Origin of the sequence: Flavobacterium sp. XN-5, assembly GCF_008033395.2 — a bacterium.
GTDB lineage: Bacteria > Bacteroidota > Bacteroidia > Flavobacteriales > Flavobacteriaceae > Flavobacterium > Flavobacterium hiemivividum.
Map to the genome: position 1 here is coordinate 115,343 of NZ_VOGZ02000007.1, position 97,848 is coordinate 213,190.

Genomic DNA, 97,848 nt, shown 5'->3' on the forward strand with positions numbered 1-97,848 from the left:
TATACTTCTCGCTTGCAAAAAACGAATCTAAAAAAATATAAAGAAATGCATTCGCGTAATACAGTACCATCCCATAAAGCATGGTGTATAAAAAATTAATCTTTAAATGATTATCAAAAGTTATAACACCGCCGTTTAGAACAGGAATTATTGTTAAAACAATAAATATCAGTATCGAAATAAATAAAGCCCTTGGCAATTCTCTTAAAAATGTATTCATCTAAGTATTTTATTAAACATTGAAAATTTCAATATTAGAATTGTTCTTATTTACAATTTTTCTGAGCTTCTAGCGCTCTGTCTAATCCCCATTTTGGAGAGAAAGGAGTTTCAGGTTTAAAAATAGCAAAAAGTTCGATGGCTTTATCAATTTGAGTGCACATTGGCTTAATATCTTTACCCCAAAACCTAGCGCTCCCTATTTCAAATTCAGCTTTAGAGAAGATTACTCTGGGATTATTAGGAGCAATAGCTTCGGCTTTTGCATATAGTTCCATGGTTGATCCAGATAACTTTTGTCCGTTTGTCATCGGGTCATAAACAATCCAAGCCGTATTAATCATGGCTTGCATTACATAAAGCTCTGCATTATTTTGATCTTTTGCCATTTCAGTATCTAATGCATTTTGTGCTTTTAAAAGTAGTACATTTATTTTCTCCTTGTCTTTGGTTCCAAAAGCTGAAGTCGTATTGACCAATGCCACATAATAATTAGGCAACCAAGTCGTCGTTTCGACTGCGGAAATTCTTTCGAATAAATCAGAAGCCTCTGTGTTTTTTCCTTCTTTCCAAAGTCCGAATGCTTTTCCCATTCCTTGTTCATATTGATTTCCTGTTTTTTGAGGAGCTGCTTCTTGGTCTTGAGCCGAAATAAAGCAAACAACAAATAATGCAAATGCGGTGATTAATTTAGTCATGATTTCTAGTTTTTTAGGTTAGTGATTTAATTGATGATTGAAACTCTAATAATTTATACTTCAAAAGTATCGTGGATTTTATCCCTTTAAAAATTATAATTACTGAACTGTTGATTTTTAAGGATGAATCGGTGAATTAATCGAAAGTCAAAAAGTCAAAGGTCGAAAGTCAGCATTGTTTGAGGACACTCTTTGATACTTTGAAGCGCTGTTAATTTGAAGCTTCTTTACTTTAAGACTTTACAACCTTTAGGACTAACTAAAGATTCTTCAACTGATTGTCTTTCTTGCCTTTGCTGATCGTCCAAAAGAATCCGACAAAGAAAAAACGATCGGCAGTAGGTGTAATTTCCTTTCTTTTATAAAAACCGTTTGAATCAGCCGTATTTGCATAGTCATAACCGTAAACATTTTGAGTCCCTAACACATTCGAAACCGAGAAATACAGAATTTTTTGCTGGCTAATTAAATAGGCCCAATTAAAACTCAAACTATTGTAAGCCTTTGTTTTTCCATTCATAAACTGGGTTTCATTGGGATTATTATAAGGACGCCCAGAACTAAAGGAATTTGTAAAACCCACTTGAGACCGCCAGTCTGTTATGAAATATTTAGTAACGACAGACAAGCTGTGATCAGAAACAAAGCTTGGCGTCACAGGCGTTGGATAGTTCTTGTAATCTCTTTTTGTATCAATATAGGAATAGGAAATCCAGTATTCTAAGTTTTTAATGGTTTTCCCATCGCGCCAAAATAGATCCAAACCTTTGGCGTACGCCGAACCATTATTATTGTAATTTGAATTGTACTCCGCTGTAGCGCTGACATACTTCACTAAATTGCTATAGTCTTTGTAATATGCCTCGGCTCTAAATGTTTTCCCGTCTACGCTGTACTGATAATTCAAAATATAATGGGACGCTTTCTCACTTTCAAACTCATGGTATTTAGAATACTTGATATAAGCTGCATTTGGACTTTGCGTAAAATCGCCATAAGCTAAAGAAAACTGACTATTTTTTGATACTTTATATCCCATTGAAATCCTGGGCGAAAAAGTTGTCTCCTCCAGCAAGTCGTTATGAGATGCTCTCAAACCTATTTTTGCTGCAATTTTTTTGAATAAAAAAACATCTGCTTCTGTATAAGCCGCTGCAATATTGGAATTGTAGCCATTATTTAATGTTGGTCCTAAATTAGCAGTAAAACTTTCATTAAATTGAGTTGTAAAATAATCTGCTCCAAAAGACAATTTAAATCGGTTCGAAAAGTTTTTCTTTAATTTTAATTTCAAATGAGCCGCATTTTCCTCATTATTCACATTATCCAAATCTAATGTGATTCTATTTTTACTATATCCATAACTCATTCCAGTTACAACTTGCCAATCATTACCAAAATCACCTTTATAAGAGGTATTGAAATAGAAGTTATTATTGTTTAAATCTACTCTAGTTTTTGCTACAGCGTTTATATTTTCTTGACAAATATCAAATTTTGAAGAATCGAACGCAGCATACAACTTCAGAAGTCCAGTACTAAATTTATACCGATATACTGTTTCTCCTGACAAAGATTGAAACGGACTGTTCCACTCCACATTTTGAGGGACTAGCGCCTGATACGGCGCTAAGTTAATGTAAGAAGCATTAACGCTCAATGAACTTTTATCCCATTTTTGTGTGTTACCAAGGCCAAGACCAACAGCCATTAAAGAAACATCTGCTTTATTTTGATCTGGTTCGTCTTCCGTATTTAAAAGTAAAACACTGGACAGTGCTTCGCCATATTCGGCTGAATATCCTCCGGTTGAAAAAGCGATTCCACTAAACAAAAAGGGAGAAAACCGCCCTCTTGTAGGTAAATTATTTGTGCTAGCGCCATACGGTTGCGCGACACGAATGCCGTCAACAAAAGTTTGAGTTTCATTAGCCTCGCCACCACGCACAAAGAGCCTTCCATCCTCGCCTACAGTTTGCGTACCTGGCAACGTTTGTAAAGCGGCAATTATATTCCCTGCCGAACCTGCAGTTGTGACAATATCTAATGGTTTTAAAACCGAAACGCGGGCTTTATCGCCACTCTCCATAGTACCCGCCGAAATTACTACCGTGTCAAGTGTATTTGTATATTCTTTTAAAATGATTGTTTTAGCATGAAAATTAGCCACATCAATTGGCGTTTTTGTTGTTTCATAAATTAGAAAACTAGCCACTAAAACTTGGTTTCCTGTCAAAGTCGTTACAAACAAAAACTCGCCATTTTCATTCGTAGTAGCACCATCATAGCTGCCTTCGATATAGATATTCACGCCTGTAATTGGTTTCCCTTTTTGATCGACGGTTCTACCTGATAGGATCGTTTGGGCAAATGAGTTTACGGCAAAAAACAATATAATACATGTAAAAATAGTTTTCATTTGGTTTGATTTTGATAAACCAAATGTATTTTGATTCTAAGTATTATTAAATTTAAGTTAACTGAACTGTCAAATTTCATGGATGAGTTGTAGTCATTTTTAATTTTCAGTTATATTTACATCCAATCGTAATAACTTACTAAGCCGCTTTGTGAAGTGTATACCCAAAAAACAACAAAACAACTTTTGAAGAATCGAATAAAATGACCGAAAAAGAAAAAATGATTGCTGGAGAATATTATTTGGCTGGAGATTCAGTTTTAGTAAAAGACAGACGAAAATCTAAAAACCTGCTCCATAGATTGAATATAACGGAATACAGAATCACAAAAAAAGCACGGGAAATAATTAAAGAACTCATCCCGAATGCGGGAGCAAATCTCTACATAGAACCGCCATTTCACTGTGATTATGGTTACAACATTCATTGTGGCGACGATGTTTATTTCAATGTAAACTGTGTGGTTTTAGATTGTGCCAAAGTTACTATTGGTTCCAATGTGTTTTTTGCACCGGGAGTTCAATTGTACACTGCTACTCACCCACTCGATGCCGAATTAAGAAAAACATTGGAAAATGCCTTACCAATAACAATTGGCGACGATTGCTGGATTGGCGGAAACACCGTTATTTGCCCCGGAATCACCATTGGCAAAGGATCCGTGATTGGTGCGGGATCTGTTGTTACTAAAGACATCCCTGAGAATTCATTAGCAGTGGGAAATCCCGCAAAAGTAATTCGAAAATTAAATCAATAGTATATGTTAGCCTTAAACAAAGTACACCACATTGCCATAATTTGTTCTGATTATGTAAGGTCGAAAAACTTTTACACTCAAATTTTAGGCCTCACCATTATTCAGGAGGTTTACCGTGAAGAAAGACAGTCGTACAAGCTAGACCTGGCTCTAAACGGAACTTATATTGTAGAACTATTTTCCTTTCCTAATCCGCCCAAAAGGCCTTCTCGCCCTGAATCTAGCGGTTTGCGTCACTTGGCTTTTGAGGTGAACGATATAGAACAAACACGAGTATTTTTACTGCAAAGTAATATCTCAGCAGAAATAATACGAAAAGACGAGTACACAGGGAAACAATTTTTCTTTATTGCTGATCCTGATGATTTACCGATAGAATTTTACGAGAAATAAATCTTTTTCTAAATTCTGAAGAGCAATTCACAATGAAATCATAAAAATAAAAATTCACAACTATTTTATGATTCAAGTCATTCTAACTTTGTTTAATTTTGCATCAATCATATAAAAGCTTCTTTTAGCAGTCTTACTGCTCCTTAAAAAAAGCTCTTTTTACCTATTGCAATGAACAAAACAGCTCAGATTAAAAAAAACTACAAATTAATTAAATTCCAAAAATTAATAATTGTTTCTATTCTAATTGGTTTTCTTGCTGCCTTCTTGGGCGTTGTTTTGAAAACAATAACCGAATATTATGAGGAAATATTTTTTCATCAAGCCGATAACAACCCAATATTCTATATTATTTTTCCAGTTTTTAGTTTGTCGGTAATCTATTTTCTGCGTGAATATCTATTTAAGAAAAAAGAAAACAAAGGAATCAAAGAAATATTCGAGAGTACAAATTCTAAATCTAAGAACCTACCTAGTTATAAAATACCATCCCATTTCATCAATGGATTGCTTACTGTTATTTTTGGAGGTTCGACCGGAATTGAAGTTTCGACTGTAGTCGCATCTGCTACTATTGGTGCCGTTGCCCAGCGAAAACAAAATGTTTTCAGACAATATAAAACCGAACTAATTTGTGCTGGAATAGCAGCAGGAATTACAGCGCTTTTCAGTAGTCCTATTGCCGGAATCCTTTTTGCCTTGGAAGTTATTTCTAAAAAAGTATCTCGAGCATTCATACTAACAAATCTAATTGCCGTGTCAATTGCTTTTGGGCTCATCGTTATTCTCGATGAAAAACCATTATTTAATGTGTTAATTACCACCTGGCATTTACAAGCCATTCCTTATTTTGTTCTTTTAGGGATTTTGGCTGGTTTAAATTCAGTTTATCTAACGCGAAGTGTGTTACTTTTTAAATCCCAATTTTCTAAGATAAAAACGCCCCACTTTAAAATCATTTTAGGCTCGTTAATTTTAGGGATTTCCTTACTTATATTTCCGCAACTTTATGGCGAAGGGTACCATGCAATCAAAGAGATTTTTCTTCGTCCAAATGAAATTGTATTAACCTTTGCACTTGCGCTAAGCTATATAGGAATTTTACTTTTAAAACCCATTGTTACTTCAGCAACGCTAGCTTCTGGCGGTGACGGCGGCGTTTTTGCACCAAGTCTTTTCATCGGTGCTTTTCTAGGACTTTTACTTTCGTTAACCTTGAATACTTATTTTAACGCTAATGTAATTCCGATAAACTTTGTAATCATTGGTATGGCCGCCGTTTTGAGCGCCAGTATTCATGCTCCTTTTACTGCCCTTTTTCTGGTTTGTGGCTTAATCAATAATTACACTTTATTTGTTCCTATTTTAGTAGTGTGCCTAATTTCAAAATATACTGCCAAAATGATTTATCCTTATACCGTTTATACTTTTTCACCTACTCTAGCGAAATAAATATCTATGGCAATTCAAAAAATAAAAAGAGGGTATCGCAAAACTAAATACGTTCTGTACAAAGAAACCCTAGTTGATTCTCAAGAGCACTTTTGGGCTTTTTTAGGTTCTTTTATCGGAATTGGTATTATTGCATTTATGCAGTCACAAACACTTCCACATTCTGATGTTGTGTATCTCATCGGTTCCTTTGGTGCGTCGGCGGTATTGGTATACGGAGTTATTCAGAGTCCATTGGCACAGCCCCGCAATTTAGTTGGCGGCCATGTTTTATCTGCAATTGTAGGGGTTACGGTAGCTAAGTTTGCTCCTGACATCATGTGGTTAACAGCATCACTTTCCGTTTCCATATCAATTGTGGTTATGCAATTAACAAAGACACTACACCCTCCTGGTGGTGCGACCGCTTTAATAGCGGTAACAGGATCAGCAGAAATAAAAAATCTGGGATATTGGTATGTAATTTCCCCTGTATTAAGTGGTGTTCTAATTCTTTTGATCGTAGCCTTACTTTTTAACAACCTGACTTCAAAAAGGTATTATCCAAATCATAAAAAATACCACAAATTCAGAAAGAGAGTCCATAAAACCTTTGGAAAAACATTAAAATAGAACTACTACTACTAAATGTGAGTACTTTCCTTTTATTCGAAAAATAAAAATAGTACAATCCATTTTATTTTTCGAATAAAAGAACAGACTTCTACATAATTTATTTTGCTCGTCGTAAATATGTAAGCAAAAATTTTATCAACAAATCTAGAATCTGTTTCGAAAGTTCGGGATGAAATATAAAATTATATTTTACCTTTGACCATTCAATAAAAACAAAGATGATGGTTTACAAATTCAGAGTAATTCTAGATGCAGAAGAAGATATATTTAGAGACATTGCAATTCTTGCAGAGGACACTTTAGAAGATTTACACAACGCTATTTTCAATTCCTTTGGTTTCGACGGCATGGAAGTGGCTTCATTCTATACTTGTGATGAAACCTGGAATCAAGAAGATGAAATTTCACTTTTTGATAGTGGTGATGTTCTTGGAGAGCAAAAAACGATGAGTTCCTACCAATTATCGGACTTATTAGATGCTGAAAACACAAAAATCATCTATGTATATGACTTCATTAATATGTGGACATTCTTAGTTGAACTAGCTGCTGTTGAAGAACAAGTTGCTGGAAATTTATATCCTGAAACGCTATTTTCTCATGGTGAAATGCCTGACGAAGCAATGGAAAAAAACTTTGAAGCTGATAATGCCGATGATTATGCAAATGATTATGAAGACGGATTAGACGAAGATGATTTAGACATGTTTGAAGGAGACGACAGTTTTGAGGATTTCGGTTTTGAAGAAAACTGGAACTAACATAGTAAAAAAATAAGAATCAAGAGCCAAGATTAAAGACTTCTCTAGAGTCTATAATCTTGGCTCTTTCATCTAAAAAAATAAAATAAAAAATGATCAATTTATTCAACACTCATATTGAGACGCTTTCTATCCACCGTGTTGGGAACAAAAGTCGTAATGAAGCTATTTTTCTATCGGAGCAACCGTTTAGTCTTCAAGATGAAATTGTGCCACTTATAAAAGAGTTTTTCTTAAAACCTTTTAGAGAAAAAGAAGAAAACTATTTCCAGTTTGCGCATGAAGTCGATTTAGACTACAATGATATGTATAAATTTGCTTCTGAAATTTTTGAAAATCCAGCAAGTTTACACGAAAATTCAAAGAATATCACACGACATTTATTTGAGCAATCCAATCATCCACATATCAAAAACGGAGAGGTGTATGTTACTTATTTAACAAATGTAAATATCGATAATAACGTTGTTGATGCGATTGGGATTTTTAAAAGTGAGCTACAAGCTGATTTTTTACAATTTGAAGAAAAAGGAACGCATCTTGAAATGATCTTGCAACAAGGTATAAACTTAAGTAAACTAGACAAAGGTTGTATCATTTTTAATCATAAAAAAGAAGAAGGATATAAGATTCTAACTGTGGATAGCAACCGCTATGATGCAAGATATTGGCTAGAACATTTCCTTTCTGTGGATGCATTTGAAGACGAAAATTTCATCACCAAAAAATACCTAAAATTCTGTCAAGGCTTTGCTAAAGATGTAGTTTTTCCTGCCGAAGATAAGAAAGAAGAAGTGATGTTCATGAACCGTTCTGTGAATTACTTTGCTAAAAATGATGAATTTGAAGAGACTGAATTCTTGAATGAAGTTTTAGACAATCCAGACTTAATTCCAGAATTTAAGAATTACAAAGTAGATAAAGGAGAAAAATACAGTATCGAAGATATTACTTCTTTCCCTATTGCTAATGCAGCCGTTTCAGATGCTCGTAAATCCATAAAAAATGTAATCAACTTAGATACACACATTCAAATAAAAATGGATTTTATCAATCCTGAAAGTGCTGAAAAATATGTTGAAAAAGGTTGGGACGAAGAAAAACAGATGTACTACTATTTAGTTTACTTCAATAAAGAAGAAAAATCATAAGGATATTACCTTCTTTTACTTTTCAAAGTAATCTAGTTAAAATATAAAATACCCCCAGAAAGTGTCTCGCTTTTTGCGGGTATTTTTATAAAAGGCAAAGTCAAGAGAAATGTAACTTATTCGAAATAAATATTACTCCAACTACAATATGTGTCGTTTGTATACAAAGTAAAACTAACTGTTTCTGGACATTAAATTATCCTCCAAAAGTTAGCTGAAAGCTCCATTATTATTTTGTCGAAATTGAGATTATATTTCTATAAAAAGCTTTATTTTCCCTAAACTACATGAGTTTATTCGTATTTTTACATTCTAAACATTTCATTTAATGAATTATAATTTATTTGAGGATAGTCCGCTAAAAAATGTAATTTCTTTTGACCAACTTATTGAATCATTAGAAAAGACAGCCTTATCAGATAATGATTACCTATCATTGCAAGCAAAGGCATTACTTCAGGATATTAATAAAATACCTGAGTTAAAAACGGGTATCGAAGATTTAAATCTAATTACAAAAAATGAAAATTTATTATCGAATTTATTATCAAACCTGTTTCCTAATGCCCTTTCTGATAATGAAATCAAAGCAGTAACAATACCTTTTCACAATATCATTTTTAATTTTACTAATAGATTCCAGCGAATACTAGATGACGCTGGTGGTACTTTTGATCTGACCATTAGAGATTTCGATAAAGATCAATTCTTTGTCATGTCTTGTATTTTAGTATTGAACGCCTACTACAAAAAGGATTTTATAATAAGTAAACCTCTATTTTATGATATTCCAGATAAAAACGGAATCACAAAACATTATAGAATTCTATACAATGCCGATTTTATAAAAATCTCACCCACCGAAAAAGCTATAGAATTAAGTCCTGAGGATATTGATTTATTAATGGATAATTATGATGATGTAAACGTATGGAAGGAAAAATTCCCACTCGAGAGTTGGGAAATGAAAGGATTCGGGATAGTTACGTTATTCGACGCAACAATTGAAAGTGCAATATCTGAATTGAAAACTAATCTTTTAAGAGCAAATAGCGAGCATAATGAAAAAGACAGAAAATTTGAATCCATTTTTAGATCCATTTTTAAAGTCCCTGATTTAAGAGTAGGGCTTACTTTTTACAACGAAGAGGAAAATATGTTTATCAATCCTCCTCATGCTACCACTGGGACAAACAGCTTTATTCTCTATGAGAAAAAAGAACTGCCCTGTGAAAATGCGTTCTTAGATTGTGAAATAAATGCTATCTTAAAAACTAACAAAACATATGCTATTTCTAATGTAGAAAAATTTGCAAAAACAGCTAAGAATGAAAAATTTGCAAAACATTTATTGAAGCAAAACATAAAAAGTTGCATCCTTGCACCTGTCATTAAAAATGATAAACTATTAGGAATCCTAGAATTAGTCTCGTCAAATCCGCGAAGTCTAAACAGTATCAATGCGATCAATCTTGACTTGCTATTGCCATATGTAGTTGATACTTTGGACAATTATTACAACGATTTACAAAATCAAATTGAAGCGGTAATTCAAAGAGAATATACGGCAATTCATTCCAGCGTATTTTGGAAATTTAAGAAAGAGGCTCAGAAATTCTATCACACTTACAACCCTAATAAAGATTACATCTTCAAAGAAATTGTATTTAAAGACGTCTATCCTTTATACGGTCAAATTGACGTAAAAAGCTCTTCCTTACATAGAAATCAAACGGTTAAAGATGATTTAAAAAGCCAACTGAAAACGTTATTAAAAATTTTTGATAAATTAAAAGAAAACACCAATCTCTCTATTTTAGAGCAGCGGAAATTTGAAATGCATTCCTATTTTGAAGATTTAGATTTAGAATTAAAAACAGATACGGAACAGCAAATTCAAAATTATATTCAAAACGAAATACATCCTATTATTGTTAAATCTAAAGTCGATGAAGCTACAGAGAAAACAATCAAGAAATATTTCACAGATATAGACCCAAAAACGGGTTCCTATTATAAATCTCGAAAAAAGTTTGATGATGCGATGGCGATTGTCAATAAAAAAATGGCTTCAATTTTAGATAAATCGCAAGTAGAAGCTCAAAAAATATTTCCGCATTATTTCGAAAGATTTAAATCTGACGGCGTAGAACACAATTTATACATTGGTGCATCCATATCTCCTCAAGAACCATTTGATAAAATTTATTTGAGTAATTTAAGACTGTGGCAGCTACAAACACTATGTGAAATGGAGTTAGAACACCATAGATGCAAGTCTATTTTACCTTATGAACTGGAAGTTACTTCCTTAATATTAGTTTTCAGTTCTCCAATTTCTATTCGATTTAGAATGGACGAAAAGCGATTTGACGTTGATGGAACTTATAATGCAAGATATGAAGTCGTTAAAAAACGAATTGATAAAGCGCATATCAAAGGAACTAATGAACGAATAACCGATCAGGAAAAAATAACTATTGTCTATTCGCAAAGAAATGAGGAAAAGGAATATTTAAAATATATAAAATTTTTACAGTTCAAAAATATTCTTGAACCTACAATCGAACAGTTTGATGTTGAGGAACTACAAGGAGTTTCTGGATTAAAGGCCATTCGTATTAAGGTGCTTAATACGAATGGCCTTTAATCCAGACGACCAACCATTTCAACTTGAATAGTTCTAAAAATTAGATTACTGACCAGTTAAACGCTATTACAAACGATAACACTGATATTATTAACCCAACCATGAAAATATTATAGGTAATTCGCAATAATTTATATTTTTTCTCTAATACTAAACCTAGAAAATAAAGATCTTTAATTAAGGAGTTATACAAGTATTCTCTGTCTTTCATCATTTCATTTACGGCCCATTCGTATTCTTCTAATGGCATTTTATAAAAATTACCAAAGAATAGTAAATTCACTTTCTTATCTTCAATATCTTGTCTGGTAAAAGTGCCGCTGGTAATTTTAGGACGAGTAGATAATATGGCGAAAATAATGGATACCACACTAAACATCAACATTATAAAAGTTGGGTAAATTAAATGAGCGTTTCGCGCACTATCTAATTTAGGGATTAATGAGGACAGGGCTATTGAAATAATGATGGCGTTGACTGAAAGCAAAATATTGGCTTTACTATCAGCAATTCCACTTAGTCGCGTGTGATTGCCTAGTGTGATTCGAAAAAGAGTATCTATTCCACGATCCGATTTTTCCGATTTTTTTTTCTTCTTTTTGTTTAAAGCCTCCTCACGATCTTCTCCGTTGGCTCCTAGTGTTTGAATCATAGTTTTGATTAATGCGATATTATTTTCCTTTGGAATTTGCCAATTCGCTTTCGCATAATCAGTATAATAAACATGATTTTCAGATAATTTCTCAAGATTGACTTTAGCCCATTCAACATCTGTAAATTTTTTATCTAAAGTTTTCTCCCATTCATTCCTCAATAATTCACATCTTATTAGGTAATTTTCTCTTGAAAAATGAAAATAATCAGCATCTCTTATAATTTCTTCCAGAATATTTTGAGGCGAATAATCATATTGGGTTGCATTGATAAGTGCAGAAACTTTTTGAATATAATCATCTGATATATTGCGTTCTTTCAAAAAATTAGAAGCAATAAGGATTCCGACATTTTCGTGATCCTTGTATCCATGGATGTATCCTGAATCATGAAACCAGGCGGCAATTTGTAAAATGCTGCTTTCTTGTTGATTTACTTTTTCGTGATCAGCAAGCTCTTTAACTGCATTTACAACATCTAAGGTGTGGCTAAAATTATGATAAGTAAATGACTCAGAAAGATTATCTTTGAATAAGTTGTAAATAAATTGTTCGGCCTGTTCAGTTAGATTCATATTAAAAAAATTATCCCCTAATTTATGAAATTATTTTTGGTTTTTGGTTTTATCGAAAAAAATACATTTAAATATTGTATCATTACTCTTACGGTTTTGCTGTTACAAAGTTGCGCTACTTATCATGCTCAATACGGCAGTGATATAACAAATCCCATTCCCGTAAACGACATCGACACTTCAAAAATAGCCCATACGTTCTATTTAATTGGTGATGCCGGTTACGTTACCGAAGGTGATTCTAAAAACAGCCTCAAATCTCTGAACGACAAATTAAAAAAATCAGATAAAAATGCTACGCTCCTATTTCTAGGCGACAATATTTATCCAAAAGGAATGCCTGACAAAGAAAACAAAAAAGAGTATCAATTAGCAGAAAATTCATTAATAAATCAATTACAACTTTCGAAAGAATTTAAAGGAAAAACGATTTTTATTCCTGGAAACCACGATTGGTATAGTGGTATCGAAGGATTAGAGCGACAAGAAAAATATGTTTCTGAGTATATTGGAGATAAAAAATCATTTTTACCCCGCAACGGATGCGCGATTGAAGATGTTAAAATTAATGAACAGGTACATCTTATTACAGTTGATAGTCAATGGTTTCTTGAAGATTGGGATAAAAATCCAACAATTAATGATAATTGTACTATCAAAACTAGAGAGGCCTTTTTTGAAGAACTAGAAAGTATCTTAAATAAAAACAAAGACAAACGAATCATATTGTCCATGCATCATCCCTTGATGAGTAATGGAAGTCATGGCGGACAATTTTCTTTAGAAAAGCAAATTTTCCCTTTAGAACAAAAAATCCCTTTACCTGTTATAGGCTCGATGATCAACTTACTGAGAAAAACCTCTGGAATTAGTCCGCAAGACATTCAAAATAAACAATATACTGCTTTTGTAAAACGCATTAAAACCCTTTTGCAAGGTCAAGATAATGTGGTGGTCGTTAGCGGTCACGACCATAATTTACAATATACTGAAAGCCAAGGCATCAAACAGATCATAAGTGGAGCAGGATCTAAATTTCAGGCAGCTAGAGCAATAAAACCAACTGATTTCTCCTATGGAGAAAAGGGTTATGCTACATTAGACATCCTTGAAAACGGAAAAACATCAGTTTCATTTTACGGCATAGTAAACAATCATAGCCAAATTCTTTTTAAGAAGACGCTCCTTTCCCCAAAGGAAAAAATAAAAGTGGATTATCCAGACCAATTCCCATTAACAAAAACAAGCTCCGTTTACACTCCTGAGATGAGCAACAAAAGTAGTTTTCATAATTTCCTTTTTGGAACCCATTATCGAAAATACTACGGCACTTTAATCGAATCTAAAATTGCAAACTTAGGCACGCTTTATAGCGGTTTATCACCAGATAGAGCCGGTGGTGGTCATCAATCAATTTCATTGCGACTACTTGATCCAAATGGCAAAGAATATGTGATGCGTGGCGTTAAGAAACGTGTTGGACGTTTTTTGCAAAGCGTTGCCTTCAAAGATCAATATGTAGAAAATGACTTTAAAAATACCTATGCTGAAGATTTTATATATGATTTTTATACTACTGCACATCCTTATGCACCTTTGAGTGTGGGTAATTTAGCCGAGCATATTGGTGTTTTTCACACGAATCCCTCTTTGTTTTATGTTCCAAAACAAAAAGCATTGGGCGAGTTCAATGCTGATTTTGGCGACGAGTTGTATTTAGTGGAAGAACGCCCTTCTGAAAGTCAAAAAGACTTAAAATCCTTTGGCAAACCTGATAATATCATAAGTACCGAAGATTTATTGGATAACTTACAAAAAGATGAAAAATATGCTGTTGATGAAAGCGAATATATAAAAGCGCGTTTATTTGATATGCTTATTGGAGATTGGGACAGACATTACGACCAATGGCGTTGGGCTGAATATAACAAAAAAGACCAAGTTCTTTACAAACCGATTCCTCGCGATAGAGATCAAGCTTTCACGATATATGATGGAACTTTACTTTCTATCCTAATGAATATTCCCGCACTTCGTCACATGCAAACTTTTAAAAAGGATATAAAAAATGTAAAATGGCTCAATAGAGAGCCTTATCCTTTAGATCTTGCTTTTCTAAAAAAAGCTACCGAAAAAGACTGGATTAAGCAGGCAAAATACATTCAAGATCATCTCTCTGACGATGCTATTGACCAAGCATTTGACAACTTACCAACAGAAGTTCAGGACGAAACTATTACTCAAATAAAACAAAAATTAAAATTAAGAAGAGCACAATTAGTAAAATATGCGACAGAGTACAATCGCGTATTACAAAAAACTGTTGTGATTGTAGGGACCAATAAAAAAGATAAATTTATCATCAATCATGTTGCAAAAAACAAAATTGAAGTTAGTGTTTATCGAATGAAAAAAGAGGGCGATGAATTAATGTATACTAAATTATTCAACGGTTCAAGAACGAAGAATCTCTGGTTTTATGGATTAGACGATGATGATCAATTTGAAGTTACGGGCACCCGAAGATCAAGAATAAACACCCTACTAATTGGCGGGCAAAACCATGATATTTATACTATTGCAAATGGTCATAACACTAAAATCATTGATTTTAAATCTAAAGAGAACACCTATAATATCGACTCAAAAACTAAAAAATTCTTGACTGACGATTATGAAACAAACCTTTATGATTATAAAAAACCAAAATACAATGCTTTTTCAGGCATGCCTAATCTTGGTTTTAATCCTGATGATGGTATAAAAGTTGGTATTATTGCTAATTATACTATCAATTATTTTAAACAAAATCCATACACTCGAAAACATAATCTTAAAGCAAATTATTATTTTGCTACAGGCGGTTTTGAATTATTATACGATCTTCATGCACCTAAGATAGTAGGCGATTGGGATTTTAATTTAGAATCCCAAATTACCAGTCCTAATTTTGCTATTAACTATTTTGGCTATGGAAATAACCGTATTAATAATGATGAGCTAAACGGAATGGATTTTAATCGAGTTCGAATAAGAATACTCAAAGTAGCACCTCAACTTAAAAAAGTGGGCATTCACGGAAGCACAATTCTTTTCCAAACTTCTTTTGAAAACTTTGATGTAGAGCGCACCAATAATCGCTTTATAGCTCTTGATAGCATGGTAAATCCTGCTGTTTTCGATAATCAACAGTATGCTGGAGCGAGTATAAAGTACAGCTATGAAAACTATGACAATGCATCATTGCCAACGATGGGAATGGGCTTTTCAATAAGTGGAAGTTGGAAAACAAACCTCAGCGATTTTAAACAGAATTTCCCTGCTATAGAATCTAAACTTAATTTCAACCATAAAGTTGACGCTAATGGAAAATTAGTTTTGGCAACTTTGCTAAAAGGAAAGGCAATCTTGAATAGTAATTATGAGTTTTACCAAGGCGCTACTCTAGGTGGTGACTACGATTTAAGAGGGTTTAGAAACGAGCGTTTCCTGGGAGACCAATCCTTTTTTCAAAGTAGTGACCTTCGCTACTCAATAGGCAAAATTAAGAATAGTATTATTCCAATGTCCTATGGAGTCTTTGGTGGTTTTGATTACGGTCGAGTTTGGCTAGACGGAGAAACCTCAAATAAATGGCATCAATCCGTTGGAGGCGGAATCTGGCTTAATGGCCTTAACGTCCTCACGGCTAGGTTGACTTATTTTAAAAGTGCCGATGATCAAGGACGTATCACTTTCGGTTTAGGGCTGGGTTTTTAGTCTTTCTAAAGTTGTTTCATAAACGAAGCCGCCTATTTTTTTATCCTTTTCATCCGCTATTAATAGCGTTGAATTGTCTTTGAAACAAATGGCTTCTTTTTGCGAAAAATGATTCAGTTGAAGTTCGTTTGCTTTTCCTGACAAGAAATTATCGCCAGTGAAATCTTGAAAAAGCCATACTTTCCCGTGACATAATAGCACCACTTTAGAACCATCTGGGCTTATTGTTGCGCTAGTTATTGCGTTGTTTTTATAGCTGCCTCCAGTCTTGAATTTCCCAAGTAATTTCGCCTGATGAAAACCGGCATTGTTTGGCACTTTATATAGCAATGTAGTCCCATCAAAACCAGAGCTTCTATTTTTTGTGAAGAGGTAGAAATTATTTTTATATTCGAAAAAAGCTTCCACATCATAGAGAAGATCTTTACTTTTTGGTGGAAACTTCTTTTGTTCAGGATACTCAAACGAAATTTTATAAGAAGCATTTATCGCACTCTTTTGCAAAGAATCTTTTGACACCTTATAAATACACAAATCCTTTCTTGCGTTTTCATTATTGCCAAAATCACCAACATACAAATCCCCATTGCTATCTTTTGTGATATCTTCCCAATCGATATTTGTAGCGTTCTGGATCGTGATGTTGCTTTCGATCTTCCCAGATTCGTTTAAGCCATATATTGCATTAGCATTTCCTCTATCTTGAATAACCCAAAGCAATTTAGCCTCTGGTGAATATGCAATGCCCGAAACTTCTTTTAATTTCTTTGGCAGTTCATAAAGCGATGACATTGTATTCGAGTCCTGCTGGCAAGACAATAACAATACTAATGACGATATAATGAATACTTGATTTCTCATATTTTGAACAATTATCTGATAACGAATAAACAAAAACTTAAATAGAACTTAAAATCCTCCTTTAAACAAATTAGCATTTTTATAGTTTCGGGTTACAAATCGAAAGGCTGCAGTTAAAACATTCCCCATCCTTTTGGCATTTTTAAAATTTAAATCATTGGTATAAACATAGAGTTCACTTTTTAATCGTTGCACATGCTCATCGGGAGCTATGAGATCATTTCCCATAATCTTCAATAATCGTTTAATACGTGTTTCTGCCGAAAGGATTCTTTTAGCTAATACAGCTCGTTCCTCATTTTTATATTGTTCTATGGAACTATCCTGAAGCCTATCTTTGACTAATTTTACCATTGGATAATTCTCTTTAAAAAATTGTGGTCTATAAATCTTGAAATTCCCCTCATAACATTGTTGATCAAAATCAATGGGACGTATTCTATAAACAACCTGATCAAAATCGTGAATAGGGACAATTACATAGTTATACGACCTCATATCTCCTAAAAGGCGAATCATACAGCGCTCGTTAAACTTAACAAACTCTTTTGCTATCTGTGATTTTTCGGTTTCACTACAATCCTTCAAAAGCGATTTTATAAAAACATCTCCCGGAATTCCCATGATATGTTCTTCCACCAATGTATCTCCATACACTAAGAAATTGATTTTATCAGGAGAAAGAATATGCTCTAATTCTAAACCGTAAACACGTGAAGCATCTGCTTTTTTAACATAAAAATGAGTGTAATTATCATTTAAAATGTTTCGAATTTTTATTCGAAAAGGCTTCGAATTTCCGAAAGTGCAGTAATCGATTGAATCTACATTCAAAAACTTAATAATGTCTAAATTTCCATCTGAATGTAAAAGCGAATAGATCTTTTTTAAGGTTAGATCAATTTCGATTCTTTCAAATTCATTATAATACACTCTAATCCACAAGGTATCTTCTTCCTGCTTATCATAGACATTGATAAAACCAGAAAAACGCAACAAATCATCATAAACAATCGGAACTTTTGAAATACGGTCAAAACGACCTAAATAATCAGACAGTAATTTATTTATGGGATAGGATGGTTTTTTAAAAAGTACTTCAGAATCGCTCATTAAGGTATGTTTACCACAAATTTACATCAATTTATAGGCAAATGATAATAAAACACAAACTACTTATTTTTTCATAAGCGAATTAGGCAGGGTATTGGAACTTAATTTTGAAATTAGCAACTACAGCCACATAGCCCTAAACAATATAAAAAACAAACTAAAATATACAGTAACCTAAATTTTGACTAAAGACAGACACTGTAAATCATATTATAAAAAGTACTATTCTTTGAACAAATTTTCCTTATCATAACAAAGCAACTATAGTTTTTTAATACCTAAATTTGCTCCCTTCAATAATAAATCATTTCCTAAAACTACAAAAATGTCAAAAAAGCTGAATCTATATCTCAACGCTGCTCAGTCGGCAAAGATTGGAATATGGAAGCTGAATCTAAAAAAAAACTCCGCATATTGGGATATAGTTACAAAAAACATTCTTGAAGTTCCAGATGATTTTATTCCCGTTAAGGGAAGTAGCAATAAATTCTATACTGCAGGGGAGAATAGAGATCGACTGGAGTACTTAGTCGATTTGGCTATCAATGAGGGCATCCCATTTCATGGTAAATTTCAAATTACAACCGCTAAAAATAATATTAAATATGTTGAATGTATTTGTCAAGTAATTTTTAAGAAAGGAAAGCCACGACGATTATTGGGGACTTTTCAGGACATAACCGAAAAGCAGAGTCTTTTGAATGAGCTTCAACTAAATATTGATAAATTTTCCTCAATTTTTTCGAGTGGCAACGACGCCATATTTATAATTGACGCTTTAGATAATTTGATTACCCAATATAATCCAAAAGCAGTTGAAGTATCTGGCTATAATGAATCCGAATTAATAGGCTTACCTATTTCTGAGCTATTCGCTGATGAGTCTAAAGAAGAAGCAGCTCTTTTTCTTCAATGCCATCTATCAAAGAGGGACCATATTGTAAAAGATACTTATCTAAAAACTAAATCAGGAGAATCTGTAGCAGTAGAAATAGCTTTTGGGGACAAATTTAAAATGAGCGGTAAAACCTTTTTAGCATTTATTTTAAAAGATATTTCTAAACGAAAAAGTGTAGAAACCTACATCAATATGATTTCACTTGCCATATCTGAAACCACCGAAACTATTATTATTGCAGACCCAATGGGAAAGGCGGTTTGGGCAAATAAAGCCTACCTAGAGCTTACGGGATTTAGTTTAAATGAAATAATAGGTTTCACTCCTGGTTATTTATCAAAAGGACCTGATACTAACCAACACACAACCGAACTACTGAGTAAAGAAATTAGAGCTAAAAAACCCATAAAAGTTACTATCTTAAATTATAAAAAAAACAAAGAAAAATATTGGTACGATTTAAATATAACTCCTGTTTTTGACAACCAAAATAATATACTTTACTTCATAGGAGTAGGTAGAGATGTTAGCATTCGACAAAGAAAAGAATTAGAACTAAATAAATTACTAGAGGTAACAACTGATCAGAATAACAAACTATTAAATTTTGCCCATATTATTTCGCATAATATTCGTTCGCACACCAGCAATTTAGCGATGGTATTAGAAGTAATGAAGGATACCGATGACGTAGAAGAAAAATTGTCTTATATTGCTCTGTTCAAAGAAGCAACAGACAGACTCTCTGAAACCATAGAATACTTGAACGAAATTATCACAGTCCAGAGAAGTATGGACATTGAGAAAACAAAAATTTGCCTAAAAGATGAGATCGAAAAAACAAAAGACAGCTTAAACTTTATCATTAAAAAAAACAAAATAACAATCTTAGATACTATACCTGATGATTTAACAGTCTTTGTAGTTCCAGAATACATAGAAAGCATATTACTGAATCTATTTACAAATGCTATAAGATACAAATCTCCAGATAGAGCAACTACTATAGAGATAAACTATGAGGTCACTGATCAGCATACGATCATAAATTTTAAAGATAATGGTTTGGGAATAGATTTAGAAAAAAATGGCCATAAAATATTTGGTATGTTCAAAACATTTCATGGAAATAGTGACGCTAGAGGTATTGGGTTATTTATTACAAAAAACCAAATCGAAGCCATGAAAGGAAAAATTGAAGTAGAAAGCGAAGTGGGCGTTGGCTCTACTTTTAAAATATATTTAAATGAAAACTAAAAGAATCTATATTATAGATGATGATAAATTAACAGTGAAATTAATGAGCATGCTGCTTCATAAAAATCAATTTTGTGATGAAATTCATTCTTTCTTCAATGCACAATCTGCATTAGAAGAATTAAAGAAAAACAGCGATGATAACGATAAAATGCCTGATGGTATCTTACTCGATTTAAATATGCCAGTTATGGATGGATGGCAGTTCCTGGATGAATTTGTGCTTTTAGCAATAAAAAAAGAGATCTCCATTTTCATCGTAACCTCCTCGATAGACCCCGCTGATATTCAAATGGCAAAAAAACATCACTTCCTGAAAGATTATATTATGAAACCTATTACTGCCGAAAAGCTAAAAGCCATGTCAGAAATTATTTAAGAATAAACGAATTAGAATTTAAGAGTAACAATTTGCTGTTTTGTTCGTCCTATAAAAAACTAAAAAAGCAAATCTATTGGAAACCATTCTTTCTATTAAAAACCTCAGCAAGCGCTACGGAAGCCTGCAAGCCTTAAAAGATATTTCTTTCGAAATAAAAAAAGGCCACGTTTATGGAATTTTAGGACCAAACGGCAGCGGAAAATCGACCACTCTTGGCATTGTTTTAAATGTGGTAAATGCAACTTCGGGCGATTACAGCTGGTTTGACGGAAAAATGAAAACCCATGATGCTTTGAAAAAAGTGGGAGCCATTATCGAAAGACCCAATTTTTACCCCTACATGACGGCGCAGGAAAACCTGAAATTAGTTTGCAAAATTAAGAATATCAGTTATAACAAAGTTCTTGAAAAACTGGAATTAGTGGGTCTAACCGAAAGAAAAGACAGCAAGTTCAGTAGTTTTTCTTTAGGTATGAAACAGCGTTTAGCGATTGCCTCTGCCCTATTGAATGACCCTGAAATATTAATTCTGGACGAACCTACTAATGGGCTAGATCCACAAGGAATACATCAAATCAGGGATATTATCAAACATATCGCCGCCCAAGGAACAACAATTCTTCTGGCTTCCCATTTACTGGATGAAGTAGAAAAAGTGTGTACCCATGTCGTAGTTTTAAGGAAAGGCAACATTTTATATACAGGTTCAGTGGACGGTATATCGGTCAACGAAGGATTGTATGAATTACAGGCTGAAGACACTCAAAATTTAATAGCCATTGTACAAACACATCCTGCAGTTGAACATGTTAAACAGGAAGAAGGAAAAGTGCTAGTGTATTTAAAAAGCGAATTAAAATCTGCTGATTTGAATCAATTTCTATTTGAAAACAAGATTGTTTTAAGCCATCTAGTGAAACGAAAAAATAGTTTGGAAGAACAATTTTTAGAATTGACCTCGAAAAAGTAAAAGCAGAAATTTCAATGGCAATTTCAATGGCAATTTCAATTCCTAAATCTAAAATCACAATTCCTAAATCCTATAAAATGAAACGATTACTCTCTATAGAATTACAAAAAATCTGGATGAATAAAGCAAGTCGGGTTTTGACTTTGGCCTACTTTATTTTACTGTCCTTTATTGCCTTGTTTGCATCTATAAAATTTGAACTTGGCGCTTTTAAATTCCACCTTGCTGAAATGGGGATATTTAATTTTCCATTTATATGGCATTTTAACACCTACATCGCCTCCATTTTAAAACTTTTCTTAGCCATAGTCATCGTTTCTATGATGGCTAACGAATACAGTTATGGCACTTTAAAGCAAAATCTAATCGATGGAATGAGCAAGCAGGAATTCATCCTTTCTAAGTTTGTTACCGTTGTATTATTTGCTTTTTGCTCCACTGTCTTTGTTTTTATAATGACCCTTATTTTGGGTTTTAGCTTTTCTTCTTATACAGAATTAAGCATAGTTTTCTCTCAATTAGAGTATCTCCTTGCCTTCTTTGTGAAATTAGTAGGCTTTTTTTCCTTCTGTTTATTCTTAGGTATATTAGTAAAACGTTCTGCTTTTGCGCTCGGATTTTTATTAGTATGGAACATTATCGAAGGAATCGTAAAAGGAATTTTGAATTTTAAAATCTTTCCCGAAAGCAAAACAGCTGATTATATTACTCAGTTTTTACCTCTGGAATCGATGTCAAATCTTATTGTGGAACCTTTCACCCGATTATCAGTAGTTAAAAACTTAGGCGAACAAATTGGCGTAGAAAGTTTAAAGGATTATGATGTTCATTTTTCGTCGATACTCATTGTCTTAATCTGGACTTCTATTTTCATGTTTTCATCCCATAACCTACTAAAGAGTAGGGATTTATAGTATCTTTACGGTACTATGAAATGTAGAAAATTCATTTTATTATGTATCGTATGTGGTTGTATCACGACCTATACAGCTGCGCAATCTATTTTAGTAGACGATACAAAGAATGCAACTGACCTTACAAATACATTGGTCAATAATAGTTCTTGCATCAGTATTTTTGCCGAAAATGTAAAGGGAGATAATTTCACTCCAGGGAAAAATAGTTTTGGTACTTTTGATAATCAAGGTGGGAGTTTCCCTTTTACTAAAGGGATCGTTTTAAGTACCTGGAGCAGTACTAATTCTGTTGGACCGTTTGTTCGAAATCAAGGAAGTGGAAGTAGCTCATGGCTAGGTGATGCCGATTTAGATCAAACTTTAGGTATTCAATCGATAAATGCAACAGTTTTAGAATTCGACTTCACCCCTACAACAAACTTTATTAGTTTCAATTATCTATTTGCTTCGAACGAATATCAAGATGATTTTCCTTGTCGTTTTTCCGATGGATTTGCTTTTTTGATTAAAGAAAAAGGAAGTGCTCTTCCCTATCAAAATTTGGCTGTGATTCCAGGAACAACCACTCCAGTTTCTTCCATGAACATTCATCCACAAGTTAATTTTACTGATAGTTTTGGAGTACAAAAAAGCTGTCCTGCAATAAATGAAACCTATTTTGGGCAATTAAACACAAGTCTTTCCAATACAAGTCCAATAAATTACAGTGGGCAAACCAAAAATTTGACAGCACAAACTAGTGTGATCCCTAATCTTACCTATCATATAAAGCTAGTAATTGCAGATGATGGAGTCAAGGATTTTGATTCAGCAGTTTTTATCGAGGCCGGTAGTTTTACCTCCAAAATTGATTTAGGCGCAGATCGTTTATTGACAGCAAATAACGGAATCTGTTTTGGCGAAAGTTTTATGATTGATACTAAATTACCTCCAACCAATACGTATAGATGGTACAAAGACGGAGCTACAACTCCGATTCCTGGAGAAACTAGTCCCTCTTTCTCAGCTACAGAAACAGGAACTTATCGAGTGGAAGTAGAAATAGGGAGCACAACTTGTATTGCTTCTGGTGTAATAAAAGTCGAATTCACACCGGAAACGGTCTTGAGTGACACCGCACTAATACAATGTGATGATAATAATGATGGAATTGCGATTTTTGATTTAACTAAAGCAGATAGCATCATAAAAAACAATAATTCTGGTTTGAGCGAAATCCTCTATTTCGAAACATTATCAGACGCCCAAGCAGGAATCAAAGCCATCATAAACACAAAAAACTATAGCAATAAATCAGTCAATCAAGTTATTTATGCAAAAACAACAAATAGCTATAATTGTGTAAATTTCGCCCAAGTAACTCTCCAAATTTCGAATCAAACAATTGCCCCCTATCCAGCAGAAATTGTTTGTGATGATGACGGAACTAATGACGGAATCTATCAATTTGATTTAATGACTATCGCAACTTCACCTCATTTCACAAGCTTAGGCAACTCGATTTTTGTATATTTTTATCTAAACCCAATCGATGCCTATCTAGAAAAAAACGAATTGCCAAACCTTTTTAAAAATTCAACTCCATACCAGCAAACACTTTATGCCCGAGTTCTTAACGGTTCTGACTGTTTTGGAATTATTCCGATTAATTTAGTTATAAATTCATTTTACCCTCCAAATTTTCAGGATGAAACCATAGCATTATGTACAAACAGTAATCTTAATCTCTCCGTTAATATAGGTTTTCTGAGTTATCTATGGAGTACAGGAGAAACTACAAATCAGATAAACGTAAGCGGCCCTGGAAACTATTCTGTAAAAGTAACCGATGCAAACGGCTGCGAAGCCACAAAAAAATTCAACATTATCACTTCCGAAATAGCAACAATAACGGAGATTATAATAAATGATTTTGATGGAAATAAAAATTCAGCTTTAATAGAGTATACTGGAACGGGAGATTATGAATTTTCGATTGACGGAACTTATTTTCAAGACAGTCCTCAATTCGATGGAATTACTGCCGGAACTTATTATGCTTACGCAAGGGATAAAAATGGTTGCGGTAATTCAGATTCTTTTCAGTTTTATGTATTGGATTACCCCCGTTTTTTCACTCCAAATGACGATGGTATAAATGATTTATGGATGATTAAAAATCTGAGTCTATTTCCAAAAGCGTCAATTACTATATTTGATCGTTATGGAAAATTACTAAAAATGCTTAACTCCACCAGCCAAGGATGGAATGGTCGTTTTAATGGATACAACCTACCTGCTGATGATTATTGGTTTCACATAAATTTTGCAAATTCTAAAAAAATTAAAGGGCATTTTTCGTTAAAAAGATAAGAATAATTTTCATATTTTTAGCAAATGAAAAAAGCAGTACTTATTTTTTTTACTTTTTTATCCATAAGTAGCTTTGCTCAGTTAAGTAAAACACATTTTATACCGCCTTTAACTTCAAGTAGTAGCGCGGGAGTAACGCCACAAGACCACTATATCTATATATCTTCACCTAGTACAACTACTGTAAAATTTAAAATTATTGAAATTGGCGGAAATATAATAGAAGGAACCGTAAACAATAATATGTCTTATAGACATGACATAGGTAGTGGCATAAATACACCGTTGTTTGTCTCAAGTATAGCAACTGGATTGGTTTCAAATAAAGGTTACATTATTGAAGCTGAAGGCCTAATTTATGCTAGCGTAAGAACTAATTCAGGAGGTGGAAATCAGGCTGGTGGGCTAGTTGCTAAAGGAAATAGTGCGCTTGGTAAACGATTCAGAGCCGGCGCAATGTTAAATACCTCAAATATATCTACTTTACTAAACTTCTTTACTATTTTGGCTACTGAGAATAACACAACAGTAACCATTTCAAATATTTTTCCGGGAACATTATTAGCAAATGGAACTACTTTTAATGGGCCACAACTTATAAATTTAAATAAAAATCAAAGTTATATTTTAGCAATCGATGGAAGCGCAGGGTTTAATTTAATAGGGGCTTTAATCGAGTCCGATAAAAATGTTGTAGTCAATAGCGGGTCATTTGGAGGGACTAACGATCCGACAAATGCTAACAATGCTGGAAGAGATTTAGGTTTTGACCAAATTGTTGGCGCAGATAAAATTGGTACCGAATACATTTTCATAAAAGGAAATGGTTATAATGAACTGGAACGTGTTTTAATCATTGCAGATGAGGACGACACTGAAATTTTTGCAAATGGACTTCTCATAGGTACTATCCAGAATGGACAAAATTATATTTTTGATGGAAGTGCTTTTAGCAATGGAAGTTTATATGTAAAAACATCAAAAAAGGTATTTGCTTATCAGAGTATAGGAGAAACTTCGAATGCAAATCAAAATTTATTTTTTGTTCCACCACTTAATTGTTCAACGCCAAAAGTGGTTGATAATATTCCAGAAATCGACAAAATTGGGAGCAAAAGTTATACTGGAACAATAAATATAGTTACTGAAACTGGGGCAACTCTTGAGATAAATAATAGCCCTATTGTATCCACTCCCACAGCTGTTGCTGGAAATTCTAAATTTGTATTTTACTCAATAAATTCACGCTTTGGTAATATTAGTATAAAATCGACCAAGCAAGTTTATGTTTCATATTCAGGAACGAATATTAATGCCACATATGGAGGTTACTACTCTGGATTTGACTTAAAACCTGAGATTCTATCAGAAAATAATTTATCCTTAACAGGAAATTGTATTCCGAATATAAAATTAAAAACTAGCCCCGACATCGATTATAGTTTTCAATGGATTTTTAATGGTAGTGATATTCCTGGCGCCATCTCTGACAGTTTTCCCCCTACTCAGGCTGGCTACTATCAAGTTAGAAGAAGTATCTTCAATTGTAGTTCTACATTGTCCGATAGAATTCCAGTTAGCGATTGTCCTATCGATACAGATGGAGATGGAGTAAACGATAACATTGATATAGACCTAGACAATGATGGAATACTAAATACCGTTGAGTCAACCTTTAATTTCATAAACCAAACGAATACACTTTTAGGAACTAATTTCAATGGTACAATGATTGGTGACGGAATAATAACTGGAAAAACAAATTTTGGTTTTGTATCTGAAGTTCCATTGGGGATTACAAAAACAAACACATATAGTATAACTTTTATAGAGCCAAGATCAATAAGTTTTGAATATATTACTGCTGACACATCAACACAAACAACTCCCGAAAGTGAATTATTAAATAATGAAGGTGATTTTATTTTAAGAGTTGCTCCATCACAAACACTTACACTTACGGACCCGGACGGGCAACTTGAAGTAGATACTAATTATGATGGGGTTTTTGAAAGCGGCGTTACAGAATTTTCTTCTTTTGAAATACGATTTAGATTAAAAGGAACTACTCCGCATGCAGCTGGAGCAGGTACTTTTAAAATCGAATCCTATCTTGCTACGAAAGTAGAATTTGTACACACTAATCTTTCTGATACAAATATAAACAAAGCTACTTTTCTTCTCAAAGAAAGAATTACAAAGGACACTGATGGTGACGGCATCACAGACGATTTAGACACAGATACTGACAACGATGGTATTCCTGACACAATAGAAGCTCAACCCAATAATTCTGTTAGTTGGTCTAATAGTGATACAAACAAAAACGGATTAGACAATGCATTTGAACCTGGATTTACCCCGGTAGATACTGACGCAGATGGCATTCCTGATTATTTAGATTTAGATAGTGATAATGATGGAATACTAGATTCAATAGAAACTGGAAGTCTTGGAACCGATACAAATGCAGATGGTATAAAAAATTACCGCGACTTAGACAGCGATGGCGATTTGTGTCTAGATGTTATTGAAGCAGGATTCCTAGATCCCGATGGTGATGGAAGATTTGGAAGTTCTCCATTTACCGCTAATGCAAATGGCCTTGTTATTGGAGCTCCTTACACTATTCCAAATCCCAATTACATAATTGCTGCACCAATAGAAATTACTGTTCAACCACAAGCGCTTCCAACTTGCGAATTACAAAATACCGTAATTTCAGTAACTGATAATGGTGGAAATACCTATCTATGGCAAATAGCTATTGACGGAATCAATTGGAACAATATTACAAATAATTCAACTTACTCAGGAGTTACAACAAATACATTATTACTTACAAGTATTTCTAATACCATGAATGGATACAAATACCGTGTTCAACTAAGTAAAATTGGGAATAGCTGTGGTCTTACATCTGCCGAAACTTCATTAATCGTTTATACTTTACCTACTGTTTCCCCAACAACTATCGTTCAATGCGACGATGATGCCGATGGAATTTCAGACTTTAATTTAACAGAAAAAAACAGTTTTATTTCAGCCAATTCAGGCAATGAAACTTTCACTTTTTATAAAACTTTATCTGGAGCAGATTCAGCAGATTCTTCTTTATTAATAACAACTCCAAAGACTTATACAAGCGCAAATGGTTCGGTCTGGGCAAGAGTAGAAAACACTAATGGTTGTTTTAGCGTCGCTCAATTAGATTTAATTGTGTCAACTACCCGAATTCCTGCTAGTTTCAGCCATTCCTTTTCTGAATGTGACGATTTCATAGATGCTATAAATGATGATAAAGATGGAGTTGCCACATTTAATTTTACCGCCGTAACCGATGAAATTAAAACAAACTATCTTAGTTCAAGCTCTTTATATTCAATAAAATATTATAAAAACGAAGCTGATGCATTAGCTGAATTAAACGAAATAACGAATACAACTAATTACAGAAATATTGGATACCCAAACCAACAAAGAATTTGGGTTCGAGTTGAAAGTACATTAGACAATGCCTGCTATGGATTGGGCCCACATGTCGTTCTTACCGTTAATCCAAAACCAAATATAGATATTAACAAAGACCATACTCAAGATAATCTAGTATGTTCTAATCTTCCCACTTTTTTTGTAACACTCGATGCAGGAATCAATGATGGATCACCTACAAACGATTTCACTTACGTTTGGTCAAAGGATAGCATGGATTTAGGCGAAACAAATCCAACATTAGATGTTAATGTAGAGGGTAATTATTCTGTTAAAGTAAGCACCGTTTTAGGTTGTAGCAGAACTAGAAACATAAAAGTTACTGCTTCGGATGTTGCAAAAATTTCAAATATTGATATTGTAGATTTATCAACTATAAATACAGTGACAGTAAACGTCACTGGACAAGGGCAATATGAATACAGTATTGATGAACCTTCGGGGCCTTTCCAAACTTCCAATTTCTTTGATAATGTTCCTGCCGGAATTCATGATGTATATATAAATGACATAAATGGTTGCGGAACGGTGAGTACGCCCATATCCGTGATTGGTGTTCCAAAGTATTTTACTCCTAACAATGACGGTTACAACGACTATTGGAATGTAAAAGGAATAACTACAAATTTCAATGCAAATTCAACAATTTACATCTACGATCGCTATGGAAAATTACTGAAGCAATTAATCCCAACAGCTGAAGGTTGGGACGGTACTTTTAATGGACTTCCGTTACCATCAGACGATTATTGGTACACAGTGAAGCTAGAAGATGGAAGAGAAGCAAAAGGCCATTTTAGCTTAAAAAGATAAGATAATCACTGAATAAGTAGGTATTTAAAATTTATTTATTAAAATAATATTGTAATTTTATTAAATAAATTTTAGTTATGAAAAAATTAATATTTTGTGGAATATTAATTAGTGTTTTATCTACGTCATTATACGCTCAACGTGAAGCTGCTATATGGTATTTTGGAGACGGCGCCGGTTTAGACTTTAACTCGGGAGCCCCTGTCGCTTTAACTAACGGACAATTAGTAACAGAGGAAGGTTGCTCAAGTATTTCTGATAAAAATGGAAATTTGCTTTTTTATACTGATGGATCAAAAGTATATGATAAAACCCATCAAGTTATGCCTAATGGTATTGGGTTATGGGGAAACGAATCAAGTACACAATCTGCGATAATCGTTCCAAAACCAAAAAACCCATATATTTATTACATTTTCACAGTCGATCAACCGCTCCCAGTATATCCTAGTGGTATTAAATCGAGCTTGGACCCTCCTCCAAATCATGGTTTAAATTATTCCCAAGTAGATATGAGATTAAACAATGGTCTTGGAGACATTGTTAATACTGAAAAAAATATTCACCTAATCACCTATAACCCTAATGATAGCGAAGAGCTTAAATACCAATGCTCTGAGAAAGTAACTGCAGTACAGCACGGAGATGGCATTTCGTTTTGGGTAATTACCCACTTTATAAATAATTTTTATTCCTTTAAAATAAGTACCCGAGGAGTAGACAAAACCCCTGTAAAAACAACGACCTCTCTTACTATTCCCCTTGGCGGCTATCAACCAGACCCTACTACTGTCAGCTATGTCACAGCTACGGCTAATGCAATTGGCTATCTAAAAGCGTCTCCTAATGGTAAAAAAATTGCAATAGCAAATACTGCTTCAAGAAGGATAAATGAAAAAAATCCAAAAACTAATCTACCAGTTTATAATACAGGAAATGTAGTACTCTTTGATTTTAATTCCGCAAATGGAACGGTTAGTAACGAAGTAACATTATTAACTAAAGCAAATCCTTATGGTGTAGAATTTTCCTCAAAAACTAAAAAATTATATGTAACTACAAATAAATATAAGCCGGATGGCACTACCCCAGATGGAAGTTTATTACTTCAATACAATTTAAATAGTTCCAATATTTCTGCCTCTGAACTAATAATTGATAACTCAACTTATAATGCAGGAGCTTTACAGCTTGCTATTGATGAAAAAATATATCGTGCAGGTTATCTTCATCCCGCTGAAGGTTCAAATAAATTATCGGTGATAAACAATCCAGATTTAGACGGAACAAGCAGTAACTATAGACAAAACGCAATAGATTTAAAAGTAAGACTTTCAAGACTAGGCTTACCTCCTTTTATTACTTCACTATTTCTTTTTACGTTTGAGTATGAGTTTAATTGCCTAGGAGATTCAACCCATTTTTTCATCAATACAGCAGAAGCAATTGATTCAGTTGTGTGGGATTTTGGAGATGGAACAAGCTCAACCGATAAGGATGCTTATCATACCTACGCAGCCATAGGCGATTATAAAGTAAAATTGATAAAAACAGTTAACGGCGAAATTAAAGACCCTATAGAAAAAACGATTACAATTTATGAAACACCCAAAATTATAGCGACACCTTATAAATTAACTCAATGTGATGCTCAAGATAGTAATTCCACTGATGGTTTTGCAACTTTCAATTTACAACTGGCAGACAGCCCAATTGCTCTGGGAAACAACGACTATGATATCTTCTATTATAAAACCATACAAGATGCAAATGACGATATTTCGAATATAAACTCATTAAATAATCTGTATCGAAACACAACTCTTGACGAAACCGTTTTTGCAAAAGTTACGCAACCAGGCTCCTCCTGTTATACCGTTACTGAAGTAATTTTACACGCTAATAAAAATTATACGCTACTTCCAGAACCCCTACATGAATGCGAAGTAGAAGCTGGAAAAGCAATATTTAATCTAGATAGAAAAAAGAACGATATTTCATTAGAATTGAACCTACCGTCAGATGTGCGATTGTATTTTCATGCTACCCAAAAGGACTCCTTTAATGGCACTAATGAGGTTACTCCAATGTACGAATCAAATACATCAACATTATATATAAGGGCTGAAAATAATGACGGCTGCTATGGAATAGGTAAATTTGAGTTAGTCGTCAATCCAATTCCAAACCTGACACGATTAGAAAATATAACACTCTGCGAAGGAGAAAATCCCACCGTTGAATTAGATTCAGACATACAATTCCCTGAGTTGAAAAGTAATTACGAATACCTATGGTCTACTAATGAAGAAACTTCCTCAATTATAGTTTCAAAAGAAGGGGAGTATACTGCAACTATAACTAACAATAACGGCTGCAGCACAACTAGGACATTTATTGTAACTAAATCTTATTTAGCAAAATTAAATAACATCATTATTAAAGATCTAAATACTAATAACAATGTAACAATTGAATTAGAAAACCCCCACGACTATAGATATATGATTAACTATCAAAACGGTACTACAACTGGTTTTCAAGATTCGAATTTATTCGAATATGTACCTGGAGGAATACATGAGTTAATTGTTGAAAACAAAGATGGTTGCGGCAGTGTTAATAAGAGTATTGTAATTCTAGAAGCGCCAAGTTTCTTTACGCCAAACAATGACGGCTACAATGATACTTGGAATCTAAAAGGAATAGACGTTACACTCCATAAAAATACGAGATTATATATTTATGACCGATATGGAAAATTCATAAAACAATTAAATCCTTTAGGTTTAGGATGGGACGGCATGTATCACAAATTACCTTTACCTAGCGATGATTATTGGTTTACGCTGTTTCTAGAAGATGGAAGAGTAGCAAAAGGCCATTTTAGCTTAAAAAGATAAAAACCATTTGGGCGTGCCACCATAAATAAAAGGGCCAACTCACAATAATCGTGAATTGGCCCTTTTATTTATGCTGTCGGGCTATCCACGCTACTTCGGTAGCCAGTTTCTATCCCTCACGCAACCGTAAAGTACAAGTCTATTTTTAAAAATCAAATCTAGCATTAATCCTAAAAACAAGAAACCCATTCAAATTAATGAATGGGTTTCTATATAATATAAACGATAAATTAGATTTTAAATCTTTTTCTATCAGTTTCAGTCAAATATATTTTTCTCAAACGAATCGATTTTGGAGTTACCTCAACATATTCATCTTTTTGAATGTATTCTAAAGCTTCTTCAAGAGAGAAAATGATTGGCGGGATAATTCTCGCTTTTTCATCATTTCCAGAAGAACGAACGTTAGATTGTTTTTTCTCTTTAGTTACGTTTACACACATATCATCAGCACGAGAGTTTTCACCAATTACCTGACCTTCGTAGATTTCAGCATTTGGTTCAACAAAAAACTTACCACGATCTTGTAATTTATCGATAGAATAAGGAATTGCTTTTCCTTTTTCCATAGAAATCAATGAACCTTTGTTACGTCCAGCTATTTCTCCTTTGTAAGGCTCATATCCAATAAAACGGTGCGCCATAATAGCCTCACCAGCAGTAGCTGTAAGCAATTGATTACGCAATCCAATAATTCCACGTGATGGAATGTTGAATTTTACAATCATACGTTCTCCTTTAGTTTCCATGCTTAACATTTCACCTTTACGCATAGTAACAAACTCTACCGCTCTTCCAGAAAGTGTTTCTGGTAAATCGATTGTTAGTTCCTCAATTGGCTCACATTTTTTACCATCAATTTCTTTGATGATAACTTGTGGTTGACCGATTTGTAACTCATATCCTTCTCTTCTCATTGTTTCAATAAGAACAGACAAGTGAAGTACACCACGACCAAAAACCATAAATTTATCAGCAGAATCAGTTTCACCCATTTTCATGGCCAAATTTTTCTCTAATTCTTTTGTTAATCTTTCACGAATATGACGAGAAGTTACAAATTTACCTTCTTTACCAAAGAATGGAGAGTCATTAATAGTAAATAACATACTCATCGTTGGCTCATCAATAGCGATTGAAGCTAAACCTTCTGGATTTTCAGAATCAGCGATTGTATCACCAATTTCGAAACCTTCAACACCAATGATTGCGCAAATATCTCCAGCAATTACTTCTGTTACTTTTTTACGACCAAGACCTTCAAAAGTATGTAGTTCTTTAATACGCGATTTAGATATAGTACCGTCTCTTTTTACTAATGAAATTGCCATACCTTCTCTCAATACGCCTCTTTCCAAACGACCAATGGCGATACGTCCTGTAAAAGCAGAGAAATCTAAAGATGTAATTAACATTTGTGGTGTTCCTTCAGAAACTTTAGGAGCTGGTACATTTTCGATAACCATATCCAATAATGCTTCCACATTATCCGTTACGTTTTCCCAATGATCAGACATCCAGTTGTTTTTTGCAGAACCGTAAACTGTTGGAAAATCCAACTGCCATTCTTTAGCACCTAATTCAAACATTAAGTCAAAAACTTTTTCGTGAACTTCTTCAGGAGTACAGTTTTCCTTATCTACCTTGTTTATAACAACGCAAGGTTTCAATCCTAAATCGATAGCTTTTTGTAATACAAAACGAGTTTGTGGCATTGGACCTTCAAAGGCATCAACTAACAAACAAACACCATCAGCCATATTCAATACACGCTCTACCTCTCCACCAAAATCGGCGTGACCAGGAGTGTCAATAATGTTGATTTTTGTTCCTTTGTATTGAACAGATACATTCTTAGATGTAATAGTAATACCTCTTTCACGCTCTAAGTCGTTGTTATCAAGGATTAAGTCACCTGTGTTTTCGTTGTCACGAAATAACTGACAGTGATACATAATTTTATCAACCAAAGTTGTTTTACCGTGATCGACGTGGGCAATAATTGCAATATTTCTTATAGATTCCATCTGTGTTTTTTAATGGGTGCAAAGGTACACTTTATTTTGATATAACAACTATTCCTGTAATAGTTTCCATACTATTAACGTATTAACTATTAAAAACAACCCAAATAATTAGTTTATGTAAGTATTTTATATTTCATTATAATTAATTACATTTGAGTAATGAAAAGCAAAGTCAACCAGTTAACGATTATTTATATCCTTATAGCGGTATTCATGGCGATTGTTTTTTACAAATTATCCATAAAATACTATTATTTAACCAACTACCCATTTTACAACTTCTCAAAAGACCTTGTTTTAGTTTTTCTTACCGCTATAACTTTTAGGTATATCCTATCTGATAACTTTAATAAAAACAAAATAATTTTCGAACACCTAAAGAAAACAAACAAGGAAATTAAAGAATCTAATGATAAATACGATATTGTTGCCAAAGCTACTAGTGACACCATTTGGGACTGGAAAATACAAGAAGACAATCTTCTTTGGAACAAAGGAATAAAAACTGTTTTTGGCTACGATCAAGATCAAGTAGGAGACAGTTCAAAATGGTGGTTTGAAAACATACATCCCGAGGATAGCATAAAAATGTCCATTAAACTATATTCTTTTATCGAACAAAAAACAGATAACTGGCAAGATGAATACCGTTTTAAATGCGCCGATAATTCCTATAAGTATGTTCTAGATAGAGGTTTTCTTCTAAAAGACGAAAGTGGCAAAGCTATTAGAATGATTGGAGCCATTCAAGATGTAACAAAACAAAAAGAAGAAGAACTACGACTTAAGCTTTTAGAAACCGTAATTATACAAACCAAAGATTCAATAATCATTATCGAAGCAGACGCGAAAAGCATTGGAATTCCAAAAATAGTTTATGTAAATCCAGCTTTCTCAAACATGTCAGGGTACCATGCTGATGATGTAATAGGGAAAACACCAGATATCTTCATTGGACCAAATTCTGATAAACAAGAATACGAAAAATTAATTACCGCCTTGAAAAACAAGGAAGAATGCATCATCGAAACGATTAGTTATAAAAAAAACCAAGAAGAATATTGGGTTCGTTTCTCTATGATTCCAATTTATAATGCCGAGAACGAATTGTCTCACTGGGTATCAATACAACGAGATGTTACCCAAGATAAGAAACAGGAAAAAGAAAAAGAACAACTGATACGAGAATTAACTCAAAATAATAAGGATTTAAAACAATTTTCATACATCACTTCACACAATCTTAGAGCACCTTTGTCTAACCTAACAGGACTTTTAAACCTAATCGAAGACATCCCTGTTAGCGACCCTGAACTAGAAGAAATCCTACACGGCTTCAATAAGTCAACCCAACTGCTAAACGACACAATTAACGACCTGACTAAGGTTATGAATATAAAAGACAGTCCTTCTATCCAAAAAGAAACAGTAATACTAAAAGAAGTCTTTGAAAACATTTTCAACCAACTTACGTTTCAAATCAAAACAGATCAACCTATAATACAACTTGATTTTGATAATGCTCAAACATTAGAAATTAATAAATCTTACATTGAGAGCATCTTATTAAACCTTTTAACAAATTCCATAAAATACAAATCGGAAAGCAAAACACTACATATATCGATATCCACTCAGGAAATAGAAAATCAAACTACAATTACCTTTAAGGATAACGGAATCGGAATTGATTTAGAAAGAAATCGAGATAAAATTTTCGGACTTTATCAAAGATTTCACAATTATCCAGACAGCAAAGGACTTGGACTTTACCTTGTAAAATCACAAGTCGAAGCTATGGGAGGAACTATTGAGATCGAAAGCGAAGTCAATAAAGGAACTACATTTACCATAACATTCAAAAACTAAATAACACTATGCTAGACCTAATATTATGTGTTGATGACGACCCAATAACTCTAATGTTATGCAAAAAAGTGATTAGTAAAACTACTTTTTCAAACGAGATAGTTACAGCCAAGAACGGAGAAGAAGCGCTTCAGTACTTTGAATCAATGAAACTAAATGAAACCGGCTCTAATCTTAAAAAACAACCTCAATTAATCTTTTTAGACCTAAACATGCCCGTAATGGGCGGCTGGGAATTTTTGGATTGTTTCATGAGTGATGATTATTCTGACTTTAATACCAGCACAAAAGTCGTTATCCTTTCGTCAACAATTGACCCAGAAGACTTAGAAAAAGCAAAAAACTATCCTATGGTTATTGATTTCTTAGCAAAACCCATAACAATTTCTATGTTAGATTACTTATCTAATAAAGAGCCAAAAGAAAGATTAGAGCAACAATAAGACTTAATCCGTTCTGTTGTTGTTTCCAAAACCCTCTTAACTTAAAAGCATAAAAAAAGCTCCTTAAAAAGGAGCTTTTTTTTTATGTTATATATAAAATGTAATAATTACAATTTAGCTACGTGCTTCGTTAATTTAGATTTTAAATTAGATGCCTTGTTATCATGAATGATATTCTTTTTAGCTAGTTTATCTATCATAGAAATCACATTTGAAAGTTTAGATGTAGCATCTACCTTATCAGTCGCTATTCTTAATGCTTTGATTGCATTACGCGTAGTTTTGTGTTGGTATCTGTTTAATACTCTTCTCTTTTCGTTACTTCTAATTCTCTTTAGAGCTGACTTATGATTTGCCATTTTATTATTTTTTTTTCTTTTACTATTCTTTTTTTGTAGTCCGTAAGGGAATCGAACCCCTGTTACCAAGACGAAATCTTGGCGTCCTAACCCCTAGACGAACGGACCATATCCTCCTAAGTTAGTGATTAATCTAGATTCTAGATTAAATTTGTAGCCCGTAGCGGAATCGAACCGCTCTTACATGGATGAAAACCATGCGTCCTAACCGATAGACGAACGGGCCATTTTTCTTTTATAATGAAGAAATTTAACACGCAATAAAAAAGTAGTAGCCCGTAGCGGAATCGAACCGCTCTTACATGGATGAAAACCATGCGTCCTAACCGATAGACGAACGGGCCTTGCTTCTCTAATGCGGATGCAAAAATACAACTATTTTTGAGAAGTACAATAGCAGACCTAAAAAAAATTAAAAAAATTAATAGGCCTTAGCAAAAAGAACTCTTTTACCAGAAGGATTCCCAGTGAGAATACAGCTTCCCGCCTCTTCTACACTATCCAAAGGAATACATCTAATGGTAGCTTTTGTAAGGTCTTTGATTTTTTCTTCAGTCGCTGCAGTTCCGTCCCAATGCGCTGATACAAAACCACCTTTATCATTTAAAACTGATTTAAATTCTTCAAAACTATTCACCTCAGTAATATGAGTATCTCTATAATTTAAAGCTTTATTAAACAAGTCTTCTTGAATTTGCTCTAGCAAACCACTAATAAAAGTAGCAATTCCGTCTTTCGCCTTTGTTTCTTTTGTCAAAGTATCTCTTCGAGCCACCTCAAAAGTTCCGTTTTCTAAATCTTTAGGGCCTACCGCAATTCGAACAGGCACCCCTTTTAATTCCCATTCAGCAAATTTAAAACCGGGCTTCTGTGTCGTTCTGTCATCATACTTAACCGAAACATTGAGTTTTTTCAATTCTGCAATTAATACATTAACCTCAGCAGTGATTTCTGCCAATTGTTCATCCGTCTTATGTATTGGCACAATTACAACTTGTATAGGCGCTAAATTAGGAGGCAAAACCAATCCTTTATCATCTGAATGTGTCATGACTAAAGCCCCCATTAAACGCGTCGAAACTCCCCATGAGGTTCCCCAAACATATTCTTGCTTTCCTTCGGCATTAGCAAATTTTACATCGAAAGCTTTCGCGAAATTCTGACCTAAGAAATGTGAAGTACCTGCTTGCAAGGCTTTTCCGTCTTGCATTAAGGCTTCGATACAATAAGTCTCCTCAGCACCAGCAAAACGCTCTGTTTCTGTTTTCAATCCTTTAATTACTGGAATGGCCATAAAATTCTCGGCAAATTCAGCATATACATTCATCATTTTCTCCGATTCTTCAACAGCCTCACTTCTTGTAGCATGTGCTGTATGCCCTTCTTGCCACAAAAACTCAGCGGTTCTTAAAAACAAACGTGTTCTCATCTCCCAACGAACCACATTAGCCCACTGATTAATTAACAATGGTAAATCTCTGTAAGACTGAACCCATCCTTTATATGTAGACCAAATAATTGCTTCGCTCGTAGGCCGCACAATAAGCTCTTCCTCCAACTTTGCATTAGGATCTACCATTAATTTCCCTGGCTTGTCGGGATCATTTTTTAATCTATAATGCGTAACAATCGCACATTCCTTCGCAAATCCTTCTGCATTTTTCTCTTCTGCCTCAAACATACTTTTAGGAACAAATAAAGGAAAATAGGCGTTTTGATGACCGGTTTCTTTAAACATTCGATCCAACTCTGCCTGCATTTTTTCCCAAATGGCATAACCATACGGTTTGATTACCATACAGCCTCTAACTCCTGAATTCTCGGCTAAATCAGCTTTTACAACTAACTCGTTATACCATTTTGAATAATCTTCTGATCTTGTAGTAAGGTTCTTACTCATATTGAATAGTTTGGCACAAATTTTGCGCTATTATTTTTTACTAAATAGTTCCACAAAACTAACTATTTTTGTAATGTCCAACAATAAAAAAACCTATAGATATGAAAACTAATATATTTTCCACCAGAAAAACTTTGCGATACCCATTAATTGTGTTTTTCAGCATCTTGATGGTTTCTTGTGGTTCGTACCAAAATAGTTCTTATTATGACACAGACGGTATTTACGGCCATACTGATGCTAGAAATATAGAAACAGCCACGCAAGACAGCAATTATTATAAAGATTATTTCAGCAGTTTGCAAAATGATAATCAATCTAATGAATATTTTACTGATATAGACAATTACAACGACGGTACTCCTTACAACAATCAAGAAAGAAACTCCACCTATAATGATTGGGGAGATAATCATTCTAAAGCTCAAATTAATATATACCCTAGCAATTGGAACCTATCTTTTGGTTTTGGCTCAATCTATCCGTATTATGGATGGGGTTATAACAATTACGGATGGGGATACAATAACTACAGTTGGGGATACTCTCCTTATTACTATGGCTACTCTAATTTTGGATGGAATTATCCTTATAATGGATGGGGTTATCCAAGTTACTACGGTTGGAATTCACCGTATTACGGAAACAATTATTACAATAACGGACATTACTACAATAACCGAAATTATTCTCAAAGTTCGGGAAGACGAGGGGCTTCCTACTCTAGTCCTGTAAATGCAAATCGAACTTACAGCGACTACCCTGCAAACAGAGTCAATACTAACAGAAACAGCAATAACTCTAGCACTGACAGAACACCTACATACCGCAATAGTAACAGAAGCAACAACAACAGCACAAGTCCGACTTTTAGTAGAAATAACAGCACACAAAATAATTCATACACACCTACTTCTCGAACAAGAAGCAACAACACCGAATCAAGAAGAGAATACACCGCTCCTGAAAGAACATATACTCCAAGCAGTAACAGTTCTAGAAATGAAAACTATTCTTCCCCTACGAGATCAAACTCTTCTTCAAATAGTGGAAGCGGGAGATCATCAGGCGGAAGCAATAGAAGAGGTGGCGGAATGTAGTCATTATTTATACTTTTTACAATAACACAAACTTTATTCAAACCAAAGATGAAAAAATATCTATTTCTTTTATTAGCAGGCTTCACTTTTAACGCAGCCCAGTCACAGGAATCCACAGATGCTCTGCGCTACGCGCAAAACAATTTGAACGGAACCGCTCGATTTCAAGCTATGAGTGGTGCCTTTGGCGCACTTGGCGGGGATTTATCATCCTTAAACATTAATCCTGCAGGATCTGCTGTTTTCTCCAATAACCAAGCGGCGTTTACTGTAAGCAGCTTAAACACGAAGAACAATTCTAATTATTTTGGCACTACTACAAGCGAAAAAGACAACTCCTTTGATCTAAACCAAGCGGGTGGTGTATTTGTTTTTAAAAATCATAATCAAAACAGTAATTGGAAAAAATTCTCAATAGCCATTAATTACGAGAACACAAATAACTTTAATAACACCATTTTTTCTGCGGGAACAAATCCTAACAATTCAGTAGATCGTTATTTCCTAAGTTATGCTAACGGAATTCCTTTTGGTGATTTCGAAAACACAAACTACAACAGACTTGATTTTGCAACTCAACAAGCTTATTTAGGATACAATGCTTTCATTATTGATCCTGTAAGCGAAACTTCTGGCAATACTCAATACACTTCAAATGTTCCAGCTGGAGGTAATTACTACCAAGAAAACACGATCACTTCACAAGGATACAATGGAAAGCTATCCTTTAATGCAGCTACATCTTATAATGATAGACTATACATCGGATTAAATTTGAATTCTCATTTTACGGATTTCAGACAAGCAACTAGCTTTTATGAAGACAATAACGCTCCGTTAACAAATGAATATACCGTATCCAAATTGCGTTTTGACAATGAATTATACACTTATGGAACTGGTTTTTCTTTTCAGTTAGGAGCTATTGCAAAAGTTACTAATGAGCTACGTCTAGGATTAGCTTACGAATCATCAACTTGGTACCACCTTAATGACGAATTCACTCAAAGCCTAGTTGCCGTGAGCAGTAAAAATGGAGATGCAGACACCAATGACGTTGCAGATCCTAGAATTACCAATATTTACGCACCGTATAAATTACAAACTCCTAGCAAAATTACAGGTAGTTTAGCTTATATTTTTGGAAGAACCGGATTGATAAGCATTGACTATGCAATTAAAGATTACAGCAAAACTCAATTCAAACCTGAAAATGAATTTACTGGTGTAAATACTTTTATGAGCAACACATTCGATAACACAGCAGAATTGAGAATAGGAACAGAATACAAAATTGAAAAACTGAGCCTTAGAGCAGGATACCGTTTCGAACAAAGTCCATACAAAAACAAAAATACAGTAGGCGATTTAACGGGCTATTCAGCCGGTTTAGGATACAGCTTTGGCTCTACTAAAGTGGATTTAGCTTATGCTTATGCAGAAAGAGACTCGCAAAATAGTTTTTTCTCACAAGGACTAACAGATGGCGCTAAAATAAACAGCATTAACAACCACGTTTCTTTGACTTTACTTTTCGAACTATAGATCAAAAATCAACAAAACTAAAATGAAAAATCCGACTCAACATCTTGAACCGGATTTTTTTTTAGCCCCGATGGCAGCGGGTTAGCTCCATAAAAAAGTGCTAAATGAAACGCAAACAAGTACTGTTTGAATAAAAAAGCGTAATTTTGCACTCCAATTTACAAATATATGAGAACCAAGTCGTTAAAAAAGAATAAAATCAATGTGATCACTCTTGGGTGTTCTAAAAACATATACGATAGTGAAGTCCTAATGGGCCAACTGCGTGCCAGCGGAAAAGATGTGGAACATGAAGCACCAGCAGAAACAGAAGGAAACATTATTGTTATCAATACCTGCGGATTTATTGACAATGCTAAGGCAGAGTCAGTAAACATGATACTAGAATATGCTGACAAAAAAGAAAAAGGACTGGTAGACAAAGTTTTTGTAACTGGATGCCTTTCTGAAAGATACAGACCCGATTTAGAAAAAGAAATACCTAATGTAGATCAGTTTTTTGGAACTACTGAATTACCAGCATTATTGAAAGCTTTAGGAGCAGATTACAAGCATGAATTACTAGGAGAAAGACTAACTACGACTCCAAAAAACTACGCATACCTAAAAATTGCAGAAGGTTGCGATAGACCTTGTAGCTTTTGCGCTATTCCATTAATGCGAGGAAAACACGTTTCTCAAACTATTGAAAAACTTGTAAAAGAAGCAGAAGGATTAGCAAGAGACGGAGTAAAAGAATTGATCTTAATAGCTCAAGATTTGACATATTACGGTCTTGACATCTACAAGAAACGTAATCTTGCGGAATTATTAGAAGCACTAGTTAAAGTAGAAGGAATCGAATGGATCCGACTACACTATGCCTTCCCTACTGGTTTCCCAATGGACGTTTTGGAGATCATGAAACTTGAACCTAAGATTTGTAATTACATCGACATCCCGTTACAACACATTTCAGATTCTATCTTGAAATCTATGCGACGTGGAACAACTCAAGAAAAAACTACAAAATTATTAAAAGAATTTCGTGCAGCAGTTCCCGGAATGGCGATTCGTACGACTTTAATTGTAGGCTACCCTGGTGAAACACAAGAAGATTTTAATATTTTGAAAGATTTTGTTCAAGAAATGAAATTTGACCGAATGGGATGTTTTGCCTATTCTCACGAAGAAAATACGCACGCTTTTTTATTGGAAGACGACGTTCCTGCCGATGTGAAGCAAGATCGTGCCAACGAAATAATGGAATTACAATCTCAAATTTCATGGGATTTAAATCAAGAAAAACTGGGCAAAACATTTAAATGTATCATTGACAGAAAAGAAGGTGGTCATTTTGTGGGAAGAACAGAATTTGACAGTCCAGATGTAGATAATGAAGTACTGATTGATGCTTCTAAATTTTATTTAAAAACAGGAGACTTTGCTATGATTAAAATCATCGAAGCAACTGAATTTGATTTATACGGAGAGCCTGCTGAGTAATATCTATTCTCTTAACTAACACTATTTGACAACCATTTTACAAAAATAACTATGAAAACAATTCAAATTTTATTCGTTTTGGCACTTAGCTTATTAGCTATTGACACCGTTTCTGCACAATACGGAAACAATGGCTACGGCAATAACGGCTATGGTAATCGAGGTTATAATAATGGTGGATATGGTGGAAATAATAGGATGAACCAAATACCTCAAGCGCAAGGCCAGGACAAACCTAAAGAAATTCCGGTTGAGGTAACTGTGGGGAAAATAATGGAGAAATTAACGCCGGAACTCACTCTTGATCAATTGCAAGAAATTGCAATATCAAATGTTTTAATAGAAAGCATGAGATCGCAAGGTATTTTATTAAAAGATGAAACTAGTAGCCAAGATCAAAAAATAAAAGAAATTCAAGCACTATCTGAATCTACAGACAGAAAAATTAATAATTTTCTAAATGAGGATCAAAAAGTAAAATACAAAGCACTAAACGAAGAAGGTAACAAAAAAAAGAAATCAAAAAGAAATAGGTAATTATTATTTCGAAAAAAAAGCCCTAATATCTATTTTTAATATGCAAAAATTCTATTTCTATCTTGTCGTGACTATCGTTATCGCGTCTTGTTCTACTAATCCATACAAGGCAAGCGAAAAAGAATATGACACGAAGCTTAAAACCTTCAAAGAAACGATATCTAATAAAGAACCTGAGCCGCTACCTGTCGTAACTGTAACAACGATTAGCATTGACAACGCGTATACAAAACAATTGTACACGTTCAAAGACACGCTTTCAAAAACAGGAACTACGGCTTTAGAAAATGGAAGACAAACAGAGTGGATTAGTACAGTAAATTTCAATTTGCGAAAACCCAATTCTGTTATTATTCACCATACAGCACAAGACTCTATTCAACAAACAATAAAAACGTTTACGTTGACCAGAACTCAAGTAAGTTCACATTACGTTATTGGTGAAGATGGTCGCGTGGTACAAATGCTAAATGACTATTTGCGTGCATGGCATGCTGGGAAAGGTTCATGGGGAAAAGATACAGATATCAACTCATCGTCCATAGGAATCGAACTTGACAATAATGGAACTGAGCCTTTTTCTGAAGCACAGATTACCAGTTTGATGGCATTATTAAGCAAATTAAAGAAAGAGTATAATATTCCAACTCAAAACATCATAGGTCATTCTGACATCGCTCCAGCGCGTAAAAATGATCCGAGTGCTCTTTTTCCATGGAAAACATTAGCCGAAAACGGCTTTGGTGTATGGCCAAATGAAATCTTAGAAACGGCTCCGCTTGATTTTAATCCAGAACAGGGACTACGAATCATAGGATATGATACCAAAAATCTCTCGGCCGCAGTTAGAGCTTTTAAATTGCACTATATTCAAACAGAAATTGATTCAATTTTAAATCAAAACACTATAAATGTCATTTACTCAATTTATAAAAAGCAGTAAATAAGCTTTTTTAATATATTAAAAAACAGTTCTTTAAAAAATTAAAGAGCTGTTTTTTTTATTGAAATCTAAATTTATTCTAATTTCAAAATAGTTATTTTAAAAAAAAACTGCCAAAATACCGATTAGAGCATCTTGACAGTCAAAAAAAAAAAAAAATATACTATTAGAATCCGTAAACCATTGCTAAAGTAAATTGAGAGGCGGATTTTGTAGGGTCTCCGTTGGTTTTTTCGAAAATTTCATCAGAACCACTATCTAATCTAAACTCAGGAATAATAGTTAACCCACCCGCTTTTAAATTAGCTGAAAAAGTTAAAGCCGTTACTGAATCATCACCAGAACCTTCTTTATATTTGAAATACTCGCCACGTAAACCTAAGCTAAATTTATCGCTTACGTCCACAGCAGGATATAATGCCACACCTCTATAACCTACTTTAGTATCATTTGTAAAGTCAGCAGCGTTTAAACCTAATTTAAATTTATCCGAAAGTTGGAAAGAGGCTGTTAAGTCTACAATAGTTCCACTAACAGAACCATCCATAAAGTTCAAAAAAACACTTACACCTTCAGTTGGAGCAAGAGACAATTGCGCTCCAATTGCATTTAAGCCTTTAATTGGATCTGCTTTATACATATTCCAAGAATCATTAAAAGCACCTACCATAACACCTACTTTGTCTGAAATCACATAATTTGCTTTTACTCCAGCATTTTGAAATGGCCCACTTGTAAATAAATAGGAAGTAGAATAATGAAAGTTCGCTACTGGAGAAATTACCTCATACCCTATAAAGGTTCCCATAAAACCAGCTGTAAAACTCAATTTTTCGGTAGCGGCATAAGTAGCATATAAATTTTGTATATGGAAAGAATTGCCATCTTCTCCATCCCCGTTTAAAAGCGATTGATATTGACCTCTTGGACCAAAAGAAACTTCACCCACAAAGGAAGCCTTTCCAGTTGTTTTTTTCAACATAATATCAAGCATCCCTAAAGAAACCGAATTCTGATCTGTTGCAAAACTAGTTTTTATATTTTCTTTCTTAGCAAAATCATATTTATAATACACATCTGCAGAACCCGAAATTTCAAGTGGAGCGTCTTGAGCAAATCCTGCGTTTCCTATTAGCACTAAAGCTAAAATTGCAATTACTTTTTTCATCATTATTTTGTTTTGGTTGTTTATTATTTTGGCCTTCAATTGTCACTTTAACAATCAAATTTCCAACTTTGGTTGAGACGAATTTATTAACTTTTTGCATGGTTGAAACTATAATTTATCACTTTTTAACTAGATTTTGAAAGAATTATCAATTCGAAAAAATCACAACAAAAAAACAAGAAATACTTATTTTTGCGCACTTAAAAAAATCATATACTTATCTACTAATTTCACAAACACCCCTTTTTTTACATAATTTAAAAAATAAAATACGCTTAAAACTACAAATAGGCGCATAAAAAAATTACTTTTATATTTTACACCCTATTAAAAACAGGGTTATTCTGAATTAAATTATTTTATAACAAATACAAGATTCAAGCTATTTTAGAAATTAATTTGCTAATTAGATTATCTAACTTTCTATTTTTTTGAGGTATTTTGGAAGGGAAATCGAATAATGGGGGAAATTCGAAAACAGCATATTTGAATTAGAAAAGAACACAACATACACAGGAATAGATTATTCTTTCCCAGTATCTAATTATGCATATTTGTTTTCAGTTATTGGTAGAAAAAGTTAAAAACGACGACAATCAAATAACAGATTAATCGGAGTCGAAAAATCAGCATAGTTTTAAAAACTTGTTAAACGTCATTTTTAAAATAGCTGCTATTTTTGATTTATCGATAGTAGTAAGAGATATTATTTATTGTTATTAAGAAATTATCAAAACTTTATGACTTTGAAAAAGTCATTACTACTTTCGAACTAAATCAGAAATAAAAAAGCGATTGTTAAATAGAATTCACCCTATTCAACAATCGCTTATATCATTAATTTCGCTTCTGCAACACTAGCCTTAAGACAGCTCAATTTGTATTCTTCTAACCCTATAAATTAAAAATATTATAAACAATTATCCTATCACCATAATTTATGTATAGTTGCTTTCTATTGTCCTGATTTTTTCTGGTTATAATAGAAAGTGTACAATCATCACCATTATTATCCTTACAAGTAAAAGAATAAACTACATCGGTATCATTTTCCTCCGTTGGTTGATATTCTATGATTTCAAACAATTGAATAATTTCGGAGTAAATAACAATTCTGCTTTTATTGGTATCCAGCGAAACCAGAACATTTACCAATTGTAAGTCAGACCATTTTCCCCATTTCCCTCTTTCATTTTTTTCCAAAACACTGACACCTGATGTTTTGAATTTATAATTCTGACTGTAAGTTTGTTGCAATCCAATTCCAAGGAATAACAATATTATATATAATTTAATTTTGGTCATTCGCTAAATAATTAAAAATCAAGATCTACTAATTCTTTTCTTGCTGCACTATAATCAGCCATTATTTCTAAAACAATTCCTTCTGCTGATTTTATTTCGTGAATCAAACCGGCAATCTGACCAATCTCTAACTCACCCTCCACTAAATCTCCTTCAAACATGCCTCGTTTAGCTCTTGCTCTACCTAATAACGCAACTAACTCCTCCTTTGTTGGACATTTCTCATATAAATTTTGAAGATCCTGAAAAAACTTGTTTTTTATTAATCGAACGGGAGCCAATTCTTTTAATGTAAGCTGAGTATCTCCTTCTTTAGTCTCTATTATTGTATTTTTAAAATTGTCATGAGCGGAAGACTCCATCGATGCAGCAAACCTACTGCCCACCTGAACACCATCAGCACCCAAAACCATAGCGGCAAGCATACCACGACCGTTTGCAATACCTCCTGCTGCAATAACAGGAATTTCTATTTGCTCTTTTACCATCGGAATTAGCGTAAAAGTAGTAGTTTCATCTCGTCCGTTATGACCACCCGCTTCAAATCCTTCTGCGACTATAGCGTCAACACCAGCATTTTGAGCTTTTAAAGCAAATAAAGTACTACTAACAACATGCACTACCGTGATACCATTTTCTTTTAAATACGGTGTCCATGTTTTTGGGTTTCCAGCCGAAGTAAATACAATCTTCACTCCTTCTTCGACAATAATCTTCATGATTTCTTCTATATTGGGGTACAACATAGGAACATTCACTCCAAAAGGTTTAGTCGTTTCTTTTTTACATTTTTGGATGTGTTCTCGCAATACTTCAGGATACATCGATCCTGCTCCTATCAATCCTAATCCGCCTGCATTACTTACTGCACTGGCGAGTTTGTGACCACTTACCCATATCATTCCAGCTTGAATTATGGGATATTGTATATTAAAAAGTTCTGTAATTCTATTCATCTAGTAGGTTGAATGTTATTGTTTTATTATTTTTCCGCTTTTCGAAAAAGCCTCTGATTCTATTTTATAGATATAAATTCCGTTGCTTAATGATTTCAATGAAAAAGTATTTCCTGAACTACTAAAAGGTTGTTCGAAAATTTTCTGTCCTAAAATCGTATAAAAACCAACCGTTCCCTTATTAAAACTTTCCGGAAATTGAACCGAGATAAAGTCAGAAGTAGGATTTGGATAAGCTACAAAATAATTTTTATTGACATCACTTACTGCAAGCGTCGAAGCTAAAGCCAAACTAAAATCCGGAATACCATAACCATATTGAGCTGTCGGTGTAGTATACCTATCGGCCGATTGGATAATTAATTCTCTGATTTCTCTATTTGTTTTCGAGGGAAATGCCTGCCAAAATGAAGCTACCATACCGGCCATAACAGGTCCTGAAAAAGAGGTTCCGTTTGCCGTAACTATATTGCCAAATTCATCGGATAAAACGGTAGCCACTCCCTGCGCCATTACGTCTGGTTTTACCCTTCCGTCAGAAGATGGCCCAATAGAACTAAATGAAGCTCTTGTTTCTGATGAATTAACAGCGCCAATAGCAAGTACAGAAACCGCGTCTGCCGGCGCCCCTATATAAGGTTTAGAGCTACCGCCTTCATTCCCTGCAGAGGCGACAACAATCATTCCTCTACTAAAAGCAATTTCAGTACCTCTAGAAATAAAAGTGGTACTACCATTCATATCAGAATAAGTATGATTATAAGCAGAATTGTCGAATTCGAAATAACCCAAAGAAGTATTAATAATATCTACTCCTAGGCTATCTGCTTTTTCAGCAGCCTCAACCCAGAGTGATTCCTCAACAGGGTTCTCGCTATCTACATCTTCAGTAATAAATAAATAGTAAGAAGCATCTAGAGCCGTTCCTACCAATTTATTTTCGGCGTAACCTCCCATGGTTGAAAGTACCGAAGTACCATGTGAATCTGAAGTATAGAAATTTTCATCCCTTAATACAAAGTTATAACCACCTAAAATTTGATTGTTATCTCTCAGTCTTTGAAAAGGTTGTGTTGTATTTACACCTAAGAAACCCGCGTCTAGAATCGCTATAATCTTTCCTCTACCCGTATAATCTTGTTTATGTAAAACATCTCCGTGAAGCATCTTAATTTGATTATCAGACGAACCGTAAGCGTAGTCAATTTTTGTCTTCCGAGTCTTACCTTGCGCTTTTTCCTTAAATCGCTTAGCTGTTTTCCCTGCCTGATTTAAGGACTTGTTTGCAAAGTCCACTTTTTCGACAAAAGCAAAACTTTTTAATGAATTTATTACCGATTGACTCCCTCTTACATGAATTGCATTCAGCCATTTTGATTTTGCCAAAACCGCAATTCCAGTCACAGTTTTCAGTTGACTTATGTAAGCGGGGTCAATGGGAACATCTTTGAAATCAACTGCTATCTTTTGATTGGTTCTTCTGTCTATAGCTCTTTGAGAAAGCATCTTTAAAGGCGCGTCAAAAAACATCTGCTGATTGGATTTAGCATTAAAATAAACCCATGCATCTTCCTGAGAAAATGATGTTGTACTAACGGACAATATTAAAAACAGAAAAAACTTTTTCATAGTCCACTTTTACATTAGACAAAACAATATTATCCATTAATCAACTCATTTTATGAACGAATCAAGTAAAAAGGTATTTTGCAATTTATTTTATAAATAAAGTACTAATCTAAGAAATAACTCCCGAACCAACTAATTCATCTTCTATATACCAAGCAACAAACTGCCCTTCTGTAATGGCTGACTGGGGTTCGCGAAAAGAAACATACATTCCGTTTTCAAATTGATGTAAAATAGCTGCTTGCAATGGTTGCCTATAGCGTATTCTTGCCATAACATCCATTTGTTCACCCTTAGCCAAAGTCATATCAGTTCGAATCCAGTGTACTTCTGATTTTTCTATAAATAGCCCTTTTCTAAACAAGCCTGGATGTTGACTGCTCAAACCGGTATAGATTGTATTAGTCTCTACATTAGTAGCAATAATAAACAAAGGATCTTTTGTACCTCCCACGTTTAGTCCTTTTCGTTGACCAATGGTGAAATAATGAGCACCTTGATGCTTTCCTACCACTTTCCCCATTTCTGGAGTATATTGCATTTTATTAGAAGCTAATGCGAATTCTTCTTCAGGAGACAATCCCTCTTGCTTTTCAACCTTGTAGATAGCATCGTCTTTGTCAATTTGGATTATTGCTCCTTCTTTTGGCTGCAGTTTTTGCTGCAAGAATTCAGGCAAACGCACTTTACCAATAAAACACAATCCTTGAGAATCTTTCTTTTCGGCTGTTACTAATTCCATCTGAGTAGCGATTTCGCGTACTTCAGGTTTCGTTAATTCACCTATTGGAAACAAAGATTTAGACAATTGCTCTTGTGATAATTGACACAGAAAATACGATTGATCTTTATTCGTATCAGTACCGGCAAGTAATCGATAAACTGTTTCTCCGTTGACTTCGGTTTCGCTTTTTTTACAATAATGACCTGTAGCAACATAATCTGCCCCAAGGCTCAAAGCAATTTTCATGAATACATCAAATTTTATTTCGCGGTTGCAAAGCACATCAGGATTAGGAGTTCGTCCTTTTTCATATTCATTGAACATGTAATCAACGATTTTCTCCTTGTATTCTTCGCTTAAGTCAACCGTTTGAAATGGGATTCCTAATTTTTCAGCAACTAGCAATGCATCATTGCTGTCTTCTAACCACGGACAATCATTAGATATGGTAACCGAATCGTCATGCCAGTTTTTCATAAAAAGACCTATCACTTCATATCCTTGTTGTTGCAATAAATAAGCGGCAACACTTGAATCCACACCTCCAGAAAGTCCTACTACAACTCGCTTCATTTTATACTCTTTAATAATTTTTACAAGACTGCAAAGTTACAATGTTTTTATTACAACAACTCTTCAAGAATAAACTTAATTCCCCATCGATTTTGAAGCGCTTCCACGCGTACTCATGTTAACTTCCTTGACTAGTTTTCCATTAGTAAAAAATTGCCAGATCCCAGATTTCTTCCCGTTGACAAACGCTCCTTTTGAAGCTATGTTCCCTTGCGTATCTTTAAAAATAGCTAAGCCATTGTATGCATTGTTTTTATAAATCGACTCTTCAAGCACAATTCCGTTTTCTGAAAAATTCTTATAAACACCGTCTTTTACATTATTTCTATAATTTGTTTCTTCGGCAATTTTACCGCTAGGGTAATAAACAGATCGCAGGCCTTCTAACTTCCCATTTTTATAATTTTCAACCGTCATAATTGTTTTCGAAGCTTTATGGTAATACTTCCATTCCCCGTCAAACAATTTATTAATTACCTTCCCTTCACTTACCTTATTTTTTGCCTGATCGTAAAAGATGGTATAAGCTGAATTGTCTGTGGCATTAAATTCCCTGGTCGCGATTATCGATTTTGCTTTCGTATCATCATAAAAACTAAAAAGTCCAACTTCTTTTCCATGCTCGAAAGTACCCTCATACTTTTGTCTTTTGGAATCTGCATAAAAACCTTTCCAAGCACCATGCTTTTTTCCTTTTTCATCCACTTTATTAAAATCTGCTTGAGCTATTATAAAATGAGTTGAAAACAGTAAAAATAGTAAGAAACAAAATTTATATTTTTTCATTGTATTGACTAATTTAAGGCTATTATTATCTAACAAAATTACTGCTTTTATATTTAACTCGATTTACTATTTATTATACAATCGTTCAATGTCAATTACAATCGTATATAGTGTCTAAAAACTTCAAATTATTTAGTAAGTATTATATTTTGACTATTGTTTTTAACTCCATAAGAAACTATACTAGAATAGATTTGATTTTTTGTTTAACGTTAATCATAACTAAAAAACATTCCTTTTTTAAAATAATATCATAAGTAACTAGTAATCATTAACTTAATTACTAATCCTACTAAAATAAATAAAGCTAAACAATTTTAAAAAAAAACATAAACTTTAGTTCTGTTTACTTTTTTTACATAAAAATTAAACAAAATAGATTTATCTTAGCCTTAACAAATAAAAACAAAAAACATGAAAAATCTATTTAAAACCAAAATCCTGGCCTTGATTGTCTGTCTTTCAATCTTTGTAACCTCCTGTAGTAATGATGACAATACTCCTGTCGCTGACAATACAATAACAGGAATTGCATCAAAAACAGCTGATTTCAGTATTCTTGTTCAAGCATTAACAAAAGCCGAACTGGCAACGACCTTACAAGGAAGCGGACCTTATACCGTATTCGCACCTACTAATGCTGCGTTTACCGCATTTCTTGCCACAACGCCTTATGCAACGATAAATGACGTTCCAAAAGCTGCTTTAACAGAAATCTTATTAAATCACGTTATTTCCGGTAGCATCAAATCGACTGCATTAACTACTGGTTATATCAAAACTTTGGCTAAAGGGACTGCTTCTACCTCTAACAATTTGAGTATGTTTGTGAATACAGCAGCTGGTGCAGTAAAACTAAACGGTGTAGCAACAGTAACAACTGCTGACATTATGGCTTCTAATGGCGTTATACATATCGTAGATAAAGTGATAGGTTTACCAACTATTGTGACGCACGCTACTGCAAATCCTAATTTCACTTCCTTGGTTGGTGCTTTAACGGGAGCTGGCCAACCTGATTTCGTAACAATTTTATCAGGAACTGGGCCTTTTACAGTATTTGCTCCTACTAATGATGCCTTTACATCATTAAATACCGAGTTAGCTCCAGGCGGGATCGCAGCTGTTTCTGCAGCTAATTTGACAAAAGTACTACAATACCATGTGGTGTCTGGAAATATTCTTGCAGCTAGTCTAACAGAAGGTCAAATTGTTTCAACACTTCAAACTCCGCAAACATTTACTGTTGAACTAGCTGGTGGTGCCAAAATTAAAGATTCTAAAGGTAGAATCTCAACTATCGTTGCCACTGATGTACAATGTTCAAATGGTGTTATTCATGTACTAAACAAAGTACTACTTCCTACTTTTTAAAGAACAGTAATATAAAGAAAATATGATACCTCAAAAAGCGAAATGCTTTTTGGGGTATTTTTTGAATGTTAAACTCAGTACTACTGAAATACCATACTTACAGAAAGTCCCATTTTATAAAATACAGTGGATCAATCAGCACGACATTCTTCAAAAATTATAAAAAAATATAGTCCTAAAGTATTTTTATAACAGCATTGCAACCTGAAATTACTGAATAAATTCATTAAACATATTCAAAATGTGGAAAACCGTACTCCCTCTATAAAAGGAACTCTTACCTTTGATATTAAATCCAGTAACGGAATTCAATCAAACATGCAATTCCATAAATAAGTGACATCGTTATGTTCAAAAAAGTATTAGTTGCCGAAGATTTAGATAGTATCAGCATTACCGTTGTACAAGCTCTGGAAACACTTTCAGTTGAAGAAATTCAACATTCTAAATATTGTGATGATGCCCTTTTAAAAATCAAAAGAGCACTTCTTGACAATGAACCTTTTGATTTATTGATAAGCGATTTATCCTTTAAAGCAGATCATCGCGAAAACACACTCACTAGTGGTGAAGAACTTATTGAAGCTGTAAAAAAAATACAACCTGATATTAAAACAATTGTATTCTCAATAGAAGATAAGTCCTACCGAATAAAATCGTTGTTTAATAATTTAGGAATTAATGCCTATGTTTCAAAAAGTAGACAAAGCATTCCGGAACTTAAGAGTGCAGTTCAAAGCATTTTTGAATCCAATGAAAAAAATATATCTCCAGAATTAGCTTATGCTTTAAATGAGAAATCATTTCATGAAATTGAGGCCTACGATATATCACTTTTAAAGCTATTATCCAATGGATACATCCTAGATGAAATTTCAGTAGCATTCAAAAATATGGGAATAATTCCTAATGGTAGCAGTAGTATAGAAAAGCGAATTAACAAACTGAAAATCTATTTCAAAGCGAATAATAATGTGCATTTAATAGCAATCGCAAAAGATCTAGGACTAGTTTAAGAAATAAAAATCACCCTTCTTTCGATATAAATTCACAAACTACTATATATTTAATAAACATCTCAAATGATGTGCTCAACTACTACATAGCACTATTTTACACTTATGATCTAAAGTCTCTAGTAGACAAACTCTATAAAAAATAGCCCTTTACGGTTTCCCGTAAGGATACCACTTTTAATACATTTAATTTTGCTTCGATTTTAACAACAAGAGTTAAAATTGAAACAATGAAGTCATGAAAACGGAGAAGAAAATAGCAGTATTGAATTATACTAAATTAAGGAAAGACAAAGAACCGACTAACAAATGGAGCAAACATCTTGATGACTACAAAAACTATGTAAAGGAATACATCAAGCATTTTAATAAAGCTGAGAAGGGAAGTAATGCTTCCTTAGCCATTTATCCGTATATGCGAATTAGATGGGAAGCATTAAATAACCGACTTATCTCTGCCAGCAAAAAGAATCTTTTGACCGAAAAACAAATTAAAAAAGTAAATAAAATTCAGTCTAAAACGGATAATTCAAATTCTCTATAATTCCTTTCTACACAAATAACAATTATAAATTTAGAAGTAAATAATTTATTTCTACTCTTTAAAACCAATTTGTAATGAGGTATCCCGGAAAGAAATTAGCATTGCTACTTGTACTTTTGAAAAAATAAAAATTAAACAAGATGACCAGAAAAATAAAAACCATACCTATTACACTATTTTTCATGTCTATCGGACTTATCTCTTGTAAAAAAACGGATGACACAATAAAGGCAAGCATTCATTCCACTTTTGAGGTTAATAATACTGTTAAAACTACGGAACTTAGCCAACATGACTATAAAGTAGTAGGAACTGATGAAAATGGCGAAAATGTTCATGGCAACATAAATATTGAAGGCAAAATTGGTGTTGGTTATCTTACCACGACAAATGCTACGAATATTGAAGTTGTAGCGGAATGGATTAATAAACACACCTTATTAGCCACTGATTTAGAAGGTTTCGAATACACCTTAACAACAAAGTAAGACACTAAACAAACCTTTAGCTCTATCACAATTCCATAAGTTCACAATCCAGCACGAAGTCTATTAGCATCTTCTTCACTATAAGTTGATAGACTTCAATAATATAACTGAATTATCTACAAATAAAATGCCCCCAAAAGCGTAAATCTTTTGGGGGCATTTTTAATATGAAAGGATTTCTACGAAATAGAAACTATTTTTTCTTTTTGTCAAGTGCTTTTTGAGCCTCAGCTTGTTCCATCACTTCTTGAAGTTTACGTTGGAATTTACCTTGTTTCTTAGGCTCTTTTTTCTTGTTCTCTTGAATTTCATTATGAATCTTATCACTATCAATAATATAGTTTTTAATAATAAGCATGATTCCTATTGTAATTGTATTCGAAACAAAATAGTACAAACTCAATCCAGAAGCATAACTATTAAAGAAAAACAACATCATTAATGGCGAAACATAAATCATTATTTTCATCATTTTGGCCATATCTGGCATCCCTTCCTGTGTAGGTGTCGCCATTTGTTGATCTCCAGTTGTCATTTTCATGTAAAAGAAAATAGCAATAGAGGCCAGAATAGGAAACAAACTAATATGACTTCCATAAAATGGAATATGAAATGGTAGTTCATAAATAGAGTCAAACGAAGATAAATCGTCTGCCCATAAGAATCCTTGTTGTCTTAACCCTATTGCCGACGGAAAGAATTGAAATAAAGCATAGAAAATAGGAGCCTGCATCAATCCAGGAATACAACCAGCCATAGGATTCACACCCGCTTTATTGTAAAGCTTCATTGTTTCCTGTTGCTTTTTCATTGGATCTTTTTTGAATTTTTCCCCTAGCTCCATAATTTCAGGACGCAATACTTTCATTTTTGCTTGTGACAAAAATGATTTGTAAGTAATAGGAGACATCAATAATTTTACCAATATTGTAAACAATATAATAGCCCAACCATGTTGAATAAACATACTTAAGAAACCATACATTGGTATAAAAGCATGACGGTTAATCCATCCAAAAATACCCCAACCCAAAGCCACGATATCCTCTAAATTTCTATCATATTTTTTTAACAAAGTATAATCCGTTGGTCCGTAGTACCAATTCATTTTTTGGTCAATCTCACCATTTATGAATGCTAATGGAACAATGGCTTTAAACTGCTTGGTATAAACCGAATCAATTTGCTCGTCCTTAACTAAATTATTAGAAAATATTTCTGCTTTGGTGAAAGGTACATCCGATAATAAAATCGATGTAAAAAAGTGTTGCTTATAAGCAATATAAGAAACATCAGTAACCGTTTCCACTTCGTCATTTCCTAGACCTAGATAATCACTTTTCCCTTCTTCATGTTCGTAATAAAGTTCAGCATAACGATTTTCATAACTGATACTTTTCTCGTTAGTATAGCTTTTTAAATCCCATTCAAGATTTAAAGGTTTTGAAGAATTTAAAACTTTATTTAAACCTTTAGAATGAATAACAAAGTCAAGCATATAATCATCTGCCTTCAAGACATACTTATATTCTAAGTACTCGTTAGCACCCGCTTTTAATCGCATGCTAAGCACTTGGTCAGAACCTACTTTTGTTAAATTAGGTTCGAAGAATAAATCTTTAGTATTTAAAGTACGGTTGTCACTTGTAATCAACTGCACATTTAAATTAGCATTATTGTCTTTAATTAATGCAACTAATTCACCTGATCCTTTATTAAATCTTTCGTAATTTTTAAGAGTAGCTTCTACAATATATCCTCCCTTATTAGCTATTTTTAATTTAACTAATTCATTTTCGATAGTTGTAAAACCTTCTTTAGCAGACGGTAATGTCGCTGAATAAGCAAAGTTTCCAAGCTTTTTTTCTAAATTAGCTAATTGTGTAGAATCTCCAGTAGTAGCAACCGCTTCCGTAGCTTGGGCAACCACTTTATCATTCAATTCTTTGGCTTGAGCCTCTTTTATCACCAATTCCTTCTGCGCTTTCTCAGCAGCAATTGCAACAGGATCAGGTTGATTTTGATACATTATCCAAATCAATATCCCGAAGATCAATGCAAAACCAATTATCGAATTCGGGTCAAATTTCTTTTGTTCCATTATTATAAAAATTATTTATGTTTTATTGCTTATCCTTTCCCGATAAACAAAAATTAGATTTCATTATCTTATTGATGTACTGAAATTATTTCTTTTTTGCTTTAACGGCAGCGGCTACAAAATTCACAAAAAGAGGATGTGGGTTTGCAACGGTACTTTTATATTCAGGATGGTATTGTACACCAATGAAAAATGGATGGTCTTCTAATTCAACGATTTCAACTAATCCAGTGTCTGGGTTCACTCCTGATGCTTTTAATCCAGCATTTTGCAATGCCTCTACATAAGCACTATTGTACTCATAACGATGACGGTGACGTTCAGAAATAGTCGATTGTCCGTATATTTTATAAGCTAATGAATCTTCCTTAATATCACATTTCCAAGCTCCAAGACGCATTGTCCCTCCTTTATCAGTCACATTTTTTTGCTCTTCCATTAAATTAACAACTGGATGCGCAGTGCGCTCATTCATTTCTGTCGAATTGGCATCAGCAAATCCTAAAATATTTCTAGAATATTCTATAACTGCCATTTGCATACCCAAACAAATTCCGAAAAATGGAACTTTATTCTCACGTGCATAACGAACCGCTTCTATTTTACCTTCAATTCCTCTTTCTCCAAAACCTGGCGCTACCAATATACCGTCAAGATTTTTGAATTTCTCTTCGATATTTGAGGCGTCAATATATTCAGAATGGATTGAAATTATATTTACTTTAGTCTCATTTGAAGCTCCTGCATGAATAAACGCTTCCAAAATTGATTTGTAACAATCTTGCATTTCTACATATTTCCCAATCAAACCAATATTTATAGAATGCTTAGGGTTTTTTAATCTCTTCAAGAAGATATTCCAGTTTTTCAAATCTGGAGCTGCTTTTTTAGGCAAGTCTAGTTTCTTTAAAGCAACAACATCTAGACCTTCTTCTAACATTAAATTAGGTACTTCATAAATAGTTGCAGCATCAATAGATTGAATAACTGCTTCTCTTTTTACATTACAAAACAAGGCTAATTTATTGCGAATTTCATCCGAAATTTCATGCTCTGTTCTACAAACTAAAATATCAGCTTTAATTCCGCTTTCCATTAAAGTTTTCACAGAATGTTGTGTAGGCTTAGTTTTTAATTCTCCTGCAGCAGCTAAGTAAGGCACTAAAGTCAAGTGAATTACAATTGCATTATGCTCCCCTAGATCCCAAACCAATTGACGAACAGACTCAATATATGGTAAAGATTCAATGTCTCCTACTGTTCCACCTATTTCGGTTATAACAATATCAAAATCACCTGAATTACCAAGCAATTGCATTCTGTCTTTTATTTCATTGGTAATATGAGGAACAACTTGAACCGTTTTTCCTAGAAATTCTCCTCTTCTTTCTTTTTCAATAACTGAAAGATATATTCTACCTGTGGTAACATTATTTGCTTGAGAAGTAGGAACATTCAAGAAACGCTCATAATGACCTAAATCTAAATCAGTTTCAGCTCCATCATCCGTAACATAACATTCTCCATGTTCGTATGGGTTTAAAGTACCCGGATCAACATTTAAATAGGGGTCGAACTTCTGGATAGTCGTTCTATATCCTCGTGCTTGTAACAATTTTGCCAATGATGCTGCAATTATACCTTTTCCTAAAGAAGAAGTCACACCGCCAGTAACAAAAATATATTTCGTTTGATTCATGCTGTAGTTGTTTGTATTGTAGTTGTCTAAAAAACTCGGCAAAAATACGATTATAAATTGAGAATATGCTAATTTGAAAATGAGATAATTTGGAAAATTGACAATTGCTCAATACAGCCCTTATAAAGTAAAAAACCACAATAATTTCTTAAATTATTGTGGTTTTGGATATCGTTTTTTAATATTTCTTATCAATTCCTCCAGTCCATTGAGCTTTAACTCATATATAAGCTTTAATTGCTCGCCTAATTCTCCCTTTGGAAACCCTTTGTTGTTGTACCATACTACATAGTACTCCGGTAAATCAATTAAGAATTTCCCTTCATACTTTCCAAAAGGCATTTTAGTATGAGCCAGTTTTATAAGTTGTTGTTGATTTTTATCCATGAAGTAAAAGTAGAAAATTTGAGAAAAGAACAAAGAAAAAAGAGGATAGAATATAGAGACTACATGATAACCTTTTCTCAGAAAAGAACTCACTTCTTCACTCTATACTCTTTCCTCTCACTTCGCTTGACTATTTCTAATTAAAAGTGATTCGTTTTTCGATTTCAGTATTTAAACTCAAACAAACAGCACAAACAGTACCGTCATACATTTCCTTAGTGCGCTTCTTTTATAGTCATATCTGTATCATAATACAAAATAAAAACACCTTTGTTTGTGTACCCACCGTCTTCTTTTTTATAGTATTCGAACTTATTCTCTCCTCGTTTTGTCGCCGCTGAATTCACAGTATCTTCAAAGCTTTTATTTTGAACTAATCGAACCATGGTATCAAAAGTCATATCAAAACCACGAGTAGCGTAATCACTTGGATAAATATTATTTGCTTTTCTATATTTTTTTTCGAAAAGTGCCATTTCGGGAGAAATATAATCACTAGTCACCGAAGGATACATTAAGTTCAGTTTCGTAAGATTCTGAAATTTTATTTCATCTGTATCCAATGTTTCATTAGGTTCTAAAATCACTAACTGCACTTGATAAGCTGGCATCGAACTCACCATCGCAGCTACAGTACTCTTAATCATCCAGGTATTCCCTGTCTCCATCACTACATAATTCATTTTGTCTTTTACCAACATTCCTTTTAGACTTTCGGCAGACAAGCTTCCATTTTCTTTAAAAGCTACAAAAGGAACCTGCTTTTGATATTGTTTTATGTATTGAATAATCGATTCTTTTTTCTTGTCAACTACTGCAATAATATTACCATTTTTTGAACGCATGTAATCAAACATTGCTCCTTTAATAGCTTCATTTGTAGGAATCGTTTGGTATAGATTTGCATACGGTTTTCCAATGTCTTTTGAAAGCGGAGAAATAACAGGTACGTTATTCATCCCTACTAATTGCGCTGCTATTTCTGCATTACTTTGGTAAAACGGGCCAATAATCGCATTGGCATTTACTAGGTTTTTATTTCGAATTATTGACGCAACATCCGAATTGTTTTTAGTTTCACGAGAGTCATAAATTTCGACATCGATAGGATAACCTAATACCTTAGCAGAGTCAATAGCGATTAAAGCTCCTGCATAAAAATCTAAGGTCATGTTTAAAAACTTATCTTTTTTCAATCGATTAGAGGTAGAATTCACAGTATCACTTTCTATGTTAGCAACATTAAAAGGCAATAACATTACCATTCTTTTACGGTTATCATAAGTGACTTTTTTCGACAAAGCCATATATTCTTTCTTATCATCAGCTGACGCCTGAAGTTTAGAGGGAACCTTCAATAACATACCGATTTCTACTCCGTTCACAAGCTCAGGGTTAAGTGCAATAAGTTCGTCTTGAGTCAATTCAAACATCTTTGATAAACTGTATAATGTTTCTTTAGGCTGTACCTCATAAGCAACATAGTCAACAACAGTCAAAGCCTTCTTTAGATTTCCCTGCTCCTTTGCTCCTTTTTCCTCTACTTTTGCCTCTATTTTCTCGGCAACTTTTTCTATTTTTGGTACTGCTCCCTTAATTACCAATCGGTATCCAATAGGTAAACTCGTAACTACCTCAGGATTGCGTTTTTCCAATTCGGCAATAGTAATTCCATATTGTTTAGTGATTGAATACTTCGTTTCTTTAGCTAGCACATCGTGATAAATGTATTTTTCTTGATTTGAAACAAGTTTTTTCGGGCTGTTTTTTGAAGGAATAGTCAGGATTTGCCCTATTTGCAAGCCATCATTCTCAAGAAAAGGATTCGCGCTTTTTAGGTCTTCATCAGAAACCCCATATTTTTTTTGGATTCCGTACAAAGTTTCTTTTGCAAGTACCACATGAGTTTGAGTCTGTACATTGATTTTAGTTGGAACAGCCGCGATTTTCGCACCCGCTTTACTTGGAATCAGCAAAACACTATCTGGTTTCAAGCCTCTTTGTGCATCTGGATTTAATTGAAAGATATCAAATGGAGTAACTCTATATTTTTGAGCTATTTGATTGATTGTCTCTCCTTTTTCTACCTTATGAGTTATGACTTTTTCTTGCGAAAAAACATTTGTAGTAAATAAGAAAACAGCTATGTAGATTGTAAAAAAATACTTCATCATATTATTTATATAAATTATTGGTTCAAAGATAACAAAAACGGTACCAAATTTTAATTAAAAAGTTGGTACCGTTGCTATAAAAAGTATTAAAAACTAATGTCTCTTATTCCCATTCAATTGTTGCAGGTGGTTTAGAACTAATGTCATATACCACTCTATTTACTCCTTTTACTTTATTGATAATATCATTAGACACTTTCATCAAGAAATCATATGGTAAATGTACCCAGTCTGCCGTCATACCATCTGTAGATTCCACAGCACGTAGCGCAACTACTTTTTCATAAGTACGCTCATCACCCATTACTCCTACACTATTTACAGGAAGAAGGATTGCTCCTGCTTGCCATACTTTGTCATACAATCCCCAAGATTTTAATCCGTCAATAAAAACTTTATCAACATCTTGTAAAATTTGTACTTTTTCAGGTGTAATATCTCCTAAGATTCTGATGGATAATCCTGGTCCAGGAAAAGGATGTCTTCCTAATAATTCTGGATCAATTCCTAATGACGCTCCCACTCTACGTACTTCGTCTTTAAAAAGCATACGAAGTGGCTCTACAATTTTCAACTTCATATAATCAGGTAATCCACCTACATTATGATGTGATTTTATTGTAGCTGAAGGTCCTTTTACAGAAACCGACTCAATTACGTCAGGATATATAGTTCCTTGTGCTAGCCATTTTACATCTTCAATTAAATGTGACTCATCATCAAAAACTTCGATAAAAACTCTACCAATAATTTTACGTTTTGTCTCTGGATCACTTACACCTGCAAGTTCAGATAAAAAACGATCTCCAGAATCAACTCCTTTCACATTCAAGCCCATTCCTTTGTATTGATCTAATACGCTTTGGAATTCGTTTTTTCGAAGTAAACCATTGTTTACAAAAATACAATATAGATTTTTACCGATAGCTTGGTGCAATAAAACTGCTGCTACAGTAGAATCTACTCCGCCAGAAAGTCCTAGAACTACTTTATCATCTTGTAATTTCTCTTTAAGCTCAGAAACCATCTCTTCTACAAAAGCATTTGGCGTGAAATTTTGAGGAACTTCGGCAATTTTTACTAAAAAGTTCTCTAGCATTTTTGAACCATCAGTTGAGTGAAAAACTTCTGGGTGATATTGAATAGCGTAAGTTGTTTCGCCTTCAATTTTATAAGCTGCAAATTCTACATCATGCGTGCTAGCAAGCTTTACACCATTAGTTGGCAAAACTTTTACACTGTCACTATGACTCATCCACACTTGACTGTTCTCTGAAACTCCTTCAAAGAACACTTCATTTTCTTTAATAAAATTTAAATTAGCTCTACCATATTCTCTCGTATTAGAAGCCGCTACTTCCCCACCACTAAAATGAGCTAAGTATTGTGCTCCGTAACATACGGCAAGCATAGGTAATTTACCTCTAATTTGAGATAAATCTGGATGTGGTGCATCTTCTCCTCTAACAGAAAAGGGGCTACCTCCAAGAATTACGGCTTTATAACTTGATAAATCACTCGGAATGTGATTGTATGGGAAAATTTCGCAGAATATATTTAATTCGCGAACTCTACGCGCAATAAGCTGTGTATATTGCGATCCGAAATCTAAAATAAGTACGTTGTGTTGCATGCGCAAAAATACTTTTTATATTCGGAATTGAAAAATTGAATTTTGAAAAAATGAAAAATATTTTTCCACGATTAGTATTAACGGCATAAAAGCTGAAAAATCATACAAATGAAGATAAAACAAAACTATGAACAGCAGCTTCTTTATTTATGTTTAACACAATAAATTACAATGTAATTAAAGTTAATCAATTCTAATAGCAAAAAACTGACATCTATCAATTTACTAATTTTAAAAAATTTAAGCTGACTTAGTAAAGGATGTGAAAATAACAGAATTGACATTAACAATAACAGAACCCACTGACTAAACATTCAGCTTTTTAAAATCAATCGAACTTTATATTTCAAAGGATTCTAGCGATGAAATTCTATTAGCTTCGAAAGACGATATTAATAACTCTACTAATACCTTAGTACTCAAGCCTACTACTGCGAAACTAGATAAGTACATAAAAGCACCTTCTTTTAAGTTGAGAACAAAAGCAGTAATTAAAGAAACAATTAGTCAAGATATTACCGTAAAAGGAGATATGAAATTCAAAGTTACAGCTGATCCTTTCTAGTCCACAAAAAACTATAGTAGTTATTATTCTTTTACAAATGTAAATTTAGATTTCACACCTTTATCAAAATTATTCCACAAGTCAGATAATAACAAATTTCCGTCGGTATCATAAATATAAAAAGCTCCGGTGTTTCCTCCAAGAGAGCCACGGTTCAGCGCCTCTAATTCTAAATAGTTAAGTCCCTCTTTAAGGTCCATCTTGATGTCTTTGAAATTGGAACCCAAGAATAAATTATTTGCTAAAACAGTACCTTTATAATCATGAATAAGTGTGGCTTTTATCAAATCGCCATCAATTGCACCGTAATCTCGTACTCGAATCACTAAGGATTTTGACTTTGTTCGTATGATTCCGAAATCTAAGTCTTTTAGATTTAAATAAGATGTGTCTTCTTTTAATCCGTTATTCACTAATGATTTATCGATTTTCTTATTCATTTTATCCCGCACTTCATCACCTGGATTAATAAAATCATTTGTTATAGTCATCGAAATAGGATCTGGATCTCCTATTTTAAAATTAGTACTTTGGAATTTCGTTTCCGGCTTTTTTAAAATATTAGGAGCTACGATGTCCGGTTGCGCAACAGGCGCAGCAACGGCTTTTTTAGTTTTAATACCTGTATCCAAAGGTGGTATTCCTTTAAACTTAGAACTAAACTCAGTTTGAGAATAGCTGTTTACAGCAAAACACATCATTATTACCACTAATATTTGTTTCATATTATACCACTTTGTTTTTAAATACTCTAAATATCAAGATGCGACAAATATACCGTGCTTTGTAATTAGAAAACAAAACCGGAGCCGAACATTAAATAAACTTTAACCATAACGGGATTAAAACAACTATTAGAATTAGTTTTAAACTTAAATCCCGTTCTACGTTAAATCTACTCCTTTTCTACCATTATAGTAGCCTTATATCCTGTCCCTATATTCCATTGACTAGCAGAAATTAATTTTCCCTTGTCATCATAAACTTGAAATTCTGCGGTATTTGGTGCTGCAAAACCTTCATTTAATGCTTCAAAATCAATTCTATTAATCCCTTTTTCAAGTGTTATTTCGAATCCTTTAAAATCTCCTTCTAATAGCACTTCATAATCTACAACCTTATAATTTATGTAAGTTCTAATTCTATCTCCATCCACATAAGCTGCATCACGATATCTTACTTTTGCAGTTTTAGAAGTCGTTTTAAAAGTCCCTAAATCTTGGTTTTTACGATACACATCTGACGCTACTATAACATCATTTTTTGGCACCACAAAAGTATTTTCTGGTATGACAGCAGCAACATAAGGTATAACTTTTGGAGGCTCTGGAATTTTTGAAACTACCGCTTTACTTTTCAACTCCTTTTGTTTTGGAGGAACTGCTTTAAATTTATCTTTAAATTCTTCCTGTGAATATCCATTGGAAATAATCCCAAATACTAAAAGTGAAAAGAAAATACGACTCGTACTGCTTGTAAATTTATTTGTCATTTGTTCAATTTTTTTAAAAATAAAAAACCAAAATTATAAAAACATAAAAATGGCTAACTTTAACTTGTTTTTATAACTTCGAATTTTCGAAAATAGTGTGTTGAATAGTATAAAAGACAACTAAAACTCATCAATCAAAATCAAACTTTTTTATATAAAAACAGCGTTTTTTATTTTATTATTTTCTCTAAATTGCAAAAAATATACCAAAATTCGATACAAACTAAAAAAACGAATCAAAATGAAAAGAGAAAACATATTAACAGGTTCTCCATGGGAAGAAAAAATGGGCTACTGTCGTGCTGTTCGCATTGGAAATAGCATCGAAATTTCTGGAACCGTGGCTATTGTAGATGGAGAAAAAGTAAAAGCTGACGATGCTTATTCGCAAACTTTTAACATACTTCAACGAGTAGAAAAAGTACTTGAAGATTTAAATGCGAGTATGAAAGACGTCATTCGAACTAGAATTTTCACTACTGACATCAATTCCTTCGAAGACGTCGCTAAAGCTCATGCTGAATTTTTTAAAGATATTAAACCCGCTACTGGTTTCTATGAAATAAGTAAATTAGTCGCTCCCGAGTATCTTGTAGAAATTGAAATTACAGCCGTACTTCCTGAAAAATAAAAAAGTTAGAAAGGATTGTAATACTTTAGCCAAAAATTGCTTGGGCAATTGCACTATTGAAACAAATGACTACCGAAAAACTAAAGAAAATTATAGCAGGCTCCCTTAAATGGATTTCCATTTGTGTTTTGATAGGTGTTTTATCTGGTTCGGCTTCTGCCTTTTTATTAGTAGCATTAGAATGGGCTGCGGCTTACCGCGGCCAGCACAATTGGATTATTTGGCTCTTGCCAATAGGTGGTTTACTTATAGGTTTAGGATACCATTATTATGGACAAGAAGCTGTAAAAGGGAATAATTTATTGCTGGAAGAATATGAAACGCCAAAAAAAACTATTCCTATAATCTTGGCTCCTTTAGTACTTATTGGTACTATAATCACCCATTTATTTGGCGGATCAGCAGGACGAGAAGGAACTGCAGTACAGATGGGAGGAGCAATCTCAGATCAGTTTACGGGACTATTCAAACTCAATATTTCCGACAGAAAAACGCTGATCATACTTGGAATCAGCGCTGGATTTGCTTCTGTTTTTGGGACACCATTAGCCGGTGCTTTGTTTGCTTTGGAGGTTTTATATTTCAGCAAAGTCAGTTTCAAAAGCATTGTTTTGTCTTTTCTTGTAGCATTTATCGCTTACTACGCCGTCGAGTTCTGGGAAGTAAAACATACCCACTACGCCATTCCTATCGTTCCTTCCTTTTCTTTAACAATGCTACTTTGGATTATTCCCATTAGTATTTTGTTTGGATTAGCGGCCATGCTTTTTTCTAGAAGCACCCATTTTTGGGGGAATGTATTTTCGAAAACTATAAAATATCCTCCGCTACGCCCGTTTGCGGGCGGAGTCATATTTGCTATTGCGATGTATTTCATTGGAACCACAAAATACCTAGGATTAGGAGTTCCTATAATTGTCGATTCCTTCACTAATCCAAGTGACTATTATGACTTTTTACTAAAAATATTATTTACCGGATTTATATTAGGCTCTGGATTTAAAGGTGGTGAAGTTACTCCGTTATTTTTTATCGGAGCCACATTAGGTAGTGCCTTATCTCTTTTTGTTCCGTTACCTATTGCGCTTTTAGCAGGTATGGGATTTGTGGCCGTATTTTCAGGAGCCACACATACCCCCTTTGCGTGTACGATTATGGGAATGGAACTCTTTGGAATCGAAAGCGGGATATTTATCGGAATTGCCTGTTTTATAGCTTATTTAGCATCGGGACCAGTGGGAATTTATCATTCTCAAATTGTAAAAGGAACTAAATATAATTTGTATCAAAAATTTAAAAGAGGAAGATTAGACAATTTTTAACTTGAAAGGCAAGCTTAATTTTTAAATGATTTCAACTTTACAGTAAAAAAATGTAATTTCGCACACTATGAAAATACAAGACATTCAAGCGATACAGTTGTTATTAGCAACACCAAAAAAAATTGCAATCATTCCGCATAGAGGTCCAGATGGAGATGCTATGGGTTCTACCTTAGGATTATATCACTTTTTACTAAAAAACAATCACGAACCCATTGTGATTGCTCCAAATGAATTTCCAGATTTCCTTGCTTGGCTTCCAGGCTCAGAAACCGTTAAAATATTCGAAAAAGACAAAGAAAACTGCACTAAAATACTGGAGGCAGCTGATCTAATTTTTACACTGGATCTTAATGCACTACACCGTGTGGGTGGCGACATGGAAAATGTTTTGGCCAAGATGAAAGCGCCATTTATCATGATTGACCATCATCAAAAGCCAGATGATTATGCAGCGTACACTTACTCTGACACCTCTTTTGGTTCTACTTGCGAAATGCTGTATAACTTCATTTCCTTTCTTGGTCAAAAAGAAGCTATCGACAAAACCATTGGAACTTGCATTTACACAGGAATCCTCACCGATTCAGGTTCTTTTAGATTCCCAGGAACTACAGGAAACACCCATAGAATTGTAGCTGAATTAATTGATTTAGGCGTCGAGAATACAAACATTCCTACTTTACTTTTTGAAAATAGTTCTTATAGTCGCTTGCAACTATTAGGTAGAGCACTTCAAAACATGAAGGTAATTTCAGAACATCAAACAAGTTATACTACACTAACTCAAGAGGAATTAAATACCTTTGATTATGTAAAAGGAGATACTGAAGGCATCGTTAACTATGGTTTAAGCATAAAAGGAATTAATTTTACAGCTATTTTTATCGAAAATAAAGACGAAAATATTATTAAAATTTCTTTTCGCTCACAAGGTGATTTTGATGTGAACCAATTTGCGAGAGATCATTTTCATGGTGGCGGACATCGCAATGCGGCCGGTGGAAAATCAGAAGTATCGATGGAAGAAACAATAAAAAAGTTTGAAGATTTAGTAACAAGAATAACGATATAACCTATTATGAAAATTAATCCTATTGTTGTATTTATCCTTTTTCTAACACTTATGGTTTCCAGTTGCAAACAACATCAAGAAGCTCGAAGACCACTTTCTCAAAGCTCAGGCAGCTTTATGAAAAAATCAGTGGAAAGAAATAAAAAATTAGTAGCAGGCGAAGAAGATTTGATCAAAAAACTGATGAAAAGTAATCCCGATGTGGATTATATAGCTTCTTCAAAAGGTTATTGGTATTCCTATGATACTGAAAACGAAGTGGACACCCTTACTCCAAAAAAAGGAGATGTGGTATTCTTTGACTACGAAATCAAAGACCTGGACGGTACCATCATATACTCACAACTAGAATTAAGACCACAAATCTATTATGTCGATAAGGAAGATATAATGATGGGTTTAAGAGATGGAATCAAACAAATGCATAAGAACGAGAAAGTAACTTTTCTCTTTCCATCACATATGGGTTATGGCTATCATGGAGACAATAAAAGAATTGGAATAAACCAACCCTTGGCTGTTTCGGTTAGCTTACATGATTTTAAATCAGAAGAAGAATATAAAAAACAAACGGAAACTAAATCAATTCCAGCTGTAAAAAAAATAGTGTCAGACACTACACCACAAGTCGCTGCTCCACTAAAAAAGACGATACCAGCACCAATAAAACCAAAAGACACTTTAAAATAATAAGTTAACCACTATAGTTATGAAAAAAAGAATCGCATTCGTATTACTTGCAATTGTTACATTGTATTCTTGCAAAGAGGAAAACAGCAATCTCCCAGATGGTTTATATGCACAAATAGAAACTAGCAGAGGAGATATTATCGTGGAGTTAGACTACACAAAAGCACCTATCACAGTAGCTAATTTTGTTACATTAGCCGAAGGGAAAAATGATTTTGTGACTAATAACAACCTGAAGGGAAAACCTTTTTTTGATGGACTGCGTTTCCACAGAGTAATCAAAGAATTCATGATACAAGCAGGTGATCCGCTAGGAACTGGTTCAGGAGATGCTGGATATAAATTTAAAGATGAAATTACCGACGCACGATTTGATACAGCTGGAGTGTTAGCAATGGCTAATAATGGACCTGCAACAAATAGCAGTCAATTTTTCATTACACACGTTGCAACGCCTTGGTTAGATGGCAAACACACTATTTTTGGACATGTTGTCGAAAATGGTATGGATGTTGTTAACCTTATTGAGCAAAATGACTTTATTAAAAAAGTTACTATAATCAGAAAAGGAGAAGCAGCAAAAAAGTTTAATGCCATCAAAACATTCTTCAACTACTTCTCTTTAGAAGCTGAAAATCAAAAGCAAAAACTAGCAATCGAAGCTCAAAGCAAGAAAAAGTACGATGAGAAATATAAAGATGTTCGTGAGGACAAGGTAAAATATTTTAATGCGCTAAAAAGTAAAGCAACAAAAACATCTACAGGACTTAGATACGTTATCACTCATAAAGCAGCTGGTAAGAAACCGGCAAAAGGTTCGGCAATATATATTCACTATGCAGGTTTTCTAGAAGATGGCCATCTTTTTGACACTAGTATCGAAAATGTAGCACAAACTTATGGCAAATTTGATCAAGACAGAGCTGCTCAAAATGGATACCAACCGATTCCTTTTCAAGCTGGGAAGAAAGACGGGATGATTCCTGGATTTATTGAAGGATTAGAAAAATTGTCTTTTGGTGACAAAGCAATTTTGTTTATACCTTCTCATTTAGCTTATGGAGCCGGTGGTGCGGGAGACGTGATTCCTCCAAACGCGAATATTATTTTTGAAATAGAATTAATGGAAGTAGTTCCGCAATAATTGTATAGAACTTTTTAAATTAGACCTAAAAAAAATAGAAAATGAAACTCAAACTTTTATTGTTTGCATTCATCGGAATGCTAAATATACAAGCCCAAACGGCAAAAAAACCAGTTGAAGCCACAAAGCTTACTCCTGCCAAAACGATTACAGAAAAAGCTATTTCAAAGGAAGGAATCTTTGCCACTATTTCTACCAACAAAGGCGATATCATCCTGCAATTAGAATATGATAAAGCACCAATTACTGTAGCCAACTTTATTTCACTTGCAGAAGGAAAAAACACTTATATTACTGATAAAAAGTTAAAAGGAAAACCTTTTTTTGATGGTTTAAAATTTCACCGCGTTATCAATGATTTCATGATTCAAGGTGGAGACCCTTCAGGAAGTGGTGCTGGAGGTACTGGCTATTCTTTCAAAGATGAATTTACTGATCTGTCGTTTGACAAAGGTGGAGTTTTGGCTATGGCCAACTCTGGACCAGCGACCAATTCAAGTCAATTTTTCATCACTCATAAAGATACACCATGGCTAAACGGAAAACACACCATTTTTGGTCGTGTAACTCAGGGTATGGATATCGTAAATACTATTGCTCAAAATGATGTAATCACAAAAGTAACTATTGAACCTAAAGGAAAATTAGCAAAGAAGTTTAACGCTTCAAAAGTATTTGCTAATTATTATGACAATAAAGAGGAAGACGCTAAAAAACAAGCTATTATTGAAGCAGAAAAAAAAGAAAAAAAAGAAGTAATTGATGCCGAAAATAAAAAAGCTTTAATAGAAAAACTTGCTAAAGTTGTTGCTGACAAAGTAACTTTTTTATCGACTGCAAAAGGAACCACAACAACTACTCCTTCAGGATTAGCTTATAAAGTTATCCAAAAAGGAGCGGGAATTAAACCGGTAGCAGGCAGTACTTTCTTTTTTCATTATGCAGGTTATTTTGAAGACGGAACCTTATTTGACAGTAGCTATGAAGACGTCGCTAAAGAATATGGGAAATTTGATGCAAATAGAGCAGCTCAAAACGGCTATAAAGCTTTTCCATTTGAAGCTGGTAAAAAGGATGGTATGATTCCTGGTTTTTTAGAAGCATTAGCCTTAATGTCTTATGGAGACAAAGTTGTGGCTTTTATCCCAGCTAAATTAGCTTATGGCGAAAGAGGTGCTGGCGGTGTCATTCCTCCTAATACCAATCTAGTATTTGAATTAGAAATGTTTGAAAAGCAACCTGCTCCAAAACAATAAAACGATTCTCAGCAATGAGATTTTAGAAATAAACCCAACACATTTTAAAAATGTGTTGGGTTTTCTTTTTTTTATGATAATCCAATTTATAATAAAATCTACACTTTTTTCTTAAAGCAACTGCTAATTATTTATTTACCTCGACTTCAAAATCTCAAAATCGTTATGAAAATCTTTACAACATAATTAGACTTCCATCTGTTTGAAAAAAACATTTTCCTCTTAAAAGCATTTTATTTTATAAATTAAATCTTATACTTTTACCTTTCGCAAAATTTTAACCGGCTATAGTTTTAGAGAGAGATGCAATACTTTTATTTCTCAGTAAAATTATATATTAACACTAAAAAATGAACCAAAAACTTTTCCTCTTTATCGCATTATTTTCATTGATCACAAATACTGTTTTAGCACAAAACACCAACTACACCATCTTTCCGAATCCACAAAAAATTAATTTTAGCGAAGGTAAATTAAGTACTGATACACCTTATCAATTACAAGGTAATTTTAAATTAAAACCAAATAGTTTGGTTCTATTGAACGAGATGTTTAACACCAAAAGTGCTAACAAAGCTTTACCAATAATCATCACTTCTTTAAAAAGTCCCGATAAAAATCTAAATGTATCCGGAGCCTATACTTTAAAAATCACTCCACAGTCGATACAAATTGGTGTTTCTGACAATAGAGCTACTTTTTATGCATTACAAACTTTAACGCAACTAAAAAAAGACAATACTTTACCATTAGTTGACATCACAGACTTTCCAGATGTTTTATCTCGTGGTTCAGTTGAAGGATTTTATGGAAATCCATGGAGTCATGAAGACCGTATTTCGCAATTTAAATTTTATGGAGCGCTAAAATTAAATACTTACATCTATGGACCAAAAGACGATCCATATCATTCATCGCCAAACTGGAGAAAACCCTATCCAGCTGAAAATGCTAAGCAAATTAAAGAACTTGTTCAAGAAGCCAAAAATAATGAAATCGACTTCACTTGGGCGATTCATCCTGGCTTAGACATTCAATGGAACAAAACAGATAGTTTAGCGATTTTAAACAAATTCGAAGGAATGTATGATTTAGGCGTACGTTCATTTGCCGTATTTTTTGATGATATTTCAGGAGAAGGTACAAAGGCCGAAAAACAAGCACAATTACTGAATTACATCCAAAGTCAATTTATTGAAAAGAAAAAAGATGTTTTGCCTTTGATTATGTGTCCAACGGAATATAATAAATCTTGGTCTAACCCAAAACCAGACACCTATTTAGACATCTTAGGAGACAAACTTCACCCTTCAATTCATGTAATGTGGACAGGAGACCGAGTAATTGATGATGTTAGTAAAGCCGACTTAAACTGGATCAACAAAAGAATTAAGCGTAAAGCTTACATCTGGTGGAACTTTCCAGTGAGTGATTACGTTCGCGATCATTTATTGATGGGAGCGGCTTATGGATTAGACACTAGCATCAAAAATGATTTATCTGGATTTGTTTCGAATCCTATGGAACGCGCCGAAGCTTCTAAGTTGGCCTTATTTAGCGTTGCTTTGTATTCTTGGAACCTTAAAAGTTACGAACCAATGTCGGCATGGCATGCAGCAGCAAAATATGTAATGCCTGAAGCAGCAGCAGCATTTCAGCTATTTAATGAGCACAATAGTGACTTAGGTCCAAACGGACATGGTTACAGAAGAGTAGAATCAGTTATTATAAAGCCTACGATAGAATCTTTTTTGGCATCGTACAAAGACGGAAATTATTCAACGGAGTTAGCTTCGAAAATAAAAGCAGAGTTTGAAAGTATTATTCCGGTTTCTGAAAAAATTCGCAGCAAATCTAAAAATAAAAATCTGATTAAGGAGATCGATCCTTGGTTGACCCAATTTAACTTATTAGGAAAAGTGGGAGTAGAAACGATGTTGTTTCTTGGCGCAAAACAAGCAGAAAACAAAGCTTTGGCTTGGAACAGTTATTTAAAAATGGAAGCGCTTTTAGACAGCATACAAATAGTTGATAAAACGTTTAACCAAAACCCATACCAACCCGGAGTAAAAACGGGCTCTTTAGTTTTAATGCCTTTTGTCAAAACTATTTTTGATCAAGCACAAAACTGTTTTATTCCTACTACTGGTAATTTCGAAAAAAACAGCACTACAGCTCTAATCAATAATACGGAGAAATTAAAAAACCAACCTCTGCAATTGAATAATAGTAGTGTTGCAATTTCTCCTATCTTAGAGGTTATAAATCTAAAACCACAAGAATACATTGGAATACACATCGATAAAAGTTTAAAAGCCAAAGAATTCTATTTTAACTTAGAATCGAATACTTTAATGGAAAATGGCGTGTTTGAAACGTCCACAGACGGACTCACCTGGCAAACTTTAAAAGTGGAGCAGAAAAAAGGAAAAGGAAATCTAAAAGCAATAGCTGATGGCATAAAATACATCCGTTTTAAAAATAATGCTACCGATGTGAAGAGTTTCTTCTTAAAAGAATTTAAAATTGTGGTCGAAGCTGAAAACAAAAATACTGATCAAACGGTCTATGTTCAAGATTATTCAATTACAACCTATTTAGCGCTTAAGGATAAGGAAAATGCAACTGTCCCTTTATCTATAAACAAGCAAACCAAAACGATTAGTGTACTTGTTCAAAATACGAATAAAGCTTTCGAAATTTACCAAATTAACAAACGGGGTAAAAAATCATCAATCTATAAAGGTGCAGAAAACTTTATTGTAATTACTCCAAAACAATTAAAAAAAGCGACTGCCTTAGAGATTAACTCAAACGGAAACACAGACTTTAAAATCTATGAGATTCTAGAAAATTAAGCCGAATTAGTACCGTATGATTTATATACAAAAAACCCGATAGTTTAAAAGCTATCGGGTTTTGTTCTTTATTTTGGAATGCAAATTATTTTTTGGCAGGGAATTTCCAGTCGAATTCGTCTTTTTGATTGAAAATAGCTCCAATCTCAAATTTCACAACCTCATCAAATTCTGTTTGAAAGATAATCCAATTCTCCTCGTTGAAGTAATTTTCAAAGGTATCAAACTCTTCCTGAGTGAATTTCGTTATTGATTTGCTCGCCAAATCTTTCTTGACATCAGCAATTTTTCTATTGATCACTTTATTCCCGAAAAGCTCTAAATTTGGGTTAGAAGCCACCATGTATCCTAGTCTAAAGTCTTCTTCTAGGTAAAATGTCAAACGGATTTTAAGTGTATTGTAGGCAAAAATCACATTATCATCTTCGTCCTTGTAATTTCTATCCGGCTTACCGTAAATTGCGGTAACATCCTTTTGTTTCATCCCGAAAATGAGTTTATCAATTCCGTTCTTTAAATTTATTTTCATCTGATTCTATTTTACTGCAAAGTTCGCAAAGTTTTTCGCAAACTGCGCTATCTTTTATTTATTATAATTACTTCCTGACTCCTACTCCTTAGTTTTAGAATCTATCATATTCAAGAAAATATATATTATATTTGATACAATTTATAAGTAGCAACAGCTATTCAATAAAAAAAGACCTGAATTATTATTCAATCTTGCTTTAATTAACCCAGTCCAAAAGAAATTAATCAAAAACACTTAAAATGAAATCATTCCAGTTTCTAGCACTCTCCATTCTCTTATTTACGGTAACTGTTTCGCACTCACAAAACAACAAAAAAAAGACTGACTCAAAAGAATTCAAAGTAGAATTTGAACAATTCACTTTAGACAATGGCCTGAAAGTCATTTTACACATAGATCGATCTGATCCTGTTGTTGCTGTTGCTTTAACGTCTCATGTGGGATCAGCAAGAGAAAAAACGGGTCGTACTGGATTTGCCCATTTATTCGAACATTTACTTTTCTTAGAATCAGAAAATTTAGGAAAAGGAGGATTAGACAAGATGAGTGCCCGCATTGGAGGCTCTGGTGCTAATGGTTCCACAAGCCGAGATAGAACTAATTATTATCAAACGGTACCAAAAGATGCCTTAGAAAAAATGATTTGGGCAGAAGCAGATAAGTTGGGATATTTCATTAACACGGTAACTGATCCTGTGCTAGCCAAAGAAAAACAAGTCGTTAAAAACGAAAAAAGACAGAGTTACGATAACAAGCCTTATGGAAATAATTTCTCTGTAATCAATTCTAATTTATATCCTACAAACCATCCTTACCATTGGGAAGTAATTGGATCTCTGGAAGATTTACAAAATGCTTCTCTACAAGATGTAAAAGAATTCTACAACCGCTGGTATGTCCCTAACAATGTAACATTAACCATTGCCGGTGATATCGATGTAAAACAAACTAAAGCTTGGGTCGAAAAATATTTCGGCGAAATAAAACGTGGTGAAGCCATTCCAAAGATGGAAAAACAGCTGGTAACATTAACCGAAACTAAAAAATTATACCACGAAGATAATTTTGCGCGTTTGCCGCAACTTACGCTAACGTGGCCATCTGTTTACGAATACCATCCTGACAGCTATGCATTAGAAGTTTTGGCAACTTACCTTGCCAAAGGAAAGAAAGCACCTTTATATAAAACACTGGTAGAAGACAAGAAATTGACTGATGAAGTCGAACTTTCTCAGTACAATTCTGAACTAGCGGGACAATACATCCTAAATATTGTAGCTTTCGACAAAACGAACCTGAATTCGGTGATGGACGGCGTAAACGAAGCCTTCAAAAATTTCGAAAAAGAAGGAATTTCTACACAAGATTTGAATCGAATTAAAGCTGGACAAGAAACTGCTTTTTACAGTGGACTTTCGAGTGTTTTAGGAAAAGGATTTCAATTAGCCCAATACCAAATCTTTGCAGGATCACCTGATTATATTAACCAAGACGTAAAAAAAATCCTTGCGGTTACTACCGAAGACGTAATGCGCGTTTATAAAAAATATCTAAAAGACCAGCATTTCATTGCCACCAGTTTCGTACCAAAAGGACAAGCTAATTTAGTATTGAAAGGTTCAGTCGTTGCCAAAGTTGTTGAAGAAAAAATAGTGGAAGGCAAAGAAGATACATTTGACGCCAGCATTGCTGCGACATATACAAAAACACCTTCTAGCTTTGACCGCAGTACAGAACCTGCCTACGGAGAAAGCCCGGATGTGGTATTGCCATCCGTTTGGAAAAACAAGCTCTCATCAGGATTAAATGTTTTTGGAATCGAAAATCAGGAAGTGCCCTTGGTACAATTTCAATTCCAAATAAAAGGTGGAATGTTATTAGAAAACGTGTCAAAAATTGGAGTTTCAAAAATGCTTTCTGAATTGATGACCAAAGGGACAAAAAACAAAACACCAGAGCAATTAGAAAACGCCATTGAAAGCCTGGGAGCAACTATCAAAGCTTCAGCAACCGATGAATCGATTATAATCAAAGGAAATACATTAGCAAAAAACTATGTTGAAACAATTAAATTAGTTCAAGAAATCTTATTGCAGCCTCGCTGGGATGCCAAAGAATTTGAATTGATTAAGCAAAGTACTTTAAGCCAAATACAACAGCAAAAAGCAGATCCAAACAATATTGCTAGAAATGAATTTCGAAAATTAGTTTTTGGAAAAGAATCTATTTTATCGAATAATCGCATCGGAACCGAAAGTTCTGTCAACGACATTACACTAGATGATTTAAAAGCATATTACAACCTGAATATCTCACCAGCTGTTACTGACTTTCAAATTGTAGGCGCTGTTTCAAAAGCAGAAGTAAACCGTTCATTAGCTGATTTAAATAAAAACTGGAAATCTAAAAAGGTGACATTCCCAACAATGAAGGTTGTCGAAGCTCCACAAAGCTCTAAAATCTATTTTTATGATGTTCCGGGCGCAAAGCAATCAGTAATCCGAATAGGATATCCAGCGCTCGCCGCTACAGATGCCGATTTTTATCCTACTAACATTATGAATTACCGTTTAGGAGGCGGTGGATTTACATCACAGCTTACTCAAGAACTACGTGAAGGAAAAGGTTATACCTACGGAATTGGCTCTTCATTTGACGGTTCTACTACTAAAGGTCCATTTTCGATTTCTAGCGGCGTTCGCTCCAATGTAACTTACGAATCAGTAAACTTAATAAAAGATATTGTGGCTCAGTACGGCCCTACTTTTAATGCAAATGATCTTGAAGTAACAAAAAGTTATTTGATTAAAAGCAACGCTAGAGCATTTGAAACAATGGGATCGAAATTGAATATGCTTTATGATATCAGCAACTACAATTTCCCAGATGATTATGCCAAACAAAGAGAAAACATCGTAAAAAACATTTCAATTGATGATATAAAAAAGCTTTCTGAAAAGTATTTAAACGCTAACAAAATGATCTATTTAGTTGTTGGTGATGCCGAAACCCAACTTAAAAAACTAGAGCAAATTGGTTTTGGAACTCCAATTCTTTTAAATAAATAGTTTAAAAAAATGAAATTATGAAACTACCAATAAACGATAAAAAATTTCTGTTTCTTCTGCTAGCTATTAGTATTGTGATTGTTTTAGAAATTTTATCGCTTATTGGTATTCATATTCCTATGCCTTATGAACCTTTTGTTTTTCTGTCGTTTATTATAGGCATTGGTCATGGAGTTTTACTAAATGGACTGAAAGCGATGTGTAAACTGCAATTTAGCAGTATCAATTTGCTGATGACTATAGCAGTTGTTGCCGCCTTCTATCTTGGTGAATATCCCGAAGCCGCAGTCGTAATCGTACTTTACGTTTTAGGCGAGCGACTTGAAGATATTGGTTTAGAAAACTCTAAATCAGCATTAGATGATTTGGTACGCAAAGCGCCGCAGACCGCTTTTGTAAAATCAGAAAACAAGGATGTCGTCCTAAACAAAATAGTTGTAGGAACGATTATTCAAGTAAAACCGGGCGATATGATTCCGCTGGACGGAAAAATTATCTCAGGAGAAACTACTGTCGATGAAGCTGCAATTACAGGCGAACCTATCCCAAAAGACAAACATCCCGGCGACACCTTATTTGCGGGAACGCTCAATAAAGATAGTTTTATCGAAATGGAAACTACTAAACTTTCTGTTGACAGCACCTTTTCAAAAATCATCCGACTCACATTTGAAGCTGCAGCTTCCAAAAGTGATACCCAAAAATTCATTCAACGTTTTTCTAAATTATATACGCCAGCAGTTATTGTCATGGCAGTTTTAGTTTTTACCATTCCTGTTTTCATCCTGCATTTAGACTTTGATCTTTGGTTAAAGCAAGCCATAACATTGTTAGTAATTGCCTGTCCTTGTGCGCTAGTGATCTCTACTCCTGTTGCTATTTATGCTGCCATTGGCAACGCTTCCGCAAAAGGGGCTCTGGTAAAAGGAGGAAAATATATTGAGTCCATGGCGCATGTTAAAGCTATTGCATTAGACAAAACCAGAACAATAACATATGGAAAACCTATTGTTTCGGATATTTTTCCCTTAAACGGAACAAGTCGTGAAGAACTACTGGCCTGCACTGCTGGAACCGAAATGTTTTCTGAACATCCTTTGGCGCAAGCCATTGTTAACGCCAGCAAAGCGGAAGGTTTTGAACCGCATAAAGCAGAAGGTTTTAAAAGTATCATGGGAAAAGGAGCTTTTGCAAAATGTTTAGTTTGTGAGGATGAAACCGTTTTTGTAGGCAAACTAGAATTCATCAAAGAATATCAAATCGTAACTGATGAAGCTGAAAAAATAGTGGAACAGCTAGCATCAGAAGGAAAAACAAGCGTGGTCGTTAGTTTTGGCCAAGGTGTCGCAGGAATTATTGGCTTGACCGACGAAATCAAACCGGATAGTAGTATTGCCATAAAAGAGCTACAAGCTCAAAACATCGAACTGATAATGCTTACTGGCGACAGTGAAAAAGCAGCACATTATGTAGCCCAACAAGTGGGAATTAACAAAATATTTGGTGGTTTACTCCCCGAAAATAAGTCGGAAAAAATAAAAGAACTGTTGCAAGAATATGGAACTGTCGCTATGGTGGGCGATGGTATAAATGATGCTCCAGCCTTGGCACTTAGCACCGTGGGTATTGCAATGGGAGCGGCAGGAAGCGATACCGCCATTGAAACGGCCAATATTGCCTTGATGAACGACAGACTTTCCCTCATCCCTTTTTTAATCCGTCTTAGTAAAAAAACATTGTCCCAAATAAAAATAAATACCATAGGAGCTATTGCCGTCAAAGTCGTATTTATCGCATTAGCCATTATGGGTTATAGCAACTTGGTTTTAGCGATTGCCGCAGATGTTGGTGTGACTTTGGTAGTCATATTACTAAGCTTAAACTTGGTGAAATTTGAGAATAAATAAAGCTAAATCATTAGTATAAACGCATTCTATTTTAGGATTTAAAGCAGACAAATTTTATGTAAAAATTACTAATCAATTTTCAGCACTCAAAATCCAATATGCTTTTAACTACCTAGCTGCTTTGTGTGGTATTTCAGGCTAAAATTAATAATATTCCACTACTAAATTAAATATAATTCACTAACTTTCATACTCATAAGCTGAGTATATCTGAGCTTGTCAAGCTTTTTAACAACCAATTTAAAATGTTAGTTCATGAAAATATCGTTTGAAAAAAAAATCTTACTTGGTTTTGTCATAAATGTGTTGGTCATCATGGCTTCGGGATGGGTTTTTATTTCGCGTCTTGACGAAGATAGAGATCCAGCGATGGACTCCTTATTAGAATGGATAGAGGTTTCTTTATTTGTTCTATCGATTAGTTTACTAGTCGTTGTCTACTTTATAATTCATTCGCAATTAAAAGCTAGAAAAATAGCGGATAAGCTTCTTTTTGATAATAAACAATTACTTCAGTCTATTATTGACAATACTTCCAATCCTATTTTCATAAAAAAAATAAACGGAGAATATCTTTTGATCAATAAACAATTTGGTGATTTATTTGAAATATCGAATGATCAAATCGTAGGAAAAACAGATCATGATTTTTTACCCGCAGCTGCTGCTGACGCCTACAGAAACTCAGATATTGAGGTGGTAAAAAAACTACGCGAATTAAAGACTGAAGAAACAATACAGCAAAAAGATGGTCCGCATATCTACATCGCAGTAAAATTCCCGTTATATGATTCAACAGGAAGGATATATGCCATCGGGGGAATATCTACTGATATAACCGAAAGAAAAAAAATGGAAGAGTCCTTAGATGCATCCGGTAAATTCTTTAATATGTCGGCAGAAATGATGATTATTGCTACCTCTACAAAATTCATTAAAGTAAACCCGGCTACAATTAAAATTTTAGGGTACTCTGAAGAGGAGCTCTTAAGCCAACCTTTTCTCAACTTTGTGTATCAAGAAGATAAAAATAACACTCAAGGTGAGGTTATTAAACTTGAAAGCGGTACTGTTACCACACAATTTAAAAATAGATATATCTGTAAAGACGGATCAATAAAATGGATTAAGTGGTCTACTTTTCCAGATGTAAAGACAGGATTATTGTATGCCGTTGCCAGCGATGTTACTCAATTAGTAGAAAATGAAGAGTCATTAAAAGCAGCCGATAATTTTTTCAATATCTCTCTAGAAATTATGATTATTGCATCGAGAGAAAAATTTGAAAAAATAAATCCTGCGATGGTCAAAACCTTAGGATATGCTGAAGCGGATTTATTAAAACATCCTTTCCTCGATTTTGTACATCCTGATGATAAGGAAAATACACAAAAGGAGATTGAGACACTTAGAAAAGGCTCTCTGACACTCGAGTTTAAAAACAGATGGATTTGCAAAGACGGCACTATTAAATGGCTTGTATGGTCTGCCGTAGCTGAACCAACTACTGGTTTAATGTATGCAGTAGCGCGAGATATTACCGAACTTATTAAATTAGAAGAAGAGCAACAACTAGCCATTGATGACCTCTACGAAAACGAGGAAAAATTGCGATTGATTTTAGAGAATATCGGCGAAGGAGTTATCGTTGCAAATGCTGATAAAAAAGTAGTCATGGCTAATTATGTCGCCAATGAGATCTTTGGAATTGAAAAAGACGATCTTATATCGTCTAATATTTCAGATCATTTTGAACTTTACTTCCCAGATGAAAAAACAATTTTTCCTTCACAAAACTTACCCATGGAACGCGCATTAAACGGCGAAGTTACAAATGATATTGATATTGTGCTTTGGGACTCTGCTAAACGCGAAAAAAAACGAGTCCTTATCAGCGGAAGACCACTAATAGATTTAGACAATAATGTTGTTGCTGCCGTGGTTACCATAAAAGATATCAGTAAATACAAGCACTTAGAGGAGGAGCTAAAAAAAACAGAAACAAAGTACCGACAATTAATCGGTTTTAGAAAAACGGAGGAAAAGAAAGAGGAAACAAATGAAGAAGACAATAAAAAACAAATCTAGTTCTCTTCTTGTAAATTGTTAAGGCATTAAGTCCCTTATGTAGTAACATAATTTGCTTAATGCCTTATTACTTTTTAAATACTATTTTGTACAAAAATCTATTCGCTCATTTCATCGTAGCGCATCGGTACTTGCGGATCATACAATGGACATTTAAATTCTTCCATTATATTCACTAGCTGATCCATTGTTTTCCCTTCGGTACCATAACAATCAATCATAATACTTTGTGGAGTTGTTAGTACTTGAAAAGCTCCTGGACCGCTATTGTTTTTCCAACTATTGTCATCTACCTTTTCCCACTTTGAAAATACAGAAGCTATTCTATTCAAAATGACCTGAATAGGCAGTTCTTCTAGTCCTTCAATAGTTGTTTCGTCGTCGAGTGCTTCATACACTTCTTGATGGTTTAAGTAAACCTCCTCTAAATATTTCCAAAAAATTAATTCGTACATATCATTGTGTTTTTAGCCCCGATTGCAGTGTAAATCCTTTATATTTTTTCTTTAAAAATATAAAGATTGCAACGAAAAGCGGGATTAGCTCCTAAAAAATAGTGGCTTAAATTAATATTCGAAAGTTCCGTATTCGCTGGTGATTGTCAATTTTTTAGTGTCGGCTGCTTCTACCCTTCCTACGATTTGTGCATCGACATGGAACGATTTTGAAATAGCGATAATATCTTGGGCAACTGCTTCAGGAACATATAATTCCATTCGGTGACCACAGTTAAAAACTTGGTACATTTCTTTCCAATCCGTTTTAGATTGTTCTTGTATCAACTTAAATAAAGGAGGAACTGGGAATAAATTATCTTTTATAATGTGCAGGTTTTCTACAAAATGCAGAATTTTTGTCTGTGCTCCTCCACTGCAATGTACCATACCATGAATCGATTCAGCATCATATTGATCTAAAATTTTCTTGATAATAGGCGCATAAGTTCTCGTAGGTGAAAGTACTAATTGGCCAGCGTCGATAGGAGAATTCTCTACTGCATCAGTCAATTTTACCTGTCCTGAATAGATTAAATCTTCGGGAACTGCCGCATCGTAACTTTCTGGATATTTGGTAGCCAAATATTTCCCGAATACATCATGACGTGCTGATGTTAAGCCGTTGCTACCCATTCCGCCATTATAGCTTTTTTCGTAAGTAGCCTGACCAAAAGAAGCCAAACCTACAATCACATCACCTGCTTTAATATTAGCATTATCAATGACTTTAGAACGTTTCATTCGAGCTGTAACGGTAGAATCTACGATTATTGTACGAACGATATCACCAACATCAGCAGTTTCTCCGCCCGTAGAGTGAATAGTCACTCCAAAAGAATCCAATTCCTTAATTAATTCTTCTGTTCCGTTAATAATAGCCGAAATTACATCAGCGGTTATCAAGTTTTTGTTTCTACCAATTGTTGAAGAAAGTAAAATATTATCTGTTGCACCCACGCATAATAAATCATCAATATTCATGATTAAAGCATCTTGGGCAATTCCTTTCCATACTGATATATCGCCTGTTTCTTTCCAGTACATATAAGCCAAAGAGGATTTTGTCCCTGCTCCATCAGCATGCATGATCAAGCAATATTCTTCATCTTGGGTAAGATAATCAGGTACAATTTTACAAAATGCTTGAGGAAACAATCCTTTGTCAATATTTTTTATTGCATTATGAACGTCTTCTTTGCCTGCTGAAACTCCGCGTAGTGCATATCGTTTGCTAGTATCTGAACTCATGTAGTAATTTTTGTTGTGTGTGGCAAAGATACTAATTACATTTAGGATTTCAGAATTAGGGTTTAGGATTTATTTTACTATTTTTTGAGAATCTTAATTTCTACTCTCCTATTGGCAATTCTTTCTTTCTCATTTCTTTCTGGTACTAAATAAATTGGTTTGCTACTGCCAAAACCAATGTGTGAAAGTCGTTCTTTTTCGATTCCGTTTTTGATTAAAATATCATAAATTTTTTTGGCGCGTGCAGCAGAAATTATATCAATCGCTTCCTTCGGTTGACAGCAAATATGACCTTGAATTTCGATTGTCAGATTTTTATTTTTTATTAATAAAGCAAGTAAATCAAATAACGCAGGCCTCGATTCAGGTAGTAATATGTCACTGGAGTCAAAAAAGTTTATATTCTCTAATTTTAAAAGGTCACCTGGTTTGGAGTCATCTACTATTTTTTCAATAATAGTCTTCTTTGAATCTTCTTTTATGGTTGTTAGCGGTTTTACAGTTTTAAAAAAGATTTCAACTTTTCGGTTTTCACTTTGTGTTTTGGAATGTAAAAAGTCTTCCCCATAACTAACTAATTCTAATTTTTCATTAATCAGAACTTGATTCGAATTCAAAAGAGAAAGCACATTATCAATCCTCCTTTTAGACAATTCCTTATTGTATAAGTTACTATCAACACTATCACAAAATCCATGAATTTTTACGACTTCTTTGTCTTTTCCATTCTTCAACCACTTTTCGAATTCCTTACTCGATTTTTCATTAATAACTTCTTTACTAAAATCAAAATATAATTCTAGCTTTTCTTGTGCTGATAAAGCCATTATATTAACGAACAACAACAGTAAAAAGGACTTTATTTTCATATGGAAAATTTAATCGTTATTCATAAACTAACGTACGAGAAAACGAAATCGTATAATAAACCTGAAAAAGTTCGTAAAACCTGATGGGTAAAAAAAATCTTTAATACTAGTTACAAACATTCTAACTTAAATACCTAATTATAATTGACCTTTCTTTCCATAAAAATGCCCCAGAAAAGCGCCTAACTTGTTGGGCAATTTACTATGACAACTTTGTTTAGCTTGGGTGTTAACTTTAAGAAAGCGTTTAATGCAAATCCTGCAATTTCATACGAGTTAAAGAAACGAAAAATGCCCATCCGATTCGGATAGGCATTTTTAGTTATAAGATTGGATGCTTACTATTTTGTAAACAACAATTCTCTGTATTTAGTTAAAGTCCATAATTCATTGTCAACTAGTAACTCCAGTTTATCGCAATGCTCGCGAATAATCTCAAAATATGGTTTTACTTTATCACAATATGCCTCAGCCATTTCCTGACCGTCAGTCAATACATTTGCTTTCTTTCTTTCGTTAGTCATCTTCACTACATTAGAATTGATTCCTTCTATATGCTTAGAAATGTCTTTGATCAAAATAATTTGTTCTTTAGCGATTTTTTCGAAATCAGCTCCAAAGATATTTTTCAAGCCACTTACATTTTCAATCAAGGTATTTTGGTAGCGAATAGCAGTTGGAATTACGTGATTTGTTGCAATATCACCTAAAACTCTACCTTCAATTTGAATTTTCTTAGTGTACTCTTCTAATTCTATTTCGTAACGAGCTTCTACCTCAACATGGTTCATGATACCTAGACCAGCGAACAAATCTAAGGCTTGTTGGGATGCTCTAGCTTTCAAAGCCAGTGGAGTCGTTTTAAAGTTACTTAAACCTCTTTTTTTAGCTTCAATTTCCCAAGCTTCACTATAACCATCTCCTTCAAAAAGGATTCTTTTAGAATGCTTGATGTATTCTCTCAACACATTGAAAATCGCATCGTCTTTCTTCATGTCTTTGGATTCAATCAGAGCATCAACCTCTTTCTTGAAATCTTGCAATTGTTTTCCAACAATAGCATTCAATGTCGTCATTGAATTGGAACAGTTAGAATTTGAACCTACTGCTCTAAACTCAAATTTATTTCCTGTAAAGGCAAATGGTGAAGTTCTGTTTCTATCTGTATTGTCTAAAAGAACGTCTGGAATTTTACCTACAACGTTTAATTTCAAATCTGTTTTTTCTTCTGGAGATAATTTACCAGCTGTTACGCCTTCTAATTCATCTAAAACTTTTGTCAATTGCTCACCAATAAATACAGAGATAATTGCCGGTGGCGCTTCATTTGCTCCTAATCTATGGTCATTTCCTGCAGTTGCAATAGCTCCTCTTAATAAAGATTCATTATCGTGTACTGCTTTGATCGTATTGATAAAGAAAGTCAAAAACTGTAAATTGCTCATTGGTGTTTTACTTGGACTCAACAAGTTTACACCTGTATCTGTCGCTAGCGACCAGTTATTATGTTTCCCAGAACCATTTACTCCTTTGAAAGGTTTTTCATGGAACAACACTTTAAAATCATGACGTTCCGCTACTTTTTGCATTACATCCATCAACAAACAGTTGTGATCTACAGCAAGATTTGTTTCTTCGAAAATAGGTGCTAATTCAAATTGATTTGGCGCAACTTCATTATGACGCGTTTTTACTGGTATTCCAAGTAACATACATTCCTGCTCAAGATCTCTCATGTAAGTAAGTGCACGTGTAGGAATTGAACCAAAATAATGGTCATCTAATTGTTGCCCTTTGGCAGAAGTATGCCCTAACAATGTTCTTCCTGTCATCATAAGGTCAGGACGAGAAAGTGCCAACGCACTATCGATCAAGAAATATTCTTGCTCCCATCCTAGGGTTGCAGTAACTTTCTTTACATTTTTATCGAAATATTTACAAACGTCTGTAGCTGCATCATCAATAACTTGTAATGCACGCAACAAAGGTGTTTTATAATCTAATGCTTCTCCTGTATAAGAGATAAAAACCGTTGGAATACATAAAGTACTTCCAAAAATAAATGCTGGAGACGTAGGATCCCAAGCTGTATATCCTCTTGCTTCAAAGGTATTTCTAATTCCTCCATTAGGGAAACTAGATGCATCTGGTTCTTGTTGTACTAATTGTGCTCCACCTAGCTTCTCTACAGGATCACTCCCATCATAAGAAGTTTCGAAGAAAGCATCATGCTTTTCAGCAGTTGTACCTGTAAGTGGTTGAAACCAGTGTGTATAATGAGTCACTCCTTTAGATAAGGCCCACTCTTTCATACCCATGGCAACATAATCAGCTAATTTTCTATCTATTTTTGTTCCATGCTGAACTGCACCTTGAACTCCTTTAAAAGCATCTGAAGTTAAATATTGCCTCATTGCTTTATCATTAAAGACATTTGATCCGAAAAGTTCCGATTTTCTACCAGATTCTTCAAATTTAATTGGCTTTCTTGTTGATGCTTCTCTCAAAGCTTGGAAACGTATTGTTGACATAATAATTACATTTAATTTATTGAACCCCTATAATTGAGGTGCAAATATAATTTAAATATCGCTTTCTTGAAATTTTACCTCTATTTATTTAGGGTAATGCCGTAATAATTATCACATTCTCAAAATACCCTTTTAATAATGAAGACCTATTAATTATTAGCCCTTCCATTTTCATATTACTAATCCAATTAAATAAAAACGCTTAAGTTCTATTTAAAACTCAACTTTAGACAAATAAATTTCGAAGTTCACAATCAAAAAGTATCTTTGTAATTCTAAAAAAACTCAATATATGATTGTCTGGATCTGTTTTATAACTGCAATTTTACTCTTTCTAGCGTTAGATTTGGGAGTATTTAATAAAACTCCACATATTATTAGTACTAAGGAGGCCAGTAAATGGACGGGGATATGGGTAACAATCTCCTTTCTTTTCTCGGGAGTAGTTTACTGGTTGTACAGCAATAATTATGTTGCAAACCCTGACGGTTTAAAACCTTTAGCTGCTTCAATAAAGTTTATTACTGGCTATTTAATAGAATTATCACTGAGTGTTGATAATATATTTGTTATTGCAGTCATCTTTTCTGCCTTCAAAATTCCTAAAAAATACCAGCATCGTGTTTTATTCTGGGGAATCATTGGAGCAATTGTATTCAGAGGTATTATGATATACTTTGGAGTATTGTTGATTCATAAATTCGCCTGGACCACTTATGTCTTTGGCGCTTTCTTATTCTATACCGCAGTCAAAATGCTATTCACCGACGATGAAAAAGAATTTGAACCAAAAAAATCCCTAGTTTATCGCGTATTAAAAAAAATAATTCCTGTATCGACTCATATAGATGGCGAACATTTTTTTGTTAAAAGAAAACACATCACGGCAGCCACTCCTTTATTTGTAGCTTTAATTGTGATTGAAGTTATGGATGTAATTTTTGCCTTAGACAGTGTACCTGCTATTTTAGCAATAACTAGCGACCCTTTTTTAGTTTTTAGCTCTAATATTTTTGCGATATTAGGTTTGAGATCGATGTATTTCTTTTTAGCAAATATGCTGGAGAAATTCAAATATTTAGAGTTTAGTCTTATTGCAATTCTAAGTTTTGTAGGTCTTAAAATGTTACTGCATGATTTTATCGAAATTCCAGAATGGGGCTCATTAGCATTTATTGCCTTTTCATTAATTGCAGGAATTGTGGTCTCCCTAAGAATGAGTAAAAAGGAAATGACAGAAGAAGAAAAATAAATTTTTCTCTAGTAATTTTTTATACAAGCATAAAAAAAGGAAATCTTTCGGATTTCCTTTTTTTATTATACTCACAATACTAAAAATTAATACTCTGAATTTGGCTTTCCTTTATATTCAAGGCGGCCACCACATCGGCATAGTTATTTTTGTTTATTGAAGTAGAAAAGCTACCTGGAACAATTACAATTCGAAAGGTCTGATTGTTGATATATTGTGGAGTTGTGATAATATCATAATTACCACCCGCATAAATAGTAAAATCTTCCCTACTAAAATCAAAATCATAATCCAGTTCTCTATCTGGGGAAGTTAAATAGAGAGTTCTAGGAATCAGCTGCCAAATAGGAGTAGTCGCATCAATACTACCGTTCATCCTGTATATTAAAACCACATCAGATGCCAGTATTTTAGGTGTTAAAGCACTAAAAATTGTGTAGCCTTTTGAAGCACTAAAAACAAAATTCACATTTTTAATTTCAAATACTTCGGCTACTAAACCATCCTGTCCGTCCAATCCGTCATATCCAGGAGGCCCTTGTGGCCCTTCACAACTTGAAATGAAAATCATTCCAATTACTGCTAATATTGCGCTAATTTTTTTCATAACTATATTTTTTAAATGGTTGTTTTTTTATTACAAATCTCTATGGCTCATTAATTATAACAAAGTTAATTATTAAATCAATTACATGATATCTAATCCAGCATTTATACTGAGAGTTACAATGAGCAATGCCTAACTTTCCTTTATAGATGTAAATAAGGAAACCTCACAGTTCCCTTTTTTACCTTTTCATTTATTAAAGATCAATTTTCTGAATTTGACTATCTTTTATATTTAAGGTAGTAATAACATCAGAATAACTTTTTTTGTTGATCGTCTTAGCATAATTTGCCGGTACAATCACAATTCGGATTACCTGATTGAGTCTAAAATTCGTAGACACGGACTGTAAATCATTTCCAATCATGTAAATATTTACATCGCGATTAGTATAATCAAATCGATACCCAAAATCCAATGTTCCATCATTAAAATAATAGGTTTCCGGTAATAACTGCCATACATCCCCTTGAGAATTAGATCCAGATAATCGATACGTTAGCACCACGTCTGAAGAATAAATTGGTGGATTAAGGGTTACAAACCTACTGAAATTATTATTCGAGTTAAATGAAGTGGTTACTTCGAAAACTTCGGTCGTAGGGACAGGCGCAATTTCAAAACTACCTGATGTTGTGCAACTTTGCAAAGTCAACAACCCTGCAATGGCTAAAAGTGTAATTATCTTTTTCATGTTTTTAATATTATGAGTTTCCTTTCTTTCCTATATTCACGAACTGTGCCAAAATTTATTTTATAATTATTATGCAACTGTAAATTATAGATAAAAAACTCAAACCATGCTGGCTAAATCTAGGCTGTACAACGGATTATCGACTTACAAAGTAGTTCTATTTTTTTTTTTTAGAAATTGGTAACTCACTGAAATATTTGATTTTCCAGATGAAAAATTTGTGGTCAAAAGCCATACGAATAAATCCTCTTTCATGAGACTGGAGGGCTGAAGTAAATTGACTAAATAAACTTCATAATCTAAACCGCTTGAAGATATTCATCCTCTGTGGGAATCCAGACTTTAGACGAAAAAGAGACAAATATTGTATTGACTGTGATACTATAAATTAAATTTCAGGAGGAACTACCCATTTCAAAACTGAACAAGACCAAAAAAGCATCCGCTTTAGACGGATGCTTTTAATTAAAAACTCGTTAAATTACTTATTTGGAAGACATTACTTTTTTAGTACTACTTCCTCTATCAGTAGCCAATTTCACAATGTAAACTTGTTCTTGACCTCTTTTTACATTAAGATTAAGTACAACTTCTTTGCCTAAATAACTATTGTTATCCAATTGAGAATGCACTTTACCACCACGAGCATCAAACACTTCAATTTTCACTTTAGAAACATAATCGAAATCATATGTGATGGTTAACTTATCTTGAAAAGGCACTGGATTAGCTGTAAAACCAGCTAGTTCTGTTGTTTTATCAGCTGTAATTTTAGCACTTATACCAGATAAGTCTCCTGTACAACGTTCAACATTATAACCCATAAATATTCTACAACCATCAAAAGCATTGTTGATAGCATCTACAACACTTGCTATTTGTGAAAGTGAAACACCTGTAGGTAATTCTGCTCCTCCTAAAGATTGATTAGCCAAAACAAATAATTTTTGAATTGTTGGATTAGGACCTAAGGCAGTAACAACAGCTCCATCAATGGAAGTATAATGGTAATCATTAGTCACACCTATAAAATTCCCTAATGCATCGTAATTACAAGTACGCGTTTTCGGAATATCTGAACCGCAACCACCTTCAGAATCAGCAGTCACCAACATACCTCCTTGCAATACAAAACCACCAAGAGCTCCATTTATTCCTATATTAAGACCTAAAGTCGTTGTTTGAGCCAGTAAAGTATTGTTTAGAGTTCCTTTTTTAGTCAAATAACTACTAGGTAACACATCAACGCTTACGATGTAACTACCAGTTAATGCGTAGCTGCCGCCACCGCCTCCAGGTAGAAGGTCTATTATGGCTTGTACACCAGCAACAGTATTTAGAAATTTTAAATTATTTGTTAAGGAACCTATTGTCATAGTACCTCCATAAGAAGCTAAAGCTTTTGCTATTAGTTCTTTTGTAGTGTATTTACTAAAAATACCTCCATCAGGAGCGCATGACATTCCTCCAAGATTCCCATAGTACCCTTGAGTATAAGCACATAGGGCTTTGGCACAAATTTGAACAGTTACTAAAGCTATATCAGTAGCAGTACATCCATTAGCTGGATTAGTAACCGTTAGTGTATAGGTACCAGCTGCATTTACTGTAGGTGTAGCTGTATTTGCTCCAGAAACAATGTTTCCACCATTACTTGCAACCCAAGCAAATGTTGCTCCTGTTGTTGTAGATGAACCAGATAGAATTGCAGTAGTACTACTACATAAAATCTGAGTATCTACTCCTGCATTTGCATTTGGCGCAGTACTGTTTAAAGTTACTAAGGCCACATCGGTAGCAGTACAACCATTAGCTGGATTAGTAACGGTTAAAGTATAGGTACCCGCTGCATTTACTGTTGGTGTAGCTGTAGTTGCTCCAGAAACTATGTTTCCGCCATTACTAGCAACCCAGAAGAATGTCGCACCTGCTGTTGTAGAAGACCCACTCAAGGCGATTGAAGAGATGGTACAAGTCAACACTTTATCAGCTCCTGCATTTGCATTAGGCGCAGTATTGTTTAAAGTTACTAAGGCCACATCAGTAGCAGTACATCCATTAGCTGGATTAGTAACGGTTAAGGTATACGTACCAGCTGCATTAACGGTTGGTGTAGCTGTCGTAGCTCCGGAAACTATGTTTCCACCATTACTAGCAATCCATAAGAATGTTGCATCTGCTGTGGAGGACGAACCACTCAAAGCAATTGAAGTGATTGTACAAGTCAAGACTTTATCGGCTCCTGCATTTGCATTTGGTGCAGTATTGTTTAAGGTTACTAAGGCCACATCAGTAGCAGTACATCCATTAGCTGGATTAGTAACGGTTAAGGTATACGTACCAGCTGCATTTACTGTTGGTGTAGCTGTCGTAGCTCCGGAAACGATAAATCCTCCATTGCTAGCAATCCAAGAGAATGTAGCTCCCGCTGTTGTAGACGAACCACTCAAGACAATTGAAGTAACAGTGCAAGTCAATACTTTATCCGCTCCTGCATTTGCATTTGGCGTATTAGCATCGAGAGTTATTACGGCCACATCAGTAGCAGTACATCCATTAGCTGGATTAGTAACGGTTAAGGTATACGTACCAGCTGCATTTACTGTTGGTGTCGCTGTTGTAGCTCCAGAAACGATGTTTCCACCATTGCTGGCAACCCAAGAGAAAGTAGCTCCCACTGTTGTGGAAGAACCGCTCAAGGCGATTGAAGAGATGGTACAAGTCAACACTTTATCAGCTCCTGCATTAGCATTAGGCGCAGTATTGTTTAAAGTTACTAAGGCCACATCAGTAGCAGTACATCCATTAGCTGGATTAGTAACAGTTAAGGTATAGGTGCCGGCTGCATTTACTGTTGGTGTAGCTGTTGTAGCTCCAGAAACAATGTTTCCGCCATTACTAGCTGCCCATGAGAAAGTAGCTCCCGCCGTTGTGGAAGAACCACTCAAGGCGATTGAAGTAATTGTACAAGTCAATACTTTATCAGCTCCTGCATTTGCATTAGGTGCAGTATTGTTTAAAGTTACTAAGGCTACATCAGTAGCAGTACATCCATTAGCTGGATTAGTAACGGTTAATGTATACGTACCAGCTGCATTAACGGTTGGTGTAGCTGTCGTAGCTCCGGAAACTATGTTTCCACCATTACTAGCAATCCATGAGAATGTTGCATCTGCTGTGGAGGACGAACCACTCAAAGCAATTGAAGTGATTGTACAAGTCAAGACTTTATCGGCTCCTGCATTTGCATTTGGTGCAGTATTGTTTAAGGTTACTAAGGCCACATCAGTAGCAGTACATCCATTAGCTGGATTAGTAACGGTTAAGGTATACGTACCGGCTGCATTTACGGTTGGTGTTGTTGAATTAGCTCCAGAAACGATAAATCCACCATTGCTAGCAATCCAAGAGAATGTTGCATCTGCTGTGGAGGACGAACCACTCAAAGCAATTGAAGTGATTGTACAAGTCAAGACTTTATCGGCTCCTGCATTTACGTTAGGCAATGAAGCATTGAGTGTCACTAAAGCTACATCAGTAGCAGTACATCCATTAGCTGGATTAGTAACCGTTAAAGTATATGTACCTGCAGCATTAACGGTTGGTGTAGCTGTTGTAGCTCCAGAAACAATGTTTCCGCCATTACTAGCTGCCCAAGAGAAAGTAGCTCCCGCCGTTGTGGAAGAACCACTCAAGGCGATTGAAGTAATTGTACAAGTCAATACTTTATCAGCTCCTGCATTTGCATTAGGCGCAGTATTATTTAACGTTACTAAAGCCACATCAGTAGCTATACATCCATTAGCTGGATCAGTAACAGTTAAAGTATATGTACCTGCAGCATTAACGGTTGGTGTAGCTGTTGTCCCTCCTGAAACGATATTTCCTCCATTGCTGGCAGCCCAAGAGAAAGTTGCTCCCGTTGTTGTGGAGGATCCGCTTAAGGCAATTGACGTTGTTGCGCAGGTCAATACTTTGTCGGGCCCTGCAGCTGCATTAGGCAGAGTATTATTTAAGGTTACCAAGGTAACATCAGTTCCTATACACAAAGGATTAGATGGAATAGAAACGCTTAAGGTATAGGTACCTGCAGCATTAACAGTTGGCGTAGCTGTGTTAGCTCCTGAAACGATGTTACCACCGTTACTGGCAACCCAGGAGTATGTCGCACCTGCTGTTGTAGAAGAACCGCTTAAAGCAAGTGAAGTTGTAGTACAAGTCAACACTTTGTCAGCTCCTGCATTAGCATTTGGAGTCAAATCCAAATTCAATTGAATGGGAGCGGAAGGGAAATCTTTCAATTCAGATTGACCTGAACTTCCTGAAGTCCGTGTTCTAATAAACACTGTGCTAAGTACAAAGCATGGATTATTATTTTGGCTTGCTAAGAATACTTGAGTAAGATTAATAGCACCTTCAGCAAATTGATTGGGCTCGTATATCCCAGGATTCACTCCAAAGACATCAAAAGGAACCGGGGTAAATGAGTCGTTATTGGTAATAAAGATTTGATCTGGAAAAGTAGTATTGGGAACAACAACATATTGGTAAACCCCACCTACTAATGACCATGTTTGAATCACAACGGTTGCATCACCACCTCCTTGTGTAAATTCAATAGTAACTAAAATATCACCAAGTGTACGGCCACCCGTTGAAGCGGGTGCTCCAGTGATAAATCCTCCACTACCACCAATGATTGGCGCCACATTACTTAAAGGATCAGGAGAACCATAAACAGCACCCGTAATTGTTAAGGGTGCCTGTAAAAACTCGAAATCAATATAACTGCTCCCGTTAGTCACCTGACGGTCACCCGCGAAAAGACACCACAAATCTGTAGAAGATCCTGCTACACCACCAGGAGTAACAAAGTTTATGCCGTCAATAGTTCTCCCTCCTGTTTTACCTGGATCACCATAACTAAAATGAGCTCCACAATTTTGGATTTCATTTTTGGGTGGTGAACTTCCTGCCCCCCATGTATAAGTGCCGGGATTATCATTTATTTTATTGGATGAAGTGAATGTGGTTGGATCATTTTGATAAGGATCCTTTAACTGATAAGTTACAGGAATTGACTGTGCACCTGTCAGACTGGGTTTGTAAAAAACTTCACCAGTAAGAGGATTAATCAAACCATGACCCGCAATAGTGGGATGAAGATTGTCAAATAAGTCTCCTGTATTAATATAAAGAGAGTTAGTAAAATCAGGCGTATGAGCAAAGGCATCACCATCTACTCCTGATCCTGATCGAGGGTACTGAACAGGAACAACACCTTGAATATTCTGTGCATTAGCCGTATATGCCGTTAATAGCATTACAAATACTATAAAAGGCATAGCAAGTGACCGGCGCCAAAAACTGGTCCACATACTTGCTAGGAACTCGATAACATTTCTCTCATTAGATTTCAAATTATCTAATTTAGAAATAGTATTTTTCATTAAAAGGTAACTTATTATTTTACCAGAAAAACCATCGAAATTTTTCGAAATTTTATTCTTTTTCATAATAATAGTAGTTTTATTCCATAAGTTATATTAAGTAGGATTTTTTAAAAATTTGGGAGAATAAGCGATAATCATCTTCAAAAAAAATTGAAGTTCGGGATCGAATAAAATAATGTACAAAGGCTGAATAGTTGATTTATATTTCAACTCTTAAACTAGTTTTTAGTTGGTAGCTTCTATTATAAATTAAAAGTAGGTTGTAACAATGTTTTCAGACTTGGGAAGAAAACTTGTAGTAAAACAAAATCTTCAAAATTGATGAAGAGATTTAGCTCTAAATTTATTCTTAACAGTAAGTAGGCATCCATTTTAGCTACTTAAAATTATGAAGTAAAGTAGTTAGTAATAGTAAAATGTTATCTCAAAGTTAGATATAAAACAGAAAAAAAAGGAGGAAAAAAGGCCTATACAAGACAACGAACGAGTAAAACCGACCAACAACACAATGGATAAAGAAACCCTTTACAAATAAAAAATTATAACATTAATTTACGTGTTAACTAGCTTGTATTCAGTTTATTAGTAAATAATTTACAACTTGCTCATTAATATATAAAAAAATTTAAAGTCTTATATTGCACCTGATTTTTTATCAAATAAAAGAATTTATCAAGATTATACAATCAATTTTACATCTGTAAAAAAGTAAATTTAAAATATCATAAAAAGCTATTTAATACTGTTAATAAATAGTGTAATTATTATTCATACATTTCTTATTTACCGCGTTTCTTTATAAAATTAATTCGAAAATTGTGTCAAGTCCACTTTGTTAAAAATAAAAAAGAATCCACAATAAAATTAACATTTGGCTTCTTCCGATGTATCCTTTTTTTTCAAATGAACTTTACTAAAAAGAGTGTTTGGAGAATATTTTAAAAAAAATTTCTTGTATTTTTATTTAGTCCTTCACGTATTAATTTTATGGCACTCATGTTAGCTATCTTGAACGCATTGGTATCTTGCCAATAACTGGTGCAGCTTATTCAGTATACTTTAAAACAGCATAATTCAAGTGGGCTGTAGTAAATATAAAATGGTTAAAATTGACTACAGACTAGTTCGCAAAATCAAAAAAAACTGTTTATACTACGCTAATAGTAGCTGTAGAAAGGCAATTGACTAATTCTAATTTGCTGGTATAAAAAAAGCATCCGCGAAAACGGATGCTTTTAAATTAAGATTAATAAATTACACTATTTTCCAGACATCACTTTTTTAGTAGTGTATCCTCTGTCTGTAGTTACTTTCACAATATAAACCTTTTCTTGCTCAATATTAGAGCTAGGTCTTATGGTAATTTCTTTGTTTAAGTAACTATTTGTGTCCAATTTGGTAAGTACCACTTTTCCTTGTGCATCAAACATTTCTATTTTTACATCAGAAATGTAATCAAAGTCATATTTGATTGTTAGCACATCTTTAAATGGAACTGGGTAGGCTGTAAAATTAGCTTTTACAGTTGTTGCAGCTGGTTTAGCTAGTGGATCACTAGGGTTACGTAAAGTAACCGTACCACTTGCAATACAGTTGTTTGCATCTTTTACCATCCAATTATAAACTCCAGCAGATAAATTGCCAAAGAAATTAGATGTTTGATACGTAGATCCACCATTAATGGAGTACATGAATGCACCTGTTCCGCCAGAGGCGTTCAATGTGATCGAACCGTCTCTTAAAGCTTCACAACATGAAGGATTTACTGCCGATACAGATACCGAAATTAATTTCGGATTCAATAAGTTGACAGTTCCTTGCATAATACATCCATTGGCATCTTTTACCATCCATTTGTATTCCCCTGCCATAAGTGCAGTAAATACATTAGATGATTGGTAATTCAATCCATTATCTGCAGAATACATCAATACCCCTGTTCCTCCTGTTGCTGTGATGGCAAATGAACCGTAGGCTCCTCCATTACATTTAGGATTTGTAGGTGTTGCCGATGCAACAATTAACGCAGGATTAATTAAATTAACCATACCTCTCGAAATACAACCATTGTTCTCTTTTACTGCCCATTTGTATTGACCTGCCACTAAAGTAGTAAACACATTAGACGATTGGTAAGTAGCTCCATCATTTATAGAGTACATAAAAGGAGAACTTCCTTCTGCAGCATTAATTGTAATCGAACCATCATTTCCTCCATGACATTTAGGATTAACGAGATTGGCAGTTACGATAACAGCTGGCGGAGCAGTCAGAATGAATGTACCTTTCAACAGACAATTATTAGCATCTTTCACTCTCCATTTGTATTCTCCTGCCGCTAGGCCATTAAATACGTTTGAAGCTTGATAAGTAACACCTTGATCTATAGAGTACATTAGGGTACCAGTACCTCCAGAAGCGATAATAGTAATCGATCCATCAGTTCCTCCATGACATTTAGGATTTACAAGAGTTGATGATGCTACTAATAATGGAGGATTGGTTAAAGTAACCGAACCTTTCAAAATACAATTATTAGCATCTTTTACCACCCATTTATATGTACCTGCAAGTAATCCGCTGAATACATTAGATGTTTGATAACTAGATCCATCATTGATGGAATACATCAGTGTTCCTGTACCTCCAGTTGCAGAAATTGTAATTGAACCATCTGGCTCATAACAACATTTTGGATTTACTGGCGTAACATTTGCCGCAATCATTGACGGAATGGTAATAATAACCGTACCGGATTTGATACAACCGTTAGCATCTTTTACTTTCCAAGAATAAGTTCCAGCGGTAAGTCCAGTGAATACTCCTGAAGCAACATAAGTAGCTCCATTATCACTTGAATACATCAGTGTGCCTGTTCCTCCAGATGCTGTAATGGTAAAGCCTGTATTGGCTATTCCGAAGCATGATGGATTATTGGCAACTGCTGCTGCAGTGATATCAGTCGGAATGGTAATAATAACCGTACCTGATTTGATACAACCGTTAGCATCTTTTACTTTCCAAGAATAAGTTCCAGCGGTAAGTCCAGTGAATACTCCTGAAGCAACATAAGTAGCTCCATTATCACTTGAATACACCAGTGTGCCTGTTCCTCCAGATGCTGTGATGGTAAAGCCTGTATTGGCTACACCGAAGCATGATGGATTATGGGCAACTGCTGCTGCAGCGATTGCTGTTGGTTGTGTGATAGTAACTGTGCCTTTCAACACGCAATTATTAGCA

At 34.2% G+C, this 97,848-nt stretch carries 68 protein-coding genes and 3 tRNA genes (1 of these 71 running past the window's edge); 37 read left to right on the plus strand and 34 right to left on the minus strand.

The genetic code is table 11. The annotated features are described in order from the left end of the window. From FQU23_RS12590 to FQU23_RS12600, 3 genes are all read right to left on the minus strand, one after another. A protein-coding gene (locus FQU23_RS12590; RefSeq protein ID WP_165425768.1) for a histidine kinase crosses the window boundary here: on the minus strand, positions 1 to 220 show its start. 1,118 nt of this gene lie to the left of the window's left edge; 220 of the gene's 1,338 nt are visible here — the first part of the coding sequence; it begins with the start codon at positions 218 to 220; the stop codon falls past the left edge of the window. 46 nt (positions 221 to 266) lie between these two features. Further along, positions 267 to 917, minus strand: a complete 651-nt coding sequence (locus FQU23_RS12595; protein ID WP_147674134.1) for a hypothetical protein — start codon at positions 915 to 917, stop codon at positions 267 to 269. 259 nt (positions 918 to 1,176) lie between these two features. Further along, positions 1,177 to 3,336, minus strand: a complete 2,160-nt coding sequence (locus tag FQU23_RS12600; RefSeq protein WP_147674135.1) for a TonB-dependent receptor — start codon at positions 3,334 to 3,336, stop codon at positions 1,177 to 1,179. A 203-nt stretch (positions 3,337 to 3,539) separates the two neighbouring features. On the opposite strand from FQU23_RS12600, the gene FQU23_RS12605 reads away from it, so the two are divergent. From FQU23_RS12605 to FQU23_RS12635, 7 genes are all read left to right on the plus strand, one after another. Beyond that, on the plus strand, positions 3,540 to 4,094 hold the full coding sequence (locus FQU23_RS12605) for a sugar O-acetyltransferase (protein WP_147674136.1): 555 nt from the start codon (positions 3,540 to 3,542) through the stop codon (positions 4,092 to 4,094). A 3-nt stretch (positions 4,095 to 4,097) separates the two neighbouring features. Beyond that, positions 4,098 to 4,487, plus strand: coding sequence for a VOC family protein (locus tag FQU23_RS12610; protein ID WP_147674137.1), 390 nt, complete (start codon positions 4,098 to 4,100; stop codon positions 4,485 to 4,487). A gap of 171 nt (positions 4,488 to 4,658) precedes the next feature. Continuing rightward, positions 4,659 to 5,939 (plus strand): chloride channel protein, encoded by a 1,281-nt coding sequence (locus tag FQU23_RS12615; RefSeq protein ID WP_147674138.1) that lies wholly within the window; start codon positions 4,659 to 4,661, stop codon positions 5,937 to 5,939. Positions 5,940 to 5,945: 6 nt separating this feature from the next. Continuing rightward, the gene (locus FQU23_RS12620; protein WP_147674139.1) at positions 5,946 to 6,551 is read left to right on the plus strand and encodes an HPP family protein; all 606 of its coding nucleotides are present in this window, start codon (positions 5,946 to 5,948) and stop codon (positions 6,549 to 6,551) included. A 224-nt stretch (positions 6,552 to 6,775) separates the two neighbouring features. Beyond that, positions 6,776 to 7,315 (plus strand): IS1096 element passenger TnpR family protein, encoded by a 540-nt coding sequence (locus FQU23_RS12625; protein ID WP_132112303.1) that lies wholly within the window; start codon positions 6,776 to 6,778, stop codon positions 7,313 to 7,315. A gap of 92 nt (positions 7,316 to 7,407) precedes the next feature. Beyond that, positions 7,408 to 8,466: a nucleoid-associated protein gene (locus tag FQU23_RS12630; RefSeq protein ID WP_132112252.1), complete on the plus strand. Its 1,059-nt coding sequence runs from the start codon at positions 7,408 to 7,410 to the stop codon at positions 8,464 to 8,466. Between the two features lie 328 nt (positions 8,467 to 8,794). After that, complete coding sequence (locus FQU23_RS12635) at positions 8,795 to 11,116, plus strand: GAF domain-containing protein (protein ID WP_147674140.1); 2,322 nt, start codon at positions 8,795 to 8,797, stop codon at positions 11,114 to 11,116. A 40-nt stretch (positions 11,117 to 11,156) separates the two neighbouring features. Here FQU23_RS12635 and FQU23_RS12640 read toward each other — a convergent pair whose 3' ends face one another. Further along, entirely contained in the window at positions 11,157 to 12,344 is a 1,188-nt protein-coding gene (locus FQU23_RS12640) for a Pycsar system effector family protein (protein WP_147674141.1), read from the minus strand. A gap of 24 nt (positions 12,345 to 12,368) precedes the next feature. Here FQU23_RS12640 and FQU23_RS12645 point away from each other — a divergent pair, with 24 nt between their 5' ends. Beyond that, on the plus strand, positions 12,369 to 16,103 hold the full coding sequence (locus FQU23_RS12645) for a metallophosphoesterase (protein WP_147674142.1): 3,735 nt from the start codon (positions 12,369 to 12,371) through the stop codon (positions 16,101 to 16,103). On the opposite strand, the gene FQU23_RS12650 is transcribed toward FQU23_RS12645, so the two are convergent. Both FQU23_RS12650 and FQU23_RS12655 read right to left on the minus strand, forming a co-directional pair. After that, complete coding sequence (locus FQU23_RS12650; protein ID WP_147674143.1) at positions 16,086 to 16,964, minus strand: hypothetical protein; 879 nt, start codon at positions 16,962 to 16,964, stop codon at positions 16,086 to 16,088. The genes FQU23_RS12645 and FQU23_RS12650 overlap by 18 nt on opposite strands. 48 nt (positions 16,965 to 17,012) lie before the next feature. After that, complete coding sequence (locus FQU23_RS12655) at positions 17,013 to 18,077, minus strand: hypothetical protein (protein ID WP_132112242.1); 1,065 nt, start codon at positions 18,075 to 18,077, stop codon at positions 17,013 to 17,015. A 325-nt stretch (positions 18,078 to 18,402) separates the two neighbouring features. On the opposite strand from FQU23_RS12655, the gene FQU23_RS12660 reads away from it, so the two are divergent. From FQU23_RS12660 to FQU23_RS12690, 7 genes are all read left to right on the plus strand, one after another. Beyond that, a complete protein-coding gene (locus FQU23_RS12660; protein ID WP_147674144.1) occupies positions 18,403 to 20,232 on the plus strand; it encodes a sensor histidine kinase in 1,830 nt (609 codons plus the stop codon). Beyond that, on the plus strand, positions 20,222 to 20,611 hold the full coding sequence (locus FQU23_RS12665) for a response regulator (protein ID WP_132112238.1): 390 nt from the start codon (positions 20,222 to 20,224) through the stop codon (positions 20,609 to 20,611). Before FQU23_RS12660 ends, FQU23_RS12665 begins: the two co-directional genes overlap by 11 nt. Before the next feature lie 76 nt (positions 20,612 to 20,687). After that, positions 20,688 to 21,584 carry an ABC transporter ATP-binding protein gene (locus FQU23_RS12670; RefSeq protein WP_147674145.1) on the plus strand — a complete coding sequence of 299 codons (897 nt, stop codon included), beginning with the start codon at positions 20,688 to 20,690 and terminating at the stop codon, positions 21,582 to 21,584. 77 nt (positions 21,585 to 21,661) lie between these two features. Further along, complete coding sequence (locus FQU23_RS12675) at positions 21,662 to 22,498, plus strand: ABC transporter permease (protein ID WP_147674146.1); 837 nt, start codon at positions 21,662 to 21,664, stop codon at positions 22,496 to 22,498. A 15-nt stretch (positions 22,499 to 22,513) separates the two neighbouring features. Continuing rightward, positions 22,514 to 24,853 (plus strand): T9SS type B sorting domain-containing protein, encoded by a 2,340-nt coding sequence (locus FQU23_RS12680; RefSeq protein WP_147674147.1) that lies wholly within the window; start codon positions 22,514 to 22,516, stop codon positions 24,851 to 24,853. Positions 24,854 to 24,877: 24 nt separating this feature from the next. Next, on the plus strand, positions 24,878 to 29,158 hold the full coding sequence (locus FQU23_RS12685) for a T9SS type B sorting domain-containing protein (protein WP_147674148.1): 4,281 nt from the start codon (positions 24,878 to 24,880) through the stop codon (positions 29,156 to 29,158). Positions 29,159 to 29,235: 77 nt separating this feature from the next. Then, positions 29,236 to 32,061: a T9SS type B sorting domain-containing protein gene (locus tag FQU23_RS12690; protein ID WP_147674149.1), complete on the plus strand. Its 2,826-nt coding sequence runs from the start codon at positions 29,236 to 29,238 to the stop codon at positions 32,059 to 32,061. A gap of 230 nt (positions 32,062 to 32,291) precedes the next feature. On the opposite strand, the gene typA is transcribed toward FQU23_RS12690, so the two are convergent. Beyond that, on the minus strand, positions 32,292 to 34,088 hold the full coding sequence (typA, locus tag FQU23_RS12695) for a translational GTPase TypA (protein WP_132112228.1): 1,797 nt from the start codon (positions 34,086 to 34,088) through the stop codon (positions 32,292 to 32,294). A 159-nt stretch (positions 34,089 to 34,247) separates the two neighbouring features. On the opposite strand from typA, the gene FQU23_RS12700 reads away from it, so the two are divergent. Further along, positions 34,248 to 35,957 (plus strand): PAS domain-containing protein, encoded by a 1,710-nt coding sequence (locus tag FQU23_RS12700; protein WP_147674150.1) that lies wholly within the window; start codon positions 34,248 to 34,250, stop codon positions 35,955 to 35,957. Between the two features lie 8 nt (positions 35,958 to 35,965). Continuing rightward, complete coding sequence (locus FQU23_RS12705; protein WP_147674151.1) at positions 35,966 to 36,400, plus strand: response regulator; 435 nt, start codon at positions 35,966 to 35,968, stop codon at positions 36,398 to 36,400. A 107-nt stretch (positions 36,401 to 36,507) separates the two neighbouring features. Here the strand turns inward: FQU23_RS12705 and rpsT are convergent, their stop codons facing one another. From rpsT to proS, 5 genes are all read right to left on the minus strand, one after another. Next, positions 36,508 to 36,759 carry a 30S ribosomal protein S20 gene (rpsT, locus tag FQU23_RS12710; protein WP_073207384.1) on the minus strand — a complete coding sequence of 84 codons (252 nt, stop codon included), beginning with the start codon at positions 36,757 to 36,759 and terminating at the stop codon, positions 36,508 to 36,510. 36 nt (positions 36,760 to 36,795) lie between these two features. Continuing rightward, positions 36,796 to 36,867: transfer RNA gene (locus tag FQU23_RS12715), tRNA-Glu, on the minus strand. A 46-nt stretch (positions 36,868 to 36,913) separates the two neighbouring features. Next, a tRNA-Glu gene (locus FQU23_RS12720) sits at positions 36,914 to 36,985 on the minus strand. 46 nt (positions 36,986 to 37,031) lie between these two features. After that, positions 37,032 to 37,103 (minus strand) — tRNA-Glu (locus FQU23_RS12725). 77 nt (positions 37,104 to 37,180) lie between these two features. Continuing rightward, positions 37,181 to 38,659 carry a proline--tRNA ligase gene (gene proS, locus FQU23_RS12730; protein ID WP_147674152.1) on the minus strand — a complete coding sequence of 493 codons (1,479 nt, stop codon included), beginning with the start codon at positions 38,657 to 38,659 and terminating at the stop codon, positions 37,181 to 37,183. 101 nt (positions 38,660 to 38,760) lie between these two features. On the opposite strand from proS, the gene FQU23_RS12735 reads away from it, so the two are divergent. The 5 genes from FQU23_RS12735 to FQU23_RS12755 all read left to right on the plus strand — a co-directional run bounded on the left by FQU23_RS12735 (position 38,761) and on the right by FQU23_RS12755 (position 44,269). Continuing rightward, entirely contained in the window at positions 38,761 to 39,759 is a 999-nt protein-coding gene (locus tag FQU23_RS12735) for a hypothetical protein (protein WP_147674153.1), read from the plus strand. A 48-nt stretch (positions 39,760 to 39,807) separates the two neighbouring features. Continuing rightward, positions 39,808 to 41,304, plus strand: a complete 1,497-nt coding sequence (locus FQU23_RS12740; RefSeq protein WP_147674154.1) for an OmpP1/FadL family transporter — start codon at positions 39,808 to 39,810, stop codon at positions 41,302 to 41,304. A 168-nt stretch (positions 41,305 to 41,472) separates the two neighbouring features. After that, positions 41,473 to 42,789, plus strand: a complete 1,317-nt coding sequence (gene rimO, locus FQU23_RS12745) for a 30S ribosomal protein S12 methylthiotransferase RimO (protein WP_147674155.1) — start codon at positions 41,473 to 41,475, stop codon at positions 42,787 to 42,789. Between the two features lie 51 nt (positions 42,790 to 42,840). Continuing rightward, positions 42,841 to 43,326, plus strand: a complete 486-nt coding sequence (locus FQU23_RS12750; RefSeq protein ID WP_147674156.1) for a hypothetical protein — start codon at positions 42,841 to 42,843, stop codon at positions 43,324 to 43,326. A gap of 40 nt (positions 43,327 to 43,366) precedes the next feature. After that, positions 43,367 to 44,269 carry an N-acetylmuramoyl-L-alanine amidase gene (locus FQU23_RS12755; RefSeq protein WP_147674157.1) on the plus strand — a complete coding sequence of 301 codons (903 nt, stop codon included), beginning with the start codon at positions 43,367 to 43,369 and terminating at the stop codon, positions 44,267 to 44,269. A 166-nt stretch (positions 44,270 to 44,435) separates the two neighbouring features. Here the strand turns inward: FQU23_RS12755 and FQU23_RS12760 are convergent, their stop codons facing one another. The 6 genes from FQU23_RS12760 to FQU23_RS12785 all read right to left on the minus strand — a co-directional run bounded on the left by FQU23_RS12760 (position 44,436) and on the right by FQU23_RS12785 (position 51,410). Further along, positions 44,436 to 45,437 carry an outer membrane beta-barrel protein gene (locus FQU23_RS12760; protein ID WP_147674158.1) on the minus strand — a complete coding sequence of 334 codons (1,002 nt, stop codon included), beginning with the start codon at positions 45,435 to 45,437 and terminating at the stop codon, positions 44,436 to 44,438. 894 nt (positions 45,438 to 46,331) lie between these two features. Next, entirely contained in the window at positions 46,332 to 46,742 is a 411-nt protein-coding gene (locus FQU23_RS12765; RefSeq protein ID WP_147674159.1) for a hypothetical protein, read from the minus strand. An 11-nt stretch (positions 46,743 to 46,753) separates the two neighbouring features. Beyond that, on the minus strand, positions 46,754 to 47,698 hold the full coding sequence (locus FQU23_RS12770) for an NAD(P)H-dependent flavin oxidoreductase (RefSeq protein WP_147674160.1): 945 nt from the start codon (positions 47,696 to 47,698) through the stop codon (positions 46,754 to 46,756). Between the two features lie 15 nt (positions 47,699 to 47,713). Further along, positions 47,714 to 49,327: a S8 family peptidase gene (locus FQU23_RS12775; protein WP_147674161.1), complete on the minus strand. Its 1,614-nt coding sequence runs from the start codon at positions 49,325 to 49,327 to the stop codon at positions 47,714 to 47,716. Positions 49,328 to 49,436: 109 nt separating this feature from the next. Next, on the minus strand, positions 49,437 to 50,624 hold the full coding sequence (mnmA, locus tag FQU23_RS12780; RefSeq protein ID WP_147674162.1) for a tRNA 2-thiouridine(34) synthase MnmA: 1,188 nt from the start codon (positions 50,622 to 50,624) through the stop codon (positions 49,437 to 49,439). A gap of 75 nt (positions 50,625 to 50,699) precedes the next feature. After that, positions 50,700 to 51,410 carry a toxin-antitoxin system YwqK family antitoxin gene (locus FQU23_RS12785; RefSeq protein ID WP_147674163.1) on the minus strand — a complete coding sequence of 237 codons (711 nt, stop codon included), beginning with the start codon at positions 51,408 to 51,410 and terminating at the stop codon, positions 50,700 to 50,702. A 414-nt stretch (positions 51,411 to 51,824) separates the two neighbouring features. On the opposite strand from FQU23_RS12785, the gene FQU23_RS12790 reads away from it, so the two are divergent. From FQU23_RS12790 to FQU23_RS12805, 4 genes are all read left to right on the plus strand, one after another. Then, positions 51,825 to 52,784 (plus strand): fasciclin domain-containing protein, encoded by a 960-nt coding sequence (locus tag FQU23_RS12790; RefSeq protein WP_147674164.1) that lies wholly within the window; start codon positions 51,825 to 51,827, stop codon positions 52,782 to 52,784. A gap of 347 nt (positions 52,785 to 53,131) precedes the next feature. Then, entirely contained in the window at positions 53,132 to 53,800 is a 669-nt protein-coding gene (locus FQU23_RS12795; protein ID WP_147674165.1) for a response regulator transcription factor, read from the plus strand. Between the two features lie 238 nt (positions 53,801 to 54,038). After that, positions 54,039 to 54,344, plus strand: coding sequence for a hypothetical protein (locus FQU23_RS12800; protein ID WP_147674166.1), 306 nt, complete (start codon positions 54,039 to 54,041; stop codon positions 54,342 to 54,344). A gap of 140 nt (positions 54,345 to 54,484) precedes the next feature. Beyond that, complete coding sequence (locus FQU23_RS12805) at positions 54,485 to 54,832, plus strand: hypothetical protein (protein ID WP_147674167.1); 348 nt, start codon at positions 54,485 to 54,487, stop codon at positions 54,830 to 54,832. Between the two features lie 193 nt (positions 54,833 to 55,025). On the opposite strand, the gene yidC is transcribed toward FQU23_RS12805, so the two are convergent. From yidC to FQU23_RS12845, 7 genes are all read right to left on the minus strand, one after another. Continuing rightward, on the minus strand, positions 55,026 to 56,933 hold the full coding sequence (gene yidC, locus FQU23_RS12810) for a membrane protein insertase YidC (protein WP_147674168.1): 1,908 nt from the start codon (positions 56,931 to 56,933) through the stop codon (positions 55,026 to 55,028). An 85-nt stretch (positions 56,934 to 57,018) separates the two neighbouring features. Beyond that, positions 57,019 to 58,632: a CTP synthase gene (locus FQU23_RS12815; protein WP_147674169.1), complete on the minus strand. Its 1,614-nt coding sequence runs from the start codon at positions 58,630 to 58,632 to the stop codon at positions 57,019 to 57,021. A 153-nt stretch (positions 58,633 to 58,785) separates the two neighbouring features. Then, positions 58,786 to 59,019, minus strand: a complete 234-nt coding sequence (locus tag FQU23_RS12820) for a DUF3820 family protein (RefSeq protein WP_147674170.1) — start codon at positions 59,017 to 59,019, stop codon at positions 58,786 to 58,788. 215 nt (positions 59,020 to 59,234) lie between these two features. Next, positions 59,235 to 61,193, minus strand: a complete 1,959-nt coding sequence (locus tag FQU23_RS12825) for a LysM peptidoglycan-binding domain-containing protein (protein WP_317165203.1) — start codon at positions 61,191 to 61,193, stop codon at positions 59,235 to 59,237. Positions 61,194 to 61,296: 103 nt separating this feature from the next. Beyond that, complete coding sequence (gene guaA / locus FQU23_RS12830) at positions 61,297 to 62,826, minus strand: glutamine-hydrolyzing GMP synthase (protein ID WP_147674171.1); 1,530 nt, start codon at positions 62,824 to 62,826, stop codon at positions 61,297 to 61,299. Between the two features lie 588 nt (positions 62,827 to 63,414). Next, positions 63,415 to 64,116 (minus strand): hypothetical protein, encoded by a 702-nt coding sequence (locus tag FQU23_RS12840; protein WP_147674172.1) that lies wholly within the window; start codon positions 64,114 to 64,116, stop codon positions 63,415 to 63,417. Between the two features lie 170 nt (positions 64,117 to 64,286). Beyond that, the gene (locus FQU23_RS12845) at positions 64,287 to 64,883 is read right to left on the minus strand and encodes a hypothetical protein (protein WP_147674173.1); all 597 of its coding nucleotides are present in this window, start codon (positions 64,881 to 64,883) and stop codon (positions 64,287 to 64,289) included. Positions 64,884 to 65,124: 241 nt separating this feature from the next. On the opposite strand from FQU23_RS12845, the gene FQU23_RS12850 reads away from it, so the two are divergent. From FQU23_RS12850 to FQU23_RS12880, 7 genes are all read left to right on the plus strand, one after another. Next, entirely contained in the window at positions 65,125 to 65,514 is a 390-nt protein-coding gene (locus FQU23_RS12850; RefSeq protein ID WP_132112179.1) for a RidA family protein, read from the plus strand. A 65-nt stretch (positions 65,515 to 65,579) separates the two neighbouring features. Beyond that, entirely contained in the window at positions 65,580 to 66,836 is a 1,257-nt protein-coding gene (locus tag FQU23_RS12855) for a voltage-gated chloride channel family protein (protein ID WP_147674174.1), read from the plus strand. 67 nt (positions 66,837 to 66,903) lie between these two features. Next, complete coding sequence (locus tag FQU23_RS12860; protein WP_147674175.1) at positions 66,904 to 67,911, plus strand: DHH family phosphoesterase; 1,008 nt, start codon at positions 66,904 to 66,906, stop codon at positions 67,909 to 67,911. 6 nt (positions 67,912 to 67,917) lie between these two features. Then, complete coding sequence (gldI, locus tag FQU23_RS12865) at positions 67,918 to 68,601, plus strand: gliding motility-associated peptidyl-prolyl isomerase GldI (RefSeq protein ID WP_147674176.1); 684 nt, start codon at positions 67,918 to 67,920, stop codon at positions 68,599 to 68,601. Between the two features lie 19 nt (positions 68,602 to 68,620). Continuing rightward, positions 68,621 to 69,745 (plus strand): peptidylprolyl isomerase, encoded by a 1,125-nt coding sequence (locus tag FQU23_RS12870; RefSeq protein ID WP_147674177.1) that lies wholly within the window; start codon positions 68,621 to 68,623, stop codon positions 69,743 to 69,745. Between the two features lie 41 nt (positions 69,746 to 69,786). Next, on the plus strand, positions 69,787 to 71,001 hold the full coding sequence (locus FQU23_RS12875) for a peptidylprolyl isomerase (RefSeq protein WP_147674178.1): 1,215 nt from the start codon (positions 69,787 to 69,789) through the stop codon (positions 70,999 to 71,001). A gap of 350 nt (positions 71,002 to 71,351) precedes the next feature. Beyond that, positions 71,352 to 73,859: a beta-N-acetylglucosaminidase domain-containing protein gene (locus tag FQU23_RS12880; RefSeq protein ID WP_147674179.1), complete on the plus strand. Its 2,508-nt coding sequence runs from the start codon at positions 71,352 to 71,354 to the stop codon at positions 73,857 to 73,859. A gap of 85 nt (positions 73,860 to 73,944) precedes the next feature. Here FQU23_RS12880 and FQU23_RS12885 read toward each other — a convergent pair whose 3' ends face one another. After that, the gene (locus FQU23_RS12885) at positions 73,945 to 74,388 is read right to left on the minus strand and encodes a hypothetical protein (RefSeq protein WP_132112165.1); all 444 of its coding nucleotides are present in this window, start codon (positions 74,386 to 74,388) and stop codon (positions 73,945 to 73,947) included. Between the two features lie 242 nt (positions 74,389 to 74,630). Here FQU23_RS12885 and FQU23_RS12890 point away from each other — a divergent pair, with 242 nt between their 5' ends. From FQU23_RS12890 to FQU23_RS12900, 3 genes are all read left to right on the plus strand, one after another. Further along, on the plus strand, positions 74,631 to 77,459 hold the full coding sequence (locus FQU23_RS12890) for a M16 family metallopeptidase (RefSeq protein WP_147674180.1): 2,829 nt from the start codon (positions 74,631 to 74,633) through the stop codon (positions 77,457 to 77,459). A gap of 17 nt (positions 77,460 to 77,476) precedes the next feature. Next, positions 77,477 to 79,366: a heavy metal translocating P-type ATPase gene (locus FQU23_RS12895; RefSeq protein ID WP_147674181.1), complete on the plus strand. Its 1,890-nt coding sequence runs from the start codon at positions 77,477 to 77,479 to the stop codon at positions 79,364 to 79,366. A gap of 255 nt (positions 79,367 to 79,621) precedes the next feature. Further along, positions 79,622 to 81,454 carry a GGDEF and EAL domain-containing protein gene (locus tag FQU23_RS12900; protein ID WP_147674182.1) on the plus strand — a complete coding sequence of 611 codons (1,833 nt, stop codon included), beginning with the start codon at positions 79,622 to 79,624 and terminating at the stop codon, positions 81,452 to 81,454. A gap of 98 nt (positions 81,455 to 81,552) precedes the next feature. Here the strand turns inward: FQU23_RS12900 and FQU23_RS12905 are convergent, their stop codons facing one another. From FQU23_RS12905 to FQU23_RS12920, 4 genes are all read right to left on the minus strand, one after another. After that, positions 81,553 to 81,909 (minus strand): hypothetical protein, encoded by a 357-nt coding sequence (locus tag FQU23_RS12905; protein ID WP_147674183.1) that lies wholly within the window; start codon positions 81,907 to 81,909, stop codon positions 81,553 to 81,555. Positions 81,910 to 82,020: 111 nt separating this feature from the next. Continuing rightward, the gene (locus FQU23_RS12910; protein WP_147674184.1) at positions 82,021 to 83,199 is read right to left on the minus strand and encodes an AIR synthase related protein; all 1,179 of its coding nucleotides are present in this window, start codon (positions 83,197 to 83,199) and stop codon (positions 82,021 to 82,023) included. A 77-nt stretch (positions 83,200 to 83,276) separates the two neighbouring features. Next, the gene (locus FQU23_RS12915) at positions 83,277 to 84,068 is read right to left on the minus strand and encodes an OmpA family protein (protein ID WP_147674185.1); all 792 of its coding nucleotides are present in this window, start codon (positions 84,066 to 84,068) and stop codon (positions 83,277 to 83,279) included. Between the two features lie 341 nt (positions 84,069 to 84,409). Further along, positions 84,410 to 86,599: a glutamine synthetase III gene (locus FQU23_RS12920; protein WP_147674186.1), complete on the minus strand. Its 2,190-nt coding sequence runs from the start codon at positions 86,597 to 86,599 to the stop codon at positions 84,410 to 84,412. Between the two features lie 292 nt (positions 86,600 to 86,891). Between FQU23_RS12920 and FQU23_RS12925 the strand changes: the two genes are divergently transcribed. Further along, on the plus strand, positions 86,892 to 87,851 hold the full coding sequence (locus tag FQU23_RS12925) for a TerC family protein (protein ID WP_147674187.1): 960 nt from the start codon (positions 86,892 to 86,894) through the stop codon (positions 87,849 to 87,851). A gap of 79 nt (positions 87,852 to 87,930) precedes the next feature. Here the strand turns inward: FQU23_RS12925 and FQU23_RS12930 are convergent, their stop codons facing one another. The 4 genes from FQU23_RS12930 to FQU23_RS12945 all read right to left on the minus strand — a co-directional run. After that, positions 87,931 to 88,458, minus strand: coding sequence for a hypothetical protein (locus tag FQU23_RS12930; protein WP_147674188.1), 528 nt, complete (start codon positions 88,456 to 88,458; stop codon positions 87,931 to 87,933). A 196-nt stretch (positions 88,459 to 88,654) separates the two neighbouring features. Further along, complete coding sequence (locus tag FQU23_RS12935; protein WP_147674189.1) at positions 88,655 to 89,152, minus strand: hypothetical protein; 498 nt, start codon at positions 89,150 to 89,152, stop codon at positions 88,655 to 88,657. A 485-nt stretch (positions 89,153 to 89,637) separates the two neighbouring features. Continuing rightward, positions 89,638 to 94,668, minus strand: a complete 5,031-nt coding sequence (locus FQU23_RS12940; protein ID WP_147674190.1) for a T9SS type A sorting domain-containing protein — start codon at positions 94,666 to 94,668, stop codon at positions 89,638 to 89,640. A gap of 1,196 nt (positions 94,669 to 95,864) precedes the next feature. Further along, positions 95,865 to 97,848, minus strand: a 1,984-nt coding sequence (locus FQU23_RS12945; RefSeq protein ID WP_147674191.1) for a T9SS type A sorting domain-containing protein, incomplete at its 5' end; no start/stop codon positions are given.

Excerpts from the sequence above, each read along its gene's own strand:
- FQU23_RS12630 (WP_132112252.1), top strand. The coding sequence starts at position 7,408 with ATGATCAATTTATTCAACACTCATATTGAGACGCTTTCTATCCACCGT.
- FQU23_RS12640 (WP_147674141.1), bottom strand. The coding sequence starts at position 12,344 with ATGAATCTAACTGAACAGGCCGAACAATTTATTTACAACTTATTCAAA.
- FQU23_RS12885 (WP_132112165.1), bottom strand. The coding sequence starts at position 74,388 with ATGAAAATAAATTTAAAGAACGGAATTGATAAACTCATTTTCGGGATG.
- FQU23_RS12755 (WP_147674157.1), top strand. The coding sequence starts at position 43,367 with ATGCAAAAATTCTATTTCTATCTTGTCGTGACTATCGTTATCGCGTCT.
- mnmA (WP_147674162.1), bottom strand. The coding sequence starts at position 50,624 with ATGAAGCGAGTTGTAGTAGGACTTTCTGGAGGTGTGGATTCAAGTGTT.
- FQU23_RS12655 (WP_132112242.1), bottom strand. The coding sequence starts at position 18,077 with ATGAGCGATTCTGAAGTACTTTTTAAAAAACCATCCTATCCCATAAAT.
- rpsT (WP_073207384.1), bottom strand. The coding sequence starts at position 36,759 with ATGGCAAATCATAAGTCAGCTCTAAAGAGAATTAGAAGTAACGAAAAG.
- FQU23_RS12665 (WP_132112238.1), top strand. The coding sequence starts at position 20,222 with ATGAAAACTAAAAGAATCTATATTATAGATGATGATAAATTAACAGTG.
- FQU23_RS12915 (WP_147674185.1), bottom strand. The coding sequence starts at position 84,068 with ATGAAAATAAAGTCCTTTTTACTGTTGTTGTTCGTTAATATAATGGCT.
- FQU23_RS12855 (WP_147674174.1), top strand. The coding sequence starts at position 65,580 with ATGACTACCGAAAAACTAAAGAAAATTATAGCAGGCTCCCTTAAATGG.
- FQU23_RS12920 (WP_147674186.1), bottom strand. The coding sequence starts at position 86,599 with ATGTCAACAATACGTTTCCAAGCTTTGAGAGAAGCATCAACAAGAAAG.
- FQU23_RS12750 (WP_147674156.1), top strand. The coding sequence starts at position 42,841 with ATGAAAACAATTCAAATTTTATTCGTTTTGGCACTTAGCTTATTAGCT.
- FQU23_RS12690 (WP_147674149.1), top strand. The coding sequence starts at position 29,236 with ATGAAAAAATTAATATTTTGTGGAATATTAATTAGTGTTTTATCTACG.
- FQU23_RS12615 (WP_147674138.1), top strand. The coding sequence starts at position 4,659 with ATGAACAAAACAGCTCAGATTAAAAAAAACTACAAATTAATTAAATTC.
- FQU23_RS12890 (WP_147674180.1), top strand. The coding sequence starts at position 74,631 with ATGAAATCATTCCAGTTTCTAGCACTCTCCATTCTCTTATTTACGGTA.
- FQU23_RS12740 (WP_147674154.1), top strand. The coding sequence starts at position 39,808 with ATGAAAAAATATCTATTTCTTTTATTAGCAGGCTTCACTTTTAACGCA.
- FQU23_RS12910 (WP_147674184.1), bottom strand. The coding sequence starts at position 83,199 with ATGAGTTCAGATACTAGCAAACGATATGCACTACGCGGAGTTTCAGCA.
- FQU23_RS12760 (WP_147674158.1), bottom strand. The coding sequence starts at position 45,437 with ATGAAAAAAGTAATTGCAATTTTAGCTTTAGTGCTAATAGGAAACGCA.
- FQU23_RS12680 (WP_147674147.1), top strand. The coding sequence starts at position 22,514 with ATGAAATGTAGAAAATTCATTTTATTATGTATCGTATGTGGTTGTATC.
- FQU23_RS12880 (WP_147674179.1), top strand. The coding sequence starts at position 71,352 with ATGAACCAAAAACTTTTCCTCTTTATCGCATTATTTTCATTGATCACA.
- FQU23_RS12735 (WP_147674153.1), top strand. The coding sequence starts at position 38,761 with ATGAAAACTAATATATTTTCCACCAGAAAAACTTTGCGATACCCATTA.
- yidC (WP_147674168.1), bottom strand. The coding sequence starts at position 56,933 with ATGGAACAAAAGAAATTTGACCCGAATTCGATAATTGGTTTTGCATTG.
- gldI (WP_147674176.1), top strand. The coding sequence starts at position 67,918 with ATGAAAATTAATCCTATTGTTGTATTTATCCTTTTTCTAACACTTATG.
- FQU23_RS12875 (WP_147674178.1), top strand. The coding sequence starts at position 69,787 with ATGAAACTCAAACTTTTATTGTTTGCATTCATCGGAATGCTAAATATA.
- FQU23_RS12595 (WP_147674134.1), bottom strand. The coding sequence starts at position 917 with ATGACTAAATTAATCACCGCATTTGCATTATTTGTTGTTTGCTTTATT.
- FQU23_RS12635 (WP_147674140.1), top strand. The coding sequence starts at position 8,795 with ATGAATTATAATTTATTTGAGGATAGTCCGCTAAAAAATGTAATTTCT.
- FQU23_RS12675 (WP_147674146.1), top strand. The coding sequence starts at position 21,662 with ATGAAACGATTACTCTCTATAGAATTACAAAAAATCTGGATGAATAAA.
- FQU23_RS12805 (WP_147674167.1), top strand. The coding sequence starts at position 54,485 with ATGACCAGAAAAATAAAAACCATACCTATTACACTATTTTTCATGTCT.
- FQU23_RS12685 (WP_147674148.1), top strand. The coding sequence starts at position 24,878 with ATGAAAAAAGCAGTACTTATTTTTTTTACTTTTTTATCCATAAGTAGC.
- FQU23_RS12620 (WP_147674139.1), top strand. The coding sequence starts at position 5,946 with ATGGCAATTCAAAAAATAAAAAGAGGGTATCGCAAAACTAAATACGTT.
- FQU23_RS12785 (WP_147674163.1), bottom strand. The coding sequence starts at position 51,410 with ATGAAAAAATATAAATTTTGTTTCTTACTATTTTTACTGTTTTCAACT.
- FQU23_RS12895 (WP_147674181.1), top strand. The coding sequence starts at position 77,477 with ATGAAACTACCAATAAACGATAAAAAATTTCTGTTTCTTCTGCTAGCT.
- FQU23_RS12930 (WP_147674188.1), bottom strand. The coding sequence starts at position 88,458 with ATGAAAAAAATTAGCGCAATATTAGCAGTAATTGGAATGATTTTCATT.
- FQU23_RS12820 (WP_147674170.1), bottom strand. The coding sequence starts at position 59,019 with ATGGATAAAAATCAACAACAACTTATAAAACTGGCTCATACTAAAATG.
- FQU23_RS12800 (WP_147674166.1), top strand. The coding sequence starts at position 54,039 with ATGAAAACGGAGAAGAAAATAGCAGTATTGAATTATACTAAATTAAGG.
- FQU23_RS12700 (WP_147674150.1), top strand. The coding sequence starts at position 34,248 with ATGAAAAGCAAAGTCAACCAGTTAACGATTATTTATATCCTTATAGCG.
- FQU23_RS12845 (WP_147674173.1), bottom strand. The coding sequence starts at position 64,883 with ATGACAAATAAATTTACAAGCAGTACGAGTCGTATTTTCTTTTCACTT.
- FQU23_RS12870 (WP_147674177.1), top strand. The coding sequence starts at position 68,621 with ATGAAAAAAAGAATCGCATTCGTATTACTTGCAATTGTTACATTGTAT.
- FQU23_RS12600 (WP_147674135.1), bottom strand. The coding sequence starts at position 3,336 with ATGAAAACTATTTTTACATGTATTATATTGTTTTTTGCCGTAAACTCA.
- FQU23_RS12660 (WP_147674144.1), top strand. The coding sequence starts at position 18,403 with ATGTCAAAAAAGCTGAATCTATATCTCAACGCTGCTCAGTCGGCAAAG.
- guaA (WP_147674171.1), bottom strand. The coding sequence starts at position 62,826 with ATGCAACACAACGTACTTATTTTAGATTTCGGATCGCAATATACACAG.
- FQU23_RS12850 (WP_132112179.1), top strand. The coding sequence starts at position 65,125 with ATGAAAAGAGAAAACATATTAACAGGTTCTCCATGGGAAGAAAAAATG.
- FQU23_RS12770 (WP_147674160.1), bottom strand. The coding sequence starts at position 47,698 with ATGAATAGAATTACAGAACTTTTTAATATACAATATCCCATAATTCAA.
- FQU23_RS12900 (WP_147674182.1), top strand. The coding sequence starts at position 79,622 with ATGAAAATATCGTTTGAAAAAAAAATCTTACTTGGTTTTGTCATAAAT.
- FQU23_RS12935 (WP_147674189.1), bottom strand. The coding sequence starts at position 89,152 with ATGAAAAAGATAATTACACTTTTAGCCATTGCAGGGTTGTTGACTTTG.
- FQU23_RS12905 (WP_147674183.1), bottom strand. The coding sequence starts at position 81,909 with ATGTACGAATTAATTTTTTGGAAATATTTAGAGGAGGTTTACTTAAAC.
- FQU23_RS12765 (WP_147674159.1), bottom strand. The coding sequence starts at position 46,742 with ATGACCAAAATTAAATTATATATAATATTGTTATTCCTTGGAATTGGA.
- typA (WP_132112228.1), bottom strand. The coding sequence starts at position 34,088 with ATGGAATCTATAAGAAATATTGCAATTATTGCCCACGTCGATCACGGT.
- rimO (WP_147674155.1), top strand. The coding sequence starts at position 41,473 with ATGAGAACCAAGTCGTTAAAAAAGAATAAAATCAATGTGATCACTCTT.
- FQU23_RS12825 (WP_317165203.1), bottom strand. The coding sequence starts at position 61,193 with ATGATGAAGTATTTTTTTACAATCTACATAGCTGTTTTCTTATTTACT.
- FQU23_RS12860 (WP_147674175.1), top strand. The coding sequence starts at position 66,904 with ATGAAAATACAAGACATTCAAGCGATACAGTTGTTATTAGCAACACCA.
- FQU23_RS12705 (WP_147674151.1), top strand. The coding sequence starts at position 35,966 with ATGCTAGACCTAATATTATGTGTTGATGACGACCCAATAACTCTAATG.
- FQU23_RS12645 (WP_147674142.1), top strand. The coding sequence starts at position 12,369 with ATGAAATTATTTTTGGTTTTTGGTTTTATCGAAAAAAATACATTTAAA.
- proS (WP_147674152.1), bottom strand. The coding sequence starts at position 38,659 with ATGAGTAAGAACCTTACTACAAGATCAGAAGATTATTCAAAATGGTAT.
- FQU23_RS12795 (WP_147674165.1), top strand. The coding sequence starts at position 53,132 with ATGTTCAAAAAAGTATTAGTTGCCGAAGATTTAGATAGTATCAGCATT.
- FQU23_RS12925 (WP_147674187.1), top strand. The coding sequence starts at position 86,892 with ATGATTGTCTGGATCTGTTTTATAACTGCAATTTTACTCTTTCTAGCG.
- FQU23_RS12775 (WP_147674161.1), bottom strand. The coding sequence starts at position 49,327 with ATGAAAAAGTTTTTTCTGTTTTTAATATTGTCCGTTAGTACAACATCA.
- FQU23_RS12840 (WP_147674172.1), bottom strand. The coding sequence starts at position 64,116 with ATGAAACAAATATTAGTGGTAATAATGATGTGTTTTGCTGTAAACAGC.
- FQU23_RS12815 (WP_147674169.1), bottom strand. The coding sequence starts at position 58,632 with ATGAATCAAACGAAATATATTTTTGTTACTGGCGGTGTGACTTCTTCT.
- FQU23_RS12625 (WP_132112303.1), top strand. The coding sequence starts at position 6,776 with ATGGTTTACAAATTCAGAGTAATTCTAGATGCAGAAGAAGATATATTT.
- FQU23_RS12605 (WP_147674136.1), top strand. The coding sequence starts at position 3,540 with ATGACCGAAAAAGAAAAAATGATTGCTGGAGAATATTATTTGGCTGGA.
- FQU23_RS12790 (WP_147674164.1), top strand. The coding sequence starts at position 51,825 with ATGAAAAATCTATTTAAAACCAAAATCCTGGCCTTGATTGTCTGTCTT.
- FQU23_RS12610 (WP_147674137.1), top strand. The coding sequence starts at position 4,098 with ATGTTAGCCTTAAACAAAGTACACCACATTGCCATAATTTGTTCTGAT.
- FQU23_RS12650 (WP_147674143.1), bottom strand. The coding sequence starts at position 16,964 with ATGAGAAATCAAGTATTCATTATATCGTCATTAGTATTGTTATTGTCT.
- FQU23_RS12940 (WP_147674190.1), bottom strand. The coding sequence starts at position 94,668 with ATGAAAAAGAATAAAATTTCGAAAAATTTCGATGGTTTTTCTGGTAAA.